This window comes from Candidatus Amarobacter glycogenicus (genome assembly GCF_016704105.1).
Lineage (GTDB): Bacteria > Chloroflexota > Dehalococcoidia > Tepidiformales > Tepidiformaceae > Amarobacter > Amarobacter glycogenicus.
Window position 1 is genome coordinate 1 of sequence record NZ_JADJAT010000019.1, and the last position, 113163, is coordinate 113163.

The 113163-nt window shown below is 65.8% G+C and carries 111 protein-coding genes, 2 tRNA genes, 8 pseudogenes and 1 riboswitch (1 of these 122 only partly in view); of the genes and pseudogenes, 51 read left to right on the top strand and 70 right to left on the bottom strand.

Features of this window, described 5'->3' with window-relative positions:
* A pseudogene (locus tag IPG14_RS11185) lies at positions 1 to 810 on the top strand (hypothetical protein); the annotation flags it as partial.
* Here the strand turns inward: IPG14_RS11185 and IPG14_RS11190 are convergent.
* Genes IPG14_RS11190 through IPG14_RS11225 form a run of 8 tightly spaced genes read right to left on the bottom strand, consistent with a single transcriptional unit; the run spans position 758 to position 7988 of the window.
* The gene (locus tag IPG14_RS11190) at positions 758 to 1462 is read right to left on the bottom strand and encodes a glycosyltransferase family 2 protein (RefSeq protein WP_343391893.1); all 705 of its coding nucleotides are present in this window, start codon (positions 1460 to 1462) and stop codon (positions 758 to 760) included. The pseudogene IPG14_RS11185 and the gene IPG14_RS11190 sit on opposite strands and share 53 nt — an antisense overlap.
* Complete coding sequence (locus IPG14_RS11195) at positions 1459 to 2955, bottom strand: DUF2079 domain-containing protein (RefSeq protein ID WP_343391894.1); 1497 nt, start codon at positions 2953 to 2955, stop codon at positions 1459 to 1461. The genes IPG14_RS11190 and IPG14_RS11195 overlap by 4 nt, the downstream gene beginning before the upstream one ends.
* Positions 2883 to 3908: a radical SAM protein gene (locus IPG14_RS11200; protein WP_343386509.1), complete on the bottom strand. Its 1026-nt coding sequence runs from the start codon at positions 3906 to 3908 to the stop codon at positions 2883 to 2885. The genes IPG14_RS11195 and IPG14_RS11200 overlap by 73 nt, the downstream gene beginning before the upstream one ends.
* On the bottom strand, positions 3905 to 4588 hold the full coding sequence (locus IPG14_RS11205) for a TIGR04282 family arsenosugar biosynthesis glycosyltransferase (protein ID WP_343391895.1): 684 nt from the start codon (positions 4586 to 4588) through the stop codon (positions 3905 to 3907). Before IPG14_RS11205 ends, IPG14_RS11200 begins: the two co-directional genes overlap by 4 nt.
* Positions 4588 to 5439 carry a PhnD/SsuA/transferrin family substrate-binding protein gene (locus IPG14_RS11210; protein ID WP_343391896.1) on the bottom strand — a complete coding sequence of 284 codons (852 nt, stop codon included), beginning with the start codon at positions 5437 to 5439 and terminating at the stop codon, positions 4588 to 4590. The genes IPG14_RS11205 and IPG14_RS11210 overlap by 1 nt, the downstream gene beginning before the upstream one ends.
* Positions 5440 to 5463: 24 nt before the next feature.
* Positions 5464 to 6597: an acyl-CoA dehydrogenase family protein gene (locus tag IPG14_RS11215; protein WP_343391897.1), complete on the bottom strand. Its 1134-nt coding sequence runs from the start codon at positions 6595 to 6597 to the stop codon at positions 5464 to 5466.
* Between the two features lie 25 nt (positions 6598 to 6622).
* Positions 6623 to 7174, bottom strand: a complete 552-nt coding sequence (locus tag IPG14_RS11220; RefSeq protein ID WP_343386513.1) for a hypothetical protein — start codon at positions 7172 to 7174, stop codon at positions 6623 to 6625.
* A 16-nt stretch (positions 7175 to 7190) separates the two neighbouring features.
* A complete protein-coding gene (locus IPG14_RS11225) occupies positions 7191 to 7988 on the bottom strand; it encodes a radical SAM protein (RefSeq protein ID WP_343391898.1) in 798 nt (265 codons plus the stop codon).
* Between the two features lie 111 nt (positions 7989 to 8099).
* Here IPG14_RS11225 and IPG14_RS11230 point away from each other — a divergent pair, with 111 nt between their 5' ends.
* Both IPG14_RS11230 and IPG14_RS11235 read left to right on the top strand, forming a co-directional pair.
* Complete coding sequence (locus IPG14_RS11230) at positions 8100 to 8777, top strand: response regulator transcription factor (protein WP_343391899.1); 678 nt, start codon at positions 8100 to 8102, stop codon at positions 8775 to 8777.
* A complete protein-coding gene (locus IPG14_RS11235) occupies positions 8767 to 10044 on the top strand; it encodes a HAMP domain-containing sensor histidine kinase (protein ID WP_343391900.1) in 1278 nt (425 codons plus the stop codon). Before IPG14_RS11230 ends, IPG14_RS11235 begins: the two co-directional genes overlap by 11 nt.
* A 275-nt stretch (positions 10045 to 10319) precedes the next feature.
* Here IPG14_RS11235 and IPG14_RS11240 read toward each other — a convergent pair whose 3' ends face one another.
* The 3 genes from IPG14_RS11240 to IPG14_RS11250 all read right to left on the bottom strand — a co-directional run bounded on the left by IPG14_RS11240 (position 10320) and on the right by IPG14_RS11250 (position 11603).
* Positions 10320 to 10859, bottom strand: coding sequence for a hypothetical protein (locus IPG14_RS11240; protein WP_343391901.1), 540 nt, complete (start codon positions 10857 to 10859; stop codon positions 10320 to 10322).
* Between the two features lie 253 nt (positions 10860 to 11112).
* Positions 11113 to 11187, bottom strand: a tRNA-Lys gene (locus IPG14_RS11245).
* 95 nt (positions 11188 to 11282) lie between these two features.
* Positions 11283 to 11603: an NIPSNAP family protein gene (locus IPG14_RS11250; protein WP_343391902.1), complete on the bottom strand. Its 321-nt coding sequence runs from the start codon at positions 11601 to 11603 to the stop codon at positions 11283 to 11285.
* 200 nt (positions 11604 to 11803) lie between these two features.
* On the opposite strand from IPG14_RS11250, the gene IPG14_RS11255 reads away from it, so the two are divergent.
* Both IPG14_RS11255 and IPG14_RS11260 read left to right on the top strand, forming a co-directional pair.
* Positions 11804 to 12520 carry an NAD(P)-dependent oxidoreductase gene (locus tag IPG14_RS11255; RefSeq protein ID WP_343391903.1) on the top strand — a complete coding sequence of 239 codons (717 nt, stop codon included), beginning with the start codon at positions 11804 to 11806 and terminating at the stop codon, positions 12518 to 12520.
* A gap of 281 nt (positions 12521 to 12801) precedes the next feature.
* Positions 12802 to 13527, top strand: coding sequence for an aldolase/citrate lyase family protein (locus IPG14_RS11260; protein WP_343391904.1), 726 nt, complete (start codon positions 12802 to 12804; stop codon positions 13525 to 13527).
* A 310-nt stretch (positions 13528 to 13837) separates the two neighbouring features.
* Here IPG14_RS11260 and IPG14_RS11265 read toward each other — a convergent pair whose 3' ends face one another.
* The 7 genes and pseudogenes from IPG14_RS11265 to IPG14_RS11295 form a co-directional block, all read right to left on the bottom strand.
* Positions 13838 to 14335, bottom strand: coding sequence for an Ldh family oxidoreductase (locus IPG14_RS11265; protein ID WP_343391905.1), 498 nt, complete (start codon positions 14333 to 14335; stop codon positions 13838 to 13840).
* Positions 14299 to 14922 (bottom strand): annotated as a pseudogene (locus IPG14_RS11270) (Ldh family oxidoreductase); the annotation flags it as partial. The pseudogene IPG14_RS11270 and the gene IPG14_RS11265, both read right to left, overlap by 37 nt.
* Positions 14923 to 15253: 331 nt before the next feature.
* A complete protein-coding gene (locus tag IPG14_RS11275) occupies positions 15254 to 15670 on the bottom strand; it encodes a molybdopterin cofactor-binding domain-containing protein (protein WP_343392273.1) in 417 nt (138 codons plus the stop codon).
* Positions 15621 to 17486: pseudogene (locus tag IPG14_RS11280) on the bottom strand (xanthine dehydrogenase family protein molybdopterin-binding subunit); the annotation flags it as partial. The pseudogene IPG14_RS11280 and the gene IPG14_RS11275, both read right to left, overlap by 50 nt.
* Positions 17487 to 17501: 15 nt before the next feature.
* Positions 17502 to 17990 (bottom strand): (2Fe-2S)-binding protein, encoded by a 489-nt coding sequence (locus tag IPG14_RS11285; protein WP_343386524.1) that lies wholly within the window; start codon positions 17988 to 17990, stop codon positions 17502 to 17504.
* Entirely contained in the window at positions 17991 to 18863 is an 873-nt protein-coding gene (locus tag IPG14_RS11290) for a xanthine dehydrogenase family protein subunit M (protein ID WP_343386525.1), read from the bottom strand.
* A gap of 104 nt (positions 18864 to 18967) precedes the next feature.
* The gene (locus IPG14_RS11295; protein WP_343391906.1) at positions 18968 to 20203 is read right to left on the bottom strand and encodes a multidrug effflux MFS transporter; all 1236 of its coding nucleotides are present in this window, start codon (positions 20201 to 20203) and stop codon (positions 18968 to 18970) included.
* Between the two features lie 143 nt (positions 20204 to 20346).
* Between IPG14_RS11295 and IPG14_RS11300 the strand changes: the two genes are divergently transcribed.
* Positions 20347 to 20763, top strand: coding sequence for a pyridoxamine 5'-phosphate oxidase family protein (locus tag IPG14_RS11300; protein WP_343391907.1), 417 nt, complete (start codon positions 20347 to 20349; stop codon positions 20761 to 20763).
* A gap of 209 nt (positions 20764 to 20972) precedes the next feature.
* Here IPG14_RS11300 and IPG14_RS11305 read toward each other — a convergent pair whose 3' ends face one another.
* The 6 genes from IPG14_RS11305 to IPG14_RS11330 form a co-directional block, all read right to left on the bottom strand.
* On the bottom strand, positions 20973 to 22139 hold the full coding sequence (locus IPG14_RS11305; RefSeq protein ID WP_343391908.1) for a hypothetical protein: 1167 nt from the start codon (positions 22137 to 22139) through the stop codon (positions 20973 to 20975).
* A gap of 332 nt (positions 22140 to 22471) precedes the next feature.
* Complete coding sequence (locus IPG14_RS11310; RefSeq protein ID WP_343391909.1) at positions 22472 to 22945, bottom strand: hypothetical protein; 474 nt, start codon at positions 22943 to 22945, stop codon at positions 22472 to 22474.
* 181 nt (positions 22946 to 23126) lie between these two features.
* Positions 23127 to 23441, bottom strand: coding sequence for a hypothetical protein (locus tag IPG14_RS11315; RefSeq protein ID WP_343391910.1), 315 nt, complete (start codon positions 23439 to 23441; stop codon positions 23127 to 23129).
* Positions 23438 to 24205 (bottom strand): cohesin domain-containing protein, encoded by a 768-nt coding sequence (locus tag IPG14_RS11320; protein ID WP_343391911.1) that lies wholly within the window; start codon positions 24203 to 24205, stop codon positions 23438 to 23440. Before IPG14_RS11320 ends, IPG14_RS11315 begins: the two co-directional genes overlap by 4 nt.
* 166 nt (positions 24206 to 24371) lie before the next feature.
* Positions 24372 to 25397: a cohesin domain-containing protein gene (locus IPG14_RS11325; protein WP_343391912.1), complete on the bottom strand. Its 1026-nt coding sequence runs from the start codon at positions 25395 to 25397 to the stop codon at positions 24372 to 24374.
* A 29-nt stretch (positions 25398 to 25426) separates the two neighbouring features.
* Positions 25427 to 27676: a right-handed parallel beta-helix repeat-containing protein gene (locus tag IPG14_RS11330; RefSeq protein WP_343391913.1), complete on the bottom strand. Its 2250-nt coding sequence runs from the start codon at positions 27674 to 27676 to the stop codon at positions 25427 to 25429.
* An 850-nt stretch (positions 27677 to 28526) separates the two neighbouring features.
* Between IPG14_RS11330 and IPG14_RS11335 the strand changes: the two genes are divergently transcribed.
* Entirely contained in the window at positions 28527 to 29351 is an 825-nt protein-coding gene (locus tag IPG14_RS11335) for an amidohydrolase family protein (protein WP_343391914.1), read from the top strand.
* 47 nt (positions 29352 to 29398) lie between these two features.
* Here IPG14_RS11335 and IPG14_RS11340 read toward each other — a convergent pair whose 3' ends face one another.
* The 7 genes from IPG14_RS11340 to IPG14_RS11370 are packed head-to-tail and all read right to left on the bottom strand — an operon-like array spanning position 29399 to position 36992.
* A complete protein-coding gene (locus IPG14_RS11340) occupies positions 29399 to 30052 on the bottom strand; it encodes an enoyl-CoA hydratase-related protein (protein WP_343391915.1) in 654 nt (217 codons plus the stop codon).
* Positions 30045 to 31211 carry an acyl-CoA dehydrogenase family protein gene (locus IPG14_RS11345; protein ID WP_343391916.1) on the bottom strand — a complete coding sequence of 389 codons (1167 nt, stop codon included), beginning with the start codon at positions 31209 to 31211 and terminating at the stop codon, positions 30045 to 30047. The genes IPG14_RS11340 and IPG14_RS11345 overlap by 8 nt, the downstream gene beginning before the upstream one ends.
* A 6-nt stretch (positions 31212 to 31217) precedes the next feature.
* Positions 31218 to 32243 (bottom strand): hypothetical protein, encoded by a 1026-nt coding sequence (locus IPG14_RS11350; protein ID WP_343391917.1) that lies wholly within the window; start codon positions 32241 to 32243, stop codon positions 31218 to 31220.
* Entirely contained in the window at positions 32240 to 33514 is a 1275-nt protein-coding gene (locus IPG14_RS11355) for a CoA transferase (RefSeq protein ID WP_343391918.1), read from the bottom strand. Before IPG14_RS11355 ends, IPG14_RS11350 begins: the two co-directional genes overlap by 4 nt.
* 2 nt (positions 33515 to 33516) lie before the next feature.
* Complete coding sequence (locus IPG14_RS11360; RefSeq protein WP_343386543.1) at positions 33517 to 34419, bottom strand: ABC transporter permease; 903 nt, start codon at positions 34417 to 34419, stop codon at positions 33517 to 33519.
* A complete protein-coding gene (locus IPG14_RS11365; protein WP_343391919.1) occupies positions 34419 to 35363 on the bottom strand; it encodes an ABC transporter permease in 945 nt (314 codons plus the stop codon). The genes IPG14_RS11360 and IPG14_RS11365 overlap by 1 nt, the downstream gene beginning before the upstream one ends.
* A gap of 12 nt (positions 35364 to 35375) precedes the next feature.
* A complete protein-coding gene (locus IPG14_RS11370; protein WP_343387749.1) occupies positions 35376 to 36992 on the bottom strand; it encodes an ABC transporter substrate-binding protein in 1617 nt (538 codons plus the stop codon).
* Between the two features lie 193 nt (positions 36993 to 37185).
* On the opposite strand from IPG14_RS11370, the gene IPG14_RS11375 reads away from it, so the two are divergent.
* Genes IPG14_RS11375 through IPG14_RS11410 form a run of 8 tightly spaced genes read left to right on the top strand, consistent with a single transcriptional unit; the run spans position 37186 to position 44919 of the window.
* Positions 37186 to 38310: a nitronate monooxygenase gene (locus IPG14_RS11375; protein WP_343391920.1), complete on the top strand. Its 1125-nt coding sequence runs from the start codon at positions 37186 to 37188 to the stop codon at positions 38308 to 38310.
* A 4-nt stretch (positions 38311 to 38314) separates the two neighbouring features.
* The gene (locus tag IPG14_RS11380; RefSeq protein WP_343386547.1) at positions 38315 to 39466 is read left to right on the top strand and encodes a LacI family DNA-binding transcriptional regulator; all 1152 of its coding nucleotides are present in this window, start codon (positions 38315 to 38317) and stop codon (positions 39464 to 39466) included.
* Positions 39456 to 40616: a CoA transferase gene (locus IPG14_RS11385; protein ID WP_343391921.1), complete on the top strand. Its 1161-nt coding sequence runs from the start codon at positions 39456 to 39458 to the stop codon at positions 40614 to 40616. The genes IPG14_RS11380 and IPG14_RS11385 overlap by 11 nt, the downstream gene beginning before the upstream one ends.
* Positions 40613 to 41764 (top strand): M28 family peptidase, encoded by a 1152-nt coding sequence (locus tag IPG14_RS11390; RefSeq protein ID WP_343386549.1) that lies wholly within the window; start codon positions 40613 to 40615, stop codon positions 41762 to 41764. The genes IPG14_RS11385 and IPG14_RS11390 overlap by 4 nt, the downstream gene beginning before the upstream one ends.
* A gap of 17 nt (positions 41765 to 41781) precedes the next feature.
* Entirely contained in the window at positions 41782 to 42918 is a 1137-nt protein-coding gene (locus IPG14_RS11395) for an acyl-CoA dehydrogenase family protein (RefSeq protein WP_343391922.1), read from the top strand.
* A gap of 8 nt (positions 42919 to 42926) precedes the next feature.
* Complete coding sequence (locus tag IPG14_RS11400) at positions 42927 to 43727, top strand: enoyl-CoA hydratase-related protein (protein ID WP_343391923.1); 801 nt, start codon at positions 42927 to 42929, stop codon at positions 43725 to 43727.
* Between the two features lie 42 nt (positions 43728 to 43769).
* Complete coding sequence (locus IPG14_RS11405; RefSeq protein WP_343386552.1) at positions 43770 to 44498, top strand: enoyl-CoA hydratase/isomerase family protein; 729 nt, start codon at positions 43770 to 43772, stop codon at positions 44496 to 44498.
* Between the two features lie 10 nt (positions 44499 to 44508).
* Positions 44509 to 44919 carry a nuclear transport factor 2 family protein gene (locus IPG14_RS11410; protein WP_343391924.1) on the top strand — a complete coding sequence of 137 codons (411 nt, stop codon included), beginning with the start codon at positions 44509 to 44511 and terminating at the stop codon, positions 44917 to 44919.
* Here IPG14_RS11410 and IPG14_RS11415 read toward each other — a convergent pair.
* Positions 44884 to 44997 (bottom strand): annotated as a pseudogene (locus tag IPG14_RS11415) (transcriptional regulator); the annotation flags it as partial. The gene IPG14_RS11410 and the pseudogene IPG14_RS11415 sit on opposite strands and share 36 nt — an antisense overlap.
* Positions 44998 to 45040: 43 nt before the next feature.
* Positions 45041 to 45397 carry a helix-turn-helix domain-containing protein gene (locus tag IPG14_RS11420; protein ID WP_343386554.1) on the bottom strand — a complete coding sequence of 119 codons (357 nt, stop codon included), beginning with the start codon at positions 45395 to 45397 and terminating at the stop codon, positions 45041 to 45043.
* A gap of 121 nt (positions 45398 to 45518) precedes the next feature.
* Between IPG14_RS11420 and IPG14_RS11425 the strand changes: the two genes are divergently transcribed.
* The 8 genes from IPG14_RS11425 to IPG14_RS11460 all read left to right on the top strand — a co-directional run bounded on the left by IPG14_RS11425 (position 45519) and on the right by IPG14_RS11460 (position 52968).
* Positions 45519 to 46310 (top strand): enoyl-CoA hydratase/isomerase family protein, encoded by a 792-nt coding sequence (locus IPG14_RS11425; RefSeq protein ID WP_343386555.1) that lies wholly within the window; start codon positions 45519 to 45521, stop codon positions 46308 to 46310.
* 62 nt (positions 46311 to 46372) lie between these two features.
* On the top strand, positions 46373 to 47161 hold the full coding sequence (locus IPG14_RS11430; protein ID WP_343386556.1) for a crotonase/enoyl-CoA hydratase family protein: 789 nt from the start codon (positions 46373 to 46375) through the stop codon (positions 47159 to 47161).
* 30 nt (positions 47162 to 47191) lie between these two features.
* Positions 47192 to 48232 carry an LLM class flavin-dependent oxidoreductase gene (locus IPG14_RS11435; RefSeq protein ID WP_343391925.1) on the top strand — a complete coding sequence of 347 codons (1041 nt, stop codon included), beginning with the start codon at positions 47192 to 47194 and terminating at the stop codon, positions 48230 to 48232.
* A 32-nt stretch (positions 48233 to 48264) separates the two neighbouring features.
* Complete coding sequence (locus IPG14_RS11440) at positions 48265 to 48786, top strand: DinB family protein (protein WP_343391926.1); 522 nt, start codon at positions 48265 to 48267, stop codon at positions 48784 to 48786.
* Positions 48787 to 48821: 35 nt separating this feature from the next.
* Complete coding sequence (locus tag IPG14_RS11445; RefSeq protein WP_343391927.1) at positions 48822 to 49991, top strand: acyl-CoA dehydrogenase family protein; 1170 nt, start codon at positions 48822 to 48824, stop codon at positions 49989 to 49991.
* 84 nt (positions 49992 to 50075) lie between these two features.
* A complete protein-coding gene (locus tag IPG14_RS11450) occupies positions 50076 to 50795 on the top strand; it encodes an SDR family oxidoreductase (RefSeq protein WP_343391928.1) in 720 nt (239 codons plus the stop codon).
* A gap of 62 nt (positions 50796 to 50857) precedes the next feature.
* Positions 50858 to 51904, top strand: a complete 1047-nt coding sequence (locus IPG14_RS11455; RefSeq protein WP_343391929.1) for an NADP-dependent oxidoreductase — start codon at positions 50858 to 50860, stop codon at positions 51902 to 51904.
* Positions 51905 to 52074: 170 nt separating this feature from the next.
* Positions 52075 to 52968 carry an LLM class flavin-dependent oxidoreductase gene (locus IPG14_RS11460; protein ID WP_343391930.1) on the top strand — a complete coding sequence of 298 codons (894 nt, stop codon included), beginning with the start codon at positions 52075 to 52077 and terminating at the stop codon, positions 52966 to 52968.
* 19 nt (positions 52969 to 52987) lie between these two features.
* Here the strand turns inward: IPG14_RS11460 and IPG14_RS11465 are convergent, their stop codons facing one another.
* From IPG14_RS11465 to IPG14_RS11510, 10 genes and pseudogenes are all read right to left on the bottom strand, one after another.
* Positions 52988 to 53236 (bottom strand): DUF6457 domain-containing protein, encoded by a 249-nt coding sequence (locus IPG14_RS11465; RefSeq protein ID WP_343386561.1) that lies wholly within the window; start codon positions 53234 to 53236, stop codon positions 52988 to 52990.
* 1 nt (position 53237) lies between these two features.
* Positions 53238 to 55555: pseudogene (locus tag IPG14_RS11470) on the bottom strand (molybdopterin-dependent oxidoreductase).
* Between the two features lie 8 nt (positions 55556 to 55563).
* Positions 55564 to 56088 (bottom strand): helix-turn-helix domain-containing protein, encoded by a 525-nt coding sequence (locus IPG14_RS11475; RefSeq protein ID WP_343386563.1) that lies wholly within the window; start codon positions 56086 to 56088, stop codon positions 55564 to 55566.
* 309 nt (positions 56089 to 56397) lie between these two features.
* Positions 56398 to 56473 (bottom strand) — tRNA-Arg (locus tag IPG14_RS11480).
* A 60-nt stretch (positions 56474 to 56533) separates the two neighbouring features.
* The gene (locus IPG14_RS11485; protein ID WP_343391931.1) at positions 56534 to 57763 is read right to left on the bottom strand and encodes an NAD(P)/FAD-dependent oxidoreductase; all 1230 of its coding nucleotides are present in this window, start codon (positions 57761 to 57763) and stop codon (positions 56534 to 56536) included.
* Entirely contained in the window at positions 57763 to 59127 is a 1365-nt protein-coding gene (locus tag IPG14_RS11490) for a 2-oxo acid dehydrogenase subunit E2 (RefSeq protein ID WP_343391932.1), read from the bottom strand. Before IPG14_RS11490 ends, IPG14_RS11485 begins: the two co-directional genes overlap by 1 nt.
* Positions 59117 to 60130, bottom strand: a complete 1014-nt coding sequence (locus IPG14_RS11495; RefSeq protein ID WP_343391933.1) for an NAD(+)/NADH kinase — start codon at positions 60128 to 60130, stop codon at positions 59117 to 59119. Before IPG14_RS11495 ends, IPG14_RS11490 begins: the two co-directional genes overlap by 11 nt.
* Before the next feature lie 2 nt (positions 60131 to 60132).
* The gene (locus IPG14_RS11500) at positions 60133 to 61137 is read right to left on the bottom strand and encodes an alpha-ketoacid dehydrogenase subunit beta (RefSeq protein WP_343387730.1); all 1005 of its coding nucleotides are present in this window, start codon (positions 61135 to 61137) and stop codon (positions 60133 to 60135) included.
* Positions 61134 to 62123, bottom strand: a complete 990-nt coding sequence (locus tag IPG14_RS11505; RefSeq protein WP_343386568.1) for a thiamine pyrophosphate-dependent dehydrogenase E1 component subunit alpha — start codon at positions 62121 to 62123, stop codon at positions 61134 to 61136. Before IPG14_RS11505 ends, IPG14_RS11500 begins: the two co-directional genes overlap by 4 nt.
* Before the next feature lie 133 nt (positions 62124 to 62256).
* A complete protein-coding gene (locus IPG14_RS11510) occupies positions 62257 to 62988 on the bottom strand; it encodes an SIMPL domain-containing protein (protein WP_343386569.1) in 732 nt (243 codons plus the stop codon).
* A gap of 242 nt (positions 62989 to 63230) precedes the next feature.
* On the opposite strand from IPG14_RS11510, the gene IPG14_RS11515 reads away from it, so the two are divergent.
* Positions 63231 to 64496, top strand: a complete 1266-nt coding sequence (locus IPG14_RS11515; protein ID WP_343391934.1) for an MFS transporter — start codon at positions 63231 to 63233, stop codon at positions 64494 to 64496.
* 27 nt (positions 64497 to 64523) lie between these two features.
* Here IPG14_RS11515 and IPG14_RS11520 read toward each other — a convergent pair whose 3' ends face one another.
* The 9 genes from IPG14_RS11520 to IPG14_RS11560 form a co-directional block, all read right to left on the bottom strand.
* On the bottom strand, positions 64524 to 65264 hold the full coding sequence (locus IPG14_RS11520; protein ID WP_343386571.1) for a DUF6390 family protein: 741 nt from the start codon (positions 65262 to 65264) through the stop codon (positions 64524 to 64526).
* Entirely contained in the window at positions 65261 to 66217 is a 957-nt protein-coding gene (locus tag IPG14_RS11525; RefSeq protein ID WP_343391935.1) for a DMT family transporter, read from the bottom strand. Before IPG14_RS11525 ends, IPG14_RS11520 begins: the two co-directional genes overlap by 4 nt.
* The gene (locus IPG14_RS11530) at positions 66214 to 66474 is read right to left on the bottom strand and encodes a HypC/HybG/HupF family hydrogenase formation chaperone (protein ID WP_343386573.1); all 261 of its coding nucleotides are present in this window, start codon (positions 66472 to 66474) and stop codon (positions 66214 to 66216) included. Before IPG14_RS11530 ends, IPG14_RS11525 begins: the two co-directional genes overlap by 4 nt.
* Complete coding sequence (locus tag IPG14_RS11535; RefSeq protein ID WP_343386574.1) at positions 66465 to 66806, bottom strand: hypothetical protein; 342 nt, start codon at positions 66804 to 66806, stop codon at positions 66465 to 66467. The genes IPG14_RS11530 and IPG14_RS11535 overlap by 10 nt, the downstream gene beginning before the upstream one ends.
* The gene (locus tag IPG14_RS11540; RefSeq protein ID WP_343391936.1) at positions 66799 to 67296 is read right to left on the bottom strand and encodes a HyaD/HybD family hydrogenase maturation endopeptidase; all 498 of its coding nucleotides are present in this window, start codon (positions 67294 to 67296) and stop codon (positions 66799 to 66801) included. The genes IPG14_RS11535 and IPG14_RS11540 overlap by 8 nt, the downstream gene beginning before the upstream one ends.
* Entirely contained in the window at positions 67286 to 68992 is a 1707-nt protein-coding gene (locus IPG14_RS11545) for a nickel-dependent hydrogenase large subunit (RefSeq protein ID WP_343391937.1), read from the bottom strand. Before IPG14_RS11545 ends, IPG14_RS11540 begins: the two co-directional genes overlap by 11 nt.
* A 5-nt stretch (positions 68993 to 68997) precedes the next feature.
* Positions 68998 to 70296, bottom strand: coding sequence for a hydrogenase small subunit (locus IPG14_RS11550; protein WP_343391938.1), 1299 nt, complete (start codon positions 70294 to 70296; stop codon positions 68998 to 69000).
* Between the two features lies 1 nt (position 70297).
* Entirely contained in the window at positions 70298 to 70534 is a 237-nt protein-coding gene (locus tag IPG14_RS11555; protein WP_343386578.1) for a hypothetical protein, read from the bottom strand.
* 116 nt (positions 70535 to 70650) lie between these two features.
* On the bottom strand, positions 70651 to 70965 hold the full coding sequence (locus IPG14_RS11560) for a hypothetical protein (protein ID WP_343391939.1): 315 nt from the start codon (positions 70963 to 70965) through the stop codon (positions 70651 to 70653).
* A gap of 761 nt (positions 70966 to 71726) precedes the next feature.
* On the opposite strand from IPG14_RS11560, the pseudogene IPG14_RS11565 reads away from it, so the two are divergent.
* Positions 71727 to 71891: pseudogene (locus IPG14_RS11565) on the top strand (zinc-ribbon domain-containing protein); the annotation flags it as partial.
* 485 nt (positions 71892 to 72376) lie between these two features.
* On the opposite strand, the pseudogene IPG14_RS11570 reads toward IPG14_RS11565, so the two are convergent.
* Both IPG14_RS11570 and IPG14_RS11575 read right to left on the bottom strand, forming a co-directional pair.
* Positions 72377 to 73003, bottom strand: a pseudogene (locus tag IPG14_RS11570) (collagen-like protein); the annotation flags it as partial.
* A gap of 630 nt (positions 73004 to 73633) precedes the next feature.
* Positions 73634 to 73975 (bottom strand): hypothetical protein, encoded by a 342-nt coding sequence (locus IPG14_RS11575; protein WP_343391940.1) that lies wholly within the window; start codon positions 73973 to 73975, stop codon positions 73634 to 73636.
* A 939-nt stretch (positions 73976 to 74914) separates the two neighbouring features.
* Between IPG14_RS11575 and IPG14_RS11580 the strand changes: the two genes are divergently transcribed.
* On the top strand, positions 74915 to 76258 hold the full coding sequence (locus IPG14_RS11580) for a GTP-binding protein (protein WP_343391941.1): 1344 nt from the start codon (positions 74915 to 74917) through the stop codon (positions 76256 to 76258).
* A 16-nt stretch (positions 76259 to 76274) separates the two neighbouring features.
* Here the strand turns inward: IPG14_RS11580 and IPG14_RS11585 are convergent, their stop codons facing one another.
* Positions 76275 to 76577, bottom strand: a complete 303-nt coding sequence (locus IPG14_RS11585; RefSeq protein WP_343391942.1) for a type II toxin-antitoxin system Phd/YefM family antitoxin — start codon at positions 76575 to 76577, stop codon at positions 76275 to 76277.
* A 108-nt stretch (positions 76578 to 76685) separates the two neighbouring features.
* Here IPG14_RS11585 and IPG14_RS11590 point away from each other — a divergent pair, with 108 nt between their 5' ends.
* The 4 genes from IPG14_RS11590 to IPG14_RS11605 all read left to right on the top strand — a co-directional run bounded on the left by IPG14_RS11590 (position 76686) and on the right by IPG14_RS11605 (position 80682).
* On the top strand, positions 76686 to 77114 hold the full coding sequence (locus IPG14_RS11590; protein WP_343391943.1) for a globin: 429 nt from the start codon (positions 76686 to 76688) through the stop codon (positions 77112 to 77114).
* A gap of 61 nt (positions 77115 to 77175) precedes the next feature.
* Entirely contained in the window at positions 77176 to 78258 is a 1083-nt protein-coding gene (locus tag IPG14_RS11595) for a CoA transferase (protein ID WP_343391944.1), read from the top strand.
* Positions 78255 to 79481 carry a CoA transferase gene (locus tag IPG14_RS11600; protein WP_343391945.1) on the top strand — a complete coding sequence of 409 codons (1227 nt, stop codon included), beginning with the start codon at positions 78255 to 78257 and terminating at the stop codon, positions 79479 to 79481. The genes IPG14_RS11595 and IPG14_RS11600 overlap by 4 nt, the downstream gene beginning before the upstream one ends.
* A gap of 10 nt (positions 79482 to 79491) precedes the next feature.
* Positions 79492 to 80682, top strand: coding sequence for a CoA transferase (locus tag IPG14_RS11605; RefSeq protein ID WP_343391946.1), 1191 nt, complete (start codon positions 79492 to 79494; stop codon positions 80680 to 80682).
* A 7-nt stretch (positions 80683 to 80689) separates the two neighbouring features.
* Here the strand turns inward: IPG14_RS11605 and IPG14_RS11610 are convergent, their stop codons facing one another.
* Entirely contained in the window at positions 80690 to 81916 is a 1227-nt protein-coding gene (locus tag IPG14_RS11610; RefSeq protein WP_343391947.1) for a cytochrome P450, read from the bottom strand.
* A gap of 113 nt (positions 81917 to 82029) precedes the next feature.
* Positions 82030 to 82911: a hypothetical protein gene (locus IPG14_RS11615; protein ID WP_343391948.1), complete on the bottom strand. Its 882-nt coding sequence runs from the start codon at positions 82909 to 82911 to the stop codon at positions 82030 to 82032.
* Positions 82912 to 82970: 59 nt separating this feature from the next.
* Here IPG14_RS11615 and IPG14_RS11620 point away from each other — a divergent pair, with 59 nt between their 5' ends.
* From IPG14_RS11620 to IPG14_RS11670, 11 genes are all read left to right on the top strand, one after another.
* Positions 82971 to 83654, top strand: coding sequence for an HAD hydrolase-like protein (locus IPG14_RS11620; RefSeq protein ID WP_343386589.1), 684 nt, complete (start codon positions 82971 to 82973; stop codon positions 83652 to 83654).
* Positions 83655 to 83721: 67 nt separating this feature from the next.
* The gene (locus IPG14_RS11625) at positions 83722 to 85053 is read left to right on the top strand and encodes an MFS transporter (RefSeq protein WP_343386590.1); all 1332 of its coding nucleotides are present in this window, start codon (positions 83722 to 83724) and stop codon (positions 85051 to 85053) included.
* Between the two features lie 17 nt (positions 85054 to 85070).
* On the top strand, positions 85071 to 86126 hold the full coding sequence (locus IPG14_RS11630; protein ID WP_343391949.1) for a Gfo/Idh/MocA family oxidoreductase: 1056 nt from the start codon (positions 85071 to 85073) through the stop codon (positions 86124 to 86126).
* A gap of 73 nt (positions 86127 to 86199) precedes the next feature.
* Positions 86200 to 86889, top strand: coding sequence for a hypothetical protein (locus IPG14_RS11635; protein WP_343386592.1), 690 nt, complete (start codon positions 86200 to 86202; stop codon positions 86887 to 86889).
* A gap of 34 nt (positions 86890 to 86923) precedes the next feature.
* On the top strand, positions 86924 to 87343 hold the full coding sequence (locus IPG14_RS11640) for a VOC family protein (RefSeq protein WP_343386593.1): 420 nt from the start codon (positions 86924 to 86926) through the stop codon (positions 87341 to 87343).
* Positions 87344 to 88524: 1181 nt separating this feature from the next.
* Positions 88525 to 88926, top strand: coding sequence for an aspartate 1-decarboxylase (gene panD / locus IPG14_RS11645; protein WP_343391950.1), 402 nt, complete (start codon positions 88525 to 88527; stop codon positions 88924 to 88926).
* 20 nt (positions 88927 to 88946) lie between these two features.
* On the top strand, positions 88947 to 89786 hold the full coding sequence (gene panB / locus IPG14_RS11650) for a 3-methyl-2-oxobutanoate hydroxymethyltransferase (RefSeq protein WP_343387707.1): 840 nt from the start codon (positions 88947 to 88949) through the stop codon (positions 89784 to 89786).
* A 57-nt stretch (positions 89787 to 89843) separates the two neighbouring features.
* The gene (gene panC, locus IPG14_RS11655; RefSeq protein ID WP_343386597.1) at positions 89844 to 90758 is read left to right on the top strand and encodes a pantoate--beta-alanine ligase; all 915 of its coding nucleotides are present in this window, start codon (positions 89844 to 89846) and stop codon (positions 90756 to 90758) included.
* Positions 90759 to 90767: 9 nt separating this feature from the next.
* Entirely contained in the window at positions 90768 to 90992 is a 225-nt protein-coding gene (locus IPG14_RS11660) for a DUF5652 family protein (protein ID WP_343386598.1), read from the top strand.
* 44 nt (positions 90993 to 91036) lie between these two features.
* The gene (locus tag IPG14_RS11665; RefSeq protein WP_343391951.1) at positions 91037 to 91522 is read left to right on the top strand and encodes a hypothetical protein; all 486 of its coding nucleotides are present in this window, start codon (positions 91037 to 91039) and stop codon (positions 91520 to 91522) included.
* A gap of 8 nt (positions 91523 to 91530) precedes the next feature.
* Positions 91531 to 93459 (top strand): hypothetical protein, encoded by a 1929-nt coding sequence (locus tag IPG14_RS11670; protein WP_343391952.1) that lies wholly within the window; start codon positions 91531 to 91533, stop codon positions 93457 to 93459.
* Positions 93460 to 93471: 12 nt separating this feature from the next.
* On the opposite strand, the gene IPG14_RS11675 is transcribed toward IPG14_RS11670, so the two are convergent.
* Positions 93472 to 93951, bottom strand: coding sequence for a hypothetical protein (locus IPG14_RS11675; protein ID WP_343386601.1), 480 nt, complete (start codon positions 93949 to 93951; stop codon positions 93472 to 93474).
* A gap of 64 nt (positions 93952 to 94015) precedes the next feature.
* Positions 94016 to 94163: riboswitch (cyclic di-AMP (ydaO/yuaA leader) on the bottom strand.
* Between the two features lie 257 nt (positions 94164 to 94420).
* On the opposite strand from IPG14_RS11675, the gene IPG14_RS11680 reads away from it, so the two are divergent.
* The 4 genes from IPG14_RS11680 (at position 94421) to IPG14_RS11695 (ending at position 99323) form a co-directional block, all read left to right on the top strand.
* Positions 94421 to 95626 carry an acyl-CoA dehydrogenase family protein gene (locus tag IPG14_RS11680; RefSeq protein ID WP_343386602.1) on the top strand — a complete coding sequence of 402 codons (1206 nt, stop codon included), beginning with the start codon at positions 94421 to 94423 and terminating at the stop codon, positions 95624 to 95626.
* Positions 95626 to 96915 carry a CoA transferase gene (locus IPG14_RS11685; protein ID WP_343387702.1) on the top strand — a complete coding sequence of 430 codons (1290 nt, stop codon included), beginning with the start codon at positions 95626 to 95628 and terminating at the stop codon, positions 96913 to 96915. Before IPG14_RS11680 ends, IPG14_RS11685 begins: the two co-directional genes overlap by 1 nt.
* 70 nt (positions 96916 to 96985) lie before the next feature.
* Complete coding sequence (locus tag IPG14_RS11690; protein WP_343391953.1) at positions 96986 to 97960, top strand: phage tail protein; 975 nt, start codon at positions 96986 to 96988, stop codon at positions 97958 to 97960.
* Positions 97961 to 98009: 49 nt separating this feature from the next.
* A complete protein-coding gene (locus IPG14_RS11695; protein WP_343391954.1) occupies positions 98010 to 99323 on the top strand; it encodes a M20/M25/M40 family metallo-hydrolase in 1314 nt (437 codons plus the stop codon).
* A 1-nt stretch (position 99324) separates the two neighbouring features.
* Here IPG14_RS11695 and IPG14_RS11700 read toward each other — a convergent pair whose 3' ends face one another.
* The 4 genes and pseudogenes from IPG14_RS11700 to uvrB form a co-directional block, all read right to left on the bottom strand.
* On the bottom strand, positions 99325 to 99813 hold the full coding sequence (locus IPG14_RS11700) for a flavin reductase family protein (protein ID WP_343386606.1): 489 nt from the start codon (positions 99811 to 99813) through the stop codon (positions 99325 to 99327).
* 100 nt (positions 99814 to 99913) lie between these two features.
* Positions 99914 to 100477 carry a crossover junction endodeoxyribonuclease RuvC gene (gene ruvC, locus IPG14_RS11705; RefSeq protein WP_343391955.1) on the bottom strand — a complete coding sequence of 188 codons (564 nt, stop codon included), beginning with the start codon at positions 100475 to 100477 and terminating at the stop codon, positions 99914 to 99916.
* A gap of 83 nt (positions 100478 to 100560) precedes the next feature.
* Positions 100561 to 100911: a CopG family antitoxin gene (locus tag IPG14_RS11710; protein ID WP_343391956.1), complete on the bottom strand. Its 351-nt coding sequence runs from the start codon at positions 100909 to 100911 to the stop codon at positions 100561 to 100563.
* Positions 100912 to 101346: 435 nt separating this feature from the next.
* A pseudogene (gene uvrB, locus IPG14_RS11715) lies at positions 101347 to 103329 on the bottom strand (excinuclease ABC subunit UvrB); the annotation flags it as partial.
* Positions 103330 to 103452: 123 nt separating this feature from the next.
* Between uvrB and IPG14_RS11720 the strand changes: the two are divergent.
* Positions 103453 to 103611 carry a hypothetical protein gene (locus IPG14_RS11720; RefSeq protein ID WP_343386609.1) on the top strand — a complete coding sequence of 53 codons (159 nt, stop codon included), beginning with the start codon at positions 103453 to 103455 and terminating at the stop codon, positions 103609 to 103611.
* A 9-nt stretch (positions 103612 to 103620) separates the two neighbouring features.
* Here IPG14_RS11720 and IPG14_RS11725 read toward each other — a convergent pair whose 3' ends face one another.
* Complete coding sequence (locus IPG14_RS11725) at positions 103621 to 104436, bottom strand: PPK2 family polyphosphate kinase (RefSeq protein WP_343391957.1); 816 nt, start codon at positions 104434 to 104436, stop codon at positions 103621 to 103623.
* A 35-nt stretch (positions 104437 to 104471) separates the two neighbouring features.
* Complete coding sequence (locus IPG14_RS11730) at positions 104472 to 105080, bottom strand: pyridoxamine 5'-phosphate oxidase family protein (protein ID WP_343391958.1); 609 nt, start codon at positions 105078 to 105080, stop codon at positions 104472 to 104474.
* 162 nt (positions 105081 to 105242) lie between these two features.
* Between IPG14_RS11730 and IPG14_RS11735 the strand changes: the two genes are divergently transcribed.
* Entirely contained in the window at positions 105243 to 105620 is a 378-nt protein-coding gene (locus tag IPG14_RS11735; RefSeq protein ID WP_343391959.1) for a pyridoxamine 5'-phosphate oxidase family protein, read from the top strand.
* A 12-nt stretch (positions 105621 to 105632) separates the two neighbouring features.
* Here IPG14_RS11735 and IPG14_RS11740 read toward each other — a convergent pair whose 3' ends face one another.
* The 5 genes from IPG14_RS11740 to mutM form a co-directional block, all read right to left on the bottom strand.
* Positions 105633 to 106199 (bottom strand): hotdog fold domain-containing protein, encoded by a 567-nt coding sequence (locus IPG14_RS11740; RefSeq protein WP_343391960.1) that lies wholly within the window; start codon positions 106197 to 106199, stop codon positions 105633 to 105635.
* Positions 106200 to 106297: 98 nt separating this feature from the next.
* Positions 106298 to 107293 (bottom strand): P1 family peptidase, encoded by a 996-nt coding sequence (locus IPG14_RS11745; RefSeq protein ID WP_343391961.1) that lies wholly within the window; start codon positions 107291 to 107293, stop codon positions 106298 to 106300.
* 1 nt (position 107294) lies between these two features.
* Entirely contained in the window at positions 107295 to 107951 is a 657-nt protein-coding gene (locus IPG14_RS11750) for a hypothetical protein (RefSeq protein WP_343391962.1), read from the bottom strand.
* A gap of 58 nt (positions 107952 to 108009) precedes the next feature.
* Positions 108010 to 108927 carry a phosphotransferase gene (locus IPG14_RS11755; RefSeq protein WP_343391963.1) on the bottom strand — a complete coding sequence of 306 codons (918 nt, stop codon included), beginning with the start codon at positions 108925 to 108927 and terminating at the stop codon, positions 108010 to 108012.
* Positions 108920 to 109768, bottom strand: coding sequence for a bifunctional DNA-formamidopyrimidine glycosylase/DNA-(apurinic or apyrimidinic site) lyase (gene mutM, locus IPG14_RS11760; RefSeq protein WP_343391964.1), 849 nt, complete (start codon positions 109766 to 109768; stop codon positions 108920 to 108922). The genes IPG14_RS11755 and mutM overlap by 8 nt, the downstream gene beginning before the upstream one ends.
* Positions 109769 to 109841: 73 nt before the next feature.
* On the opposite strand from mutM, the gene ruvA reads away from it, so the two are divergent.
* Positions 109842 to 110504, top strand: a complete 663-nt coding sequence (gene ruvA / locus IPG14_RS11765; protein WP_343387688.1) for a Holliday junction branch migration protein RuvA — start codon at positions 109842 to 109844, stop codon at positions 110502 to 110504.
* A 42-nt stretch (positions 110505 to 110546) separates the two neighbouring features.
* A complete protein-coding gene (locus IPG14_RS11770) occupies positions 110547 to 111428 on the top strand; it encodes a thioredoxin domain-containing protein (protein WP_343386619.1) in 882 nt (293 codons plus the stop codon).
* Between the two features lie 7 nt (positions 111429 to 111435).
* On the opposite strand, the gene IPG14_RS11775 is transcribed toward IPG14_RS11770, so the two are convergent.
* Positions 111436 to 111861 carry a tyrosine-protein phosphatase gene (locus tag IPG14_RS11775; protein WP_343387686.1) on the bottom strand — a complete coding sequence of 142 codons (426 nt, stop codon included), beginning with the start codon at positions 111859 to 111861 and terminating at the stop codon, positions 111436 to 111438.
* A 68-nt stretch (positions 111862 to 111929) separates the two neighbouring features.
* Here IPG14_RS11775 and IPG14_RS11780 point away from each other — a divergent pair, with 68 nt between their 5' ends.
* Positions 111930 to 112736, top strand: coding sequence for an enoyl-CoA hydratase/isomerase family protein (locus tag IPG14_RS11780; protein ID WP_343386621.1), 807 nt, complete (start codon positions 111930 to 111932; stop codon positions 112734 to 112736).
* Between the two features lie 145 nt (positions 112737 to 112881).
* Positions 112882 to 113163: the 5' portion of an Rrf2 family transcriptional regulator gene (locus IPG14_RS11785; RefSeq protein ID WP_343386622.1), read on the top strand. 156 nt of this gene lie beyond the right edge of the window; only the first 282 of its 438 coding nucleotides appear in the window; the start codon lies at positions 112882 to 112884; the stop codon falls past the right edge of the window.

The window sequence follows — 113163 nt, forward strand, 5'->3', positions numbered from 1 at the left end:
CGGTTGACGAGCGTCACCTTCCCGGGCTCGCGGGTGGTCAGCTACGGCTACGACGACATTGGCCGCAGGACCTCGATCACCTATCCAGGTGGCTCGAACCAGGTGACCTACGGCTACGACAACGCGAACCGCCTCACATCTGTCACCGACTGGAACTCGAACTCCACCACGTATTCGTACGATGATGCAGGCAGGATGACGAGCACCACGCTTCCCTCCGGCACCGGCATTGTCTCGACGAACACGTACGACAACGCCAACCGCCTGACCGGGATAACCCACGTCAAGAACGGCTCGACGACGGTGGCGAGCGTGGCCTACACCCTGGACGACGTCGGCAACCGCACGCAGCGGGTGGACCAGCAGGGCACGCACACCTATGCCTACGACGACCTCTACCGCCTGACCAGCGTCACCTATCCAGGCCCCAGCACGACGACCTACGACTTCGACGCCTTCGGCAACCGCACGGAGATGGTGGTCGGCGCGGCGACGACGACCTACGACTACGACGACGCCGACCGCCTGACGGAAGTCACGCCGCCGAGCCCGGCCAGCCCCATCTCCTACACCTGGGACGACAACGGCGACCTCACCGCGCGGGGCAGCGACAGCTTCTCGTGGGACTACGAGGACCGCATGGTCTCGGCCACGGTGAACTCGGTGACGACAAGCTTCGTCTACCGCGGCGACGGCCTCCGCGAGTCGCGGGTGCTCATTGCCAATCCGGGTCGGTGCTCGGAGCGCGCCGAAGACGCTACGGTTCGAAACTTGCCGGGTGAGCGCGCTCGGAGCGCCAGACCCGGATGATCGTGGCGGCGATGGCGTAGCCAACACGGAGGTTTCGGAGGAGCGAACCGGTCACCTTTGATCGGCCTTTCCGTTGCTTCAGGCCTCGGGGGAACTCAAGGAAGGTGCATTTCCGCATCGCCGCGCGAGTGAGTAGCTCAGCGGTCCAGCCGTAGCGACGGTCACGAACGTTGAGCGCTCGCAAGGTCGGGCCATCCACGACCTTCAAAGAAGGCAAGTCGGCAAGGTGGGCCCCCGTGAGACGGTTCAGGAGGATCGTGAGCAGCCTGTTTCCGAGGCGCTGTTGCCACGGGTTTGCCGCGGGGGCGCTCTTGCCGGACCGCGTCCCCAGTGCAAACTGAGCCCGACCGTCGAGCACCGCAGCGATCATCTGGGCGAGATCGCTGGTGACTTCGGTGGCATCGCCATCCAGGAAGACGAAGGCACTGGCATCGGGGGCAGCATCGACGCCCGCGATGCAGGCGGCGCCGTAGCCGCGCTCCGGCTGGTGCACGACATGCGCCCCGGCCGCCAGGGCGACCTCGGCGGTGCGGTCAGTGCTGCCGTTGTCGACGACGATGATCTCGTCGAGGACGCCTGACCTGAGCTCGTGCACCACACCGGCGATGGCCGCCTCTTCGTTGAGCGCGGGGATGATGGCGACGACTTTCATGGCGAAGCGTCGCGGCGGTACACGCGCACGCTGCCGAGCACCAGGATGTTGGAGTAGCCGCGCTCGTGCAGCGTTTCGAGGACGGTGTCGAAACCGGCTGCGCGCGCCTGGTCCGTAATCGGGAGGTCCCGATCGATGATGACGTAGTCCGCGTCGCGGAGGTCCGGGAATTCCGAAACTTCCTTTCGCTGCGAAAGGTGGGGCAGGAGGGTCCCCTGGCTGCTGATGCTGGCTTCGGGCGGAATGCCCTCGAGCGCGATGGCGATTGACTGGCGATGGGCGGCGTCCGGTGTGTAGCCGGCAAACCGCGGCGAGAACGGGCTGCCGAGGAGAAACGAGATCGCGGCAACCATGACGACGCCCGCGAGAACGACTGGCATGCGCAGGATGTCCAAACGCCCGAGCGAAATGGCGCCGATCCTCCGGCGGTGGGTCAAGTCGCCGAGGGCGAAGGCAGCGGCGACGAGAGACAGGGCCAGCGGCGCGACCCCGTACTGGAGATCGAGGCGGCTCTGTTGGGGGTGGTCGGCCAGGCCATTGAGTACGGCGGGCACGGCGGCGAGGAGCGACGCAGGATGCAACAACGGGACTCCCGCAAGGGAGGCCTCGAGCCCCGCTGCGCCGCCTGCGGTCGCGGTGGCGAGTCGAACGCCGCCTCGCCAGGCGGCGATCGGGACCACGGTAGCCGGCCGGGTGTCCTCGGTGAGGTAGCTGTAGCGCTCGGTCAGGTCGCTCTCGCCTCCTCGAACCGCCGGCATGAGGACGAAAACGACCAGCACTATCCAGCCCAGGCCCACGGTACCAAGCACTGCAGCGTGCTTTCGGTGGCGCTGGGCCCAGAGGATGGCGGCAAACGCAAGGACGAGGAAAGCCATGTCCTCTTTGAGCAGCAAGACGGGCAGGATCGCTAACACAGCCTGGGCCGGCCGTAGGGACGCGGCAAAGTACAACGCCGTGAAGACGAAGGGGAAGGCCATGACTTCAGGATGGAAGTCGAAATCGAGGGCCCGGTGCAGTCCGGGGTTCAGCAAATAGGCGAGCGCGAGGGTGATCCCCGCGCCGGGGCTGCCGCTGATCCTGGTCGTTGCATAGAACAGCGGGATTGCGGCAGCGCCTGCGAACAGCGACTGCGCCAGGAGCATCGACTCCGGGCCGGCGCCGAGCCGGTAGAACCCGGCGAAGACGAGCAGGATTGGCTCGAAGTGCTGGCCCAGGAAGTTGTACTCAACGAACGAAGTCTGGAACCAGTCACCGTTCGAGGTGTTCCAGACCACCTGATCGAAGAACCCGAAGTCGTAGGCCGTGCTCTGATAGGCCCGATGGCGGGCGACAGCGAAAACGGCGAACAGCATGGCCGCGGCGCTCGATGCAACCCAAATCGTCAGTTGCGCCGCCGAGTACGCCGAGGGCCTGGCCCGGGCTACAGACTCCAGCCGGTGCCACAGCTCGCGCATGCTGCCGGCGGGTGGCCGTCCAGCATCGACTTTCGCCACTGGCGGTAAGGCTCGCCGTTCCATATTCCCTCGACTGTCTGGTTGAAGATGTTGCCGAGCACGATGGTGCCGTAGGGCACGCCCGTGAACGGGGCGATACAACAGGGCAGGACGTTGCCGTTGGCGGTCACGTACATCAGCGTCCAGGGCCTGCGGCAGCGCTGGTATGGCTGTTCGGGCGCATCGGTAAGGCTGATGAGATCGCCCGACGAGACCTCGCCGGAGCCTCGGAGAGCGATCCCGAGTTCGAGCGCCAGCTTTTCCGCGCGGCGGACAGCCGCGACCTCGGCCGGGCCTGGCGCGGAGAACAGCGATTCGCCGGCGATAGCGAGACCGCGCCCTGAGTACACGAGACGTTGGAGGTACACCTCCGAGATGCCGACATCCGCGGCCAGACTCACCAGAGCGGGGAGCTCGCCGATGTTGGTTTTCATTCCGGTCAGCCAGAGCGAGACCTTCGGAAGGTCGCGGCCAGACTCCCGCTTGATAGTGGTGAAAGCGCGAATGTTCGCGAGGATGCGTCCCAGCCCGTTCGCCCCTCGAACGGCTGCGTAGGTCTCGGGGGTGGCCGAGTCGACCGAAATGCGGAGCTCATCGAGACCCTCTTCGACCAGGCCCCGGGCGACGCGGCCGCGCAGCAACAACCCGTTTGTGTTGAAGAGCGCGTATGCCCCAGTAGCCTTGACGGCGCGCAGGATGCCGGGGAGCTCGGGGTTCAGGAGTGGTTCGCCGATGCCGTGGAGCACCACCCTTCGCACCATCGGAAAGTAGCCGAGGATGCGCGTCACCTGTGCGGGCGAGAGGTCGGCTTGAGCCTCGTCCATGCCCCAGTACTGGGGGCAGGTGCGGCAACGCAGGTTGCAGCGATTGGTCGTCTCGATGTAGAGCTCGCCCGGGAGGTCGGGGACGACCTCGGGACGCGGGGGCTGAGTTGCTGGTGCCGGGCTGGTCATGGGACGGGCTCCAGTTCCAGCAGTTCGAGATCGAGGAGCCGAAGCGTGTCAGCAGTCCGGCGGCACGTGGCTTCGCCCTCGGCGATGGCGCGGGCGAGGCGCCGAAGGTCGGCGAGCGTGTCGATGTCGAACGTCTCGGGCAGCATCTCCAAATCGAGTTCGGCGGCACGGATTCGCTGAATGGTTTGGGCAAGCTCGCGACCGCTGCTCCAGTCGATGTCCTCGAACAGCTCCGGTCGTGGTGCTCCCAACGCGAGAAGGCAGTAGCCGCCGTCGGCGGTTGGCGCGAGGGCGGCCGTCCCGCGAGCGGCGATGTCGAGGCCGGCGTCGATCGTCGCGGACCGAAGGTGGGGGACATCGGAGCCGATGACGGCGACAGTGCTGAAGCCGGCACCGAAGGCCGCCTGCATGGCCGCACGGAGCCGCTCGCCGAATGAGCCCCCCGGCTGGGCGGAGAGCAGCAGCCCCGGCGCGAGGCACTGAAACCAGGCCGCTTCGGTCGCCGGTGTGAAGGCGACCATCGTCGTCGCGTCCGCTGCGGCGCAGGCATCGAGGGTATCGAACAGGAACGCTTCGTAGAGGCGGCATGCGGCTTCCTCGCCGAGATCGGCAGCGAGCCGCGTCTTGACCGCTCCCTCGCGGGGCCGCTTCGCCATCACCACCACGCAGCGGCCGGGCATTAGACGGCCACCTCTCGCCTGATACCTGAGGTCTCGCCGCTGGTGCCGGCGATCGCGGCCGCGAGCTGGCCGTAGCCCGATGTCCGGGCGGGCACCCAGCGAGTCAGGCCCTCGAGCTGAAATAGGACACCCACCTCCGGGTCGGCGGCGTCCATTTGGAGCAGCAACTGCCGCAGGCGTGCGACGGACGCGGCTGCAGCGGCCGGTCCTGCGGTCATGTTGCAGTGGTCGTAGGGCTCGGTGTAAGCGAGGACAACCGTGCTCAACGGGTCGAAGAGCCCATCTTCGATGAACGCCTGGTAGTTCCACTCGTGCAGGCAAGCGGCGGCCGCCTCACCGGCGACGAGGGATTCCGCAGCCTGCCGTTCGCCGCCGACGTGGTCGCCGTGAAGCCCAGCAAGGACCTCGTGGCGGAGCACTTCGATGTCGATCCCGGCGCGCAAGCCCTGGCGTGCGAGGTGGGCGAGCGGGATGAGGGTCGCCTGGGGAGAATCGGTCGCGCCGACAGCGACTGTTCGGCCGCGAAGGTCGGCGAGGGAGCGCACGGAGTCCGCGGCGCGGGAGACAATCACCGATCGGTTGTCCAGGTCGGTATCTCGCATGCAGAGTGCGGAGACGGCCAGACCGTCTGCGAACGCCCGCCGCTCCGCGTTCAACCACGCCAGCGGGGAGTTCCAGGCGACCTGGACGTTGCCGCTGAGCAGGGCATCGGCCTGGGATTCGTAGTTCGAGTAGAGGACGTAGTCGAAGGCCAGGCCGCGCGCGCCGAGATAGCGCCGGAAGCCTTCCCAGATGGTGACCACCTTCGGGTCATAGGCCACCGCCCCAAGTACCAGAGTTTCACCTGACATCGCAATCGACCTCCCGGAGAAGAGTTAGAAGAGGGGCAGGCCACAGGCGGCCCGGCCGATGAATTCGTAGAGCACGTCGGTAGTCGGGGCCATTGCCGTTGCGGCCCGGGAATCGCGGAAGTGGCGCTCCACGCCGACCTCCTTGCGAAACGCCGCGCCCCCGCAAACCCGCATGCCGAGGTCGGTGACCTCTGTGGAGAGCTCCCCGGCTGCGGCTTTCACCTCAAGTACCTTCAGCATGGCGTCCTCGCGACCGGACCGAGCGGCGTCGATGGTGTCGAGCAGAAGGGAGCGGGCGAGGTCTGTCTTGATCCGCATCCGGGCGATGTAGGCACGGATGGTCGGGAGGTCGGCGAGGGCCTGTCCGAGGTGTTCGAAACGGGTCGCGCTGACGTGGCCGGCGGCCTTGCGCGTCGCGGCTTCCATGGTGCCGAGGGCGACGGCAGCGTTCATCACCTGGAAGAAGGGCAGGACGGTGCTCATCATGATGTCGAAGCCGCCGCCGTCAGGCCCGAGCATCGCATCGGGGGCGACGATGGCGGCTTCGGCGGTGATCGGGCTCGAGCAGTTTCCGCGAAGGCCCAGTCCATCGAACGCGCCAATGACGCGGAGACCGGAGGTGGCGGCCGGGACCAGCCAGAGAGAGCTGGCGCCTTCGCCGGCGAGCGGTCGGCTCGACCAGATGTAGAGGTCAGCTTTGGCTGCGGACGTGACCCAGCTCTTGGCGCCGTCGAGCCTCACACCGCCGACTCCCGGGGTCGCCGTCCCGAGTGGCTGCCAGAAGTGACTACGAGAACCGCTTTCGGAGAACGCCAGCGTGGCCAAGGCCCGGCCGCGCGCCACGTCCTCGCGGACAGCGAGCGTTCCATGCGCTTCGATCACCGCGACCGCGGCGAAGTGCATGCACGCGACCATGGCGGTGGAGCCACAGTACTGCGCCACTTGTTCGATCATGTCGGCGGCCTCCGCCAGGCCGAAGCCGAGCCCGCCGACCTCGCGTGCGCTGATCAGGCCGAGGAGGCCAGATTCAGCCAGGGCGGCGACGCCCTGCCCGGGGAAGACCGCCTCGCGGTCAACCGCTTCGGCTTGTGGACCGACGACGTCGGCAATGATCGTGCCCAGGCGTTCCTGGTAGCTGCTGGTAAGCGTTGCCTGCATAGAGAGCGATGTCCTTTGAGTTGAATTAGCCCGTGAAGGGCCAGCGCCGAAGTTTCCGGGGCAAGAATTGCGCGGCTGCGGCGTCGAGCCCGAGGTACCTCCCCGAACCGATGAGTGCCAGCCCGATCAACGGGATCCACTCGACGGCGTACTCCCACACCCAGATGTCCCGATCCCAGTTGGCGAAGTTCAGGTGAAGGGCGAAGGCGGCGCCCGTGAGCGCGCCGATGTTCGAGAAGGCCCCGGTGATGAGCGAAACGCCGATGAAGAGTTCCGTGATCGTGAGGAGGACTCCGAAGAGCGTGTAGTTCGCGAGGACGACGTCTTCGATGAAGTCCTTGTACGGTCCTACCGGGTGCGTCTGGACATCGAACCTGAGGATCTCCTTCGCACCATCGAAGTCGATCAGGAACCCGGGGAACGGATGGACACCGTCCCAGCCGGTCGCCTTGGCGAGACCGTTGCTGAGGAAGACCAGGCCGAAGCCAACGCGGAGGAAGGCGATGCCCGGGCCCACCAGGCGGTCGCGCCAGGGAGGTTGGTGCTCGCCGGCCACCGTGCGAGGAAGAATGCTCATCGTGGGACGTTCCTTTCTAGGCGCAGCGGTACTGCCTGGGGGCCCTACCGCCGGCGGTCATGGCTTCCAAATTGGCGCGAAGAACGGCGAGCGTGCCATCCAGCGGAAAGATCGAACGTGAGATCAGCATGGCTTCGCCAGCCGACTGAGGATGCCAGAAGGCCCCGTCGACGGTGACAGTGAGCTCGGGTGCGAGTTCCTCCGGCCTCAGATCCAGGCCCTCCGCGCTGAGCCCGCGGCGCGTGAGGGGCCGGACGAAGATGTCTTCGTCCAGGATGCCGAGCTTCCGCACGAACTCCCTCAGCTTCTCGATGTGCGGCCGGTTCACATTCGTTTCTGTGGCCCCGATGGCGACGTGGAAGCCGGCATCGAGGAGCGCGCGGATCGAAGCGACCGTCTTCGCCCATGAGCCACGCCCGCGGAACGCGTCGTGGCAGTCGGCGCAGGCGCCATCAAGGCTGATCTGGATGGTGAGCGGCAGCGGTTGGAGCTGGCGCAGGCGTTCGAAGCGGGCCCCCGCCAGGAGCATGCCGTTAGTCAATACGGTGGTGGGCAGGCGTTCGGCCGCGTAGCGCAGGCGATCGAAGATGTCTGGCAACAGAAACGGCTCACCCCCCGTGAGGAAGCACTCTTCGATGCCGGCCCCGCGTGCTTCGTCGATCAGGCGGCGGAAGTCTTCCAGTGGGATCGCCCGGCGCGCGGCCCGGGGCGAAGATGAGGAGAGGCAGTACGTGCAAGCAAGGTTGCAATCGAAATTCGTGTACAGCCAGAGGCGCCGGGCGAGCGTGGCGGGAACGGCGGTTGAGTTCGTCACGCAGGGAGCGTAGGACGAAGAAATTACGGAACCCTTACGCGCCGTCTTTCCGCAGGCATCCCCGTGCGTAATGCTTCCGTAAGAACCTGTCGATACCCTCGGAGCCTAGCCATGAGCCGCATCCTGGTCGTCGAAGATGAGCCAATGGTGGCAGAAGTCGTGGAGCGCTACCTGCGCCTCGACGGCCACGAGGTGACCATCGTGTTCGACGGCGTAGCCGCGTGCGACGAGTTCGACCGGCGGATGCCGGACCTGATTGTGCTGGACCTGATGTTGCCACGGATGGATGGGATAGCGGTGTTCAAGAGGCTGCGCGAAGCGAGCAAGACGCCAGTCATCATGCTCACCGCCCGCGGCGACGAACGCGACCGTCTACGGGGGCTGGACCTGGGGGCCGATGACTACGTGACCAAGCCGTTCAGCCCGCGGGAGCTGACATCTCGGGTGCGGGCAGTGCTGCGGCGGACGAGCGAACAGACCGCGCGAGCGGAGAAGCTGAGCTTCGACGGCCTCCAGATCGACGCCGTGGCGCGGTCGGTCGAGGTCGATGGGCGGCAGGTTGCGCTGACGGTACGAGAGTTCGACATCCTCTTTCACCTGGCCAGCCATCCGCGCCAGGTGTTCGCGCGCGAACAGCTCCTGTCCTCACTTTGGGAGGATGAGTTCGAAGGCGATGCCAGCACGGTGACCGTCCATGTGCGGCGCCTTCGCGCGAAAATCGAAGCAGACGCCTCACGGCCGGTGCATGTCCGCACGGTCTGGGGTGTGGGGTACAAATTTGAGCCATGAAACGCTTCGGCGCCTGGTGATTCGCTCGTCGGCCCAGTGGTGGGTGGCTTCGGCCGCAGTCGTTTCCCTGGCTACCGGGGTGGCGCTGCTGCTCGCCCAGGTGCTGCTCCACCCACCGGCGGGAGATCTCATCGAGCTTGGCGTGTACCTGGCGCTCGCCGGTGTGCTGGCTGTGGCCGGGTGCTGGGCTGCCGCCCGCTGGATGGAACGGCGGAGTGTCCTCGGGCTGCGCGGGCAGGCGATCCTGGTCGCCTTGCTCGGAAGCGCGACCAGTATTGCGACCATCCTGATCCTCGCGGAGTTGATGTTCATCTCTGGCGACCACGACTTACAGGTGCTGTTGGCGGTATCGACCTTCAGTGCGGTCATGTCGGTCTTTCTGACGAGCTGGGTGACGTCGCGAACACTCGCCCGTCTGTTCGTCGTGACTCGCAGTATCCGCGACCTGGCGGAGGGAAATCTCGAGGGAGTGACGAGCATGCGTGGCTCCGACGAAGTCGCCGCGCTGGCGGAGGACGTGAACACCCTGGCACGGCGCCTGGCCGAAGCACGAGCAGAGCGGGTCGCGCTCGATGCCGAGCGGCGAGAACTGACGGCAGCGATTTCGCACGATCTGCGTACGCCGCTTTCCACCATCCGAGCGGTGGTCGATGCGCTCGACGACGGGGTCGTGAGCGACGCTGTCGGGATGAAGCGTTACTTCGTCACGATTCGTCGCGATGTCGATCGGCTGAACCGGATGATCGATGACCTTTTCGAGCTGGCCCAGATCGATGCCGGCGCGCTGCGGCTCCAGCGCGACCGCGTGGCGCTGCGTGAAATCGTCGGAGATGTGGTCTCCGCGATGCGGCCGCGCGCCGAGCGGGCCGGGCTGACACTGGATCTCGACGTGACCGGCGAGACGCGCCCGGCGCTACTCGACGGCGACAGGCTCGAACGGGCGGTTTCGAACCTGCTGCGCAACGCACTTGAGCACACTCCGCCGGGCGGCCGAGTGTCCGTGAGTGTCGCGGAAAGTGAGGACCACGTGTCGCTGGAAGTCGCCGATACGGGCGAGGGGATAGAGCCCGCCGTTTTGCCGCACGTCTGGACAAGGTTTTACCGCGCGGAGCGATCCCGCATGCGGGGGGACACCGGTTCGGACGGTGCAGGACTCGGTCTGGCCATCACCAAGGGGATCGTGGAGGCACATGGGGGCACCGTTGGTGTCACGTCGCAGCCTGATGTTGGCACAACCTTCACGGTCCGAATCCCTATCTCGGAGTGACTGGACGATGAGGCCCACGAACGGCGAATCGTGGGCCGGTTGTCTGAACCCGATGGTCGGGAGCTCCGCGGGGATCCGTGCGAGGCCAGCCAGCCTACCCGCCACGGGCGACGCCCACAGTCCGGCGCGAGTGGCAACAGGGGGGCGACCGCCCCCAGGCCGACCCGCCACCCCCCACGGGCCCCGGCCCCCCGCCCCCCCCACGCCCCCGGCGCCCGCCGGGCCACAGCGGGCCCCGGGCCAGCGGCACGGGGGACCAGGTCGAAGGCCGCCCACTAACGGCTGACAAGCGTGGCGAGAAATTCCGCGCCCGCCTCTCGTTCCCTCTTCCCGAGGTAGAAGCAGTTCTTCGGGTCGATGCTGCAACGCTTGGGATGATGGCCGACAAAGCCCACTCCGGTGGACATGTCGAGAGAGACATCGTCTTCTACCATGACCTCGAGGCAATAGGTACCGTTCCAGAAGTGGCTTCCGTCGGCGTCCAAACGCCAAGGCCCGTCATCCTTTGCGGGATCATAGGGCTCAAGCACCTTCGACCAGTCGTTGTTGGTCACGAGGATCCGGCAGGCCTCGACTCCGTACGCCATGCTCTCGACCCAGTAGCAGTTCCGGCCCTCGATGATCGACTCCCATGGGAATGCGAAGGTTACGTTGCCGTAGCGAAACCCACCGGCGTTGGTCCAGTCGTTGGGAGAGAGCCAGACCACCCGTGTGCGATAGTTGTTCAGGGTGCTCTTGTCGAAAACGAGGTCCGCTCGCAGCTGCTGGTCTTCGACGATGCGATAGGCCGTTGGCACATGAGCGACGTGCGACACGGTGGTAAGTCTTTTGCAGTCGTCCGTGTCCCATCCTCTGGGACTTCTGGGACCAACTTTGAATCTCGACCAATCCGCCACGTCGTCGAGTATACCGAAATCCGTTGCTCTACCTCTGCCCAACTTCGTGGGACGGCGTTTCACTCGCAATGCGGCGAGCGGGCGGATCTGAAATGCCCGCTGCGCGATCCGCCGAATCGGGCACCACTCGCCATATCCACGCGCACGCCTTGTCTCCGCGGAGGAATGCAGTTGGTAGGCCCGGAGAGATTCGAACTCTCGACCAATGGATTAAAAGTCCACTGCTCTACCGCTGAGCTACAGGCCCACGGTCAGGATAGCGAAGGGTCGCCGGTGGTGCATGCCGGGAGTGGGGGTCGGAGCGCTCGGCGAGGAAGACCAGGGCAGGGTGCCTCCGCGCGCTTACCTCAGGACGCTCCTAGGCATTGGTTCGAGGCGGGTGACGACCATCCTCTCGCGATCGAGGAGTGTTCCGACTTTCGGCCCGATGACGTCTTTCCATTCGGGATCCTGGTAGACGGCGGCGTAGAGCGACTCGCGGTCGGACTCATGTTCAAAGCGGCGGATCCAGACATAGAGGTCGGCTTCCTGTTCACCGGTGAAACTGCCGGTCACAACCATGCCCTTCCCGACTTGAAACGGGATGATGACCTCTTCCATGTAGCGGGCGAGTTCGTCGCGTTTTCCTGGGAGGGCGCGATACTGGCGAAGCTCGTAGAACACAGGGCGGCTCCTGGACGGGTTGTGCGCTGACTCTACGCCGTCCGGCAGCAGGCGGCTCGCGCTTCCGGGCCGACCAGACGAGACAGGTGGATTTGAGGCGCGAGCCGGGAGCTTGTACCGTACGGCGCCGTGAGTGTCCTGCCTAACGCCTGCGTAACGCTTCAACTCGGCGCCGAAGACCAGCGGCGGCTGGGCGCGGTGTGCAATGCCGTTCACCTGTCGCCCGGTTTCACCGGCGAGGCTCCGCCGCCCTCGCGGAGGCGGAAGGGCTTCTCTGCAGCAACCAGATCCCACTCGGGGCCGAAGTGATGGCGCTCGCCCCGTCGCTCCGGGTCATCTCCGGATTCGGCGTGGGGTACAACAACGTCGACCTGGCGGAGGCGACACGCCGAGGGATCGCTGTATGCAACACGCCTGGCGTATTGAGCGCGGCAGTCGCGGACCTGACGATAGGTATGATCATCGCGGCATCGCGAGGCATCGTCGCCAACGCGGCGTTCGTGAGCGAAGGCGGATGGGCTAGACGCGAAGCCGCACCGGGACTCGGCTGGGACCTTCACGGCAAGACGCTCGGGCTCATCGGCTTTGGGCGTATCGGCAAGGCAGTGGCAGAGCGCGCGCGACCTTTCGGCATGCGCGTTGTCTACCACGACACTTTCGAGGACCCCGGCAGCGGCTGGGAGGACTGCCCGTACCGGCCGCTCGATGACCTCTTGCGGGAGTGCGACGTGCTCTCGCTGCACGTGAACCTGACCGACGAGACCAAGCACCTCATCAATCGGCGGACCCTCGGACTGATGAAGCCAACGGCGTGGGTGGTCAACACCTCGCGCGGGCCGGTAATCGACCAGGCAGCACTCACCGCGGCGCTCAGTGTGGGTCAGATCGCGGGCGCTGTGCTCGATGCTCGAAGTTGAACCACCGGCCGCAGAGGACCCGATCCCTGTCGCTCGGAAACGCGATCATCCTCCCGCACATTGGCTCGGCTACGGTGGAGACCCGGGCAGCGATGCTGGAACTTGCGGTAGCGAACTTCGCCGCCGTGATGGGCGGAAACGCTCCGCCGGAATGCGTCAACCCTGAGATACTCGACCGGGCTCTCACCCGGAAGGCCGGCCCTGGCAACCAACGGAGGTAGCGCGATGCGAATCAATACGGTGAAGGAAAAGTGGGACCGCGGCGATGTCACATTCGGGGCATGGCTCTCGATCCCGAGTTCATTCTCTGCCGAGGTGATGGCTCACCAGGGGTTCGACTGGTGTGCATCGACATGCAGCACGGCGTCATCGACTACCAGGTCGCGCTGACGATGCTGCAGGCGATCGGTGCAACGGAGACGATCCCGATCGTGCGCGTCCCGTGGAACGAACCGGGGATCATCGGAAAAGTGCTCGATGCGGGCGCCCTTGGCGTAATCATCCCGATGGTCAACAGCGTGGAGGAAGCGAAACAGGCCGTCGCTGCGTGCCGGTACTTCCCCCAGGGCAGCCGGAGCTTCGGGCCGACTCGAGCCGCGTACTACGCGGGAAGTGACTACTTCGGCGGGGCGAACGAACAGATCGCGTGCATCCCGATGATCGAGACGAAGCAGGCAGTCGAACGGCTCGACGACATCCTCGCGGTGCCTGGGATCGACGCTGTCTACGTAGGCCCGGCCGACCTGAGCATCACCCTCGGGCTGCCGCCCGGCATGGCCAACGGGGGTGCGTTCGAAGAGGCGCGGGTGCTCATCGCGAAGAAGTGCGCCGAACACGGTGTGACGGCCGGGATCCATGCAAACGCCGGCCTGGCCGAAAAGCATGCCGCCGCAGGCTACCGGATGATCACGATCAGCGGGGACGCCGTCGCTATTCCTGTACAGGCGCAAGCGGACTTGAAACTGGCGCGAGGCGCTGCGAGCGGCGGGAAGGCCGTCTACGGGTAGGGTTCAAGAAGGGCATCGTCGTCACTCGTGTCGACTGTGCCGACGATGCTGAGCCTCGAGGATCTAATCCGCCGTCGTCCCACGAGCGCATGAGACAACCCTCGATCGGGCGACGGACGAGTTGCGGGGCCGAGTCTTGGAACACCCGCAATCCGCTCTGTCCACAGGAATCGAGAAACACGCGGCTTTCACTGGCCAACAGGGTTAGCGGAATCTGTGCGCAGCCGCACGAGTCCGGCCGCAAGCCTGAGCCGACGGGTGACGCGACGACGCAGCCGTTCGAATAGGGAGAAGATGGGCGCGACCGCGGCTACGCCTTCATTTCCGACGGCATCTCCACCCCCAACTCCTCCGCCAGAGTCCTCAACTGCTCGACCGTCTCTCCATCCAGTGGGATGCCCAGCCTGGCGCGTTCTTCGATTGCCCGGGCCTCGGGGTCGCCGGGGACGAGGACGGCTTGGACGCCGGGGCGTGGGCGGAGGGAGCGGAGGTGGTCGACCATGTGCTTCATGTCGGCCTTGAACGCGACGGCATCGCGGAACGCGTCGATGCGCCAGGCGGCGAACCACCAGCCCTGCATCCTGGCGCCTTCGAAGATGGCGCTGCCCATGCCCGGGAGGACGCCGGTCAGGATGTCGACCATGATGCCGAGGCCGTAGCCCTTGTGGGAGCTTGTTTCCACGTAGGAGCCGAGCGGCTGGAGGGCGCCGCCCTGGCGGAGGATTGTCGGGTCAGCGGTGTCGTCACCTGCGGCATCGACAGCCCAGCCGGGAGGGATGGGTTTGCCCTGGCGCTGGGCGATCTCCAACTTCCTCCGGCGACGGCGGTGGTGGCGATGTCCAGCAAGAACGGGTGGTCACCGGCGACGGGGGCGCCGAAGGCGATGGGGTTGGTGCCGTAAGCGCGGTCCAGGCTGCCGCTAGCGACGGCGAGCGGCGGGACGTTGCACATCGCCATGCCGATCATGTCCCGTTCGGCGGCGAGCCGCGCGTAATAGCCCGCCGCGCCGAAGTGACGTCCGTTGGTGACGGCGAGCATGCCGATGCCGGTGGTCTCGGCCTTTGCCATGCACGCGTGCATCGCCTTCGTCGCCACGAGCACGCCGAGCCCGCCATCCGCATCCCAGGTCGCTGCCACCGGGCTGTCCCGCAGGACTTTCACCTCGGGACGGGGGTTGATGAGGCCGCGCTTGAAGCCGGGCGCGTAGCCGGGATGCCAGGGCAGATGGGCGATGCCGTGCGATTCGATGCCCGAGAGATCGGCATCGATGAGGACCTTTGCCGCGAGTCGGGCATCCTCGGGCGGGACACCGTAAGCAGCGAAGACCCTGGCCGTGAGGCGGGAGAGGTCTGCGGGGCGGAATCGCGGACGCTGGTCGAGGAGTGGCAGGGTCATGAGGCGCCTCCGGGTTCGGAGCGGGTGCTGGGAGTGCCGTCGGTCCGCTTACCGGCGAGGCCTCCTACCCTCCCGCGAGGGCGGGGAGGACCCAGACTTCGGCGCCATCGGGCACCGGCGCGTCGACGTGCATCGCTTCGGTGTCGCCGATCGCGATCATGATCTCGGGGAGGATGCCGTGGGCGTCTGCGATTCGCCCGGCGAGGGCCGGCTGCTGGCGGACGACATCGGCGATGACATCGCGCAACGTCGAACCGGCGGCCTCCACGAGGGAGGCTCCGCCGGTCAACGGTCGCAAGAGCGCGGGGATGTGGACCGTCGCCACGACGGGCTACTTCCCCCTGGTGGTCTCGAGAATCCGGCCAGGATTCATCGGGAGTTGTGTCTGGCGCACGCCGGTGGCGTGGCTGACGGCATTCGCGATGGCCGCGAGCGGTGGGACGATGCCCGGCTCGCCGACGCCGCGGACGCCGAACGGGTGTAGCGGGTTCGGCGTCTCGACGATGATCGTTCCGATCATCGGGACGTCGAGGGTGGTTGGGATGCGGTAATCGAGGTAGCTCGAGTTCGCCATCCGGCCGCTGTCGTCGTAGTAGTACTCCTCGTTGAGGGCCCAGCCGATGCCCTGGACGGCGCCGCCCCTGCATCTGCCCCTCGACGTAGGCAGGGTGGATGGCGGTGCCGGCGTCCTGGACTGCGGTGTACTTGAGGATGGTGACCTTACCCGTTTCGGGGTCGACTTCGACATCGACGATGTGGTGCGCGAAGCCGCCACCCTGGAGGAAGCCGGCGTTCACCGAGCCGCTGACCGTAAGGCCAGGGCCACGGCCGACGACGGCCTGGGCGATCTCTTTGAAGTTGCCGGACTTGGAGCCGTCCTTGGTCTTGAAGACGCCGTCGGCGAACTCGATGTCGTCCGGGGTCACACTCCAGGTGGGAGCGAGGCGGGCGGCCATTTCTTTCGCCAGGTTCTTGCCGGCTTCGTGGACGGCCATGCCAGTGCCGAAGGTGACGCGGCTGCCCGCGGTGACGTCGTTGTAGCCCACGGAGTCGGTATCGACGACTTCCGGCTTCACGTCTTCGTAAGCGATACCGAGGGTCTCGGCGAGCTGCATGGCCAGCGAAGCGCGGGTGCCGCCGATGTCGGTGCTTCCCTCGATGAGGGAGACCGTGCCATCCGGGAAGACGCTGACCGAGACGCTTGAGCGGAGGCCGACGTTAAACCAGAAGCCGGAGGCTGTGCCACGTCCCCGGTTCGGCCCTTCGAGCGGTGAATTGTAGTGGGCGGAAGCTTTGGCGGCCTGGAGGGTCTCCTCGTGGCCAGGGGCGCGGTGGGGCATGCCCATCGGCCCGCGCGTGCCTTCGCGGCAGACGTTCTGGAGGCGAAGCTCTTCGACATCCTTTCCGAGCTTCTGGGCCATCTCATCGATGAGTTGTTCCATGGCGAAGGACGCGGCCGGGGAGCTGGGCGCCCGGTAGTCCTGGGTGCGCGGCTTGTTCACCACGACGTCATAGGCATCGAGCTTGACGTGCTCAATGTCGTAACCGGCGGTGATGCACATGGTGGCGTAGTTGGCGGCGGACCCGGGGAAGGCCCCGTTTTCGTAAGCAAGATCGGCGTAGAAGGCGCGGAACTTGCCATCTTTCGTAGCCCCGAGCTTCGCCTTGATGGAAGTGCCCGGTGTTGGTCCGGTGCCTTCGAAAACATCGGCGCGGTCCATCGTGATCTTCACCGGCCGGAACGCCTTCTTCGAAAGGAGCGCGGCGACGGGTTCGAGGTAGATGCTGATCTTGCCGCCGAAGCCGCCACCGATCTCGGTCGGGACGACCTTGATCTTCGAGACGGGGTGGTTCAGCACCTGGGAAAGAGTCTGGCGTGCGGGGAACGAGCCCTGGGTGCAGGTCCAAACGGTGATTTGTCCATCGGGATTCCACATGGCCGTCGCGGACTGCGGCTCGATGTAGCCCTGGTGGACCATGCGGGTCTTGAACTCGCCTTCAACGATGACATCACACTCGGCAAATCCCTTGTCCACATCACCGAATGCCACGGCGACCTGGGCGACGGTGTTCGAGGGGTTCTCGCTCGGGCCGGCGGGGGTGCGGGTGCGCTGGTTCGGGTGGAGGAGGGGGGCTCCCGGGAGCATCGCTTCACGCACATCGAGTGCTGGTTCGAGGATCTCGTACTCGACTTCGATGAGGTCGCAGGCCTGGCGGGCGATGAGGTCGGTGGTCGCGGCGACGGCAGCGATGGCGTGGCCGCGGTAGAGAACCTTGTCACCGGCGAGGAGGTTCTTCGAGACGTCCGGCAGGGAGGCAACGTCGGCGCCGAAGTCCTGCGCGGTCACGATCGCGTGGACACCCTTGAGGGCGGCGGCCTTCTCGGTGTTGATGCGCTTGATGATGGCGTGGGCGTGCGGGCTGCGCTTGACGCGGCCGTAGAGCATGCCGGGCTGGCGGATATCGGCGCCGTAGATGGCGCGGCCAGTCACCTTATCGATGCCGTCCGGACGAATCGGGCGCGTGCCGATGACTTTGTAGACTGGCTTATCGGTGGTCACCATTGGGAGTCCTCCTTGTTAGCGAGCGCCAGCGGTCTGGCGCATCTCATCGGCGGCATCGAGGACCGCCCGGACGATCTTGTCGTAGCCAGTGCAGCGACAAAGGTTGCCGGCCAGCCAATGACGAATGCGGTCTTCATCGGCGTTGGGTTCGGCTTCGAGAAGCGCCTTCGCGGCGACGATGAAGCCGGGGGTGCAGATGCCGCATTGGAGGGCGGCTTCTTCGAGGAACTTCTGTTGAAGAGGATGCAGGTGGTCGCCCTGTGCGACACCCTCGATGGTTTCGATCGTGCCGCCGTTGGCCTCGACGCCGAGGACACAACAGGAATTCACGAGGCTCCCGTTGAGGACGACGTTGCAGGCTCCGCAGTTGCCGTTCCCGCAACCTTCTTTCGAGCCCGTGAGGCCGACTTCGTTGCGGAGCACCTCGAGGAGGGTCTCATACGGTTCGGCGAGGAATTCCATTGGCTCGCCGTTGACAGTTGCGCTCACAATTCGCTTGCTCATTTATCCCCTCGCCCGGGCCACGGCGGTGTTGACGACGCGCTTCACGAGCACGCCGACCAGGTGTTTGCGCTGCTCGATGGTGCCGCGCATATCGGTAATCGGAACGGCGGCCGCCTGGGCGGCTGCACACGCTTTTGCGATCGTCGCTTCGTTGACGGGCTGTCCGGCGAGAGCCGCTCCGGCGGCTTCGACGTAGAGCGGGGTGGGAGCGACCGCGCCGATGGCGATGCGGGCCGATTGGAAAGTCTGGCCGTCCGCAGAGAGGGTGACGTTCGCGGCCGCGTTGACGACGGCGATATCCATCTCGTTGCGAGGGATGAATCGCTGGAAGGCAGCACCGCTCTTCGCGGCCGGGGCCGGGAAGCTGAGGGCAACGAGCAATTCGCCATTCTGGAGGACGTTGCGGCCGGGGCCGGTGCAGAACTGTTCCACCGGTACGGTCCGCGAGCCGCCTGGCCCGGTGATCTCGCAGACGGCGCCGAGAGCGATGAGGGTTGGGATGGAATCTCCCGCCGGGCCGCTGTTGCAAAGGTTGCCACCGAGGCTGGCGCGAGACTGGACCTGGACGCTACCGATGACCGACGCCGAATCGACGAGGGCCGGGAAGCGCTGCTTGATGCCGGCATCGTTGTAGATGCGGGCGCAGGGGGTGGCTGCACCGATGCGGAGCGAGCCATCGCTGTTGTGCGTCAGCTGGGTGGTTTCGGCGATGCCTTTGACGTCGACCATGACGGCGACATCGCGGCGGCCTTCGCGGGCCTGGATGATGATATCGGTGCCGCCGGCGAGCACGCGCGCAGCCGCGCCGTGCTTCGCGAGCACGGCGACGGCTTCTTGCACCGACGAGGGTGCGACGTAGTCGAATGCTTGCATTCTTCCTGCCTTTCGGCCCCGGGGCGCGAGGCCGGTATCGGCCCGCAATGGTGGGCCCGGCGCATTCTAGCGGCAATGCGAACGGGATTCACCTGCACCTCGATTCAGGTCGCCGGTGGCGACTTTATCCCGCGCCCACCCACGAGGAGAGCGACTCCCAGTGCTGAGACAGATGCGGCTGCGATGGAACACGTCATCGTCACTGGCCCCGGCGAAAGCAGGCTGTTGTAGCCGATGCTGTAGACCGAAGCCATTCCAATCTGGGAGAAGCCCATGACGGCCGAGGCGAGCCCCGCCATCTGGGGGAACGGTATCAAGGCGCTTGAACGCGCTGCAGGGCCGGACATGCCGTTAACGCCTGCAACCACCATCATCGGGAGGACGATGAGGAGGACACCCTCGGCGCCGGAGAGTGCGATGAATGCCATCGTCGAACTCATGGCACCGCCCGTGATGGTCGCCGTGAGTACGATCCTGCGGGGCGTCCAGACGCCGGCGAGCCTTCGGGAAATTGTGGCTCCTGCCATGATGCCGAACGCGACGAGCCCGAAGCTGAAACCGTAAAGGCGCTCGGAGAGCCCGACGTCGTCGACCAGGACGAACGACGAAGACGAGATGAAGACGAGTTGTCCCGAGAAAAGCAGCGCCATCAAGAGGGCGTGGGCAGCGAAGACCGGTGTCGTCCAGAGGGTCTTGTAGTTGGCGAACATCGCACCGAAGCGGAGGGCGTGCGGATCTCGCCCGGCGTTCGTTTCCGGGAGGATGGCGGCGTAACCGGCGGTGAGGAGGCAACCGACACCGACAAGGGTGACAAAGACGGAGCGCCAACCGAACCAGTCGTGAAGGAAGCCGCCGGCGATGGGCGCAAGCATGGGCGCAAGGGCAGTCACCACGGTCATCGCGGCCAGCGCCTTGAGGGCTCGCTCCTTCTTGTAGACGTCGATGATGATGGCTGAGGCGATCGCCGGGCCGGCCCCGCCGCCGAGGCCCTGGATCACGCGCCCGGCGACGAGTGTCTCGACGGAGACGGAGAACAAGGCGAGAACGCCGCCGAGAATGTAGAGCCCGAGCCCGGCGAAGAGGACCGGCCTGCGCCCAAACCGGTCGGAGGCGGGGCCATAGACGAGCTGCGACCCGGCGAACGCGAAGAGGAAGAGGGTTACTGCCAGGCTGAGCACGCCGGTGCTGGTGTTGAAGTCATCGGCCATCTGCGGCATCGATGGCAAGAACATGTCGATGGAGATCGGGGCTATGGCGGTAAGGGCGATGAGCATGCCGAGCGCGGTCCGCGACTCGGGATTGCGGAGGCCGGATCGCGCGGCGGGTGCGGCATCAGCCACGGTGCGAGGAAGCCAGAGACATTAACGACACCCTACAGGCTGCGACGCTCCCGCGGGAGCGGCGACGAATTCCGGTGTAGTGGCGAGCAAAGGTTACGGTCGATAGGCTACTTCCACGAAGTAACCAAAATGGAGAGCCAACAATGCCAATCGACCTTCCCGACGAGATGAAGTCCGCCTTTGAGACGTGCCTCGCCGATGGCGCGCCCGTCCTGTTCGCGACGGCAAGCAGGGACGGGATGCCAGACATCGCCTTCAAAGGCAGCGCGATGGTGTTCGACAAGGAGAACGTCGCGTTCTGGGAACGTGCGCTCGGCCAGACGTACGCGAACCTGAAGGAGAACCCCGGCGTCTGCGTGCTCTACCGGAATGCAGCCACGCGGGTGGCCTGGAAGATGTTTGGACAGGCAGAAGTGCTGACGGAAGGCCCGGTGCGCCAGGAGGTCATGGACCGGACGATCCCGCTCGAACTGGACCGGGACCCAGAGCGCAAAGGCGCCGCAATCATGATCCGGATCGACCGGGTGCTGCAACTGGGGAAGGTGATCATGGAACGGTAGGGCTGAAGCGGGGAGGGCGCGGGGCACCGAGTGGCCCGCGCCGTTTGCTTCGTAGTTCGGGCTGGATCGTCCTCAGTTCCTGGCGCTCAACCAGATGACGTCGCCGCTCTTCACGCTCGCCAGGTCGTTCAGGTAGCCCGGGAGCTTCGGGCCGGCTGCCGCGGCGCCAATTTCCGGTCTCCGGGTCCCAGACGTAGATAACTTCGATGTTACCGGGGTTGGAGGCCGAGAGGGCCTGCTGCGGGGTCATGGATTCGCCGCCCCAGGTGAGCATGTTCCAGCCCGCCGTGGTCGGCAGGACCGGGACGTTGCCTGTTCCCGTTTCCGTTCCCGGCGCCGGGAGTGGGCTGGCTGGCGCCGGGCGTCCCCTGGCTGGCGGCCGGGAGGACCACGATGGTCCCGGGGGTGTAGACGGCCGGCTGGTTGGCGCCGTTCGAGCCGAGGACGAGGTTCGCGTCGCCCTGGAGCGTGAGCTGCATCGGGCCGGGCGTGACCGCTTTCCATTCGACCTGGAACAACGGGCAGTAGCTTGCGCAGTCGCTGAAGCTGAGGGCGCTCGCGTGGAACGTACCAGCCACGTTATCAATGACCGGCTGTGGCGCGAAGCTCCAGCCGTCACCGGCGGCCAGCTTCGTGACCGTGGCGATGCCGGGGTCGAACTTGAGGGTGATGTCGAAGCTGTGCGGCATTGGGCGGGAGCCGCCTGAGCCAAGGTTCACGCCGGTGGTCGAAGTGAAGGTTGCCCCCGAAGCGGCCCCACCGCCACCACCGAGGATCACGGCCGGCGCGCCCGGTGCCGGCGTCGCCGGGGTGGTCGGGGTGGCGGTCGGGCTCGTAGTGGCCGATGGGCTCGGCGAGGGCGAGGGACTGGCAGGTGCGGAGGGCGTGGCCGTCGGCGACGGAGTTACCGGCGCCGTGACCGTGACCGAACCGGCGCTAAAGCCGGAGGTGATGTATTCACCGAGGCCGGCCAGCGATTCGTTCGCATTCCCAGCGAGCGTCAGAGCGCTAGTCCCGGGAGAGACCCCCTGCCAGGTGATCGAGAAGACGGGGCAGGTAGTCGGGCAGATGTCGAAACGCACCGCGATGACCTGCACTGTCCCCACTACGTTGTTGATCCGCGGGGCGGGCATCAACGACCACCCTGACCCGGGAGCGACGTTCACCACGGAGACCCTTGCCGGGTCGAACTGCAGGATGATGTCGTAGGCGTTGAAGCTGGTATCCGCGGGCGCCCTTGTGACCACTGTGGTGCTGGTGCCCTGGCTGCCCGCGACCACCGAGGCAGACCCCGCGGCGATGTTCGTCCCGGCCGATGCCGATGTGCCGAGCACCCCGACGAATAGCGCAGCCGCAGCACACAACTGGATCAACAACAGCCGCGGAAGAAGTATCCGACGATCCCCCTGTTTCACGACACGCCTCCTGGCCTCGAGTGGCGGTCTCACACCGCTCGCCTTTGCCTCGTAGGTATCGGCGCGGCATTCCGAGGGCCAGAGTGACAGAGCAGTGAATGAATCAGGGAAGAATGCGGAAACGCGGGAGAACCTACATCAAACGCCCGCGATCGATGGGCAGTAGGAGGTCGAGAACAGGCCACGCGCCGCCCATTCGACACATGGTGGAGGCCGAGTGAACGGAGACCGGCAGCGTTGTGGCGGCGAACCGAACGCCGCTCCCCATCGGGACGGGGAGCGGCCAGGTCAGTCTAGCGAGGCCCAAGAATGGGCCCAAGGAAACGCCCCAACAACTCAGCGCCGAGGGCGCGGACGAGTTGACCGCTCGGCGGGATGCCGTCATCGGCAACCATGACCGCGTACACCTTGTAGTTGCGCGGGCCACCAGGGATGGGTGTCGGGCTACCAGACGGCGTGCTGGTAGCCGCCATGGTCGGCTGGGTTGTTGCGGTGCCGGAGGCTGTCGTGGCGGTTGGGACAACTGTGCCCGTGGAAGTGGCTGTCGGGGTTAGCGTCTGCGTCGGGGTGTTTGTGGGCGTGCCGGGGATTGGCGTACTGGTTTGTGTGGGGGTGTTCGTCGGCGTGTTGGTGGGCCGATGCGGGGTGTTCGTGGGCGTATTGGTGGGCGTGTTTGTGGGGCCGACGGGGGTGTTCGTGGGCGTATTGGTTGGTGTGTTGGTGCTCACCGGGCCGACCTGGAGCGAACCATTCACCGGTGTTCCCATCGGGGTGATTTCGAGCCCAGCATCCTTGGCCAGCGCCGAGGAATCCGGCGGACCGGAAGTTCGAGCGGCGTATATCCGGCGGCCACTCCCTGCCAATTGATGGTGAACAGGGTGCAATCGGACACGGCGAGGCGCAGGCAACAAAGTCACGCCAACGACCCGAACCGCGCCTCCGGTGTTCTCAATCTTCGGGCGCCGGGATAAGGCTCCAGCCCGCAAAGGCGCGTCTCGGAATTGACCTTGGCCGATCGAAGCCAAGGCGGATTGAACGAAATCGTGATATCAAACCCTGTTGAAGGTGGAGTCGCTGGGGTCGATGGTCACCGAGACGGTCGTGTTGGAGGCCACCCATCGTGGTCGTGCCGCTGCCGATGTTGATTGCGGTGTTCACCGACGCGCCCGCCCCCAACGCCATCGTCATGAGCAGGAGGCCCACGCCGCCCATCGTCGCGAGCAAGGTGGCGAGCGAAACGCCCCTTCGTTGTCGTTGGTTCATTTCGTAGCTCCGATGTGTTTGAGGTACTTCCGGCCGAGGATGGCGGCCGCAGTCAAGAGGACGAATGCGCCACCTACGACACCCGCGACGGTCCAGTTGCTCGAGTCGCCGTCGGGTGGCGGGGCGCTGCTGATGACCTCGCCGGGAGTCGTGGTCGCGGCGGCGGTGCCCACCTGGGAGACGGCCGTTGTGCCGGCGGGCACGGCGGTCGCGGCGGCTGTGGTCGGCCCTGGAATCTGGGTTGGGTTGGGCACTGGCGAACCCTGGGGTGCGGCCGGGGTGACGCCGGTGGACGGCAAGCTCACGGGCTGGGGTGAGCCATCGTTTCGCGCGAGCAGAGCGGCCGAGACCTTGAGAGCGGGGGCGCCGCCGCCGGTCGCTTTGAGGTCGAATGAGAGGATGCCGCCGTTGCCGTTGGCGGCGGGCCTGGGGGCGACCTGGGTGAAGGTCACGCGGAGCTTGCCAGCCGCGTTGTCGGCGACGTTGTAGACGACGAAGCCGGGATCGAGGAAGGGGCCGATGCGTACCTGGACTCCCTCTTTCGCCGGGTCGGTATCGAGGATCGCGACGGCTTTGGGGTCGAACGAAATTTCGATGTCGGCGCCGAACAGCTGCGTGGCGTTGGCGATGCCGAGGACGTACGTAGCCTGTTCGCCGACGCGGATGGATCCCGGCACGGGGGAGAAGGCGAGCACCGCCGGGGCATCCTGCTGGGCCGAGACGGAGACCAACGCGGTGAGTGCGAGGGCCGCGGCGGCGGACATAGCGAGGCACGCCGTTTGGATACGGCGTGCGATGCGCGACGTGTGCCGGGGAACGCTCAAATCGCCTCCGGGCGTTTCCGCTCGACAAACTTCCCTGTGGCCCGGGATGAATCCCGGGCCACAGGGTTGGGTGCGTAGGGTTGGCTCGTCGGAGAGCCGGGCTGGCCTATGGCCAGACAGTTGAGCGGTCTGAGCCGAAGTTGGCGGCGGTCAGCGACAGGTCGAGGATGTTGACGACGTTGTCGCCGTTAATGTCTGGCGTGGTGCCGACGGGCGCTGCCGGGACGTAGACGGGGCCCGTTTGCAGATACCGTGCCGCGATGTACGACAGATCGAGAATGTTGATCGTGTTGTCCATGTTGGCGTCGCCGCCGAGCAGGGTGACAGTGCCGGCGGGGTTAACGCCCGCGGCAACAGTGAACGGCTTCACGGCCTTGAGGTAGCCGAGCATTACGGCCTGCAGCGTCGGGTGAGCCCCTATGGAAACGCTGGAGACCGTGAACGCACCGGTGCTCGTGGTTGCGGTCGAGATTGGGCCGCCCGCCGGGTCGATCTGCGCAGTGGCACCGGAGTGGTTGCTGCGAGCCTGCAACAGGATGTTGCCGGTCACTGAGCCGGTAGAGACCGGAGCGGAGACCGTGATGGAGCCGTTGGTCTTCGTCGCCGGGCCGATGGAGAACCCGTTGTTATCCGAGAACAACGTGGGCGCCGCCGGCCGGAATTCAATGTTCGCGACACCTGGAGAGGTCGCCGTGAAGTAGAGAGTGGCGAGGACAACTCCCGAGCCCGTCACAGGCAGCGTCGGAGACAACTGGCTGAACTGGAAGTTGATCTGGTTGCCCGGCTGGCTGGTAGCAACATTGACTTCCGGCAGGAGGCCGGGGCCAAGGACCATGTTGCTGAAGTTCAGCTTGGAGCTGTCGTACTGGAGGTAGGCCTGGACGCCATACAGGTTGGCAACGCTGTTCGCGATGACCTGGACGGTGACGTTCGTGTCGCCAACGTTGGCGACATTGGTGGTGACGAGGATGTCGCCACAGCCGACCTGCGGCTGGAAGCCGAGTGCGACCGAAATGTCGTTGCCCGAGCAGAGGAACGGGTTGAAGTCGATAGGATTTGTGGCGTCGTAGTAGACGATAGTCGCGGCAGTTGGCGTGGATGGTGGCGGTGTCGCTGGTGGGATGTGGCTCACATACGAGCCCTCGCTGGAGTTCGGGGCATTCAGAACAGTGGGCGTGAGCGTCCCATACCAGTTGTTCTCGCATTTACTCCGGCCGCAATCATGGCTCGCGCCTCGATCTGGCTGGCCCAGTTTCCGCTGATGTTGTTGTTGTTGATAAGAATTCCAGACGATGCGTTCGGATTTGTCACGGTATCGCTGCGGAGCAGGACACCCATCGTCTTGTTGTTGGTGATGAAGTTGTTATGGATGTTCGTGCCCGTGTTGACGTTCACAAGGTGAACGCCAGTCCGGTTGTCATCGATGATGTTGTTCTGGATCACGACTCCAGTCGTGCCCTCCAGCCAGATGCCGTTCCGGTTGCCGGTGATCTTGGAGTTCTGGAGAGTTCCAGTTCCGCCGCCTGTGCCGAAGGAAACACCGTTGCTGTTCAGGTTGGGGTTGTTCCAGTCGACAGCGTTATTTCCGGCCCGGGTAATGGTGAAGCCGTCGATCAAAACGCCGGTGAAGAACACGTTGTCAACCGTCGTGGACGATCCACCGATTGGGCCGACGATGTAGGACTGATCGATGCCAGCGCCGATGAGCTGGACGCCATTCTTGGTAAAGCTGACATCCTGATTGTAGGTGCCAGCCGCGACGTTGATGGTCCCACCAACACTTACGGCGGTCATGGCAGCCTGGATAGTCTTCTTCGGCGTCAGGGTGGTGGCACCGTCGTTGAGGTCGTTGCCTGTGGCGTCGTTGACGTAGCAGGTGGTCGTGCATGGAGCGGTCGGCTCGAAGTCGAAGAGCGTGCGCGAGAGGTCGGTGCCGAAGACGAAACGGTCGATATTCACTGTCCCGATGCTCGTTAGGCCTGACCCGAGGCGGACACCGACATGCGCGTCGCTGACGCGGACTCGGACGTTCGGATAGTCAGCAAGGATCTGGTTCCAGGTCTTCGGCGTCGTGCCCGGCACAGCATTCGGTGCCGGCCAGGTGGGGCCGGAGTACACCCACTGAGCCGCTCCGCCCTGGAGGGCGTCAAACGTCTGCCAGGTGCTGCCGACGATGCCAGTTGGGACGAACACGAGGCGCCGCTGCCAGGTGTCGCTCAAGTTGAAGTCGACATTCATTACGAGGTAGGCCTGCTCGGAAGCGGAAGCGTGGTAGGCGCTGTATCCGAGGTCGGTGATGCTCGCGAGCGGAGTACCAGCGAACTGGTAGGTGCTGATGTTGGTCTTGCCGCCGAGCGGAATGGTGATATCGGCGCTACCGCTGCCCAGAGGAGGGCTGGCAGGGCCGGACTCAAGGGTGCCGAGCACGCCGGGGGTGTTGTTGTAGGTGTCGGTGAGGTCGTCATAGAACAACCAGCCGCCGCCACCGGGAGCGGTCAGGTTGGCGGCCTGGACGACCGTCGTGCTGAACGCGGGAGCGGGAACTGTCGAGGAGGACAGGTTCAGGTTGTCGATCAGGTAGCCGAGGCCAGTGTTGGCTGGCACCTGCGGGAACGTCCCGTTGGCGCGAGCAGCCAACAACAGCGAGTCAACCGTGTGGGTGTTCTGGTCGGCGATGGACTCCGGATCGTAGCGGAAGTAGTCCTCCCACGTGGTGCCGGTGTGCACCAGCACATTGTCCACGTATACGCGAACGAGGTCGTTGGCCGGGCCATCGCGGATATCCAGCACGAGCTTCAAATTGTGGTAGCTGGTGCGTGAGAGATCGTTCGCGACGAGCGTCTCCACGAAGTTCGCACAATACACAGGCGTGCATGGCCCGGGCTGCTGCACGTCATCAAAGTAGATGTCGATACCTGCAACGTCGTCCTGGGCGCGCAGGTAGCTCATGCGGGCGCCGTCACCGCGGTCCGGAGAGAACGAAATCACCAGGCCGGGCTGCTGTGCCGCCTGGACGGACTTGATGTCCCAGGACACTTCGAAGTGGTTCTGGCGAGTGCCGCCGGAGAGGCCACCGTTGGTGGCAAGCGTTTCGCCTGTTTCGTCAACGAGGGACTTCGAGAACGCCTGGCCGCCGAAAGCGCCGTCCGCGACTCCGTTAGAGATCCGGAGAGCTTTGCCGCCGCCGTCGGCGACGACTTCGACATCGTAAGGGCCGGTCTTCGACCAGCCGTCCTGGCCGTTGATGGTGCCGAGGTTGTAGGAGTCAAAGTTGATCGTGGCCGAGTCGGCGCGGGTGGCTTCGCGGTTGAGCATGAGGCTGCCGCTAATCCCGAGCACGATGGCTACGAGTGCCGCCATCAGGAGCCATGTCCTGCGTTGGCGAGATTTTCCGTGTAGTGCAAGCGTCATGTGCTTGTTTCTCCAGGTGAAATGGGATTGGCCGTCCCCTCCGCAGGGGGCGTGGCTTAGAGACGCACGCGACGCGCGAGTCCCTCGGGGCGCTAAGCCTGTTCATTTCTCGGGGTGCCGCTCTGGCGGCAGATTGCACCGGCCCACTCCTTCCCGGGTCGCGTGGAGAAAACTAGGGGCAATCCCTGATGGCCTTCCGGCCGTTCGGGGACGCATACTCGCAGCCAACTCGCCGTTCCGAGAATTGGCGATGCAAGGTTCCGCTAGCTCGTTCTCCTTGCGACTTGCCCTCGGCCGGTTGCCGCTGGCCGGTGGGTTTTCTCTTCGTATGTGAATTTTCCGGTCCGTTCCGGGGGCGGTATGGTGGCAGAGCGGTTAACGCCACGTCAATAGTTTGCCCCTGGCTTGAGAAAACTCGACATCGTCTGTCGCGAACATCGTTCGTATCCGAAGCTAATTGCAAGAACGACGTTGGTAAAGGGAGGGCTACCGCCAAAGCCGGACGCTCGCCCGGACTGCCTGGGCTCACCTTCCGCGGATGAAAGCGCAGAGGGCGGTTTGGTACGCCGGGAGAGACTCGAACTCCCAACCTTCTTCTCCGAAGGCTCTGGCCGGTTTTCGCAGCGGCGGACCTCGTTTTGGGTCTGAGTGGGTCGGTTCCCGGGTCTTCGATTCACCTCAGTCTGGGTGTCGGTCGCGAGGGAGCTTCGCAGAGTGGCGGCTAGCTCAAGGCCTCTGGACACTCTGAGTCGCCGCGCGAGCTGCCCGCCGCGCGAGGACGGGCGGTTAGAGGGTGCCGTGGGCTCCGACCTGATAGATTTCGAGCGGCACACCAGCGAGGAGAGATACCATGGAGGATCTGGCGGGCACGGGCCGGGTCCGTGCCATCGACGCACTCGTAAACTCATCGTTCCTGGATGGCGAAGGCGGCGCGGGCCTGGGGCACCTGTTCAAGGATATCGGTGACCGCGCCGCCATTCAGGTACCGGAGGACCTGCTGGCCGGGCTCGATGCCGGGGGGATTGAGGCGGCGGTGGTTAGCATCATGCAGCCCTCCCACGCCGAGTGGGTCGGAGACGCTCACCGCCGGTTCCCCGGACGAATCCTGCCCGCGATGATCGTCGACCCGACCAAGGGGTACGCCGAGGTACAGCGAGTGGTGGAGTACCACGAACGTTTCGGCGTTCGCTGCCTGCGAATTCCGCCGTTCCGCTACTCGTTGCCGCCGACTGACCGCGTGTACTGGCCGTTCTATGTGAAGGCGCTGGAGCTTGACATCCCTGTGAGCATGAACGCCGGGATGCCCGGCCCCCGGCGGCCCGGCTGGGTGCAGAACCCGATGTACTACGACGAGGTCGCCTTCAACTTTCCCGAGCTGCGCATCGTGATGACCCACTGCGGCCAGCCGTGGACCGACGAGGCGCTCTCGGTGATCGCCCACTGGGACAACGTGTACATGGCGTGCACGTCGGTGGCGCCGAAGTACTGGCCGGGGGCATTCGTCCAATTCATCAACACCCGCGGACGAGAGAAGATGCTGTTCGGGACGGAGTACCCCACGATCCCGTGGGACCGCGCGCGCGAGGAAATCGACGGGCTGGGTATTCGGCCCGAAGTGGCGCCGCTGTTCTTCCGAGAGAACGCGGAACGCGTCTTTAAGTGGAGCGTCGGCTGACGAATGCCCGGTGTGAGCAGCGTCGCCCTCACTCACCTGGCACCCGTTCACCGAACGGCTAGCTCCCAAGCCCCGGCCGTCTCTCGACCCGATTCGAGAATCTCGGCGACCCACCGTTCGACCGCCGCGTCGAGCCGCGAGTAGGGCACGACTTCGTTCACCAACCCGACCTCGAAAGCGCGGCGAGCATCCATATGGCGGCCACTGAGGAGGTAGCCCATGGCCACCTTCAAGGGCAGGTGGCGGGGCAGGCGATGCACGCCGAGCGCACCGGCAATGAGCCCTCGGCGCGGCTCCGGGAGCGCGAACTCGGCGTGGTCAGCCGCAACGATTATGTCGCACGCAAGGGCTATCTCCAGGCCGCCGCCAAGTGCGAACCCATTCACCCGGGCAATGATCGGCTTCTCGCGTTCAAAACGGTGTGTGAGCCCACCTCCACCAGTCGCGGGGCGATCCGGTCCGTCGCCGCTTCGACGGGCGCGATCCTTCAGGTCCCGGCCGGCACAGAAGGCGCGGTCGCCTTCACCCGTCAGAACGCCGACACGAAGGCCAGCGTCGGCAAGGAAGTCGTCCCAGACCGAAGCGAGCTCGAAGTGGGCCTCGGCGTGGAGCGCATTCATCACCTCTGGGCGCGCGATCGTGACGTAGGCAACCGGGCCACGCTTCTCGTACTTGCAGAACTCGAGTTCGAGCTCACCCACGGGGGAGGCCAAGCCCCCGGTTGGCGATGACGTTTCGCTGGATTTCGGCGGCGCCCTGGCCGATGGTGTGGCGGATGGAGTCGAGGTAGAGCGAGCCCCACGCCATGTCGGGTGCATCTTCGGCGTCGCCCTGGTCCTCCTCCGCGAGCAGGCCGTGCATGCCATGGCGGTGAAGGGCCGTGTTCGTCACCTGCTGGATAGTCTCGGTGACCGAGAGTTTGGCGACCGAGACTTCGTAGTTGGGCAGGCCGCCGCCGGCCTGGAGCGCGGTTACCCGGTGGGATAGCAGCTTCGCTACCTCGGTGCGGACGGCGGCGGCGGCGAGCCGGGAACGCGCGCCAGCTTCGGCGGCGGGCCCGGCAGAGGCAGGCTCGACGAGTGCGCGCCGGAGCGTGCGTTCAAGGAACGCCCAGCGCGCTATGCCCGAGCGCTCGAAGTCCATGGTCGAAGCGTTCACGTACCAGCCGCGGTTCACATCGCCGATGACGTTGCTGGCCGGCACGCGCGCACCATCGAGGAAGACTTCGTTGAAGTGGTGGCGGCCCTGGAGGTCGATGAGCGGGACAACGCGCACACCCGGCAGATCCAACGGCACGAGCAGGATAGATATCCCCCGGTGCTTGGGCGCTTCGGGGTCGGTGCGGGCCACGGTCCAGAGCATGTCGGAGAAGTGCGCGCCGCTGGTGAAGCGTTTCTGGCCGGTGACCACCCACTCGTCTCCGTCGCGGATTGCGAGGGTGGAGACGGAAGCGAGATCGGAGCCTGCATCGGGCTCCGAGAGGCCCATCGCGAAGGAGAGCTCGCCCCGGGCGATGCGCGGGAGGTAGTCGCGCTTCTGGTCTTCAGTGCCGAACAGCATGATCGACGGCCCGACTTGCTGGACGGCGCGGCGGTGATGTTCGATCGGGGCGCCGGCGCGGACCATCTCCTCTGTGTAAACCATCTGGTCGAAGAAGCCCTTGCCCCGGCCGCCGTATTCCGGGGGCCAGGCGATGGCGAGCATCCCTTCGTGGCCGGCTGCCTGGCTGAATTCAGGCGATGAGCTTCCACCGCCCTTCGCCCTGTGCCGTTCCCAGAATTCAGTGGTAAGCGTCCGCGCGAGGAACGCCCGCACCTCTTGGCGAAAGGCTTCGTGTTCGGCGGTGAAGTTGTAATCCACGAACGGTCACTCCCTGGCCGAGGCGAGGGGCAACGCCGCCGTCGCCTCGCGCCACATGGCGGCAACACGGTCTTCCGATGCGTAGTCGAAGGTACCCGCAGCCGAGGTGATCTCGCCGTCGGCAGGTGGATGGTCGCTGAGCCAGCGGGCGGTCTCGCGGGTGGCCGGTTCGGGGTCAACACGGTCGCGATAGCCCAGCAGCGTGCGCGCCTTTGACATGTCGAGGATAAGGGGGGCTTTCTCAGCAAGCGGGAAGACACCCGACACGTACTGCGCGGGAATGCCGATGAATTCCATGGGCCAACCAAGCTCATCGGCAATGAGCTCGGCCACGCGCCGGGCGCTGAGAACGCGCTCGTCGCCGGAGTTGAAGGCGTGACCGGCGGCCTCGGGGCGCGTGGCGGCGAGGAATACCAGCCAGGCGACGTTCTCGGCGTAGCCGCGTTGGAAGTAGGACATGCCATCGTGTGGCATGAGCATGAACGGGCGCCGATCGATGACGCGTTTGACGACGGCCCACTCGTGGTTGATGGGCGCACGCGGCCCGTAGACCCCAGGGTAGCGGACGATGACTGCTTCGAATTCGCCGCGGCCGTGTTGGGCGAAGAGCTGATCTTCCCCTTCGGCGACCTTGCCGGTGTAGCCGCCCGATTCGGACTGGCGCGGCGACCACTCGGGCACGGGGAGCGCGATGCCGCCGTCAGGTGTGCGACGGGCGGCACCGCGGTAGACCGGTTGCCCGGTGATTCCAACGAAGCGCTGGGTTTTGAAAGCGAGCTGGGTGGCGAGCATGCGCAGCTTGCCGTAGGTGCAGACGGCAACGTCCCACGCCCGGCCGGCAGTGGCCGCCGAGACGCTGGCTTCGTCACGGGCGTCGCCGTAGAGGCGCTCGACGGGCGCCGCGAACTCGACGCCGCCGTCGTGGCGGCCGGAGTTGAACACGGTCACGTCGTACCCGGCGGCGAGCAGGAAGTCGACGATGTACACGCCCGAAGGCCCGGTCCCACCGACCACCAGGGCCTTCCGGCTCAAAGCAGATCCTCCAGGGTCTCGTGGACCTCGCGGACCGCGCCGCGGGCAAACAAGCCGTCGATCTGTCCGGCGCCGAGTCCCGCTTCGGCGAGGATCTCCCTGGTGTTCTTTCCGAGGGACACCGGGGGCCGGGGAGCGAGCGGCGTCTCCGTCATACGCAGCGGCGGCGCAACCACTTTGATCGGGCCGAGTACCTCGTGTTCGACTTCGGCGAGGAAGTTGTTCGCCTTCACTTGTTCATCAAAAAACAGTTGGTCGGAGTGGCGAACCGGCGCGATCGGCAGTCCGCGCTCCTCGAGTGCCGCAATCCAGTGGGCCGTGGGCTGCTGAGCGAAGGCCGTGGCCACCTGGCGGTAGACGTAATCGGCGTGGGCATGAGCGTCCTCCGGCATCCAGCCGGGCTCGCTCGTCCAGCGGTCGTCGATGCCGAGGAGACTCATCAGCTTGAGGCGCTGGGTGCGCGCGTTGCAGGCGACGCCGACGGTGCCGTCCTTCGTGGCGTGGAACCCGTAATAGGCGCGGACCACCTTGTGGGGGAGAAGCGTCTCGCGGTGTTCGATGACATCGGCCCAGGTCTTGCCGTCGGCGAAAGCGTGCTTCAGGTAACGGACGAACTCGCCTCGCCAGCTGTCGAGAAGCTCGACATGGGTCAGCTGGTTGTTCTCAAGGAACATGGCAGCATGCATGAGCGCCACGTTCAGGCGTTGGCCGTGGCCGGTTCGCTCGCGGTGGTAGAGCGCCGTTGAGACGCCCCAGGCCATGAGCATCGCGGCTGCGTAGTCGATGATGGGGTTGACGAGCGGCTCGGGGCCAGTTTCAGTCATGTGAGCGAGGCCGGTGAGGGCCTGAAGCGCCATGTCCATGCCGGCGAGCGGGGCCATCGGGCCTTCCAGGCCGTAGGCGGTGTTCTCGCCGTAGATGACGCGCGGGTTCATGGCGCGGACGCTCTCGTAGTCGAGGCCGAGACTCTCCGACATGCCGGGGCGAAAGTTCGCGAGGACGATGTCGGCCGCGGCGGCGAGCTTCTGGATGGCGGCGAGGACTTCGGGCTCGGTGATGCGGACCGAGATGGAACGCTTGCCGCGGTTCTTGTTGAAGTACTGGCGGCCCTCGAACGGCATGATTGGGCCGTTGTGGCGCGTCTGGTCGCCGTCCAGGTCTTCGACCTTGATGACGTCGGCGCCACCTTCGGCGAGCAGCTGCCCGCAGACGGGGACGGCGATGAACCGCCCGAGTTCCAGAACTTTGAGTCCGTCGAACGGTCCGCTCATGGTCAGCGTCTCCTCCGGTGTGGGTCCATTGCTTCGTTGGTGGCGTCGGCGAGCAGGTTGAGCCCGACGAGGAACATCGCCAGTACCGCGCCTGGCAGAGCGAAGTAGTTCCACTTATCCAGGTGGGCTCGGGCGCCGTTGATGAGGTTGCCGAGCGACGGCTGCGGAGGTTCGGTGCCCAGGCCGAGGTAGCCGAGGCTCGCTTCGATGAGTACCGCGCCGGCCATGGAGAGAGCGGCCTGCACGAGCAGCGGCGGCAGTGCATTTACCGCGACGTGGCGAAACATGATCCGGATTTCACCGGCGCCGGTGACGCGGGCAGCCGTCACGTAGTCACGGCTGCTCTCCGAAAGCATCTGCGCGCGGCCGATGCGCGCGAAGCGAGGGAACGCACCGATGCCGATGGCGAGGGCCACGTTCTGGATGCCGGCGCCGAGGGCGGCGAGGATCGCAATAGCGAGGAGTAGGCCCGGGAAGGCGAGCATGCTGTCGACCACGCGCATGGCGATTGCATCGACCCAGCCACGGAAGTATCCGGCGACGAAGCCAACGACCGTCCCCAGCGTGCCGAAGGCGCCCACGGCGAAAATGCTGACCAGGATCGATGCTCGGAGGCCGTAGACGGCGCGGCTGAAAATGTCGCGGCTAAACTCATCGGTGCCGAACCAGAAGTCGGCGGAAGGGCCTTCGAGGCGGTGCCCGCGAAGCTGGTCGATTGGATCATGTGGTGCGATGAGCGGGGCAGCGAAGCCAACCACTATGAGGGTGAGGACGATCAAGAGGCCGACGGCACCCATGGGGTTTCGCACGGTTTCTACGAGCGTCGTTAGGAAGATCGAATCCTCCGAACGCGAACGTCGGCGGGATGCGGTATCGAGTTCCTGGGGGAGCGTCGCGGTAGCCATCAACTGAACCTGATCCGGGGATCGAGGATGCCGTACATGATGTCGGCAAAGAGGTTGATGCAAATGAATCCAAAGACGAGGAAGAGGAGGGCGCCCTGGACAACGGGGTAGTCACGCGCCTGGATGGCCCCGACGACGAGCCGGCCAACGCCGGGACGAGAAAACACGTTCTCCACCACAACTGACCCGGTGAGCAAGGCTGCGAACTGCAGGGCCACTACGGTGACCACCGGCACCAGCCCGTTGCGGAGACCGTGGCGGACGACCACCGCACGGCCGGCGAGGCCTTTCGCGCGGGCCGTGCGGATGTAGTCCTGGTTCATGACCTGGGCGATGGAGGTGCGGACGAAGCGGGCAAGGACGGAAGCACCGGTAAGGCCGAGGACGAGCGCTGGGAGGACGAGGTAGCGCAGTCCTTCGATTGGGTCCTCGGTGAGCGGTACGCGGCCGCCAATTGGCAGCCAGCCGAGCTTGAACCCCACGAAATAGAGCAGCACGAGCCCGAGAACGAAGTGAGGGATGGCGATGCCGACAATGGTGAACGCGGAGAGCCCCCAATCCCAGAGTGAGCGGAGGCGCGTGCCGGCCATGACGCCGAGCACCACGCCCAGAACAAGCTCAATGCTGAACGCTACCAGCGTGAGTTCGAGCGTGGGCGCAAGGGCGTTGCGAAGCAGTTCCGAGACCGGGCGACTACTGCGGAAGGAATCTCCGAGGTCTCCCCGGAGGGCGCCTCCGATCCATGAGAGGTACTGCTCGAACATCGGCTTGTCGAGGCCCAGGCGTTCGCGAATGATCTCGACATCCTGATCGCTCGCGTCGGGGCCGGCGAGGTTCGTCGCCGGGTCTCCAGGCACGAGCTGGAGGATGCTGAAGACGAAGATGCTGGCGAGGAGCATCACGGGGATGGCCTGGATCAGGCGACGGATGACATGTACTGCCATGAGTTCTCCGGTTTAGGCGTCGATCCAGACTTCGGAAAGCGGTGGCGCGTCGCGCGCACCGTCGGGGCGTGCGATGACCTGTTTGCGCATCGCAAAGAAGGTGTTGTTCGGGGCCAACGGCGCCATCCAGGGGTCGTCGACGAGGTAGAGCTTGTTCCATTCGCGGAGGACGGCCTTGCCCTCGGAGGAGTTCGGGTCGATCTCCGCGATTTTGGCAAGCAGGTTCTTGTACGAATCCGGCTGGTAGTGGGAGGCGTTCGGAATACGCACAGGTTGGGCGAAATCGAAGAACGTCCCGGGGTGCATATTGTCGGAGAATCCGAATGGGGAAACGAACATCCCACCGTTGACCTTGCGAGTGCGAAAGCGCTCGAGGTAGGCGGAGTATTCGCCGACGTTCAGCTGGGCGTTGATCCCGATGGCCTTCCAGTCGTCCTGGACAAACTGGGCGAGAGCTTCACGGCTCTGGCCGATGTCCATGGGGATGGTGATGCCTTCAGCGCCGGCCTGCTTGAGCAGGGACTTCGCCTTTTCGGGGTCGTAGACGAGGAGGGCTTCATCCTCCGGAATGTAGGCGGGGGATTCCTTCGGCCAGGGCAGAACCTGCGGTTGTATGACGCCCTCGCCCCATTCTGAGGCGATACGCTTGCGGTCGATTGCGAGCGTCAGCGCCTGGCGCACGCGGGTGTCCTTCAGCGCCGGGAAATCGACGACAAGGCCGGCGTACCACGAGCCGCCGACGCCGCCGTCAGTCACGACCACGTCCTTGCTCGAACGGAGGGCTTTCACCATCTCCGGCGTGATCTGGCTGGCGTGCATGAGCTCCCCCGTCTGGAGGGCGAGAATGCGAGCCTGCGTGTCGGAGTAGATGCGGCCCTGGATCTTGTCCAGGTACGGTTTGCCGGTGTCCCAGTAGTTCTCGTTGCGGACGAGCTCGTAGCCCTGGTTGGGGGTGTAGGAGGCGAACTTAAAGGGCCCGGAGCCGTTGATGGTCTTCATCTGGGCTGCCTGGGCCACCGTCTTCTCATCGACGATGGGGAGGAGGGCGAAGTAGTCCTCCATCCAGGGGCGGCGGGCGGAGAACGAGATGTCGAGCGTCAGGGGATCGACAATCTTGATGTCGCTGATGAGCTTGCCCGGGTTCTTCAACTGGCTGGTAGTAGTGTCGGCGCGAAACAGTTCGATGCTGTAGCGCACGTCCTCCGCGGTAAGTGCTCGGCCGTCGTGGAAGGTGAGGCCGGAGCGAAGCTTGACGTTCACGCCCGTGAAATCCGGCTTCATCTCGAACTTCTCGGCCAGCGCGAGGCGCGGCCGGTTGTCGGCTCCCTGGATGATGAGCGTGTCCCAAATGGACCAACGGAGATAGAAGTTGTTCGCGTTGAAGGCGAACACAAGTGCGTCGGGTGCCGGCTCTCCGGAGTCGACGATCAGGGTACCCCCGCGCTTCGGCGTCTTTACTGCCGGAGTGGAGTTCGTATCCGGCGAATCGTTGTTCCCTGAGTCTTCGTCGTCATCATCGCCGCAACCGGCGATGGCGAGTCCGGCAAGGCCGATCCCGGCGGACGCGGAGGCGGTGATCATTCGGCGCCGGCCAAACCGTGTTCCGAGTCTGCTCGCTCGAGTGTCCATGAAGCGCCCTCCTGGCTGACGCGGTGCGGTAACGTTTGCGCTTTGTACCTGCTCGCTGCGAGCGATGTCAATACCGGTGATTAAGCTGCACACGTCGTTCTGCTAACTTCCGAACGTAACGGGCGACCGGAAACGTCTCTTGCGATGGTGGTGGGGAGTGTGTAAAGGTTTGCGCATTCGGAGGCACACTGGCATGCAACGCTCCCCCATCCACACCCGCATCTGTGACATGCTCGGCGTCGAGCATCCGATCTTCGCTTTCAGCCACAGCAAGGACGTGGTGGTGGCTGTCTGCCTCGCAGGTGGGGTAGGGGTCCTTGGGGCGACGCGCATGTTCCCGGATGAGATAGAGGCGACTCTGGCGGAGATTCGCGAACGTGTAGGGCCCCGGCCGTTTGGGGTGGACCTGGTGTTGCCCCAGGGTATGCCCGAGAGAAACAACCGGGAGGAGATTGATGCACAGCTTCCCGAGCCTCACCGCGCGTTTGTCGATCACCTGTACGAGAAGTACCACGTGCCGCGAGACGGCCAGGCCGGCCCGCGCTCGCGCTTCGTGCGCTCGAACGAAGTAGCGCGCCGCCAGGCCGACGTCGTCCTCGACTCGGATGTGGACATCTTTGCGATGGGGATCGGGAGTCCTCCCGAGTTCATCGCCGCGGCCAAAGCCGCCGGTAAGCGCGTGATGGCGCTGGTGGGAAATCCAAAGCACGCTCGCAAAGCGCTGGCGCAGGGAGCGGAGATCCTCGTGGCCCAGGGCCACGATTCGGGAGCCCACACCGGGCCGATCGGCACGTTCTCGCTTGTGCCGCAGATCACGGCAATGGCCGGCGATGTCCCCGTGCTCGCGGCGGGCGGGGTGGCTACAGGCCAGCACATCGTCGCGGCCATGGCTATGGGCGCCGTCGGCGTGTGGGTGGGCACAGCCTGGCTGGTGACGAAGGAGGGGCACACCTCGGCGAAGCTGATGCCGAAACTCCTGGCGGCGAACTCAGACGACACCGTCATCACGCGTTCGAAGAGTGGGAAGACGAACCGCCAACTGCGCACCGCCTACACCGACGAATGGGAAGCTGCGGACGCGCCGGAGCCGCTGAGAATGCCGTACCAGGACATCCTCGTCGGCGACCTGCTCGGTGCTATCGACCGGTACGAAGTCGAACCGTTGCTCGGGAGCGGGCTGGGCCAGGGCATCGCCTGGTTCAAAGTGGAGACCACGGTGGCCGAGGTGATGGAGAAGTTCGTAGCGGAGGCCCGATTGAGCCTCGACCTGCTCGATACTCTGCGCGCCGCCTCTTCCGAAGTCCCGGCCGCCAGGTAGCCTCATGACTGACGCCGATAGCCAAGCCCCAAAGCCCGGAAGCCCCGAACCGCCTCTTCACGGACCGGCGACCATTCACGATGTCGCCCGCAGGGCAGGGGTCTCGACGTCGACGGTGTCTCGGTCGCTCTCGGGAGAGCCGCGCGTGAGTGCCCAAACGCGCGAGCGGATCCGGCTGATCGCCGAGGAGATTGGCTACCGTCCGAGCCGATCGGCGCAGGCGTTGCGCCTTGCCCGGACTGGCACCATCGGCTTCCTGGCACCCAACCTCGAGAACCCGATTTCGTACGACCACCTCCGGGCGACGGTGCGGGCGGCGCACGAGGTGGGCTACACCGTCCTCGTCGGCGATTCGCAGGACTCGCCGGAGATCCAGGACGCCGAGATCGCGCGCATGCGCGACTACCGGGTGGACGGCCTCATCATCGGCCGCGGGCTGGTGCCGGTCACACGGTCACTGTTCCAACTTGTGGACTCGGCTATCCCGGTGGAGCCTTACTTCACGGCAGGGGACCTCAAGGTGGAGCCAGGCGGGCGCGTCAACGTCTACCGGCACATCACGTCGGATGCCGTCGGGGCGACCATCGCCTTCCGGCGGCTCGCTCGGCTTGGCCACCAGCGGTTCGCGATCTTCCTGTTCGCACACGCAGCGTCCGCGACAGGACGCGCGAGGCACCAGCGCTTGCGAGAAGTTCTGGACTCGGAGGACAGGCGCTCGGCCTCGGTTGTGGAGGTCCGGGTGGCCGACCCGGACGAGTGCGTGCCCGAGTTGCACCGACTTATGGCCTCCCCAGATTCACCGACGGCGATCATTTCCGCGAACGGTAGACTCACGCCATACATCCTCGAAGGCATCCATTCGGCCGGGCTGGAGATGCCGGGCGATGTCTCGTTCATGTCGTTCGGCGACTCGCAGTGGCACCGGGCCTACTCACCGCCTATTTCGGTGGTCCGCCAGGACTATGCCGCCGTGGCGAAGTCCCTGGTCCAGCGGCTCGTGCAGCGAGTGGCGGGCGCGATCCCTGAACCTGGGGAGGTCCGCGAGTCCGAATTCGTCATGCGCGGTTCGATGGGGCAAGCTCCCAGGAGCGTGCTGCGCAGCGTGACCCCCGAACGGACGAGGCGGGCACGGCGAGGAAGTTCGGATGCCGGGTAGGCGCATCCTCGCGGGGGTCCGCGTGCTTGACATCACGCAGATTGTGGCGGGGCCCGTATGCACGCGCATGCTGGCTGATCTGGGGGCGAACGTGGTGAAAGTCGACGCGCCAGGAAGGGACGGTGACGAAGGCCCGCGGCGTAGCGCTGGGCCAGCGGCCCAGAACTCAGGCAAGCGCTCTATCGTCGTCGACCTGAAGCGGCCGGAAGGGCTCGCGGTGGCAAAGAAGCTCGCGCAGGCAGCCGACGTGCTCGTCCAGAATTATCGGCCGGGCGCACTGGAGGCGCTGGGACTGGGGTACGAGCAGCTTCGGGCGCTCAACCCGAGGCTCATCTACACAACGATCAGCGGGTTCGGCGACAACACGTCGTTCGCGCGGCGCGGCGCTTTCGGGGCGACCGCACACGCAGAGGCCGGTTGGCTCTGGGTGCAGCAGCAGGCACAGGGCGGCGACCAGCCCTTCGCGCCGGGCGTCACGGTGGCCGACATCGCGACCGGGATGAACGCCTGTACGGCCGTCCTCGCGGCGCTCTACGACCGGGACCGCACGGGCGAAGGCCAGGCGATCAACGTGACCCTCATGGACAGCCAGCTTGCTTTCCTCGCTGAAGCGGCCGCGCCGGCGCTTGTTGACCCCGAGGGCACAAGCTGGACGCCGTTTCGCCACGGACTTCAGCGAACGCGGGACGGCTATGTGGCCATCAACGCAGGGTCGCCGCGGAACTGGCGGCGACTCGCCCGAGCAACGGGACAGGCAGAATCAGACGCTTCGACACGGGAGTCGGCCGAACGGATGCTCGAAGAATGGGCCGCGGGCACAGCGTCCACCGAAGTGGCGCGCGCGATGGAGGAGGTGGGCGCCCCGTACGGGGTGTTGCGGACGATCCGCGAGGCCGTGCAGCACCCGTATTTCGCCGAGCGCGGCATGATCGCTTCGATCCCCGACCCGCTGGAAGGCACGGCGCGAGTCGTGTCGTCGCCGCTCTACTTTTCGAACGCGGACAGCGGGCCGATGAGAGGCGCGCCACTGGCCGGCGAGCACACGGTTGAGATTCTCCGAGAACTTGGGCTCTCTGACGACGAGGTCTCAGAGATGGAGCGGGACGGAGTCATCGAGCGCACTAACGCCGCGGAGGAAGCCTCGAAGTGATTACGGCGGACGCATGCAGCGAGGCGGTCCGCGCCTACGACGCGCAGGGGATCCACCGCACCGGTACACGAGTCGATGCGGACTCGGCCGAGTGGCTCGTCCAGGAGCTTGCGGCGCGTGGGGTTGAAGGCGTGATCGAGGAACACCCGTTTTCGCGGATCGACCCGTCGGACTGTGAAGTGGCGATCGGGGCGTGGAAGGTGGCGGGTTACCCGCTTCTGGACAGCGTATTGCCGCGGCCCGGGACGACGATCGAGGGCGTCGTGTGCGGCGAACCGGGCCAGGGTCGCATCGCCATTGTCCAGACCGATGGCCACGGACAGACCTCCACTATCGACCCGCTGCGGTCGCAACCATGGGCTGCGATTGTCGCGGCCGTGCATGGCGCGTCCGGCGGGCTGACGCTGCGGAACGTTTGGGAGTTCGGACAGCCCCACGGCCCTCCTGTCATCCAGGTACCGGGCGAGGCCTGGGAGGCGCTGGTTCGTGCACGGGACGGCGGCGCGGCGGCCACCATCCGGTGTGGCGCGAGCACCACAGAAACCAGTGCCGCGAACGTGATCGCGCGCGTGGCTGGTGCGGATGCAGCACTGGCCCCGATCGCGGTTCTCACGCCGCGCAGCGGCTGGTGGCATTGCGCCGGCGAGCGTGGAGGGGGCATCGCCATCTGGCTGGAGGTGGCGCGGGCGGTGCGCGCCCTCGCACTGCAACGCAGCATCGACTTCGTGGCGACAACCGGGCACGAACTCGGGTTCTGGGGCATCGAACGCTACTGCGAGCGCCATCCCGGCGCAGCCGCGGCAGCCATGTGCTGGGTCCATCTCGGCGCGAACATCGGGGCGAAAGGCACCGCCACTGTCGTCCGGTCGGCCACTCAGAGGTTGCTCGATGCGCTTGGCGCGGCCGATGGAAACCTGGGCGAAAGCCGCGTCGGTCCCACGTGCGAGTTGCGGCCAAAGCCGGCAGGCGGCGAAGCGCAGGTGATCGCCGCGCATGGCGCGGCGTACGTCTCGATGGTGGGCGCTGGTTTTTCGCTCTTTCACTCGTCGACCGACCGATGGCCGGTCGCGATCGATGCCGAGGCGATCGCGCGGAACGCTCGCCTCGTCCTGCAATTCATCCGTCGCTTCGAACCGGCGGCCAGCTAGTGTCCGGGAGGTAGACCATGGAGTTCCGATTCACGGCCGACGAGGACGCCTTCCGCACGAGGGTGCGCGACTTTCTCGGCGGCTGGGTTGGGCCGAACGGCCAGGTGGCGAGCGAGCGCTTCGATGACCTCGAACGGGAGATGGCGGCGCAGAATTGGCTGACGATCGCCTGGCCCGCGGAGTATGGCGGGGGCGGAGCAAGCCCGTTGCAGCAGTTGATATTCAAGGAGGAATGCTGGCGGGCGGGCGTGAGCCTGGACTCCCAGGGCGTGAACCTCCTGGGCCCGTCGCTGATGGTGCACGGCAGCGAGGAGCAGAAGCGCGAACATCTGCCACGCATCGCCTCGGGCGAAGTACGCTGGGCGCAGGGGTTCTCGGAGCCGGGGGCGGGCAGCGACCTGGCGAGCCTGCAGACGAGGGCGGTGCGCGACGGCGACGATTACATCATCAACGGTCAGAAGATATGGACTTCGGGTGCGCACCTTGCCGACTGGATCCACCTGCTGGCCCGCACGGACCCGGACGTGCCGAAGCACCGGGGCATCAGCTATTTCATGATCAACCTCCGTTCGCCCGGCATCACGATCCGGCCGCTCATCCAACTGACGGGCGTCCACGGGTTTAACGAGGTGTTCTTCGACGACGTGCGCGTGCCACGGCGAAACATGATTTCGGAAGAGAACCGCGGTTGGTACGCGGCCACCACAACGCTTGACTTCGAGCGCTCGGGGATAGAGCGCAACCTGGTGGCGCAACGGGATTGGCGGAGGCTGTACGAGTTCGCTGCATCGAACCGGGCAGCGCTCGTGAACCGCCCGGCGACCTGGCGCCACCGCATGGCCGACCTCCGTATCGAGGTGGAAGTCGGCCAGTGGATCGCGCGGCGCGTGGCCTGGATGCAGGGCCGCGGGCTGGTCCCGAACTACGAGAGCTCGATGTCGAAGACCTACAACTCGGAGGTCGGTCAGCGGATCGCGGAGTTTGGGGTGTCGCTGCTCGGGCTGCCGGGGCAGTTGCGGGAGCCGGAGCGCGAACCGGGGCAAACGATTGCCTTCCGATACCTGGACGCGCGGCGCCTGACGGTTGGGCAGGGGACGAGCGAAATCAATCGCAATGTCATCGCGACACGCGGCCTCGGGTTGCCGAGAGGGTGAGCACGGCAGTGGACACTGACTTCTCGGCGATGGCGGAGGTGTTGTGGGAGCGCACCGATGGCGTGGTCACCCTCACGTTGAACCGTCCGGAGCGGCGAAACGCAATCACCAAGACAATGCTGGCGGAGCTCCTGTACGCGGTAGAGGCCGCAAGCGGCGACGACTCGGCGCGAGTGGTGGTGGTGCGCGGTGCCGGGAAGGGCTTCTGCCCCGGCGACGAGCTTCGAGGGATGGGCGAATTGCCTGCCGAGTTCCGGTTTCGACCGGTGGCGCCAGTGAGCCATGCAGCGCTGCAAACGGCTCTCCGGAGAGCGCCCAAGCCCACGATCGCCGTCATCCATGGCTTTGCATTCGGCGTGGGGCTGGACCTGGCCATGGCGTGCGACTTCCGAATTGCGGCCGACGACGCGGAACTACGCGACCAGCGCGTCATCGAGCGCGGCATGCACGCCGTGACCGGCTGCGCCTGGTTCCAACCTCGCGCGATCGGCCTCACCCGGGCGCTGGAGTTCCTGGTGCTGGGGAAGCCCTATAGTGGCGCCGAAGCGGCGGCCGCCGGGATGGTGACCAGTTCGGCGCCGGCGGGCGGTCTGGACGCGACGGTTTCGGAGCTGACGAACCGACTGGCGACCGCGCCGACGAAGGCGATCGCGCTGATGAAACAACAAATCTACACGGGCCTCGAAATGGACCACGCGGGGTTCATGGCTTTCGCCGCACCCCTTACGAGGGACGTGGTGATCGAGGACAGGGCCGAGGGAATTCAGGCGTTCCTGGAGCGCCGGGCGCCGCGTTTCACAGGCCGGTGATCGCAATCCGCGCGGAAGTCGCGCGAAAGGAGACAGGAAGCAATGGACAGCGACGAACTCATCAAGGTGGTCCGCCACGAAGGTTGGGCCGAGCTCATCCTCAATCGACCGCAGCGGCGAAACGCTCTGATCGGCCCGTTGTTGGAGCGCCTCACGGGCGCCCTGGGCGTCCTTGCAGCCGACGACGCAGTCGAGGCGATCGTCTTTCGAGGTGAAGGCGGCGCGTTCTGTTCGGGCCACGACCTGACGGAGTTGCAGGCGCAACCCCGGCCGCCGTGGGCCGAGACGCTAGCTGTCATCTTTCGGGAGACGAACATCGCGCTGTTCAACTTCCCGAAGCCGATCGTCGGTGCCCTGGAAAAATGCGCCATCAACGCGGGCGCTGCCCTGGCGCTGTCATCCGACATCCTCATCGCGGGAGAGACTGCGTTCTTGCAGGTTGGCGAGATCCAGCAAGGTGCACCGATCGCGAACAACGCTGCGTGGCTTCGACTGAAGGCCGGCGAGGCAGTGGCCTCGCGCATCACGCTCTACGGAGACCGCGTTCCGGCCCGCGAACTTCACCGTCTTGGGCTCGCGGCGGAAGTGGTACCCGACGGCGAGGTGGTGAGCCGGGCCTCGGCGATCGCCGAGCGGCTCGCGGGGTTCCCTCATGGGGCGGCCGGGCGGCATAAGGCCGATGTCCGGGCGCAATCCGGGATTTCGGACGCCGAGACGTGGTTCCGCAAACAAACGAACACAGCGCTGCTGAGCGCGGCACGAGTGGGATAGGAGGGCGGCCATGTTCACCGATGACGACGCACAGGCGGTGCTGGCACGGTTCGGGAGCGCCTACTTTAGCAAGCAGGCCGAACGTCTGGCCGATGCCATTACGCCGGACGCGGAATGGCATTTTGCCTTCGGGCCCGATGCGCCGCACGGTCGCGTGCGGAAGGGGATCGACGGATTCATGCGAGGGCTTCGCGAAAACGATGAGATGTTCGAATCCCTACGCTTCGACGACGTGGTCATCCGCGCCATCGCTGACGACCAGATCGTGATGACGTACACGGCGAACGGCCGCCGCGACGGGGAGGCATTTTCCTTGCGGGGCATCGAACTCGTAACGGCCCACGAGGGGCGAGTGCGCAAGAAGGACGTGTTCTGGAAGCAGCAGACGGCGCACGCCGAAGATTGCGTCGCGGACGACTAACACGGTCCACCATTCGCCGACGACCTCGAGGGTCCGCGCGACTGAGCAAGGCATGCCGGCGAGATTGGTGCGGGCCAACGGTGCCTCTTCTTGATTGCCGGCAGTGCCTTTGCCGTTGCGTTCAATGCGTCTGCGTCGCGACGGGCTCGGCCTGCGGCTCCCACTCTTCGCCGTAGTCCCGAATCGCTGCCAGGATCGGGACGAACGCCTTGCCCTTCGCAGTCAGCTTGTATTCCGAACGCGGGGGGTGCGCGCTGTACGGCACCGCGACGATCATTTCCGCTTCCTCCAGCTTCTTGAGCCGATCCGAGAGCAGATTGGTTGAGATGCCTTTGAGCGATTCGAGCAGCGTTGAGTAGCGGCGTCTGCCCCATGAGAGGTCGCGCAGGATCAAGATCGTCCAGCGATCGCCGACCACGTCGAGGGTCCGGGCCACAGGGCAGTCCTGCTGTGTCTCATAAGTGCGCGACTCCGGCATGTGGTCCTCCTCAGTAGATTTAGTTTGGCATAGTGACTTGACGACAATCAAGTCGAACGTACAGACTCTTTTAGTCACTATCACATTCTCAAGGCAGACGGCCTGAGAACGGAGTCTTCAGATGTCGAGTCCCGATTCACCAGTCGTTTTCGAAGTGAATGATGGAGTCGCGACCATCACGCTGAACCGCCCCGAACAGATGAACACCATCAACGGCGAACTTGGCTCCGCCCTGATCGAGTCCCTCCGCGAGGTGCGAAACCGGGACGACATCCGCGTGGCGGTCATCACAGGAAACGGCCGAGCGTTCTGCGCCGGCGCTGACCTCCGCAGCCGCGCCGACGGGCCAGCCGCGGCGAGCGGGGTAGCAGGGCTGTTCCGGACGGACGACGCGCCGGGTTTCCACGAGTTCGACGCGAAGAAACCGATTATCGGCGCTGTCAACGGGTACGCCCTTGGTGGCGGCTTCGAAATCGCTCTCTCGTGTGACCTCCTCATCGCCAGCGAAGCGGCGACCTTCGGTCTGCCGGAGATCACCCTTGGGTTCTTTCCGCTGGCTGGCGCGCCGGTAAAGCTCCCGCGGGGCATCTCCCGGACGATGGCGAACGACATGCTCTTCACCGGTGAACGGATCGATGCGAAGAAGGCGTACGAATACGGCATCGTGAGCCGGGTGGTCCCGGCGGACGAACTTCTGCCAACTGCGCAGGCCATGGCAGCAAAGATCGCCAGCTACGCGCCGCTCGCGGTCCGTTCGATGCTCGAGCTGGTCAAACGCCAGGGGAATCTCCCCGAAGGCGAAGCCATGCGCCTCGCATCCACCATGCGGTGGGCGATCGGCCAGACAAGCGACGCGAAAGAAGGACCTCGGGCCTTCGCTGAGAAGCGCACCCCCGTGTTCAAGGGCGAATAGCCGCCGGCTAACGTCCTTCCGCCCCGAACTAGTTCACACCTCACTCCTGGAGTAGCGAATACATGACCCACGAAGCTCCTGCCGGTCGCGTGCGCCACGAGCGCCTCGGCCACGTCCTCAAAATCACCATCGACAACGTCACCCGCCGCAACTCGTTCATCCCGGAGATGATGGAGCAGCTTTCCGAAGCGCTGACGCTGTTGGATGAAGACCCCGAACTTCGCGCCGGCGTCCTTTGCGCCGAAGGCGGTCACTTCACTGCGGGCCTCGACATGCCGAAGTTCTTCGGTCCCGGCGCGACGGCGCGGACGACCCCGGAAGGTCAGGTGGATGCCTTCCAACTGACTAAGACGTGCCGCAAGCCGATAGTCGCCGCTGTCCAGGGGATCACGTACACGATTGGGATCGAGATGGTCCTCGCCTGCGACATCGTGGTCGCGGCGGATGACGCGCGCTTCTGCCAGATGGAAGCGAAGCGCGGTCTCGCGCCGCTCGCCGGCGGCAACTTTCGCTTCCTCACCCGTATGGGCTGGGGAGATGCGATGTATCACCTGCTGCTCGTCGACGAATTCGGCGCCGCCGAAGCGCACCGGATCGGCCTGGTGCAGGAGGTCGTGCCTGCGGGCAGCCAGGTAGAGCGTGCGCTGGAACTGGCCGAGATCATCGCCAAGAACGCACCCATCGGTATTCAGATCACCAAGTTGACCGCCCGGAAGTTCTACGAGGCGGCGGAGGCCACTGCCATCGCCGCCCTTCCTGATATCCGGGCGGCCGTCATGGGGACTGAGGACATGAAAGAAGGCATGCAGTCCTTCATCGAGCGGCGACCTGCGGTGTTCACGGGTCGCTAGCCGGCACACCGCGGCGAACGGAGGTCAGCAATGGTGAAGATAGCGACAGGCTTCGGCTCGGGACGCGGCTGGAACGAGGCGGTGAGCTGGGTGCTCGAAGCCGAGAAGTTAGGTGTCGACAGCGTATGGACCGCCGAGGCCTGGGGCTTCGATGCGGTGACGCCACTGGCGTACCTCGCTGGAAAAACCGAAAAGGTGAAGCTCGGCACCTCGATCATGCAAGCCGGGACTCGCACACCGGCAGCGGTCGCAATGACCGCGCTCACGATGCAGTCGCTCTCGAACGGCCGGTTCATCCTCGGGCTGGGGAACAGCGGACCGCAGGTCATCGAAGGCTGGCACGGCATCCGCTTCGACCGACCTGTGCAGCGCTTGCGCGAGATCGTCGAGATCGTGCGCATGGCCGCCTCGGGAGAACGCGTTACCTACAACGGGAAGGTCTATCAGCTCCCGCTCCCGGGAGGCGAGGGCCGTGCCCTCAAAGTGAGCGCTCCGCCGGCACATGTGCCGATCTACCTCGCCACGCTTGGCCCGAAGAGCCTCGAAGTAACGGGCGAAATCGCCGATGGCTGGCTGGCATCGTCATTCACCGCGGATAACTCGAAGCCACTTCTCGATGCCATCCGGCGCGGCGCTGACCGCGCTGGCCGCGACTTCGACGCGATCGAACGCCAGGCCGGTGGCGTCGTGCAGTTCGGCGACGACCTGGACAAGCTGATCGCCCCGCGGAAGAGCGGCTTCGCGTTCGAGATGGGGGCGATGGGCTCGCCCGAACACAACTTCTACAAGGACGCTTACGCGATGCAAGGCTTCGGGGAAGCGGCCAACCGCGTCCAGTCGCTCTGGCTGGAACGGAAGCGCGAAGAGGCTGCCGCTGCCGTCCCGGACGAGCTCGTCGTCAAGGCAAACCTGCTCGGAACAGAAGCGATGGTGAAGGACCGCATTCGTGCTTACCGCGATGCCGGGATTACTTCGATCAGCGTGTCTCCCGCCGGGGAAACTCTGGGCGAGCGAGTCGAGACCCTCGGCCGATTCATGAAGCTCGTCGGGGAAGTCAACGCCGCCCCGTAGCGGCGCACTGCCCGATTCCACAGGAGGATCCAATGGGACAGCCAACAGAGGCCGAACGAGTCCGTGGCTACATTCTCACCCAGGCGAACAAACTCACCATCCCGGAACTCGTAGACAAAGTCCGGACCGATACGGCTCCGCTGCGCGAGGCGGCGGCCTCGGTGCCGGAGGATCGCTTCTTCGACCGGCCAAACTCCGAAGATTGGTCGGCGGCCGAAGTCTTCACTCACATCCTGGACATGAATGACAGGGGCGCCGAGCTGATCGCCGGCATTCTCGACTCCGGCGCGGCCCCTGCCGCCGTAGCTGATGTGATGACCGGCGAAACCAGGGGCGGGCTGAAGCACGCTGAGGACTTCTGGCAGGCCTACGTCGCCAAACGAGAACCCCTCCTCGAACGAGTGCTGTTGGCGCGCGGGGATGAGTACCTTGAGGTCCGAGTGAGGTCCTCGTTCGGTGACCTGACGTGGCGCGAATGGCTGCTCTTCATGCGTGTCCACGACCTCGACCACATGCGTCAACTCCAGACGAACGCCGCCCACTTCGGCGGCTGACCTCGACCTGTTTCCAGTTCCACGAGGAGGAAGCCATGGACTTTCAGTTTGCGCCGGCCGAAGAGCGCCTCAGGGTCGAAGTGAAAGCATTCCTCGGCTGCTCACTTCCGGCCGTCGACCAACGGTTTCATCCCGATGTTCCAGGCGGGGATGACTTCGAAGAGGCGAAGGCGTTCAACGAGAAGCTCGCAGCGCGTGGATGGATCGCCCCCGCGTGGCCGCGAGAGTACGGCGGCCTCGGCGCCACGATTTACGAACAAATGGTGTTCAGCGAAGAGTTTGGCTATCACGGCGCTCCCGATAACGGCACGCGCGCGTTCGGCGTCGGTATGCTCGGCCCAACGCTGATCGTCCACGGCACCGCGTCGCAAAAGGCAGAACATCTCCCGCGCATCACCACCGGCGAAGCCGTCTGGTGCCAGGGCTACTCCGAGCCCGGCTCGGGTTCGGACCTTGCGTCCCTGCAAACAAGAGCCATCCGGGATGGAGACGACTTCATCCTGAACGGACAGAAGATCTGGACTTCGGGAGGCCACGGAGCGAACTGGATCTTCGTCCTCGCGCGGAGCGACCCTGACGCGCCCAAGCACAAAGGCATCAGTTTCTTCATGGTCGACATGAAGACTCCGGGCCTCACCGTGCGCCCGCTCGTAAACATGGCAAACCGCCACGACTTCAACGAAGTGTTCTTCGAAGACGTGCGCGTGCCGGCGGCCAACGTCGTTGGCGAGGTCAACCGCGGGTGGTACGTCGGCATGACGCTCCTCGACTTCGAGCGGTCGGGCGTCGCGCGGACCGGAGCCCAGCGAAGGACGCTTGAGCTGTTTGCCCGCTGGCTGAGGAAGGCCCCGGACGTGGCCCGGGCGCGCGCGCGGTTAGGGCTCGCGGAGATGGTTATCCAGAACAACGTCGTCCGGGCTCTTGGCTACCGGATCGGCGACATGCAGACCCGCGGTCAGCACCCTAGCTACGAGGCGTCGATGGTCAAGGTCTTCCAGTCCGAGCTGAGCCAGCGCATCTACAACTTCGGATTGAACGCGCTCGGACTGAGCGGACAAATCCGCTCCGGCGACGCCCGGGCACCTCTGCTCGGTGAGTTCGCCGAGAACTACATGCTCATCTCGCCGGCCTCGGTTTACTCGGGTTCGAACGAAGTCCAGCGAAACATCATCGCCTCCCGCGGTTTGGGCCTGCCTAGAGATTGAGTCCGGCAGGTGTCCCTGAGAACGCAGAACGCAGGCATCGTCCAATGGCGGACGCCGACCCCAAAACAAGGAATTGAGAACAACGTGGAAATCGCAGGATCAGTGGCGCTGGTTTCGGGTGCCAACCGTGGACTCGGAGCGGCCTTCTGCCGGGCACTTTTGGAAGCCGGCGCGTCGAAGGTTTACGCGGGCGCCCGCGACATCGACAAGTTGGGCGTTCCCGGAGTGATCCCGGTCAGGCTGGACATCACCTCGCCGACGGATGTGACGGCAGCGGCAGGCCAATGCGGTGACGTCAAACTGTTAATCAACAACGCCGGGATCCTGACCGGGGCTGGAGTTTTCTCAGAGGACGCGATGGAGGCCGGACGGCGGGAGTTCGAAACCAACGTCTTCGGACCGCTTGCGTTGACCCGCGCTTTCGCTCCCATCCTTGGATCGAATGGCGGCGGAGCGGTGATCAACGTGCTTTCGGTCCTGTCGTGGCTGAGCAATCCCGGCGCCGCGTTCTATTGCGCGTCGAAGGCGGCATCATGGTCGCTCACAAACGCAATGCGCCAGGACTTGCACGCCCAGCACACCCACGTGATGGCGCTCCATGTAGGGCTGATGGAGACCGACATGGCCGCTCGCTTGCGCGGTTCGAAGTCCTCTCCGGACGATGTAGCTTCGCAGGCGTTGGCCGGTATCCGGGAGGGCGCGTTCGAAGTGCTCGCGGATGAAACGAGCCGGCGGGTGAGGAATGGGCTCTCCGCTGACCTCACCGTCCTGTACCCGTCACTCGCACCGGTGGTCGGCGCGTAGGAACTGGGCGAGTCGAACCTGGAGGAGCGAGGTACGACCCCCAGAGCAAGGAGAACCACGCCATGAAGGCGTTCGTCATCACCAGGTACAAGGGGCCGCTGCGCGAGGCGGACGTGGCTGAGCCCGTTGTCGGCGACGACGATGTGCTGGTTCAGGTCCACGCTGCGGGCCTCAACCAGCTCGACGAAAGGATTCGACTGGGGGAGTTCAAGCAGATCCTCCCATACAAGCTCCCGCTGATCCTCGGCAACGATCTCGCCGGCACCGTCATCAACGTCGGGACGAGGGTGCGCGCGTTCAAGCCTGGCGACGAGGTCTACGCTCGCCCCGACAAGAGTCGCATCGGCACGTTCGCCGAGCGCATCGCCGTCGCGAAAGGCGACCTTGCGTTGAAGCCCGCGTCGATCAGCATGACGGAGGCCGGCTCGCTGCCTCTGGTCGCACTCACCGCCTGGCAGGCGCTCGTCGAGCGCGGCAAGGTGGAGCGGGGACAAAAGGTCCTCATCCACGCCGGGGCGGGCGGGGTCGGGTCGATCGCGATCCAACTTGCCAGGCACCTCGGAGCGAGCGTTGCGACCACCGCCAGCGCCTCCAATGCCGACTTCGTCCGCAGCCTCGGCGCAGACACGGTGATCGACTACCGCACCGAGAATTTCGAGCAGATCCTGGATGGATACGACTTCGTGCTGGACAGCCTGGGCGGAAAGAACCTCGAGAAATCACTCCGCATCCTGAAGCCTGGCGGGAAGGCAGTGGGGATTGCCGGTCCCCCGGACCCGGCGTTCGCACGCGAGGCGGGCGTGAACCCTCTGCTGCGCCTGGCGATCAAGGGACTCAGCTGGAAGATCCGCAGGCAAGCGAGAAACCTCGGCGTGACGTACGAGTTCCTCTTCATGCGTGCGAGCGGAGACCAACTCCGCCTGATCAGCGCGCTCGTCGACGACGGCAAGCTGCGCCCGATAGTGGGGAAGGTTTTCGACTTTACCCAGACTCCGCAAGCCCTGCAGTCGCTCGCCAAGGGCGGCATCCGAGGCAAAGCCGTCGTCACCCTTGCGGACTCTCCGCCGCCATCCACTCACCGCACGACGAATCCGGACGCAGAAGTCTGAGACAGGGAGAACGCCATGCACGAGATTAGGACCCCGCGAGGCCTCGGACCTGCTGTCCCATGAAACTGGGGACGTCACTTCGTTTTCTGTTTCCGACATCGCCGCGAACGCACGAAGCGTTCCGGCATGCACTGGCGGCAGCGCCCGCGGGCTCGTTTATCGAGCGGCCCATGGGTGCGTACGATACCGCCGAGCAGGCCAGTAACTGGCTGGAGGTTGCCGCGGCGGCTCGTGCTGCCGGCCTCGACGGTCTCCTTGTCGGCGACAATCACGCGGTGGCGCCGGGCTATGCCAACTGCTTTTCCCCGGTCCCCTCGATCGCGCGCTTGATGGCCGTGACCGGGGATATGCCGGTCGGAATGGTGCTGCTCGCCCCGTTCTACGAGCCGATTGTTCTCGCCGAACAAATCGGTACCCTCGCTGCGTTTTCCGAGGCGCCGCTCATCGTCACGCTCGCGCTGGGCGGGCGGGCTCAGACGTTCGAATCGTTCGGTTGGGAGATGCGCACGCGCGTTGGCCGACTGGAAGAGTTGGCGACGGTCGTCCGGGCGTTACTCGCCGGCGAACGGGTCACATTCCACGGCCGGTACCACACCGTGGTCAGCGCGCAGATCAGCCCGCTGCCTCGGGTTCCAGTGTCGCTCTGGCTCGCCGGGACGGTCCCTGAGGCGGCCGCGCGCGCCGGGCGCCTCGGCGATGCCTGGCTGTGCGGCCAGAACGCCTCCCCAGCCGAATTGAAAGCGCAATTGGCGGTCTATCGGGAAGCGGCGGCCCAGGCAGGCCGGATACCCCGGCCGGTGCTTCGCCGCGACATCTTCGTCGGCGAGACCGACACCGACGCCCGCACAGTCGTAGAGCCCATCCTGGCCGAAGGGTACCGGGGCACTGGCCACGATACGCTGCTCGTAGGCGGGCCTGAGACGGTGATACAGCAGCTTCGGGAGTACCGGGCGATGGGCTTCGAAGAGGTCATGGTCCGGCACATCGTTGGGGACCACCAACAGATGCTGGAGTCGTTCGAGCGCATTGGGCGCCACGTGATGCCGACGATACGAGGACTCTAGGACGGCCCTTGCAGCCGCCTCATCGGAGTTGACGCCCCGCGGCGTTCGCCGCCTCTTCGGCGGCGGTTAAGTCACTCCCGGACAGGCCAATGAGATAGCAGGCAATCGGCGCCGCGATTCGCTCCGACGCATGCGCTGCGACGCCGGCTATCTCCAGGAGCCGCTGGACAACGGTGGCATCCGGAGCGCTTACACCGAGCGACTCGGCAAAAGCGGAGAGCCATGCGTCCGCCGTTACCCGGCTCTCCGCCAGCTCTGGACTCCTCATCTCATCGCCCATCGTTCAACCCCACTGGTTCGAGGCGGGCGGGCACTGACTTGTGCCAGGGAGTCCCGGCCCAGGGGTCGCGCGCGGCGCCCGCGGTTAGCTCGTTTGGAGAAACACCGGTCTGAACGCGCTGGCCATTCTCGATGTGGTCCAAACCGAGTCCGTTCGGCAGGGCGATGTGCCCTGCGGACATCCCCGGGTCAATCTCGACGCGCACTACTGCGAAACCTTGAGGAGTAGTCACCCCGGCGAGGCCATTGTCTGACAAACCGACTCGCTCGGCGTCCTGGGGCGAGACACGGAGGGCGCCCTCGCGGTCGTGTTTTCGCCACGCGGGGTCGCGGAAGGCCGTGTTCGCGGTTGACGACCTTCGTTCACCAGCGGAGAGGAGGAACGGCCAGTCCGGGTCGTCCCCGGGAGGAATCTCCGTGCGCAGCGATTCGAGTTCGCCCAGAAGTTCAAGCATGACGGTGTTGACGCGGCCGTCGGGCGTGGAGACTCTGCGCCAGGTCTCGTCGGTGTCGTCGTCCGTGAAAGCAATCCCGGACGGATTCTCAAGGATGGCGTCGAACAACCGGTCACCAGCCTCCGTCCCGGTCCCATAACCGGCTCGCTCAACGCCCCCGGGATTGGCGACGGCGCAGCGGCGGGCAATCGGCCAGAGCGCCGCTGCCGATGCCGCTCCGTGCGGAAGAGTCGGCCCGAGCGTCCGGTACAACACAATCGGAGCGACAACGGCCAACTTCGGATGAGCGGCCAGGGTCGCGTCGAAGGCGGCCGAGAAAGACTCCCGTCCGTGTTCCGCTGCTTCGCGCAGGGACTGGAGATCAACACCGTCCAGGAACCCGGCTGCTTCGACGATTCGTGCATGGATCTCGGGTTCGGGCAACGGTCCTGCGGGAGCCTCGATAACAGGCCGGCGAAGCTGGAAGACGTTCTTGGGAAAGTCGAAGTTGAAGAACGTCGCCTCGTGCTTCTCGAATTGGGTTCGGGCCGGGAGGACATAGTCCGCCATGCGCGCGGTCTCAGTCATGAAGACATCGATCACGACGACCGTGTCGAGCGCCTCCATGGCTCGCCGCGTACGTTGACTGTCGGCAATCGAGTGGACGGGATTGCCAGACTCAACGACCAACGCCCGGTAACGATTCGGGTGGTCCGTCAGGATCTCGTCCGGAATGACGTTGCAGGGCACGAGGCCGCCGAGGATCCGCGCACCGACGACCGGACTCGTGGGGAACGTTTCGGGATTAAGTTCCGCCGAGTTCGCTCTGACCAATGGGACCATCATCGATGGCGCGTACTGTCCACCTGCACGCCCAGATTGCCCGTTAGCGTCCATGCGAGCTTCTCCAGGTAGCTGACGAGGGTCGAGTGTCGGTTCATTTGTATGCCGAGGTCCTCGAACACTGCGACACTTTTCGCAGCCGCCAGCCGTCGCGCGGCCCGGCGAACGAGATCCTCGTCGACCCCAGATATCTCGCAGTAAGCCGCGACCGGAATAGCGGTGAAGGCGGCCCGTATCTGATCGACGCCATTCGCATGTGCCCTCAGCCAGTCAGCGTCGATCAGTCTTTCCTGGACGATGACGCCAACCAGCGCGGCCAGCAGCCACGCATCCCGGCCCGGCCCCACCCGCAGGTGGTAATCGGCGATGGCGGCCGTCTCGGTCACCCGCGGATCGATGACGATCATGGAGCGCTTCGGATCTTTCGCAATCGCCCGCAAGGTCGCCCGGGCGCGGGGAATGCCATGGCTCATCCACGGGTTCTTGCCGACGAAGAGGGCCACCTCGCAATGTTCGAAGTCGCCGCGGACGGGGGTGCCGAACATCGCGCCGTTGACCCAGATCTCACCGCCCTTCTCCTGGGCGATGGCCGAGGACTTGTAGCGCCCACCAAACGCTCTAAACATCGCTCCGCCATAGGCTCCGCCGAGATGGTTTCCCTGGCCGCCGCCGCCGTAATAGAGAATGCTCTCGCCACCGTAGGTGTCGCGTACGGCGCTCAACCTTTCGGCCACCTCTCGGGTCGCCGTATCCCAATCGATCTCTTCGAATGAGCCATCTGCGCGCCGGCGCAGTGGGTTCAGGACTCGCTCACCACGACCATTCTGGTAGTAATCGAGGCGGAGCGGCTTCTCACAGGTGTAGCCCCTGGAAGCCGGGTGATCGCGGTCCCCGCGAATCCGGTCGAAGGTGCGACCATCCTCGCCGAGGCGGATTTCGATCCCGCAGTTGGATTCGCACAGGATGCATGCGGACTTGCGCCACTCGTCCGGTGTCGAAACTGCCGAGACGGTTCCATCGTTAGCTGTCACAGCTAGCCTCACTTCCGTTGTTCCTGACGCGGACCGTCCCTGCCACTCGGATCAGAGTTCCGTCCGGAGCCTCGCGTCTTGAAGGCCGGCCCCGGCACCAGCTCGACTTCGCGAGACTCGACGACCTCGCCGGTGGCCGTATCGACCAGGGCAAGCCGCACATCCTGGCCGGATTCCCGGTGTATCAGGCGAAGCGGTTCGTTCCCTTCACCTAGCGCGTTCTTGTCACCCCATTCACGAAGCGCGACCAGGACGAATTGGAGGTCCCATCCGCGCTGCGTTAGCCGATATTCGGACCGAACGCGGCCGCGCCCGTCGGTGTAATCGGACATCTTGAGAATGCCTGCTTCGGTTAGTCGCCGGAGGCGATCGGAGAGCGTCGCGCGGCTGATGGCCAGGCGGTCGATGAGGTCATCGAAGCGCCTGACGCCGTTCATCACGTCGCGAATGACCAGCATGCTCCAGCGGTCGCCAAGCAGGTCAAGCGCCGACGCGACCGGACAGGGCGTGGCCGCAACCTCTTTCCAATCCATGTTGGCACCATAGTCTTAAGTCTGTATCTTGAACTTACGCCTCAAGTGCATTGTTGGCAATCCCCGCCAGCCGCGCGGCAACGCCGGCGCGTGCGTGTTCCCACGGGAACCGCTGGCGCGGAGTTCACGCCTCAGACTGGAAATCAGCGGGTCGTTCGGGGTTGCCGCGTGAATCTGGCGATTCGGTGTAGATCGGCCTGGAGTAGACGAGTCGGACGGTCGTTTGTCCGGCCAGAAGGTCTGTCGCTCTTGAGTCGGGCCGATGGAACCAGTTCGTTACCGTCGCCCACAGATTCAAAACTGGTGGTTTGGTACCCCCGGAGAGACTCGAACTCCCAACCTTCTGATCCGAAGTCAGACGCTCTATCCGTTGAGCTACGAGGGCACGCGTACCGCTCTATCATGATAACACCCCGGCTGCCGGGGGCACTGATCTCCGGCAGGGCTACCGCCCGGCGAGTGCGCGGCGGGCTGCCTCGACGAGGCCCTCAGTGACGCCGGGATGCCAGGTGACGAGGGCGGCGAGGTCTGCGAGCGGGATCTCCGCCTGCATGATCGACGCTGCGACGGTGATGACCTCGGACGCGCCGGGGCCGGCGGCGTGGACGCCGAGCACCTGGCCGATTTCGCGGTCGGCGACGACCTTGATGAGCCCCTGGCGAGCCCCCGTGACGATTGCGCGCGCGTTGAAAGACAGGTCGGCCATGCCTGTCGCAACATCGAAGCCGCTGGCGCGGGCAGCTTCTTCGGTGAGGCCGACCCAACCGACCTCGGGGACGGTGTGGAGCAGGTGGGGGACGTCGCGGAGGCGCGTCCGGGCATGACCGCCGGTTGCGTTGGCGCCCGCAACCTCGCCCATGTGGATAGCGGCGTTCGTGAGCATCGTTCCGCCAGTGACGTCACCGACAGCGAAGATGTGAGCGACGTTGGTGCGGCAATCCCGGTCGACAGGGATGGTGTCGCCGGTCGTTGAAGCCTGTTCGAAGACGGCGATCCCGAGATCGCGCAGCGCGTTGGAGGCAAACTCGGCCAATGTGGGGTCCAGGCCAGGGAAGATGGCCGGCCGCGAAGTCATCGCGGTGACCTCGGTCCCGGCAAGGGCGAGCAGCGTGGCGTATTCGAGCCCGAACGACGTCTCGGCCGGGCCGTCACAGAGCACCGTGGCCGAGGTAGGAGCGACGGACAGCGACTGGACCGCATCGGCAGTAAGGATGCGGCCGGGCTCGACACCGGGTATGACAGGCGGCTCCCAGCGAGTGCCTGTCGCGACAATGATCGCCCCGGCGCGGAGCGAATCGCGACCGGTGACGGCGAGCGTGTGCGAATCCTGGAACGAAGCTCGGCCCTCGATGACCTGGACTTTGCGCATGCGAAGCGCGCCATTGACCCCTTCCGCGATCTTGCGAACGAGGGTGTCTTTGCGCGCCGACGCCCGGGCGAAGTTGAACTGGTCGCCGACTTCGAAGACTCCCATGACGGAGAGTTCGCGAGCCGCGAGGTGCGTGAGCGCCGAATCGAGGAGGATGTTGGTCGGAATACATGCGTGATGCACGCATGCGCCACCGGGACGTTCAGCCTCAATGAGGGCGACTTTCGCGCCGAGTTCAGCCGCTTTGAGGGCAGCGGAGTAGCCACCCGGGCCGCCACCGATGACAGCCACGTCGACGGTTTCCATCAAATCAGGAGCCGATACGGGGATTCGAGCAGCGCACGTACTTCATTGAGGAAGGCTGCTCCAGGCGCGCCATCGACGGCGCGGTGGTCGACGGTGAGGCTCAAGGTCATGACCTGGCGGCGAACCGGAAGGTTACCCACCCACGCCGTCCCATCGTGCACCCGGCCGACCCCGAGGATGGCCACATTGGGCGGATTGATGATCGGTGTGAAGAAGTCGATGCCGGCCATGCCAAGGGCGGTGACGGAGAAGGTTTGGCCGGCCATGTCGTCCATGGCGAGCTTGCCGCTGCGCGCGGCCTCCGCCAGGCGGGTCGTCTCGGCAGCGATCTCGCGCAGCGTTGCATAGTCCGCATCGCGGACGACCGGGACGACGAGCCCCTCATCCAGGGCGACGGCCATACCGATGGCAATCGTGGGCTCGAGTTCGATCCCAGCTGCCGTGACCCTGGCGTTGAGGCGAGGGTGGAGCACGAGGGACTTCGCGACGGCCTTGATAACAAGGTCGGTGTACGACGGCCTGATGGACTGGGACGCCCACTCCTCGATGAGCTGACCACGCAGCTTGACGGCGTCGTCCATCACGACTTCCATCGCCATTGTCAGCTGGGCCATTTCCCGGAGACTGGCGTGCATCCGTTCAGCGATGACCTTCCGCATTGCGCGCATGGGCACGATCGTTCCCGGAAGTCCTCGTTGAGGCGGGACAGAGGCCGGAGCGGGGGGAGCTGCAGACGCCGCTGCTTCGACATCTTCCTGGGTAATACGGCCACCGGGGCCGGTCCCGCGTACCAGGGCGAGGTCCACGCGGAGGGACTGAGCCAGCTTGCGCGCCAGCGGCGAAGCGAGCACTTCCGCCGTCGACGCCTGGCGAGCTTCTGGTGCTGGGGGAGCTGGCGTGGAAGACAGGGCGGCGCGCACATCCGCTTCGGTTATCCGGCCGCCGGGGCCGCTGCCGGTGACGCTCGCAAGGTCGAGTCCTGCCTCCCCGGCAAGGCGACGCGCGATCGGCGAAGCGACTCCGCCACCGGCGCCGGACGACTGCTGGACGGGACGGACTTCCTGCTGCGCGGGAGACGCGCCGATCCCCGGCAAAGCGGACGGCGTCGGGGCGATGGGGCGCGTCTCTCCGGGTGCGAGCACGTAACCGACCAGGGCGCCCGGCGGAAGCGTCGTCCCCGCGGGCACAAGGTGAGCAACGGTGCCATCGGACTCGGCTTCGACATCGAACTCGATCTTCTCGGTTTCGAGGTGGTAGAGGATCTGGCCTGCCTTCACCTCCGCCCCATCGGGGATCATCCATTCGGCGAGGGTGCCTTCGGTCATGGTCATACCGAGCTTAGGAATCAGGACATCAGTTGCCATCGGGGCCTCCGGAGGATTGCTGCCGGAGGAAGAGGCCCCGGCAGGCGGCGAGCCGGAGCGCCCGGCCGGCATCGATGACTCGGGGGCCATCGCGGACGACCGTCATGCGGACCTTCACGCCCTCGCCGAGCGGCAACTCCCGCTCGCCGTCCAGGGCAAGGACGCCCGGACCGGTGACTTCGACCACCTCGCCGAGTTCGATGCGGCGGACACTTTTCACGAGTACTTCCTCGAAGAGGCCCGGGGCGATGGGCGCCAGCAGGGGGCTTCCACCGTCGCCAACCTCTACTACAAGAGCGGCATCGTCTTCCGCGGCGATCGGCTGGAGCAGCCCGCCGATCGCGGAGAACCCGATCGCCGCTGGTTCGGCCCGTGCGAGCACGAGCGTCCTGATAGCGCCCGGCGCCCAGACCGCGCGGGCACCGAGGAACCGTTCGGCAACCAGCACAGCGTCGATCAGGGCGAGGTCTTCCGGGCGACCGTCCGACTGAATCTGGACGCGCTTGGCCTGACGCGCTACTTCCTCAAGCCCTACACCGGCAGCGGCAACGAGTCCCGCCACCATGCCGGCAACCGTCGCCTCCATCATGCGGGGGAAGACGTTGTTCGTGCCGGTCGAAAGGGCGATGACGGGCACATCGAGCCAGCCCTTCGCTACGGCGCGGTTCGTGCCGTCTCCGCCGAAGGTGAGTACGACGGCAGCCCCGGCCTCGCACATTGCGCGGGCGGCGGCAACAGTGTCGAGCGGACCCCCGACACCCGGGACCGTCACCGGGGTGAACACCGCTTTCGAGGCCAGCCCGTCGAAAGCGTCTTCGACGAGCCGGTGCGGACCGGGCATGAAGAGGAATTCGCCGGCGCCCGCGGCGAGCGCGCCGAGCACGGCCCGCCGAACCATCGACCGTTTCTCCTGGTTGTCGAAGACGGAGCCGTGGGCGACGAGCCGCCGAATATCCTTGCCCGACGCCGGGTTGGGGATGATGCCGATTGGGCCGCCGGCCACGCCTAAGCCTGCCTGCCCAGAAGGCGGCGCACTTCAGTGACGATCGTCTCCGCGGTGGGCACATAGTGGGATTCGAGCACCGGACTGAAAGGCACAGGCGAAAAAGGCGCTCCGACTCGACCCACGGGGGCGTCGAGGTGGTCGAACGCTTCTTCCTGGATCTGGGCTGCGATCTCGGCACCGAGGCCGCCGAACCTGACCGCTTCGTGGGCAACGAGGGCGCGGTGAGTTTTCCGAACTGAGGCAACGACCGTGCCGGTATCGAACGGCTGGAGCGTCCGTGGGTCGATGACTTCGACATCGAGGCCATCCTCGGCGAGGGTTTCGGCGGCCTTCAGCGCCTCGGGAACCATCGCCCCGAGGGCGACGATAGTGAAGTTCGAGCCGGGACGGACGATATTCGCGACGCCGAGCGGGATTTCGTAGAGATCCTCCGGGACGGGTGCGGAAGCGCCAAGCAGGGCCTTCTGATTGACGACGATGACGGGGTTGTCATCACGGACAGCGGCGACCATGAGCCCCTTCGCCTCGTAGGCGCCGGAAGGCATGACCACCTTCAGTCCGGGCACATGGCAAAACCATGCTTCGAGGCTCTGGGAATGCTGCGCTGCCATGCTGCGGCCGCCGCCGGCCATCGTGTGGATGGTCAGCGGCAGGCGGGCTTTCCCGCCGAACATGTACTTCATCTTCGCTGCCTGGTTGACGAGCTGGTCCATGCAGACGGTCATGAAGTCCATGAACATGATGTCGATGATGGGGCGCAGGCCAGTGGCGGCAGCGCCGATGCCGAGGCCCATGATGCCCGCTTCGGCGATCGGCGTATCGACGACGCGTTCCGGGCCGAACTCCGCGAGGAGGTTGCGGCTGATGCCGAAGACGCTCCCGTAGAGCGCAACATCTTCACCCGCGAGGAAGACGGCCGGATCCTCTCGCATGAGCTGGGTGATCGCTTCGTTGACGGCCATCACGTAGGGAAGCCGGCGGGCGGCGGATTCGGGCGCGGTCATCGTCCCCCTCCGGCAGCGAGCGTGTAGACGTCCTCGAGTAGAACGGAGGGATCCGGCGGTGGACTGTTTTCAGCGAAGGCGATCGCCTCGCGGACCTCGAACAGGACGCGCTCGTGGATGGCTGCCGCCTGGTCGGCGGCGAGTATGCCCATCTCCTGGAGGCGCTCTTCGAAGGTCGCGATCGGATCGCGCTTCTTCCACTGGAGGACTTCGTCATCGGTGCGGTAGACCATGCCCATCCCCCGCACGCCGACGTGATCGAAGAACCGGTACGTCTTGCATTCGAGGAGGGTTGGGCCTTCGCCGCGGCGAGCACGGGCGATGGCTTCGCCGGCGGCTTCATACACAGCCGTGACGTCCATACCGTCGACGATGACGCCGGGCATGCCGTAGGAGCCTGCCCGGTCGGCGACATCCTGGATGGCCTGGTGCCGGTCCTGGCGTGTGAATTCGCCGAAACCGTTGTTTTCGCAGACGAAGACGATGGGGAGCCGGTAGAGCGCCGCGATGTTCGCTGCTTCGTGGAATGTGCCTTCGTTGCTCGCGCCATCGCCGAAGAAGCAGCAGGAGACATTTTGCGTCTTGCGGTACTTGTTCGAGAAGGCTGCGCCGACCGCGATCGGAGGTCCGCCGCCGACAATTCCATTGGCGCCGAGCATGCCCAGGTCGAGGTCGGCGATGTGCATGCTGCCGCCCTTGCCCTTGCAGTAGCCGGCTTCGCGGCCGAAGAGTTCCGCGTACATCTGGCGAAGGTCGCCGCCCTTGGCGACGAGGTGTCCGTGGCCACGGTGAGTGCTGGTGATCTGGTCGGCGGCTTCCAGGTGCGCCATGACGCCTGCGGCGACGGCCTCTTCGCCGACATAGAGGTGGAGTGCACCGGGAATCCGGCCGGCTTCGCTCAGCCTCCCCGCTTCCTCTTCGAAGATGCGAATTCGGACCATTCGCTGGTGGAGGTCGAGGAGCATCTCGCGCGTGATCTCGGTCATTCTGTCGTCACCCCAGTGGAAAGCGGGCGCGCAGGCACCGCCGTAGGCGTGCGGCTCGCCCATGGCCGACTCTACGCTTCGGCGGCCAGCCCGATCCACTGTGGCCGCGACCGTGGGTTGGCGTCGTTGGGCGCTACTTCAGCGCCCAGCGCACGCTCACATCCACAGTGACGGTGTTTGTGCCGGTCTCGATTGGCGTGGAGACCGAGTCGGCGGCCCCCTGCCCGGCCACGCCGGTCTTGAGCCCTTCGGACCAGGTCTGACTCTCGACGATGGTGACCGGTGCGCCGAGAGAGACATCTCCGAGCCTGGCGAGTTGCTCCGCCTTCGTCTTCGCATCGGCCATGGCCTTCTCGCGGGCCTCTTCGCGGGCCTTCGCCGCATCGTCGATACCGAAACTGATGGACTGCAACCTGACAGCGTCGCCACCGGAAGCGATGGCGCCATCGACGACCTTGCTCATGTCGTCCACCTTGCGGACCGTCGCCAGGACGGTATTCGTCACTGTGTACCCCGTCAGCCTGGGCGCGGCGGGCCGGCTGTAGTCGTAGTTCGGCTGGATAGAAAGACCGGTGGTCTTGATGTCCTTGTCGGCGACGCCGGCCCCTTTGATCGACTTGATGACGGCATCAGCGGCCTTCGCGGCGTCGTCGCGGGCGGCCTGTACGGTGGTCGCCGTGACGGAGACGCCGACATGTACGAACCCGAGATCGGGCGGGACCTGCACCTCCCCATGGCCCGTGACGGTGATGCCGCTGGATTCGGCCGGCTGGTTGTTGACTGTCGTCTCACCTGCACAACCAGTGACCGCTGCAGCCAGCCCCAAGAAGCCGATGGCCGAGGCGAGAATTCGAACGCGTTTCATGTCCAGCCCTCCCTTTTGACCCACCGTATCGCAGGCCCGCACCGGGGCCGCTGCCCTTCCGGACGCTGATCGGTGGCCGATTGTTCCGAACACGCGGTGTTATCGCTCTTCCACAGCTGTGCTCCGCAGTCGCGGCGCGACCTGCGCGGGATCATGGTCGCGCGGGCCGTGGGGCCTTAGCGTTAGCGCCGGCTGGGCCCGATCGGGGATGGTAAGCAATCTCCCGGTGGCCGGAGGCAGGCATGGAGAATGGCGCGGTCGGCGGATGGCGGATGCGGGTACCCGCACTCCAGAACCGCGATTTCCGCATTCTCTGGGCGGGGATGTTCTTCTCATCGGCGACGATGATGTTCCAGTTCTACGCGCAGGGCTGGTTCATCCTCAGCCTCACCGATTCGGCGTCCTTGCTGGGGTTGGTCGGGGTTGCGCGAGGGCTCGGGATGCTGACATTCAGCCTGTTCGGCGGAGCGCTTGCCGACCGGATGGACCGGCGCACCTTGTTAATGACCACCCAGGGCGGCGCGCTGGCGGTATACGCACTGCTAACCGTCCTGGTCGCTCTCGACACTATCAACCTCTGGGCCGCTTTCGCGTTGATCTTTGTTTCGGCCTCGATCGAATCGATGGACGGGCCAACGCGGCAGGCCCTGTTGCCCGACCTGGTGCCGCGGGAGCATTTGCCGAACGCCATCGCGTTGTTCACTGCGGCGACGATCAGTTCGTACGCGTTCTTGCCGCCGATGGCGGGCATCGCGATCGAGACGATCGGCGTGGCGGGGGCTTTCGGCGTCAGTCTGATTGGCCACGTCGTGGTGATCGGCGCGCTGCTGCTCATGCGATCGCGGCCGAGCGTGCCTCGCCCACGCGACAACATCGCGGTGGCGGTCGGCCGGGGTATTGCCTACGCCTCAGGGCGGCCGAGGGTTCGGTGGATCATCGTCTTGAGCCTGCTGACGGGTACGCTCGGGTTCCCAATCATCAGCACCCTCGCCCCGTTCTGGATGACCACGGTGCTCGGCCTCGGCGCCGTCGGCTGGACCTTCATGGGCTGGGCCTGGGGGCTTGGCGCCGTGGGGGCAACCGTCTACCTCTCGACGAGGGGCCACAGCCGGGGACTGGGCTGGACAGTGGTGCTCTCGGCAGCGGCATTTGGGCTGAGCCTGGTGCTGTTCGGGATGACACGTTCGGTGCCCATCGCGGCGGTCTTCTGGTGCCTGAACGGCGCGTGCTTCACGACGAACATGATCTCTTCGGCTTCGCTGCTGCAAATGATCGTCGAATCCGCCTACGTCGGGCGTGTTATGTCGCTCCGCATGGTTTCTTCAGCATTCAACCAACTCGCAGCATGGCCGCTGGGCGCGGTCGCCGACGGGTTCGGCGTCGAACGGATGGTCCGCGGTGTGGCCACCACGCTGACGGTGCTCGTCCTCGCGGCGCCGGCACTTTCGCGGACGGCGAGGAGTCTCGATGCGGACGTTGGGAAAGACCCGGACGCCGCCGATGCGTGAGGGACCAGTGGGAATGCAGGCTCCCGGTCAGAGCGTCTGGTTGCAGAGTTCCAGGTGCCAGCGGGTGTAGCGCTCGAGCCGCTGCTTCTGGGAGGAAGTGAGGCGGTCGCAGGCCCAACCCCAGTGAATGGAAACCCACTCGCCCGGGAGGACATCGTCGACGAAGCCCTTGCCATCGACCCAGCGGCGGATTGTCTCTTCTCCGGGCGCGCCAAGGACAAGCTTGCCCGCCTCGAGCTTGAGCGGCTGGACATCCACCACCAGTTCCGGCCCCTGGACACTCGTCACGCGGCCCCAGCGGATACGGCATTGTTCCATTGTCTCGAAGACATGGTCGACCGCGCCCGACTTCATCATCCCGGCCCGTGGGTAGATCTCGAACACGTGGAAGCTGTGGTGTGGACGGGCGCCGGCGGGGACTTTGCTGGCGAGCCACGCCCACGTCGGTTTCGTCGTCTTCGCCCGGAAGCGCTCGTGAAGCGAGTCATAGAGCAGCCCCATGTCGACCCGGTCGAGCAAGCCGTTGCCGACCCAATAGGCCTCCACGACACGGCGGTCGAAGGGGTCCGTGATCCCATTGGCGTGGGCGATCAGTTGGAGGTAAGGGAAAGCGCCCTCGAACTGGCGCTCCAGCTGGAGCAACCCGGGGTCGATAGTCGCGGTGGTGGTGTACGAGAAAAGAGCGCGGTCATCGTCGCCCCCACAGAAGCCAAGGGCATTCGGCTTGAACGCGTAGCGAGCAAAGAGCAGCGGCCCATCGTCGATCACGCGGAAGCGACCACGTGTGTCGCCGCCCCGCGACGGGTGATGGTCGCGACGATCAGCAGTGCAGCGGCAAGGATTGCGTAACCGAGCCACTGTTCGCCGTTGGGCGAAGGCTTGCCAGACCAGGTAGCGAGGATGGCGGTGATCGGCGCACCGAGCGTGAGGATGCTGGTGACCACCGTCGCGGGGGCGCGCCGCAGCGCCGAGTACCAGGTGGCGACGTAGAGGAGCAAGATGGCGCTGGTGATGATGATCCAGCGCCACTGCTCCGCATCCAGGTTCACGAGGGTGTCGACCTTCCCCTGGGTGAGCAGGTAACCGAACAGCAATGCACCACCGAGAGCCATCCGTGCCGTTGCTCCCAGAGCGGCACCGACTTCCGGGAGGAGCCGACGGGCGACGACCGCTTCGACGGTCCAGAAGGCAGTGGCAGCGAGGACGAGCAATTCGCCATCGCCGGGGCGCCAGGAACCGGGACGGCCGATGAGCAGTTGAGCGAGGGCGAGCAGCCCGAGGGCCATGACCTGCCAGCGGCCGATGCGCTCGCCGAGTAGCGGCACTGCCAACACGGCGACCCAGAGAAAGAGGGTCTTCTGGATGAAGGCAGCGTTGCCCGGCCCCGAGCGGGCGAGCCCTTCGAAGAACAGGACGAATGGGATGCTCCCGCCGACAACGCCGAGCGCGAACAACATCGACCGTTTGCGCCACGTCCTGGGGAGGGTTGGCGCCGTAGAACCGGGGCGCAGCAGCAGCGTGAGCAAGGCCGCTCCGACCAGGAGGTTCTTCGCAGTGGTGAAGACCGCGGGGTCGCGCACGTCTTTCACGGCATACGAGTTCACCCACACCGAAAAACCGCTGATAACGGCAGCGGCGAGCGCAAGGCCGATGCCCCAGGAGACGGTCACGGGGAGTTGAACCCCACGAGGTTTGCTGGACTGGGTCCGGGCTGCAGTCATGTTCGTGTCCCTCCGGGTAGGTGTGTGGCATCGAAGGCCTCGATGAGCAGACTCGCGAGCGAAAAGTCCTCTTCCGGCGAACTGTCAGCTCGCTCGACGATGGCCCCACCGGCAACGAGGACGCGTTCGCCTGGGAGCAGGCCCTCGACGTAGGTGATGCACACGCGCTCGCCCTCATCCGGCGAGCGGACGGTGACGACGCAGATGCCTCCGCGCTCGTCAACGCGAATGACGGTTGCGGGCGAGGTCAGGCACATCGGCTGGCCTCCCCGGTATCAAGCTCGAGTTCGACGTGCTCGGGTTCCAGTGAAGGTAAAGGGGGGCCACCGCAAACCGGACAGTCCGTCGAATCCAGGCCCGCGAAGGTGGAGGCACATGCGCTGCAGATCCGTGGCGAGGCGACGTGGACGACGCGGACCTGCCCTTCCCTGAGCTCAGGCGCTTCGCAGAGCAGGTGGGCCAGGAGGGATTGGTCGAACGCTTCCGGGCCGCCGTGGCCACCGGTCACACGGACCCGGACCGGGCGCTCCTGCCATCCGTTCGAACGGATGGTCGCCGCGATGGCACGGGCGAGTCCCAGCTCATGCATTGGCGGGCACCTCGCTGAAAACTCGTGCCTCGGCGAGGACGGCCTCTATGAGCGCGGGCAAGGCCCCGGCCACCGGACCGCTCAATTCCAGGCCGAAGCCTATTTCCAGGGGTGCAATCCCGAAGAGCGTGCAGCGCTCGGGCAGTGCCCCGGTCAGCCTCGCGACGGCTATCAGGTCGGCGGCGCCTGCCTGGTGGGGCGAGACATGCCCCCCGTAGGTGCCGTTGAGTTCCTGCCCGCGGAAGGCTCGAACATCGCCCGGGGCGCCTCCGAACCGGGCGGCGTCGATGAGGATGAGGCTGCCGGCGTCCTCGATGATGGGAAGCAGTTCGATACCGAGGGTACCGCCGTCAACGACCTCGAACCCCGGGCCGAGGGCCTGCTCGGCGATGGCGCGCACGGCGTGGACGCCCGCGCCTTCGTCTTGCATGAGGACGTTGCCGATGCCGAGGATGACCGTGCGCGGAGGGTGGCCGAGTTCAGACAACACGCACCTGCACGCTGCTTCCGCCGGCGGGGTCGTAGACGTGGACCGCGCAGGCCATACAGGGATCGAAAGAGTGGACCGTCCGGAGCACCTCGACCGGTTTCTCGGGGTCGGCGATGGGCGTCTCCAGGAGGGCTTCCTCCCAGGCGCCTCGCTGCCCTTTTGCGTCACGAGGGGAGCCGTTCCAGGTGCTCGGGACGACGAGCTGGTAGTTCGCGATCTTCTTGTCCTTGATCACCACCCAGTGGCCGAGCGCACCCCGCGGAGCCTCTTCGAAACCGACCCCTTCAGCCTCTTTTGGCCAGGAATCGGGGTTCCACTTTTTGCTATCCGCGACGGCGAGGTTTCCCGAGTTCATGTTCTTCTCGAGCGTGCCAAGCCACGATTCGAGATGCGGCACCAGCAGTTGCGTCTCCAGCGCCCGGGCGGCGATGCGGCCCATCGTGCTCATGAGGTCAGCAGGCTGGAGCGAGAGCTTCGACAGGAGGCCATCGACGGCCTTGACGACTTCCGCCTGTTTCGCTGCATAGGCGACGAGCACGCGCGCGAGGGGCCCGACTTCCATCGCCTGGCCGTCGTAGCGGGGGGCCTTCAGCCAGGAGTAGCGATCGAAGCCTTCAAGCGTCTCGAACGGGGGATTCGGGCCCTGGTACTTCGGATTCGTCTCGCCCTTCCATGGGTGCTTGCCGGCCGTGTCGTCGCCTTCGTACTCGTAGTACGAATGGGCGACCGTCTCGCTGATCTTCTGGTGATCCAGTGACTCGACCCTGCCCAGGTTGCGGCCGAGGATGCGGCCGGCGGGGAACATGTTGGTCTTCGCGTCCCCGGTCTGGTCGGTGAAATCACCGTAGACCATGTAGTTGCCGATTCCCTTGCCGACCGAGAACCAGCTCTTGTACGCCCCGGCGACGAGGGTCACATCGGGGATAAGCACCTGGTCGACGAACGTCCGTGCGTTCGCAAGCATGGTCTTGATCTGTGCCATCGACGTGGAGTTCAAGCCGGTGGGCGAATCCGGGGCCATGCGGAGCGCCATGCCACCGACCGCGTACGTCTGTGGGTGAGGGTTCTTCCCGCCGAGGACGGCGTGGATGCGGACGATGTCCCGCTGCCACTCGAGCGCTTCGAGGTAGTGGGCGACGGCGAGAAGGTTGGCTTCGGGTTCGAGGGTGTAGGCAGGATGGCCCCAGTAGCCGTTCGCGAACGGCCCGAGCTGTCCGGTCCCGACGAAGGCGTTGAGGCGGGACTGAATGCCCTTGAAGTAGTCAGCGCTGGACTTTGGCCAGGCTGAAATTGACTGGGCGAGGGTGCTCGTCTTTGCCGGGTCGGCTTTCGTCGCAGAGACGACGTCCACCCAGTCGAGCGCGTGAAGGTGATAGAAGTGGATGACGTGGTCGTGAAGGAACTGGGTGCCGGCGATCAGGTTCCGGACGAGGCGGGCGTTCTCCGGGATGACAATCCCGAGGGCATTCTCGACTGCGCGGACGGAGGCAAGGGCGTGGACCGTGGTACAAACGCCACAGGCGCGCTGGGCGAACATCCACGCATCACGCGGATCGCGTTCCCTCAGGATCATCTCAAGCCCGCGGAACATGGTGCCGGAACTCCATGCATCGGCGACCTTGCCAGAGGTGACCTCGGCTTCGATGCGGAGGTGGCCTTCGATTCGGGTAATCGGGTCAATTGCTATCCGGGCCATCGCCGTCACCTCCCTGGGCCGTTTGCACTCCTGCTGCGGGCGTAAAGATACCCGCCGAGCCCGACAATGGCGGCCGCGGCGACGGCTCCACCGGCGACTTCGACTGCGCCAATGCCACCATCATCGCCGCCACCGCTGCTGCTCGGGCCGGAATCTCCACCACTCTGGCTACCGCTCGAAGAGCCGGGCACCGGAGTCTGGTAGTCCACTGGCGTCGGCGCCGCGATGACCTTCGGCTCACCCTCAACGTAGAAGGGGACCATGGTGTCCCAGAACCGCGGGGTGGTGCAGCCAACGCAGCCGTGGCCCGATGCGACGGGCCAACTCGTGCCACCGTTAAACTTGATTGTGGAGCAATTCGCGACGGTGGAGGGCCCTTTGCAGCCCATCTGGTAGAGGCACCAGCCAGCCCGGTGGCCGGCATCGCCCCACTCCTTGACGAACTCCTTCTTGCGGAAATGCGGAAGGGACTCGCAACGTTGGTGGACGGAATCACCGTAGGCAAAGAGTGGCCGGCCGAGCTCGTCGGTGGCAGGGAACTCCTTGAGTGTCAGGTACTGCACGATCGTGGCGGTCAGGTTCTCCGGGTTCATGGGGCAGCCTGAGAGGTTGATGACCTTCTTATCCTTGATGAAGCCCGAGACCCCGACAGCACCGGTGATCCCGCCCCGAGCGGCCGGGATGCCTCCATCGAAGGCGCAGCTGCCCACGGCGATGACGCCAAGCGCCCCGGCACAGACCTCTTTCACGATCTCCGCGAAGGCGCGCCCGCCGACGGTGCAGTAGACGCCGCCGTCGGCGAGGGGAATCGAACCCTCGACTACAGCGATGTACCCGTTGGGGTACTTCGCCATCGTGGCTTCGCGGGCGGCCTCGGCCTGTGTGCCGGCGGCAGCCATGAGCACTTCGGAGTAATCAAGCGAGAGTGTGTCGAGGATGACCTCGGCGACGGTCGGCTTGTTCGCGCGGAGAAGGGCCTCGGTGTTTCCTGCGCAGTCCTGGCCGTTCAGCCAGATAACCGGCACCCGGGGCGACGCCTGGAGTGCCGAAGCGATGATGTGGGCATACCTGGGGGGGAGGGCCAGCACTCCGCTCATCGCCGCACAGAACTTCAGGAATGAACGACGGGAGACGCCTCTCCGCGCGAGTTCGGCGCTCAAGTCGACAGGCGGCGCCTGTTCAAGAGCGTCCGTTCGCACTCCCGATAAGGCCCGGATCGGGGCGCCGATATCGTGGCCGAACGCCCTGGCCGTTTCAACACGGCGCGCGCCTCCCGGACGCCTCGAGGCGGGGCGGTCTGCCATGTTAATCGCTGTGCCCAAGGGCGGAGATGGGCATCAGCAGTGCGACGAGCTGGTCATCGGTGAGCTGCGAGACACGATCCCCGAGGACCTCCATGCTGACATGATCCGGCGGAACGGCCCCCACCAACTGGCAAGCGAGCATGTGGCTTTCGAGGTAGGCCAAGGCAAGAGTCATCATTTCGCCCCGCCCGAGAGCCTTGAGTGTCGCAGAGCCCTTCTGAATCGGAGTCGGTTCCAAACAGCGCCTCCTGATGTGGTGCTTACTCCACCCTAGGCACTGGGACTGGACGACTCGTGGGCTGAAGGTCTCCGGATTGCGGGCCATTCGGGCGGAAATGCTGGATGGCGGGCGGCTCACAGACACCCTTCAGTCACGATGTCCACCCAGTAGGAAGCCTCGACCGGGATCGTGATCGAGCCCAGCGGCACCCAGAGTGTGCCTCCACCGATTGCGGGACATGCATACGAGACAGAGTAGGAACCGGGGAGGATGCTCGCCTCGTACCAGCCATCCGAGCCCGACGTCACCGTGTAGGTGTGGCCGCCGCCAACGAAGCGGACGACGCATCCGCCGCAGGTCTCCTCGGGGCCACCGAAGATGGAGAAGTAGACGGTGCCGAAGACATCAACTGCAGAGATTGGCGGTGTAGTCGGCGTGGCAGTGGGCACTGGCGTCTTCGTGGGCGGAATAGACGTGCTGGTGGGCGGGACAGAGGTCTTCGTCGGCGGGATGGCCGTGGATGTCGGAGGGATCTGAGTGCTCGTCGAGGGGACTCCCGTGTTGGTCGGGGGCGGGGCCGTGGCGGTGCCGACGGCCGGCGTCCCAGTTGAGGACTGCGTAGCCGAGCCTGCGGCTGTTGGGCTGCCGGTCTTTGAAGCGGAGGCTGTCACTCCTGGGGTTCGGGAACCGGGGGAGGCGGACGGTGACGCGGTCCGTGTCCTGGTGGCGTTCCCCGCGGTGGTTGGGGTGACTTCCCCTGGCGATGCGCCTTCATCGTCATCGCCGCCGGTTACCACGCAGGTGAGGAGGGCCGCGACGGCCAGGACTGCGCCGCCCGCGAAGGCGAAGAGGAGCGTCCGCAGTCCGGAACGCGGTTGAGCCGTCGCGGGCGGGGGCGGCGACTCGCCGGAGAGTGACTCGCCGCAGGACTCGCAGAAACTCGCATCGTTTGGTTGCTCAGCACCGCAGTTCGGACAAAACATTCGGTCGTCACCATCCCTGGGGGAGCGCCGGAATCGCGGGCGCGTCCGTCCGAACCGAGTATTCCGCCGAGGAGCTCCGAGGACAGCGGCCACAGGGGGCAGGCTGTGGGGCCGATCGAACGTTTACGGACCCAACTCGCAGCAGGGGCCGAATGGGCGGCGACTTTTGGCCGCGGGGACGCCGACTTCGCCCGTGAGAACGACGACGATAGGCGGCGGAGGGTGCCATGTTTTGTGAGTCCTGTGGGAAGAAGGTCATCGACGGGGCTGCGTTCTGCCAGGAATGCGGCGCCCGGGTTGTGACGAACGAGGCGGCGGCGCCTCAGGCTGAGGCATCGGAAATTGCCTGTGGACAGTGCGGCGGGACGAATGCGCCCGGCTCCGCGTTCTGTGACGCGTGCGGCCAGCCGCTTGGCAGCGGCGCGGAGCGCTCGGGCGGCGGCATAGGCGGACTGTTGGGGAAGGCTGCCGGGGCAGGCGCGGGACTGGGCGCAGCTGGAATGGCGGCGGCGACACAGTTCGGGGGAGGCCAAGCTACCGGGGAAGCGGCGGCCGCCGCTGGTCCCGTTCCCGGCAGCGCCGCCGGCACGGCGTCTTCCCTGGGCGAGTCGATCACCCGGGCCGCGGCAGACGCAGCCGAGGGCATCGAGGGCGCCGCCGAAGGGGCCGCATCGGCGGGAGCGGGTGGTGCAGCGTCGGACATCGGAGATGCGGTATCCCGCGCGGCAGGAGATGTCGCTCGGGCGGCGAACGCCGGCGTCCCGCCCGCTGGAGAGACATCGATCCCTGCCGGAGGCACTCCCGGGGCAGAAGCGTCTCTCGCGACACCGGGTACTGGATTGCCCGCGAGCGGCGGACCGGCCGCCGCGCCCGGGGGTCAGGCAGCGCCAGGGGCGGGCTCCCCCACGAGTGGAGGGGGCGCACAAGGCGGAGCGGGGACTGGGCCTTCATCCGGCGGCCCGGGCAGCCCCACAGGCCCCGGCTTCACCGAGCCAGTCCGCGTCGGCGGCCAGCCCGCAGGCACTCCTGGCGGACCAACCGGGCCGGGCAGCCCCACAGGCCCCGGTTTCACCGAGCCAGTCCGCGTCGGCGGCCAGCCCGCAGGCACCCCTGGAGGACCAACCGGGCCGGGAGGCCCGACAGGCCCAGGCTTCACCGAGCCAGTCCGTGTTGGCGGCCAGTCCGCGGGCATCCCTGGCGGACCAACCGGGCCGGGGGGCCCCACAGGCCCCGGCTTCACCGAGCCAGTCCGCGTCGGCGGCCAGCCCGCAGGCGCCCCTGGCGGACCAACCGGGCCGGGAGGCCCAGCAGGCCCCGGCTTCACCGGGCCCGTCCGTGTTGGCGGTCAGCCCGCGGGCACCCCTGGCGGACCAACCGGGCCGGGAGGCCCGACAGGCCCAGGCTTCACCGGGCCCGTCCGTGTTGGCGGTCAGCCCGCGGGAATCCCCGGCGGAACGGCTGGGCCTGGCGGGCCCGGGCCGGTACGGGTCGGAGGCGCTGCCGGCGCAGCGGCGGGCGTAAGGTCCGGTGTCTCTCTCATCCGGATCATCGTGATCGCGATCGCAACGCTCGGGGGCCTCGTGATTGGAGCCATCGTGATGGGCGCCGTCCTGATTTTCACGGGGACACCAGAGGCGTGCGCGGACCGGACGATCCCGGTTTCGACTGCAGCCGCCCAGCAATCGCGGACGCTCTGGAAGGAGTTCAAGGCATCCGCGGCCACGGGCCCGGCGTCGGTAACGTTCAGCGAGACGCACATCACTTCACGCGGCGTCGAGTGGGTTGAGGAGAAAGACGCGCCTGTCGAGGATCTGCAGGTCTACCTTTGCCCCAGCGGATACGGCGAGGCAACGGGTACGGTCTCGTACCTCGGACGCGACATCAAGGTGTTGGCGCGCGGAACGCTCGACCTTTCCGGCGATCGGCCCCGGATCGAGGTGAAGTCGGTTGAAGCAGGGAACCTGCCCTCGGCAGTTGGCACCCGGATCGTCAACGCCATCCTGAACACGAACGACCTGAAGACGCTGGATCTGTCGGTCACTCCGGACACGATGAAGATTGTCGACCAGAGTGTGACGCTGACGAAGAGGTAGCGGGCCGCCGGCGCGACGCTGCCCGGCAGAGCGGGAATGGGTCAGGCAGGAGCCTGGCCTATTCGCTGGTTCGGGACGAACCGGGAGACGGCTGCGGCCACACCGCCTAGCAGAAGCAGGTACACGCCGAAGGCGACGTCGACATCGAGTTCTTTCCACTTGCTGGTGATGAACTGGTACTCGATGACTGCGATGGCCGTGAGCAGGCTCCCGGCCACCATCGGGACGTTCGGAAGGAGCCGCTGCCATGGTCCCCCGGCGCGACCAAGGCGCGCGAGGACCATCGCCGCGAGCCCGGCAGCGGCAAGCAACAGGACGAGATACCCGTCGAGCTTGTCGGTGCTCAGCCAGTCGCCGATGCGGAAGCGAGCGTCGGCGTCCAACGGGCCGGCTCCAAACGGGCCGGACGAGATCCAGTCGAAGAAGACGCTAAGAAACGCGGCAGCGAGGCCGCCGCCAAGTACGAGGTCGCGCCAGGTTAGTGCCTTGCCGCCGGCCGCACTCGCCGGGGTCGCTGGGGGTGGAACGCGGCGCGCAGGAGGGCGGGGGGCGGCGCGCGAACCAAAAGGATCGGCTCGATGTGGTGCGGCCGCCTGTTGTGGTGTCCGAGGAGCAGGAGACTCGACGGCCGACGGCAATTGCGGCGTGCCGCACTTCCCGCAGAAGCGCGCTCCGTGCTTGAGGGCGTTGCCGCAGGAGCCGCAGACCTCCGCCACCGGCGCGGCGGGCGCCACCGCTGGAGCTTCGACGCGCGCTACCGCCTGGGATGCCTTTGCGCCGCAGGCGGCACAGAACCGGGCGTCGGGGGCCAACTCCGAACCGCACGAGGAGCATGCCGCTGGAGCCGGGGGATGAGGGAGCGCCTCTGGAGCCGTGCTGGCACCGCAGGAGGGACAGAAGCGCGCTCCAAGTTTGACCAAGGCGCCGCAGGACTGGCACGTCGCCGGTGGCTCCTGGCGTGCACCACACGCGGGGCAGAATGCCGCACCCTCGGCGATCAAGGTCCCACAGGACGTACAGGAGACAGGTGTCGCAGCCATGCATTTCCCCCAGGCAGGTTTCCAGCGGGCTTTTGCGGGCCCGGGACAACTATGCCCTGCGCACTTGCGTACCGAGATGTCCGATTGGCCCCGAATTGGATGCCATCCGGGGCCGAGTAGGAGGGAGCCGCAGGGCGGAGCGTACGCGCGGGAACAGCTGCGTCGCGCGGAGGCCCGCGCGGGTCGAGTTTGTGCGCACGTTGGCGGAGTCTGCCCGCGAGGAGCGCAGTTGGCTCCCCGGAGACGTTGCCCGGAGCGGAACAACTTCTGGGAGAATGCAGCATGAGCAATCGGGTGCGGACCATCATCCTCGGCGCAGCAGGGCGAGACTTTCACAACTTCAACATGGTGTACCGGGACGACCCGGCGACCGAGGTCGTGGCTTTCACAGGCGCGCAGATCCCCGGGATCTCCGGGCGACGGTATCCGGCTTCACTGGCGGGGCCGCTGTACCCTCACGGGATCCCGATCGAAGACGAAGCCCACTTCGAGGACCTCTGCCGGAAGCTCGGGGCAAACCGGGTCGTCTTCGCCTACAGCGACGTGACCCACGAAGCAGTCATGCACGCGGCCTCCCGTTCGCTCGCCGCCGGCGCCGACTTTGTCCTGCTCGGCCCCGGGAGCACCTGTCTGGAAGCGAACGTGCCGGTCGTCGCGGTGACGGCAGCGCGGACGGGCTCAGGGAAGTCGCCGCTTTCGCGGTGGATCGCCGGGCGGATTGCGAGCCACGGGCGGAAGGTCGCGGTGGTGCGTCATCCCATGCCCTACGGCGACCTTGGACGGCAGCGAGCGCAGCGGTTCGCATCGAAGGCAGACATTTCGGCAGCGGAGTGTACGGCGGAGGAGCGCGAGGAGTACGAAGCGCACGTAGCCGCGGGCTCCGTGGTGTTCGCCGGAGTGGACTACGCGGCGGTGCTCGCGGAAGCCGAAGCGGAGGCCGACGTCATCGTGTGGGACGGCGGGAACAACGATTTCCCGTTCTTCCGGCCGGACATCCAGGTTGCTGTGCTGGACGCGCTCCGGGCGGACCAGGCGGAAGCCTACCATCCGGGAGAAGCCGTGCTCCGGATGGCCGATGTCATTGTCGTTAGCAAGACGAACGCCGCGACTCATGAACAGGTCGAAGCAGCCGAACACGCGGCCCGCCACCTCAACCCAAGCGCGACGGTGGTGCGCGGGGCGCTGCCGATCCACCTCGACGATCCTGGGGCCGTCCGCGGAAGGCGGGTACTGGTCGTGGATGATGGACCGACGATCACGCACGGCGGGATGCCGTACGGCGCGGGTTTCGTGGCTGCGCAGGAGGCGGGTGCGCGGGAGATCCTCGACCCGCGGGCCCATGCCGCCCGCGCGATCCGGGAGGTCTATTCGGCTTACCCGCACATCGGGCCCGTGTTGCCGGCCGTCGGCTACAGCGAACACCAGATCGAGGGGCTCCGAGCGACCATCAACGCTTCGGGCGCTGAGGTTGTCGTTTCGGGGACGCCGATCGACCTGGCTGCCCTGATCAAGGTGTCGATGCCCATCATCCGGGCGCGCTACGAGTTCTCCGAAGTAGGGCACCCGGTACTTGAGACGATGGTGATGAAGGCAGTCGCCGCTGCGACGGCGAATCACCCGCGGTAGGCCGCCTCGCCGAGACTCAAGCGGGGAACGCCGGCGGGAGAGGGATCTCGTTTTCGGTCGCCCAGGTGTCTAGCCAGCCGACCACATCCTCCGCCGGCGGAGCGGGCGGGGTGCTGAACGAATCCATCGACGCCCTGATGGGGGCGGCGGCGGCAAGCGCGTCGTAGGCCTCGGGAGTGAGGAGGACGGCCGCGGGGCGGCCGTCTTGGGTGATGACCAGCGGCGAACCAGAGTCGCGCAGCTGGCGGAGCAGCTTCGCGGCGTTGGCCTTGAATTCGCCAAGCGGGACGATGCCGGTAGAGACGCTGAGAGTGCTCAAATTCGATACCTCGTCCGGTACTTTAGCTCCCGGACGATTCGCGGCCAGCAAGTACGAGCTCGAGGCAGTGTTCGACAAGCGGGTGCCCCGAATCGACAATCGGAATCCATGACCGAGCCGAGCATCACGGATTCCATGCTGGCGCGCGTGGGCGGCGCGGACGCCATCTCGCGCATTGTCGAGTCGTTTTACGTGCGCATCGAGGCGGACAGCCACATGCGTCCGATCTATCCGGAAGACCTGGAGCCGGGCAAGGAAAAGCTCAAACTGTTCCTGCTGCAGTGGCTCGGGGGACCGCCCGCGTACTCCCAGCGGTATGGGCACCCGCGACTTCGAATCCGCCACTTTCCATTCGTCATCGACGACCTGGCAGCGGGGCGCTGGCTGCGCTACATGCGCGAAGCCTGGCAGGAAGAGGGCGTCGCCGACGATGTTGTCGGCGTCGTTTTCGAACGGTTCGGTCCGCTGGCGCACCATATGGTGAATGCGAACCAGGATGTGCCGCGGGACCCGGTCGGCGAGTCCCGGCTGGAGTGAGTTCCGGTGAACCGGGTGACCGATACCTGAAACCCGGCGCCGCACCGTAGAATCGCTCGCCATGAGTGACCCAGTGCTGAAGGACGTCCGCGTCCTCGAAATTGGCGGTGGGATCCCGGTCGCATTCGCGGCCAGGTGGCTGGCGGGGTTCGGCGCGGACGTGGTGCGCCTGGACCCGGCAGAGGAATCGCTGACTACGGACGAGCAGGTGTATCTCCTGGCGGGGAAGCGGAGGGTAGCGCCGACGTCCGACCCACGGGCGCTGGCGCTGGCAGCTGACATCGTCATCGAAGGGGACAACCCGGGTGACATCGTGAAACATCTCCGGCGGGTGCAGCCCGAAGCCCTGCGCGCCAGGAAGCCCGGGCTGGTGGTCGTGTCGATCACTCCGTTCGGGCAGGACGGCCCCTACGCAGGCTTTGAGGCTTCGAACATCACCTCGTTCGCGATGGGCGGAATTATGTCGCTCACCGGCATGCCACAGCGGGAACCGCTCGTCACGGGCGGAAGCCAGGCGCTCTACCTGGGCGGGCTGAACGGCTTTGGGGCGGCCGTGACGGCTTACCTGGGTTCGCTTATTCACGGCGAAGGCGACTGGGTCGACATTTCCCTGCAGGAGTGCATGGCCGGGATGCTCGAGCTCTATGGGCCGGGCGGGGCGTACAACGGGACGGCGAGCATGCGCGCGGGGAATCACGTCCGGGCATCATGGGGGATCTACCCGTGCGCGGACGGGTTTGCAGGGGTGTGCGCGCTCGAACGCCAGATCCCTGCGCTCTTCAGCGTCGTCGGCGACCCGGAGCTGGGGGAGCCACGTTTTCGGGATCGGATGGAGCGACCGAACCACGACGACGAGCTGCAGGCGAAGTTCTACGCGTGGTTCGCCGAGCGCACGAAGCAGGAGATACTGGACCTGGGGGCGACGTACAAGGTGCCGTTCGGCGCGGTCATGACTCCGGGCGACCTGCTTGCCAACGCCAGCCTGGCTGAGCGCCATTTCTTCGATGCCATAGGGACGCCGGATGGCGTCGCAATGGTGCCCGGGAGGCCCTTCGTGGGGCTGCCGTGGGTACCGGGAGAACTCCATGGGGCCGGCGCCGACACCACTGGCGTGCTTGCCGAGTGGCTCGGGGCGCGGCCATGAAGAAGCTGCCCCTCGAAGGTATCCGCGTCGCCGACCTGACGATGATGTGGGCCGGTCCCTTCGCCACGCGCGTGCTGGCGGAAATGGGCGCGGAGGTCATCAAGATCGAGTCGCCACGTGCGTGGGACAACATTCGCACGCTCATCCCCCTGCCTGACGAGGCCGAACCCTGGAATGCGTCGTGGTACTTCAACGACTACAGCCGCGACAAGAAGTCCCTGACGCTGGACCTGGCGCAGGAGTTGGGACGGCAGACGTTCCTGAAGCTCGCGGCGAAGTGTGACGTGGTCATCGAGAACTACCGCGCGGACGTGCTGGACAACCTCGGGCTCGGCCTCGAGACGCTGCGGGCGGCGAAGCCGGACATCATCCTGGTGAGCATGGCGGGTTATGGAAAGACCGGGCCCGAACGCGACCAGGTGGGCTTCGGGCCGATCATCGAGCAGATGAGCGGGCTGGCTTCGTTGACCGGTTATGGGGACGACGGCGTGCCCATGAAGACCGGGCTCTCCTATGGCGACCCGGTCGCGGGGATGGCAGCTGCAGCCGCAGTCGCGCTGGCGCTCATCCAGCGGCGGAAGACCGGTGAGGGGGCGTTCATCGACCTTGGCCAGCGGGAGGTGATGTCGACGCTCATCGGTGAAGCCTTCGTGGCCGCCTCGCTCCGCGGCGAAGAGACCACGCAGCACGGGAACCGCGACGCCCGCTCCTTCGCACAGGGCGTTTACCGCTGTGCCGGCGAAGAGCAGTGGGTGGCAATCACCTTCCGGACCGAGGGGCAGTGGAACGATTTCGCCCACCACTTCGGACTCGAAGCGGGCCCTGGGGGACTGAGTGCGAGTGCCCGGCTGGACGAGATCGACCGCTGGCTCTCGGAGTGGACAGCCGGGAAGGACCCACAGTGGGTGCTCGAACAACTGGCGGCGCGGGCTATCCCGGTCGGACGGGTGCTCGACACGGTGACGGTGCATGAGGACCGGCACCTGAATGAACGCGGGTTCTGGAAGGAGCTTCCACACCCGCGAATGCACGCATGGAAGCAGCCGCGCAGCGCCTGGCAGCTCCGCGAAGCAAGGCCGGAGATGAAGCGCCACGCGCCACTCTTCGGCGAGCACAACGATGAGATCTTGCGGGGTCTCCTGGGGTTGGGGGATGCCGAGATGGCGGAGTTGGAGCGCCTGGTCATCATTTCGGGCGCCCCCGTGAACCCGGGAATCGGTTAGGAGGGAGTTCATGTCGCAACCGCATGACCGGCTCCTCGCGGGGCTCAGAATCATCGACGCCGGGCAGGTCCTCGCTGGTCCGTTCGTCAGCTCGCTACTCGCTGACATGGGCGCCGAGGTGATCCGTATCGAGATGCCCTCGCTCAAGGGGGACGTCGCGGCGCACACGAACTCGAGCCGCGCAGGCGAGCAGCGCAACAAGAAGTCCGTCACGCTCGACCTTCACCGCCCCGAGGCGGCGCCGGTGCTGAAGCGGCTCGTGGCGGCGGCGGACGCGATCGTCGAGAACTTCTCGCCGGGGACGGTCGAGCGCTGGGGCATCGGGCCGGACGACCTGAACGAAGCGAACCCGCGGCTGATCTACGTGCGCATCTCTGGATTCGGACAGACCGGGCCGTACCGCGACCGCACCTCGTACGACCGGATCGGACAGGCGATAGGCGGGCTCATCTACGTCACCGGGGAGGCGGACCAACCGCCGGTCCATCCCGGCTACATGCTCGGGGACTACGTGAGCGGGACGTTCGGGGCGCTGGCGATCCTCGCCGCGGTCTATCACAGGGACAACGCGAACTGCGACGAACCGCAGGTGGTGGACCTCTCGCTCTACGAGTCGATTTTTCGCTACAGCGGGCCGATGGCGGCCGAGTACAGCCGCGAGGGCATCATCCGCGAGCGCCGTGGAAATGTCCGCTCGTGGTCCATCCCCGGCGAGCAGTTCCTGACGCGGGACGGGCACTGGGTGCTGGTGCTGGCGCTCAATCCCCAGATCTTCCAGCGCCTGTGCGATGCAATGGGCCTGCCGGACCTGCCCCAGGACCCGAAGTTCTGCGACCACGAATCCCGGCTGGCGAACGAGGCGGAACTCCACCAGGTGATCCGCGAGTGGGTAAACGCCCAGGATGCGAAACCGCTGTACGCAGTGCTCGATGCATTCCGGGTACCGTACGGCCCGGTGAACAGCATCGCCGATATCTTCGCCGACCCACACTTCGCGGCTCGGGAAGACCTGGTGAGCATCGACGACCCGCATGTCGGGCCGGTGATTACTCCGGCGCCGTATCCCCGGCTGTCGCATGCGGCCGGGCGGGTCTACAACCCGGCGCCATCGGTCGGCGAGCACAACGACGAGATCTATCGCGGGCTGCTTGGAATGACGCACGGTGAGATTGAGACGCTGGGACGAGACGGGGTGATCTAGGCGTGGCCTAGACCTCGACGATCAGCTTCTCGAGGCCGCGGAAGCCCGGGACCGTCTTCCAGACCAGCTCCTGTTCCGGCATGCGGAGGTTCGGGAAGCGGGCGAGGAGCGTCTCGAGCCCGATCTGGGCTTCGAGCCGAGCGAGGGGGGCGCCGAGGCAGTAACGGCGGCCGCCGCCGAAAGCGAGGTGGTCGATGTCTTCACGGGTAACATCGAACTTGTGCGGGTCCTTGTGGAGGCGGGGATCATAGTTGGCGGCGCCGATAGCCAGGGTGACGGATTGGCCCCTGTGCATCGGGCAGCCGGCGAGCTCGCGTTCGTCGACAGCGATGCGGCCGGTGAAGGTGACCGGGCCTTCGTAGCGAAGCATCTCTTCGATCGCGTTCGTGATGAGTGACGGGTTGTCCCGCAGGATCTGCACCTGGTCCGGCTGCTGAAGCAGATTCTTCAGGCCGTTGCCCAGCAGGTCCGTGGTAGTGACGTTCCCGGCGCCAAGCAGGAGGGCGACCATGGAAACGACCTCTTCGTCGTTGAAGAAGTTGCCCTCGTCTTCGGCGTGGAGGAGGGCGGTGATGAGGTCGTCTTTGGGTTCGGCGCGGCGCTCGGCGATGGCTTTGCGCAGGTAGGTTTCGAGCTGTTCGCGGGCCACCTTCGCCCGCTGCTGCTTCTCCTCGCCGGCGAACGGGTCGAAGCCGGCGGCGACGCCGTCGTCGGTCCAACGCTTGAAGTCGGCCTGATCGTTCGGGTCAACGCCGAGCATTTCGGCGATAACGATGGTGGGGTAGGGCTGACAGAACGCCTTCATGAGGTCGAAGGAAGACTGTCCTTCGACCTTATCTATCAGTTCGTTGGCGATTTCGCCGATGCGGCCCCGCATCTGTTCGATGGAGCGGGGAGTGAAGGCCCTGGTCACGAGGCCGCGGAGGCGATCGTGGTCGGGTGGGTCGAGGAAGAGCATAGAGGGCTCGCGGGTGTCATCGGTGAACCGGCGCCGGAAGTTCGCCATGAAGCTGGATTCGTCGGCCTTCCGCGGGTCCACGTTCAGATCGCGGTCGTTGAGAATCTGCTGGACATCCTCGAAGCGGCCAACAATGTAGCGCCCGAACAGTTCGTCATAGACGGCGCGGCCTTGCTCGCGGACATCATCGAGGAGGGTGAACGGATCCTTCTGATACTCGGGGTTCGCGGGAGAGAGGCCCATGCCAAGGGTGGGAGGGGTCTGTTGCTGTGTCATCGTGCGGCTCGATGTCTGGGGATTGCGGTAGCCTAACAAACGCGAAAAGGGTTCGAAAGCATCTCGGGAAATGTTGGGCTGCCGAACCGCGAGCGCTCAGGGAGCGCGTGCCGCTAGCGCAAAGCCCAGGTCCAGCGAGATGTGAGCGAGAGCGGGCGGCCCGGCGCGGCAAAGTCCGCTCCTTCAGAAGACGGTGTAGCGCCTGCAGAGAGGTTGAAGGCATCGGGGGGACATGTCTGGGGTTCAACGCAGAACGCCTGCGGAGGCGTATAGACCTGGAGATGCGGCCGCGGGCAGGCAAAGGCGACGGTGAGCGAGAGCCGGTCCCAATCGATTCTCGCAGCGGGGGTCTGAAAGCCGGTGTAGCAGTCATCCAAACGCCGGGCGCCGAGCGGGGCACCCTCGAGCGCGAAATCACCCGAGGGCGTGGCGAGTTCGCCGGTTGGCAGGTGGTCTCTGAGCACATGCCGGTTACCGGCCGGGACGGCAAGCCCAACATCCCGGGAACCTGCCACATCGCGGCGAAACCACGGGTGCCATCCGCAGCCAGCGGGGAACGCTTCCCTGGCCGAACGGACCTCGAGCTTTAGTGCGAGATAGCCTGGGCCGAGTTCAACTCGCTGCCATGCCCGGCCCTCCCACGGCCAGCCGGCACCGAAACCGCACACCATTTCCACAACCCGTCCGGCCCGAGCCACCACCTGCCACGGCTGGTCAAATACAAGCCCGTGGAGCGCCTGGCCGGCCGCATCGAGGGGAACGGCGTACTCGCGTCCAGCCCAGAAGAACCTCCCGCCGCGAATCCGGTTCGGCCAAGGGGCCATGGGGTAGCAGCCGCCGGCGAACGGCTCGCGCGCGTACATGGCCGGCTCGGGCGGCGCGAACAGGAGTGGTTCCTCGCGACCGTCGATTTCCACGAAGAGCTGGTGGATACGCCCGCCGTAGCGAGGTTCGATGAGGGCGCGGGCGCCGGATGCGCGGAGTTCGATCGCCACCGGAGCGAATCGTGCGCGCCGAGCGATGCCTGGGACAAGTGCCGGGTTACACTGGATGCATGCCCCGGATACTCCTCTTCGACATCGATATGACGATGGTACGCACCGACGGCGCGGGCCGCGGAGCGATGGATGCGGCGTTTCGCCAGCAGTTCGGAATCGAGCAAGCGACCGAAGGGATGGTATTCGACGGCCGGACCGACCATGGCATCTTCAACGAGTGCCTCGAACGTCACGGGCTTGGTGGAAGAGACCTGAGTTCACATTTCGAGCGGATCGCGGAGAGTTATCTCGACCATCTCCCGGGCCGTCTCGCGGAGAAGGGTGGGGTCGTGCTCCCAGGCGTCCGCGAATTGCTTGGCGCGCTCGCGGACGAGGATGCGGTGGTCGGGCTGGCGACAGGAAACCTTCGGCGGGGAGCGGCGCACAAGCTCCGGCACTTCGGCCTCTGGGAGCACTTCGCGGGCGGAGGATTCGGAGACCGGCATACCGTCCGCGCTGAACTGGTGCGCGACGGCATTGCCGAGTTGGAGACAAAGTTCGGACTGGCGGCCGGCAGTGCCGGGGTGATCGTGCTTGGCGACACCCCGCTCGATATCGACGCAGCGCACCTGGCGGGGGCGCGAGCGCTGGGCGTAGGCACCGGCCGGTACTCGCCGGAACAGCTGCGCGAAGCAGGCGCAGAGTTTGCACTTGCCGACCTTGGGAACACACCAGAGGTGCTGAAGATCCTGCTGGGTTGAGCGACGATAGCGCAGTGATGGCGCGCGTGTAGACTCGGGCAAGCACTTCATCAGTGGGTAACGATTCATGGGGCATGAAATAGCGTCTGCGGGCGGGGCGAGTGCAGAAAACGCCTCGCGCCGTATCTATTACGGGTACTGGCTGATCGGCGCTGCGTTCGTCGCCCAATTCGTCGCCGTTGGCTCGCAGAACTACGTCGTCGGCGCGTTTCTGAAGCCGATGACGACGGAACTGGACTGGACCCGATCGGAATTCACGCTGTCGCGGACGCTAGCCCAGGTGATCATGGCGTTCACGGGCTTCTTCATCGGTGGACATGTGGACCGCAACGGCGGCCGGAAGTTGATGCTGGTTGGCATCGTGATCCTGTCGACATCGCTCTTCTCCATGAGCTATGTGCAGTCGTTGTGGCAGTGGATCGCCCTGAACGGGATGGCGATGACGATCGGCGCGGCGATGATCGGGAACCTCGTCGTAAACGTGACACTTTCCAAATGGTTCGTCGAGAAACGCGGCCTCGCAGTGGCACTGGCTTCGATGGGCGTTTCCTTCGCCGGGGTGCTCCTGACTCCCGTGATGACGGCCGTGATCGATGAATGGGGCTGGCGCTGGGGCTGGCGCTGGATGGGCATCGGTGCGGCTGTGCTGATCATTCCGATATCGATGGTGATGCGGCGCGCCCCGGAAGACTACGGGCTCCACCCGGATGGGAAGTCGCCGGAGGACGTGGCATCCGGTGGGGGGATGAAAGCCACCGCGGACTTCGCGTCATCGCTGACGCGGCAAGAGGCCCTGCGGACCGTTTCGTTCTACATGCTGGTCTTCGCGTTCGGGATGTTCGGTCTAACCATCGGCGTCATGCTGTTGCACACGATCCCGTTCATGACTGACGCGGAGTACAGCCGCTCGACGGCGGCGTTCATGATCACCCTCGCGTCCATCCCCGCGCTGATCTCCAAGCCGTTCTGGGGGCTGTTGATGGACAAGACGGACCCAAAGCGGCTTGCCTCGATCAGTGCGGTCATCACCGGTGTCTCGCTGATCGTCATCACGACCTCCGTGAAGGCACATAACGACCCTATCATCTGGGGAGGGTTTCTCCTCCTGGGGTTCGGTTGGGGCGGAATGATCCCATTGCAGGAACTGATCTGGGCGACATTCTTCGGCAGGCGCCACCTCGGCTCGGTGCGCAGCGCGGGGCTGCCATTCTCACTCTTCCTGGGGGCGGGCGCCCCCCTGCTGGTCTCGATGTACGTGGACCGCGTCGGCGACTACGACGGCGCGCTGCTCGCCGTCGCGGGGATGAACCTGGCCGCAGCGGTCCTACTGCTGTTCATCAAGAAGCCGATGCGAGCCGGCGGGTTGGTACCGGCGCGCGAATCGACAGCACCTTCTTAGGCAGCCACAATCGCGGAATGCTCCGCCTCGGACTCATCGGTTCCCAGTTCATCGGCAATCTCTACTGCCATTCCCTCGGGCAGGTAGACGGCATCGAAGTGACCGCGGTCGCCTCGCCAAACACGGCGGAGCAGTTCGCCGGGCGATGGGGGATCGGCGCGCATTACGCCGATTGGCGCGAAATGGTCGCGAACGGGCCGATCGACGCGGTCGCGATTGCCGCTCCGAACGACCTCCACGCCCTGATGACGATTACGGCTGCCAACAACGGGAAGCACGTGCTCTGCGAAAAGCCGCTCGCGATGAGCCTCGCCCAGGCAGATGCGATGGTCGAAGCCTGCCGGCACCACGGCACGACCTTGATGTACGCCGAGAACCTGCTTTTCGTGCCCATGTACCAGCGTGTGAAGGAGCTGACGGCGCGCGGCCGCGTGGGGACTCCGTTCCTGGTGAAGCAGGCACAGTGCCACGGCGGGCCATACTCCCCATGGTTCTGGGATGTCTCGCGCGCGGGGGGCGGCGTGATGATGGACATGGGCTGCCACAGCATCAGCGCAATCTGCTGGATCATGGGCGGCTGGCCCGAGGCAGTGACGGCGACAATGGGCCGTTACGCGCACGCCGAAAAGGGGATCGGCGAAGATCACTCGACCGTCATCCTGCACTTTCCCGATGGTGCGATGGGTATCGCGGAGAACTCCTGGGCGATGCCGGGCGGCAACGATTACCTGGAGGTGTATGGCCCGAAGGGACGGCTCGTCGCGAACCTTGAACGGGGACCGGCGATCTCGATGTACACCGCGGCCGATGAAGAAGCGGCAGGCAGCGCGGCGGGCCAGCCGGGGTGGCAGTACCCCATGTACGAGGAGGCCTGGCAGTTCGGATTTCCGCAGGAGCTGCAGCACTTCGCCGATGTGGTGGCAGGCAAGACCGAACTGCGTTCGAGCGGGGAAGACGGCCGAAAGGTACTGGAGATCGTCTGCGCAGCGTATGAATCCGCGAGGACGGGGCGGCGCACCTGGTTGCCGTTCCGGAGCGACTACGCGAAGCCGATCGACCACTGGCTGGTCTAGTCGTAGAGATGCTTAACCGCGAGTTTTGGCACGATGGCGACCGAATGGCGGACTGCCAGTACATTAGTTCGCGATGAGCTGGATTCAGTCGTTTTTCCGCACCCCTGCACGCCAGGCAATGGGCTGGGCGCTCCTGGGCATCCTCGGCATGGCTATGGCGGGAGGTGGGATCTGGTTCCTGACGGGTGACGGTGGCGGATCCCGGACCGCGGACGCCGGAGACGAGCCAAGTCCGACGGCGCGGCCTACTACGACTCCAAGCCCGACGCGGACGGCGACGCTCTCACCGAGCGCGACGGCATCGCCGACCGTGACCGAGACGGCTTCTCCCAGCCCCACGGCGACGACCCGGCCGGCCACAGACACGAACACCGGAGGTGGAGGAGGCACGGGAGCGCCTGCACCGGAGCCGACAGCCACGCCCGAGCCGACACCGCCGCCCGTGGTGGCAGGGGGTGACTACTGCCCGAACAGCAGTTCGAATTCACCGCCGAACAGCGTGATAGGCATCTTCACGATCGGCGGGGCGCCGGCGCCGGCGAACACTGCCGTGAGCCTCGCGTTCGACGGCGTGGTCGGCCCGACGCGCCTTACGACGGCTGCCGGCGGCTACCGCGTGGACTACTTCGCCGGGCCAGAAGGCTGCGCCAACCGCGTCGGGGCGGCCATTTCGGTCGTCTACAATGGTGCGTACTACGCAACGGGACACACCGTGGGCGACAGCCCAGGCGCGCCGGTGAACGTGACGCTGGCGATCCCGTAGCATTCGGTCAGAGTCCCCATCCCGGAGGATGTTCATGACCGAAATGGCTTTCGCCAAGATCAACCTGCGCGTCCGCGATCTGGACGCGGCTGTGGACTACGCGACCGGTGTCCTCGGGGCGAAGGTACTCCGGGCCAGCGCGCCGATCTCGTTCGGACAGATGGCGATGGTCCAACTGGGCGGGCTGGTGATGGAGATCATCGCGCCCGCGAGCCCCGATAGCCCACTCGCGCAGCTCATCGAGAAGCGAGGGGAAGGGATCGATTCGATCGGTTTCACCGTCCCGGACGTTCACGTGGCGTCGGACTCGATCGATGCTGCGGGCGGTCGAATGACCGGCAGCCAGGGCGGCGGCGAGGGTGACATCGCGTGGATGCATCCGAAGAACCCGCTTGGGCTTTCGCTGGAGCTGCTGCGGCGGGACTTCTGGGACGAGGCGATGAAGCCGCGCTAGGTCTGGCGTTTCCGACGGCCCGGCGGTTCCGTATTATGCCGCTCGAATATTCGTGGGGAGAATCGAGCGATGCACGTCTGTGCCCTTTGTGATCCTGGCAGTCTCGTCCGAACGGTCGGCGGTGGCCCCGGCGCCCCGGCCCTTCGATTCCCGGAAGTGCTCGAAGGCCCCAAAGGGCGGGCGCAGGGAGGCGCCGCGGTGGCGGCACTCGGTTGTGTTGCGCAGCGGAACAGCGCCGCACCGGGCGCGCCGTTACGCCGCATAACAGGACGACTCCAGCGACCGGTGCCGCTGAACGCACCGCTGGATGCGTCGGTAGCCTGGGATGGCGGTAACGGCAGCGTGCAGATCCTCGACGGGGAGGTGCCAGCGGTCACCGGCACGGTCGAGACTGGCGAACCTCTCACAGTCCAGGGCCTGCCCGAACGCCTCCGCGAAGCCGTCGCGCGCATGGCCGCAGTGAGCGGAGCGGAGTGCCAGGGTAAGTCGATCGCGGATGAGGATCGGACCCAAACTGTGCCGGCTATCCGCAAGGGAGCTCGGGGGTTGTTCCTGCCGGGCGGGGGGCCCCCCGACGTCATCGCCTCGCCGTTCGTGGCAGAAGCCAGTCACCGGGATGCCGAAGGCCCCCCCCCCCTGGCCGATCGGTCTTCACCCATCGCCCGCCCTGGACCCGAGTGGCCGGCATACCGGGTTTTGGGTACCCCCGACGGGATAGAAGGGCGGAAGATGTTTGGCGCCGCCGGACTGTTCGATGAAGCGGGGACGCCCTACGTGGTTTGCGAAGGCACCGGGCGGTGGTCCGGGGGCCGGGGGAAGGGGGGAGGGGCCGGGCGGCCGGGGGCGGGGCCGGGGGGGGGGGGGGGGGGGCCCGCGGGGGGGCCGGGGGGGGGGGGAGGGGGGGGGGGGGGGAGGCGCCGCGCCGCGGGGGGGGGGGGGGGGGGCGGGGGGGGGGGGGGGGGCCGGGGCCCCCGGCCCCGGGCCGCGGGGGGGGGGGGGGGGGGCGGGGGGGGGAGGAGGCCGGGGCCCGGGGGGGCCCCCCCCGGATTCGCCGGCGGGGGGGGGGGGCGGGCGGGGGGGCGGCCCGGGCGGCGGGTGGCGCCATCGTCGCTCCCCTCCCGAACCCCGCTCATTGAGGCGGGGATTTGTGTTTCCGGGGCATTCTCAGGGGCAACGCGGCAATGCGAACGATGATGTCCGGGAAGATCCACCGGGCAACCGTCACTGAGGCGAACCTCGACTACGAAGGTTCGATCACCCTGGACCCGGACCTGATGGAAGCGGCCGGGATCCTCCCATATGAGCAGGTCGCGGTCGTCGACGTGACGAACGGAGCCCGGCTCGAGACGTATGCCATCAGGGGCATGCGCGGTTGCGGGGAAGTCTGCGTGAATGGCGCAGCCGCCCATCTGATCCACCGCGGCGATACGGTCATCATCATCGCCTACCAACAGCTCACCGAGGCCGAAGCACAAACCATCGCGCCGAAGAAAGTCTTCGTCGATGGCTTCAATCGCATCAAGAACGTCGAACCCGGTGACGGCTTTTCGCACAACCCGCGCGAAGCCGTCCTGGCGCACTGATCTCGAAGGAAGGGACAGCAATGGGACGCATCTCGGTTCATCAGTTGAAGCAGTGGAAGGCCGAAGGCAAGCGGTTCGCGATGATCACGGCATATGACTACCCCTCGGCCCGGCTCGTCGAGCAGGCGGGTATCCCGATCATCCTTGTCGGCGATTCCCTCGGGAGCGTGGTGCTCGGTTACGAGAGCACCGTGCCGGTGACGATGGAAGACATCCTCTATCACACACGGGCGGTGGTCCGTGCCACGAGTAAGGCGATCATCCTGGCCGACATGCCGTTCATGAGTTACCAGGCGAACGCCGATGAAGCAGTCCGAAACGCGGGGCGGCTCCTCCAGGAAGGTGGCGCTACGGCGGTGAAGCTTGAAGGCGGCAGCCACGTCGCGCCACTGGTCCGCCGAATGGTCGATTGCGGCATCCCGGTGATGGGACACCTGGGGCTCACGCCGCAATCCGTGAACCAGTTCGGGGGCCACAAGGTTCAGGGAAAGACTCCGGCAGCGGCGGCGAAGCTGTTGCAGGATGCCCGCGCGCTGGAAGAGGCGGGGGCATTCGCGGTAGTGCTGGAGACGATCCCGGCGCCGTTGGCGCGGATGGTTACGGAACGGATCACGATCCCGACGATCGGGATCGGCGCCGGGCCGGACTGTGACGCGCAGGTGCAGGTATTCCACGATATGCTTGGCATCTATGACGACCGGCGCACGCTGAAGCACGCGAAGCGTTACGCCGTCCTGGGGGAGACCATTCGCGAAGCTGTCCGCGCATACATCGGTGAAGTTGAAGGCGGTGAGTTCCCGACCAGGGAACACAGCTTCGAAATGGATGAGGCGACGCTCTCCGAGCTCACCCCCGCGTGACGGACCACCGGGCCGGGTGCGGTTTCGCTCCGGCCCCTCGGGACTCTGGAGGTCTCGATGGCTGATCAATGGAACAATCTGCGGGACGCGCGCTTCCTGCTGGATGAAGACACCCGTCCTCTCAACCCCGTGCCTCCAGTCATCCTGACGACGCCTGCGGCGATGCGGCGCTGGAGATCGGCCAACTCGGGCAGCGTCGGCTTCGTGCCAACGATGGGGTATCTCCACGAGGGGCACATGGACCTCGTGCGGCGGTCCATCGACGAGAACCTGCTCACCGTTGTGAGCATCTTCGTGAACCCCACCCAATTCGCACCGGACGAGGACTTCTCCCGGTATCCTCGCGATGAGGTGCGCGACCTGGCCCAGCTCAGCGCGGCTGGTGTCGATGCGGTCTACCTGCCGGGCGCCACGGACATGTATCCGGAGGGATACCAGACGTACGTCGAGGTGGAGCAGGTGACCCGGCCGCTCGAAGGTGCGAGGCGGCCCGGCCACTTCCGAGGGGTGACGACGGTGGTGCTCAAGCTGTTCAACGCCGTGGGCCCCGACCGCGCCTACTTCGGGCGCAAGGACGCCCAGCAGCTGAGAGTGATCCAGCGAATGGTGCGGGACCTGGACCTGGGGGTGGAAGTGGTGCCGTGCGACATCGTCCGGGAGACGGATGGGCTCGCGATGAGTTCGCGTAACGTGTATCTCTCCCCGGAGCAGCGGACGGCGGCGACGGTGCTCAAGCGCGCCCTCGATGACACACGCCGTCGCTGGGCCGAAGGTGAGCGTGATGCGGATACGCTTCGCGCCGCGGTCTCGCGGCTCATCGACGCCGAGCCGCTCGCCGAACTGGACTATGTGTCGTTGGCAGACGACGAATCGCTCCAGGAACTGGAGGGAACGGCCGTGCGGCCCGCAATTCTCTCAATGGTCGTGAAGTTCGGAAAGACGCGGCTGCTCGACAACATCGAACTGGCGTAGGGGCGGGGCATGAGATCGAAACCGAAGAAGAAGGTCGTCTTCCCAATCGTGGTGTGGGACATGGCGTGGAAGCTCATCGCCGTCCGGCGCGCGTGGAAGCGACGGGAGTACAAGTGGGTCGCAGCGCTGGTACTTTCGAACACGGGAGGGGCCGTCCCGATGTTCTACCTCTGGCGCACTCGCGGGGAGGCCGGGGAGCCCGGCCAGGAGCAGGGCGGCGGTATCGCGCCTTGACATCGGTGTTACGTTGCCGGTGATACGCAGGCGAGGGAACCGACATGGGAGAGAAGGAAACGGCAAGCGCCGAAGAGGCGGGGGCGCTCAAGCAGAAGACGAAATCTAACCAGAGCAACGATCGGACGGCCGCCGAGGATGGCGGCGACCTGGAAGACGACGCGGGCGAACTCGAACGACAGGCGGCACCGAAGAAGGCGGAAACAAAGGACGCCCAGCGCGTTGCAGGTGGTGGTTCAGGAGATCCCGCCGCGTCCGCGATAAACAACAGCCACTCCAACATCAAGAACCTTCGAGACAGCGGCGGTGGTGGTGGTATCGCGATTGACGAGGAGGGAGTCCAGCGAGTTGCGGCGGGTGGCCCAGGGGACCCCGCCGCGGCGGCCATAAACAACACCAAATCGAACATCAAGAACGTGCAGGACATCGGCGGCGGTGGTGGCATCGCGATCGACGAGGAAGGGGTGCAGGGTATCGCCGTGGGCGACGAAGGAACGCCGGCGGACAAGTCCAACCCGAAGACGCACTGAACCGAACCGTGAACGGCGGCGCCTCAGCTCTGCTGGCGAGACTGGCCGCGGCGCCCGGCCCCGGGATCCGCATCGGCATCGAGCAGGAGTTCGAGGTCTGGCAAGACGGGAAACGCCTGGATTTTCGGGACCTGATCCACGGTCTGAACGTGGACGGGCTGCGTCTGGATCCTGGCGATGTGAACGCCTACCGACTCCGTTCCGGCATGGTCCTGACCTGCGACGAAGCGGAGGCAGAGGTCGCGACGCCCCCGATCCCCGTCGGGCAGGGAGTGGCCGCAGCTGTCGTGGCAGCCGCTGCGGCGGCACGGGCGACACTCGAGGCGGTGCTGCCACCGGGATGCGAGGCGCGAGGCTACTCCACCCACCTGAGCGTCTCGGCGCCGGGTCCCGCCGATGCGGCCCTGGCCGAACGCTACGCCCGGACCTTCGGACCGGCGTTCGCGATGCTCATCGACCGGCCGCAATCGCTGGGGATCTACATCCGTCCACGCCCAGACCGGCTCGAACTGTGCGGCGAATTTGTCGAGGGAACGCGACTTGGGGCGGTGGCGGCGTTCGCGGCAGGCAGCACACTCGCCGCGATTGCCGGACAGTTTCCGGGCGAGACGGTCCTGGAGCTGTTGCCGTGCCATGAACGTTTCGGCTACCGGGTCCACCGCTCCAGCACCGGTGTCGACCTGTACAGCGCGGGGAGGCTGGCACTGCTGCGAACACCCGGAGGAACGACGAGGCTGGCGCAGGCGCTGCTGCAGGAGGCAACGGCACTGGCGGAGGCCCAGATGGCGCGGCTCGGCGCCGCCCAGGATACGGCGGGCCTGCGCGCAATCGCGGACGGCGAGGCATCAGCCGGCATCGAAGTGAGCGGGAGCGAACTCGCCGGCCCAGCGGCGCCGGCCACCGCATCCAGCTATGGAATGGGCATCCACCGATGGCAGAACGGTCCACGGGCGGTCGTCCCGCGGGTGGCTACCTGGGACAGGTCCATCTTCGAGGTCCGTGGGGCCTGTGGACCGGCGCGGTACCTGGCCGTGCCGTCCACCGCGCTCAGGGAACTCGCCGGCGCGCTGGAGGAAGACTTCGAAACGGTCGTGGATGCCATCCTTGCCAGCAACGGGACGGAGGAGATCGGCGACCCGCACACCCCGAGCGTGCATGCAGACCTGCCCGCCGACCTGACCTCGCTCGTCCCGGAGGAAATCCCGGTTGACGGCCCCGGCGGCAAGCAACGGGGCAAGCCGTTGTCTGGAGCGCGCGCCGGGAAGGCCAGTTCAGCGCGCATCTACAAGTTCCTCCCGCCGATCGTGCTGCCGCTTCCGCGCACTCCGCCAGGGGCGCCACCCGCACCAGGGCAACCAGTCGAACCCCCGCAGGCGGCTCCCGAACCGTCGTCGCCGCTCCCGCCTCCGCCAAAGGGCGGGCCTCCGTGGGGAGTCCTGGCTGTCATCGGGGCGGCGGCCGCAGGGATCATTGTGGTAGCGGCGGTGGCGGTCAGCCATGGAGGCAGCGACGCCGGCATGCCTTCTCCAACGGCAACCATGGCACCGCCCACGAGCGAGTCCTCACCCGCGCCGACGAAGAGTTCCGAAACTGCGACCGCGAGCCCGACTCCGACGAAGCCAGCGGAAACCGCGACAAACCCGGCGGGTTCCAGCCCCACCGCGGCGCCGGCGACGGCAGCCCCCGCAACCGAGGTGCCCCCTACGGCGAAGCCGCCGCTTGAGACCCCGGTGAACACGCAGACGCCGACCGCAACCTCGACGCCGACGCCCACGGCGACGGCCACCATCCGCCCGACGGAGACACCGCACCCCACCAACTCACCGACGCCGAGCCCGACGAAGATACCCTTACCGACGTTCGAACCGGTGCCGACGTCGGCGCCGACGGCCATTGGCGTGCCGTGCACACCGAGCCCCGGGACCGTCTGCCGATAGCGGCAGCTCCGCTCAGCCTGAGGTGCCGATCTCCACGTACATCGCCTCGAAGAGAAGCCAGGAGAGACGATTGTGATGGCGGGCGAGCGCCATCTCCAGGAGGATGGCGCGCTCGCCGAGTTCGATCATCTTCCAGATGTCGACCGGGGTCTCGTCGTCCGCGGCTGCGAGCAGGTCGTCGATCTCCGACAGGAAGATGTCGTGCTCGGAACGCTGGATCCCGACCCGGAAACTGAGGCGAGGCTGGACGTCCTCGACGGCATTGAGGGGCGAGTCGGCGAGGCCAGCCAGCCAAACATGACGGCGAATCGCTGCCCGGGCGTCCGTGGCGAGGTCGTGAAACGACTCCTGCCACGCGTTGGGTCTGGCAGCGTGGAACGGCAGTCGTGCGGCCAGTCGCAGCTTTTCCCGTGCATCGGAAAGCGGGTCGCGGAACGCATCGGGTTTGCCGACGGCGGCCTGGGGCGTGAAGGTGCCTGAATAGACGGTCATGTGTCCTCCTTGCGACCGTGCGATGCCTTCCAGACGGAAGGCACTTCGGATGGGGAGGGATTGGGAACACCCTCCGAAAGCCTGCGAGGTGAGCTGACGGGTTCGGCGTCGGTAGTCGCCTACGCCCTTCCTATGAGTGGGAAGGACGATTCACCCCATGAAGTGGGTCCCCCGCCTTCGCCCACGCGGGCGAAGTTCGGCTATTTCCACGCTAGCCGGGACTGGCGGTGCACCGGGTTGTCTGCGGGTTATCGGACTGTAAATTCGGCGTAAAACCGGCGGGCTCAGGTTCAGCGCTGGGGCACGACGCGGAACGGTCACGTGGTCTTGGCTGGTGGACGACGAGGCGCCACAGTCGTCTCCGCCCCTCGCGGGACAGTGGGAGAGCACGTCCCCGGGAGTTCGACGGTGGCGGGCTTCAGGGCGAACGTTGCAGAGCAGCCGCACCCACCGCAGACTGCACGGCACTGTGAACTGGAACGATTCGCCAGAACAAGCCCGATTCCGGACGGCGGTCCGCGAAGTCATCAACACCCGGCTTCCCCTGCGCTACAAGCTCGCTGCCGAAAGCGGTGGTCCCGGCGAGCGCGCCTGGGAGAACGACCGGAAGTCCGCAGACCCGGCAGCACGGCAGGCCGCCGTTGAATGGCACGCCGCTCTCTCGGAGAAGGGCTGGGTCGCGCCCCACTGGCCAAAGGAGCACGGCGGCGGCGGCATGAGCGCGATGGAGCAGTTCGTCTTGAACCAGGAGTTGGCGACTGCGGGGGCGCCTGCGGTTGGTGGTTCCGGTGTCGGCCTGCTCGGACCGACGCTCATCCTCCACGGGAACGAAGATCAGCGGAAGAAGTATCTGCCTCCCATCCTCGCCGGCGAGGCCACCTGGGCGCAGGGTTACAGCGAGCCCGGAGCGGGCTCGGACCTTGCTTCGCTGCAGACTCGGGCTACGCGAGACGGCGACGACTTCATCTTGAACGGCCAGAAGATCTGGACGTCAGCAGCGCACACTGCCGATGCCATCTTCGCTCTCGTGCGGACCGACCCAACGGCGCCGAAGCACCGCGGCATCTCGTTCCTCCTGATCGACGACATCAGGGCGCCCGGGATCTCGATCCGGCCGCTGGTCGATCTCAACGGCAGACATTACTTCAACGAGGTCTTCTTCGAGGACGTCCGGGTCCCAGCGGCGAACCTGGTTGGTGAAGAGAACCGCGGCTGGTACGTCGCCATGACGCTGCTGGACTTCGAGCGCTCGAACATCGGCGGCGCGATCGGTGCGAAGCGGACGCTGAAGCGGCTGCTCAAGGTGGTCGCGGGCGACGCGGTCCTTCGGGAACGGCTGACGCATTCGGTGCTTCGGCACGAGATTGCGCAGCGGTACATCGAGGCCGAAGTGATGTACCAGTTCTCAATGCGCATCAGCTCGATGCAGAACCGCGGGCAGCTCCCGAACGACGAAGCTTCGATGGCGAAGCTTTTCAACTCGGAGCTCTCGCAGCGCGTGGCGCAAACGGCCATGCAGGTGATGGGACTGCGCGGACAAGTGACCGAAGACGACGGAGAGGCCTCTTTCGGGCGCCACTACCTGGGCATGGTGCCGGCCACAATTCGGGGCGGGACGAGCGAGGTGCAGCGGAATGTGATTGCGACGCGAGGCGCCGGGTTGCCGAGGGGTTAATGGCGCACACAGGCCCGCTCGCCGGCATCCGCATCCTCGAGTTCTCGCAGATAGTGGCGGGGCCATTCGCAGGCGTCGCGCTTTCGGATATGGGCGCCGACATCATCAAGGTCGAGCCGCTTCGTGGAGAAGATCGCAGGAACAGCGGCGCAGTCGTCCCCAACGAAGGCAAGTACTTCCAGTCGCTGAACCGCGGGAAGCGGAGCCTGACCGTGGACCTGGGGACGCCGGATGGACAGGCTCTCATCCACCGCATCATTCCCGGGTTCGACGTGGTGCTCCTGAACTACCGGGCAGGCGTGGCTGAACGGCTGAACATCGGATACGAGCGCCTGTCAGCGATCAATCCCCGGCTGGTCTACGCCAACATCACGGGTTTCGGTGAGAAGGGGCCGCACGTGCATCGTGCCGGCAGCGATATCGTGGCGCAGGCGTACAGCGGCCTGATGGCGGCCGAGGGAAAGGTGGATGAACACGGGGCGCCGCAGAGCCTCCAGAGCAGCACGTTCATCGATCGGACGACCGGGTTGGCAGCGGCGATGGGCATCTGCGCCGCGCTTCTCCACAGGGAACGGACCGGGAAGGGCCAGGAACTCCACGTCTCGTTGTTACAGACGGCGCTTGAACTGCTTTCGGACAAAGTGATGCGCGAGCCGGTGCACGATTCGGTGCTCCGCGACCCGTTGATCGCAGAACTCCACGAGAAGCGCGACAGCGGAGCCCGTTACGACGAGATCGCAGACGTGCGCAAGCAGCAGGCGCCCCGGTTCGCGAGCCATCGCCTGTTTTACGGCGGGTACCACACGAGACGGGGCGCCATCGTGCTGGGAGCCCTCACCATGCAGAACCGGAACACCATCCGGCGCATCCTCGGGTTAGACGACACGACGGACACAGCCGGGTTCAACGCCGCCGACCCTGAGAACCGGCGGCTGCTCGAAGCGTGGAGGGAAAGCATCCAGGCGAAGCTCCTGGAACGCGACGCTGAGGAATGGGTGGCGACATTCATCGAGGCGGGAGTACCGGCGAGCGTCGTGCAGCAGCCGGAGGACCTGGCCGATGACCCGCACGTGGTGGCTGCGGGGATGATGATCCCGATGGAGCACGCGATGACGGGGCCGCAGCAGGTGGTTGGGCCGCTTGTCCACATGTCGCTCACACCGACCGAGGCGCTTCGGCCGGCGCCGCCGCTGGCGAGCCACACGCGTGAGGTGTTGCTGGAGTGCGGTCTGGACGAAAGCGACGTCGGCGCCCTGGTCGCCGCGGGCGTGATCTCGACGGCGGACTAGAGCTCCAATAAAGGGCTTTACAACCTGTAGTAGAGTGCCGGGCAACAGAACAGACTCCCGAGGTGCTCTCGTGACGAAGAACAGGCGCTCGTTTCTCAAGGCCGCCGGGCTGGCTGCAGGCATCACTTCGGCCGCCCCACTCGCCCTGACGCTCCAGGGCACAGGCATCGCGACCGGAGCGGCGCCGGGGCCGAGGCCAGCGACTCGCGGCGGGTTCGCGCTCGAACTCGAAGGTTCGGTTGTCGGCTCGCTGCGCGGATACAGCGGTGGCTTCCCGTTCGGCGAGGTCAGGTTGGCCCGGATCGGAACGGGACCCGTGGACAAAGCCATCGCTGGCGTTGGCTTCGAGGACATCAGGCTCGAAGCCGGCGCCGCCATGGACGCGTCGATCTGGAGCTGGATTGGAGCCATGCTGTCGGGGTCGCCGACGAGCAAGTCGGGCGCGATCTTGATGATGGATGGAGATTACTCCCTGACTCATCGGCTGGAATTCCGGGACGCCTATATCAGCGAGGTCACGTTCCCGCAGTTCGATGGGGCTTCGAAGGACGCGGCATTCCTGACGATCGGGATCGCGCCGGAGAGAACGGAGTTCAAAGTGGCCAGCGGCGCTGGCATCCCGGCAGGCGGTAGGCAGAAGCGATGGCTGGCCTCGAACTTCCGACTAAGCATTCCCGGCTTGCCCACCGAGACTGTTTCCAGAGTGGATGCTTTCACCGTGAGGCAGGTATTCACCGAGGAGCGGGGCAGGATGGTCCCGATGGACCTTGAGTACCCGAACATGGCATTGACGCTCGCTGAAGTGGACTCCGGCCCCTGGTTCGACTACTTCAAGGAGTTCGTTTTGAACGGCAATCCCGTCGGCGAAAAGGACTGGCTCCTCGAGCCCCTCGGTCCAGACCTCTCAGTGCTGTTCCAGATAGGTTTCAGGAATTCCGGCATCTTCAAGTGCTCCCTTGAGAAGGTCGATGCCGCATCGGACAACCCTGCCCGTATCACCGTCGAGATGTACGTCGAGCAGATGACGTTCGAGGCGCTGGTATAGCCGGGGAGAGGCGTGGATGCTGGCGGCAAGTCGCGTACGATGCGGGCCCATGAGCACCGGACCCGCCATCAACTGGGATACCTACTTCGATGAAGCCGTTGAACTGCTCGGCCAGTTCATCCGGATCGACACATCCAACCCGCCGGGCAACGAGATTCTCGCCTGCAACTTCCTCGGCGCGATCCTCCACCACGAGGGCATCGACTACGACCTCTACGACGCCGGCAACCGGCGCGTCTCCCTGAGGGCGGTGCTGAAAGGCGACGGTTCGAGGCGACCGTTCATGCTCCTCAACCACACGGATGTCGTGCCGGTCCAGCAGGAGTTCTGGGACGAGGAGCCCTTCAGCGGACACATCAAGGACGGGTACATCTGGGGCCGCGGGACGCTCGACATGAAGGGCCTCGGGGTCGCGCAGTTGATGACGTTCATCACGCTGAAGCGGCTGGCCGTGCCGTTGGCGCGCGACGTGGTCTTCTTCGCCCAGGCCGATGAAGAAGCCGGGAGCGAATTCGGGATGCGGTTCATCGAACGCGAGTTCCCGGAGACGCTGGACGCCGAGTACGTGATCAACGAAGGCGGCGGTGGGACGACGGAAGTCTTCGGCGTAGAACGGCCGGTCTACAGCATCGCCGTCGCGGAGAAGGGTCCTCTCTGGCTGCGGCTGGTGGCGGAGGGCCGTCCGGGCCATGGTTCGGTGCCCCACGAAGACAACGCGCTCGACCGGCTGGTGCGAGCGATGTTCCGCATCCAGGAGTGGGAACGTCCCCTGACGGTGGCGCCGGTGCTGGAAGAGTATTTCGGGCGGCTGAACCGGGCGGGTGTGTATAAAGGCGCCGCGACCGTGGACGCGCTGAAGGCCGCCGCCGAAAAGGATCCGCGCATCCGGGCGCTCCTTTCGAACACGATCAGCGCTACGACCGCGAGTTCAGGCATCAAGCACAACGTCATCCCGGCACGGGCAGAAGCGACTCTCGACATCCGGCTGCTCCCCGGGGTGAAACCGGAGGACTTCGAAGCCGAGCTTGCCGCCGTGATCAACGACCCGAAGGTGTCCCTCGAACGGGTTCATGTCGGTTGGTCCGATACGAATCCGCACGACACCGAGCTCTTCCGGGTAATGGAGGAGGTCATCCACGACCACGTGGAGGACGCCGTCGTGGTCCCGGGGATGACGGTCGGCTTCACCGACAGCAGCGTCCTCCGCAATCGGGGGATGATCTCCTACGGGTTCTCGGGCGGGCTGACCACCCCCGAGATCGCGCGGGGCGTCCACGGCCACAACGAGCGGGTGAGCCTGGAGTCATTCCGGTTGAACTGCCAGATGGTCTGGGAACTGACGCGGCGGATGTGCTGCACTTAGCTCACCCGCCGTAGTTCACACCACATTCCTTGAGCGTGAGGATCTGGTAGTCGCGCTTGAGGACGGCGTCCGCGACCTGGCCGACGACGCAGGAGTGGTCGCCCATGTCGACTTCGCCGACGTAGGTGCCTTCGATGAAGGCCGGCGTGGAAGAGAGAACGGGAGCGCTGCTGATGGCGCCTCGTTCGAACTCGTGGCCGTTGATGTGGTTGCCTTCGACGGTCGTTGGCTTGAAGAAGGCGAATGCGAGGTCTTTCTGGCCGCTTTCGAGGAAGGAGAGCGCGAACTTGCCGCTCTTCTTGAGCAGGGCGTAGGCGCCGCTGTCCTTTTTCACGCCCATGACTATCAGCGGCGGTTCGAAGGAGGTCTGGGTAACCCAGTTGATACAGGCAGCGGAGTCTTCACCGGCGTGATTCACGCCGAGGACGTAAAGGCCGTAGGGGATGGTGCGGAGGATGGTCTTCTTCGCCGCCGCAGTCTGCTCGTCCATGGGAACACCTCGTGGTCATTGAGTGACCGCGATTGTAGCGGGGGCTTGCGGGCAGTGCAGCGGAACAGGCACGGAAGGGGCGGCGGGACGCGCTCCCGTGTCAGCGGGAGAGGCGCGCATGGGCCCAGTGGGTGATGGCGACTGCGAGGGCGTCGGCAGCATCTTCCGGCGTGGGCGCCTTCGGGAGGCGGAGCTGGAGGCGGACCATCTCCGCGACCTGTGACTTTTCGCCGCGGCCGTAGCCGGCGACCGTGGACTTCACGAGGGCCGGGGAGTACTCAACGACTTCGAGGCCAGCGTCGGCGAGGCCGAGGATGCAGGCGGCGCGGGCTTCGCCGAGCGCCATCGCGCTTCGGGCGTTAGCGCCGACGTAGCCAGCCTCGATTGCACCGTGGGTAGCCTGGTGTTCGCGGGCGAGCCTGCAGACAGCGTCCCGCAGCTGGACGAGCCGGTGCGTCTTTGCGTCGGCGGGCTTCGTACGTATCGCGCCGTGGGCCGCCCAGGCGCAGTCGCTACTGCCGGTGGTCTGGACAACGCCCCAGCCCGTAGTGTTCAGGCCGGGGTCGATGCCGAGGATTCGCATGGCCCGATGGTGGGGGATGGTGAGCGGAAGTGCGAACGCGGGGATGTCACGGCGACGCGGGTTGGCGGGGTTAGACGTCACTGGAAATCCGCGCGCCGCTCCCCAAGAGCCAGTCGAGCCTAAGCACGGCGAATGTCAGCGGTGAATGGCCATCGAAGGGCGCTTCAGGAGGCTCTCGGTTGCCCGATGATGCCTTCGCGCTTCTCTTCTTCGTAGAGGCGCTCGGCGACGAATTCCTTGACCATGGTCTGATAGCCCTTGTTCCGTCGCGCCGCGAGGGCCTTCAGGCGTTTGACGGTGTCCACATCGAAACGAAGTGAAACAGGTGAAGTTCGTTGGCGTGGCGGCGGAAGCGAAGGATCGCCAATCGGATCCTCGATGAGCATCTCCTCGCCGAAACTATGTGATCCCCAGAACTCCGCTTCCTCTCGCTCGGATCGAAAGCTTGGCACTTCATCCCAGGAGCGAATCTCGATCAGCGCATCGCCTTTTCGCTTCGTTGAAGTTCTCGTCACTTTTTTCTCCTTCGGCGCGAAAGGAACGCCGCTTCGCGGGCGTTCGGTTCGCGGGCGGTTATAACGCGTATCTGGCCATTTCGCCGGGTGTAAACGACCACCAACCACCGGCCTTCGTCTGTTGGCCCCATCACGGCCCACCGATCCTCGGTTTCAGTGTCGGATCTTCGAAGAAATAGCCGGTCACCGGAGACAGCGCCTGTGTGACTTCATCTGGCGTAGCCGAATGCCGCTCCACGTGCGCTGCGTTCTGTTCATCCCAGTCGAAAGGGACTTCATCGCCATCCGGAGTATATACCATAGTAGCTACCGGCGATACCGCCGTCCCCGGTCCCTGCCGCCGGCCTGGCTGCGTCCGAAGCGAAGTGGCCCGCTCCGCCCGGCTGCTTCGGCGAAGGCTGCCAGTTCTTCGGCGTCGCTGCCGACCAGCTCGCGCCGGAGTTCGACGACCTTGTCGCGGAGGGCAGCGGCCTTCTCGAACTCGAGGTTCTTTGCGGCCGTCTTCATCTGAGTCTCGAGTTCCTTCACCATGCGGAGGAGTTCGTCCTTCGGCATCGAGGCGGGTACGCCTGCGTCGTAGGGTGTCTTCTCTTCGGCGACCATGCGGACGTGGTCGGTGATGTCGCGGATTTGTTTCACGATGCTGGCCGCTTCGATGCCGTGCTCGCGGTTGTACTCCTCCTGGATCTTCCGGCGGCGGTAGGTCTCGTCGATCGCGTTCTGCATGCTCTGCGTGACTTTGTCGGCGTACATCACGACGCGGCCTTCGATGTGGCGGGCGGCGCGGCCGATGGTCTGGATGAGCGACCGGTTCGAACGCAGGTAGCCTTCCTTGTCGGCATCGAGGATGCAGACAAGCGAAACCTCCGGCAGGTCGAGGCCTTCGCGGAGGAGGTTGATGCCGACGACGACGTCGTAGACGCCGAGCCGCAGGTCGCGAAGGATCTCCACGCGGTCAAGGGTTTCGACCTCGGCGTGGATGTAGTGGGTCTTGATTCCCATCTCTTTCAGGTAGTCGGCCAGGTCCTCAGCCATCTTCTTCGTGAGCGTGGTCACGAGGATGCGCTGGCCCTTATCGACGGTCCGGCGGATTTCGTCCATCAGGTCGTCGACCTGGTTCTTGGTCGGCTTGATGACGATCTCGGGGTCGAGAAGGCCGGTCGGGCGGATGACCTGTTCAACGACCTGGCTCGAGACTTTCATCTCGTAGTCGCCGGGCGTGGCCGAGACGAAGATCGCCTGGTTGATGTGGCGGTCGAACTCCTCGAACGTCTGGGGGCGGTTGTCCATCGCACTCGGCAGGCGGAAACCGAACTCGACCAGGGTCTCCTTTCGGGCGCGGTCGCCGAAGAACTGGCCCTGCACCTGGGGCAGGGTGTTGTGCGACTCGTCGACGAAGACGAGCCAGTCATCCGGGAAGTAGTCGAGGAGGCACCACGGGGTCGACCCGGGTTCGCGCACCTGGAGGTGGCGGGAGTAGTTTTCGACGCCGGGGCAGTAGCCGGTCTCGCGCATGGACTCGATGTCGTAGTGAGTGCGCTCTTCGAGGCGGGCCGCTTCGAGGATCTTCCCCTGGCTGCGGAAGATCTCCAGCTGCTCGGCGAGTTCTTTCTCGATGCCAGCGATGGCTTGCTGCATTCGGTCGGACGTCGTGACGAAGTGCTTCGCCGGGAAGATGTCCATCTCCTCGTGTTCGGCGACGATTTCACCGGTCAGCGGGTCGAGTTCGACGATGCGCTCGACCTCGTCGCCGAAGAAGTCGATACGGACGGCCAGCTCGTCGTAACTCGGGAGGATGGTGAGGGAATCACCGCGCAGCCGGAACTTCCCGCGGACGACGTTCATGTCGTTCCGCTCGTACTGCATCGAAACCATCTTGCGGATGGCATCCTGGCGGCTGAAGCTCTGGCCCTTCTTGAACGACAGGACGAACTCCGCGTACTGGTCCGGCTCGCCAAGACCGTAGATGCAGGAGACGCTGGCGACAATGATCACGTCGCGCCGGGTGAAGAGCGAACGAGTTGCAGCGTGGCGGAGTTTGTCGATCTCTTCGTTGATATCCGCGTCTTTGGCGATATAAGTGTCAGTGCGCGGGATGTAGGCCTCTGGCTGGTAGTAGTCGTAATAGCTGACGAAGTACTCGACCGCGTTCTGCGGAAAGAACTCCTTGAGCTCGGAGCAGAGCTGGGCGGCGAGCGTCTTGTTGTGGGCGAGGACAAGCGCCGGGCGGCCCGTCCGCTGGATTACGTTCGCCATGGTGAAGGTCTTGCCCGAACCGGTGACACCAAGGAGCGTCTGGTAGCGGTCGCCGCGGTTGAGGCCCTCGACCAGCTTGTCGATAGCGTCGGGCTGGTCGCCGGTCGGCTGATAGTCAGCGGTGAGATGGAATTCGGCGGGAGCGGCAGGCGCGATGACCATGGATTCGAGTGTAGCGGATGGCCGGAGGGAATTTCGCGGGCTCCTGACAGTGGGGTGTCAGGAGGGTGCGGAAGGCCGGCGGGCTTGCGCCGTGAGATAAGGTAGGCCGCGGAGGACGCCACCATGGGTGAGAAAGAGACCACTTCGACGGCAGACGCACTGGCAGCGAAGCAGGCGCCGGAAAAGAAGGACAAGGCCGAAGCCGTGCAGGACGACAGCCCGAACGTGGAACAGCGCGCGAAGCACGACACGGTGAAGAACAGCATCGGGAACATCCGCTGAGCCGGCGGGCTACTCCACTTTGAGCCCGACGACGGACGGGTCCGCCGGCGGGTAGCGAAGGTCGAGCGATTCAAGCTTCTCGACGAGGGCCCGCGCGACGAGGACATCGCGATACCACTTCTTGTTCGCAGGGATCACATGCCAGGGCGCTTGTTTCGTGTTGCAGCGGGTGATGGCATCGCTATACGCCCCGGCGTATTCGTTCCAGAGCTTCCGGTCGTCCAGGTCGCCGAGGCGGAATTTCCACTGCTTCTTCGGGTCATCGATGCGCTCCTGGAGGCGTTGTCGCTGCTCATCCTTGGAGATCAGCAGGAAGAACTTCATGACGATAGTGCCGTTGCGTACGAGGTAGTCCTCCCAGCTGTTGATGTCGTCGTAGCGCTGTTCCCAGGCCTGCTTCGGGACGATGCCTTTCACCCGTTCGACGAGCACGGCTTCGTAGTGCGAACGGTTGAAGATGGTGATGTGGCCCTTCTGAGGCGTCACCTTGCGGTAGCGCCAGAGGTAATCGTGGGCGAGTTCTTCCGGCGTCGGCACCTTGAAGCTCTCGACGCGGCAACCGATCGGCCCAACTTCCTGAAAGACGCTGTTGATGGTGCTGTCCTTCCCGGCGGTATCAATCGCCTGGAGGACGAAGAGGAGCCCGAAGCGCTCATCGGCGTAGAGCACGTTCTGGAGGTCGTTGAGGCGGAGCCGCAACTGGGCTATCTCCTGGAGCGCGGCTTCCTTCGTCATCCCGCCGGTGTCAGCGGGATCGTAGTCGCGGATATCGATCTTCTTGCCTGGTTCGGGGACGATCGCCCGGCCGTTCTTGCCATTTCCCATGGGCGCAGTCTACTCCGCCCGCGGCACCCGGGGGCCTAGTCGCCCCGGCGATGGGCGGCGCGGCGAAGACGCTGCTCTGCGGGGAGGGCATCTTCGAAGTGGGCCTTCCAATCCGGGTCTGGGGTTTCGCAGCCGGCCTTCGGCACGAAGACCGAGCGCTCGACCAGGTCCATCCGGTGGACGTAGCGCTGGCAGTTCGGGAAGACCTCCTCGGCGCGGACGCGGACGACGAACTGGGCTTCCGGCCACTCAGACTTGAGCGGGTCGTTGAAGTCGATGCTGGCGGAGCCGTTCAGACGCATACGCCACTGGCTCACCCAATCGATGAAGAGGATGCCAACCTTCCCGGTTTCGGCGATGTTGCCCGCAGTCATGTACTGGCCGTTGCCGTCGTAGTTGGGGAAGGCAATCGTGTGCTCGTCGACGACCCTGACGAAGCCCGGCTCTCCTCCCTTATACGAGCAGTCGAGATTGCCATTCGCCCCCTGGCTGGCGATGAAGAACATGTCGACGGCGCCAATGAAGCGTGCATCGCTATCGGAGATGAAGTCGTGGACGGTGGCCGCGGTGATGGCGTCGGACAGGCGTCTCGTATCGAATCGGTCCTGGAAGTCGCGGGAGGCGTTGCTGTGCTCGAATGTCATGTTGGCTCTCCTTGCCGCGGTGGCGTGCAGCGGCTCTACTATGGGGACGCATTCTAGAGACCCGGAGCAACCTCATGCCCAGCCGCCGTGGCGCCATCTCCTTGAGCGATACCGAACAGGAAGAATTCCTCAACCAGGGTTGGACCCTGCAGGTCGCCTCGAATGGGCACAAGGGGATTCCCTCACCTCATTGCGATGTGGTACGTCGTCATCGACGGGAAGATTCACTTCACGACGTTCGCCAAGAGCCAGAAGGTCCTGAACCTCCGCCGCAATCCGAAGATCACGTGCATGCTCGAAGCGGGAAAGGGCTATGCCGAACTCAAAGGCCTGGTCATCGAGGGGGAAGCGGAACTCATCGACGACACCCCGTTCATAGCGAAAGTGATGGGCCTCGTGGGGGCGAAGTACAACGGAATCCCCGCGCCGACGGACACTCCTGAGGCTGCCCTCAAGGTCGCGAGCAAACGAGTCGTTGTGAAAGTGAATCCGGTCGACGTCTTCAGCTGGGACCATTCGAAGCTGGGCGGGCGCTACTAAGCGCGGTTGCTGCTATCGCGGGCGTTTGACGGCGAGGACGGCGGTCGCTTCAGCGCAGGTGAGCCCTCCCACGGACGCTCTTCCTGAGGCCTTCCTCAATCCGCCGTCGATGCCGTCGAGCGAGACCTCGAACGTGGCTGACTGGTGCAGCGGGACGGGCCGGAGGAAACGGACGCTGAGCTCGCTCGTGAAACACATGTCCTTGCCGTAGGCATCGAGGGCGCTAAAGAGGTAATCGAAGGCCTGCGCGATCGAGCCGCCGTGGGCCAAACCGCTGTGGCCCTCCTGGTCGGCGCCAAATACGACTGTCGCTGAGAACGTTTCTCCGGCCCTGGCCGCCGGTGCTGTGAACTGTGCAGGCGCGAGGATGCCCCTCACGGCGAAGACACCGCGGTTGCCGATACCCCAGAGGACGCTCGCCGGCGGCGCCTCTTTGATCCGGTCTCCAAAGCGCTCGACGATGCCCGCCCAGGTGTTCAGGTCCTCGGCTGAGGCATCGCGCTCGACGAAGGCTTCGAGAAGCTGCGAGAGCGCCACGCGAAGCCGTTCGCGCTCCATCGGGTGAGGATCGTGGTCCATCGACGCCCCCTGTTTTCACACCACGCCCGCGGGGACAGCGTTTCCAAGCTCCCGCGACGAACGAACGCCGCCGCCGTGGGGCAGGGCGGAAACCGACCTCAGCGCCGGCGCCAATCCGCCGCCGAAGGCATGTCCTTCATCCCGGCAGCCAGCATCACGCTCCTGAGAAGGGCAACCTCGACCGTCCTCGCCGCCAGCGCTCCGACGGTCAGGACATCGTTCGCCGGGATCTCGAGCGTGCCCATCGAGACCGCGAAGGCGATGTCGCCGTCGCCGATTGTGTGTGCAGGGACGACGGCGCGGGCGAAGCCATCGTGCGCCTGGGTGCAGATACGCTGGAGCTGGTGCGGTTCGAGCTTCGCGTTGGTGGCGACGCAGATCAGCGTGGTGTTCTCGCCCGGCGTCAGTTCGAACGCTTCGGTGCGGCGGGCCAACGCTTCGGGGAGCGGGAGAAACCTCCCCTTCGTCCCACGCGGGCCGGCAACGAGCTTGCCGGTATCGGGGTCGACAAGGGAGCCCACAGCGTTGGTGGCGACGAGAGCACCAACGACGATCCCGTTGGGGCCGAGGAGGCTAGCCGTCCCGAGGCCCCCCTTGAGGGCATGCTCGGCGCCGAGCAACTTGGCCACGGTCGCTCCCGTCCCCGCGCCCACGCTACCCTCGGCAACGGCTCCGCCCTTCGCGCGGGACGCTGCCCGGTAGCCGTCTTCGGCAGCCGGAGACGCGAACGGGTTCCCCAGGCCGAGGTCGTAGAGGACGGCAGCCGAGACGATGGGGATTGCCCGATGTGCCGTGGGGAAGCCGGCGCCTTTCTCCCCAAGCCAGCGCATCACGCCATCTGCCGCCGCGAGGCCAAACGCACTTCCACCGGTGAAGAGCACGGCATGGCACTTCCGCACCAGGTTCGAAAGGCCGAGGACATCCGTCTCGCGTGTGCCGGGCGCGCCACCACGAGTGTCGACGGCGGCTGCGGTGCTGGACTCGCAGAGGATCACGGTGCAGCCGGTGGCGTTGCGCCGGTCGGTGGAGTGACCAACGCGGATGCCGGGGACATCGGTGATGGCGTTGCGCGGTCCGGTCTGCCAGCCCGTCATTTCAGTGCGCTCGGCCCGCACCGCGGCGAGCGGCAACGTAGGACATGAGGAAGTCGCGAGCGATGGTGGAGATGTCAGCCGTTATGTCCGCGAGCGTAGTGGCGTCACCTTCAGAGGCGCCGAAGCTGGATGTGATGGGATCACCCTCACTATCTACTCCCGCGAGCCAGCACTCTTCGGCGACCTGCCGCTTCCCGAGATCAGGGATGAGGAGCATCGGGTTGCCGGTCTCGGCGGCCGCGACGAGCCCACCGAGCTCGCCCAGTTCCGGCTGGGCGCGGAGCATCTGGGCCGCGGGCAGGGCATCTTCGCCGAGCGCCAATTCGCGCAGCATTTGTTCCGGCGAAATGGTGGCCGCGCGCTGGACGAAGACGAGCCAGCCAGCATGGCCGGGGAGGGGGCGCAGCAGCGAGCGCGCGACGCTATGCGTCCGGTCGGAAAGCGCTTCGTAGACGGCGGCGAGGCGGCGGCAAGCTTCCGCAAGCTCCAGCGCGATGAGGCCGGCAAGGATCGCCCGGTCTCCTGATTCCGAGAAAACGAGGGCTCGGAGTGCCGCATCGGCGGCCATCTGGGGCTTGCGGACGGCCGACCTCGCGTAGGCCTCGACGAAACCGAGTTCGGTCATGTTGCCGGGAAAGGAGACGGCCGGTGTCGCCACGGGTGGCATTGTCTTTGGCGCGTACCGGGTTGTCGAACGAGCCAGCCGGCCGGTGCAGTCAGCGGACGGGCCAGAGAGCCGCGCGGATGGCCGCAGCGACGGAGGAGTCGCCGGCGGGCTGGCGCATCCCCTTTTCGATCCGCGAAGAGGCCAACCTGAGCGCACTGGACGTCGAGTCATCCCCGAGGTTCGTGATGAGCTGGCGGGGCAGTTCGAGCAGCCAGCCGATGCCCCAGAGGATGCCGAGGAGGTCGATAAGGTCCGCAGCCGTATCCGGCGCGACATCGCGGTGGCGAGCGTAGGCGGCGGCGAGCGCCCGCCGGCCGGGCGCTTCGAGGCCAGAGGTCAGGAGGAAGGCCGCGACATCGAAGTACTGCGGTCCGTGTCCGGCGGTCGAAAAATCGGTCAGCCAGGCCTTACCGGGTGCAAGGAGAACGTTTGCCGCGACGGCATTGCGGTGGGCGAACCCGAACGGCGAGGCGAGAAGGTAGGCGTGCGCCTCGAGCAGGGGCTCCCGTGCCGGCTCGCGCTCGATGGAGGAGAAGCCGAGACGGTGGAGGGGCACTTCGGCAGCGGGGCAAAGGTCGCCGGGATTACGATCCCAGTCCGCACCTTCACGGAGCGGGAGGGCATGGAGCGCGGCAAAGGCCGCCATTGCCGCCTCAGCGGAACCGGGCGGTGGGACGAGTTGCATCGCCGTGGCACCAGGGACGGCTTCCTCGATAGTCGCGTTGGCGACCATGGCGAGGAGGCGTGGCGCATGCGCAAAGCCGCAACGCGCCAGCGCCTCGGCGACGGCCGCGTGGTTCCGGGCGGCGTCCGGGTCGGCTGCTTCGCGGATGACGGCTTCGATGGGGGAGTCTCCCCCGGCTGAGAGCAAGACCGGGCTCCAGGGCGACTCTCCGAGCGGCTCCCAATGCGCGGGCACGTCCACTGGAAGTCCGAGAGCGGCGAGGACCTGGGCTTCGTCAACCAACCGGGGCCGCCTTCACGCGGGCCTTCGGCTGGCAGCGAGGACAGAAGTGGGTCGCGCGGCCACCGACAACCGTCCGCTGAATCGTGCTTCCGCAGCGGTAGCAGGGCTTCCCTGTCCTCCGAAAGACCTGGACGTGCATGTGTTGCGAACCCTTCTCTCCCTGGCCGTCGACGTAATCTTTGAAGCTCGCGCCGCGATTCTCGATGCCGCGTTCGAGGACGCTGCGGGACGAGGCAAACAGGCGCTTCGTCGCCGCTGGCGAAACTTTCCGGGCGGGGGTATCGGGGCGGATGCGCGCCTCGTAGAGCGCTTCATCGACGTAGATGTTGCCGAGGCCGGCGAAACGGCGCTGGTCGAGGAGGACAGCTTTCACTGGCGCTGTACGGTTGGCGAGACGGGCGCGGAACTCCTTCAGCGTGAGCGAATCGTCGATCGGTTCGGGGCCGAGCTTGCCGACGACTTCGGCGACTGATTCGTGGAGGCGCCAGGTGCCGAACTTCCGCAGGTCGGCCCAGCGCAGGTCGTACCCGTTGTCGAGCTCGATCACGGCTCGCTGGAATTGCTCGGCCGGGGCGTCGTGGGGGCGCCAGACCAGGCGCCCGGTCATGCGGAGGTGTACGACGAAGACGCGGCCATCGTCGAGCGAGAACATGAGGTACTTTCCGCGGCGGCCGATGGCCGTCACGGTCCGGCCGACGAGGTTCGCGCGGAGCGTCTCGATGGGCGCCCCGGCGAGCAGGTGGATGGTGGCGGGGTCGACCTCCACACCGGTGATGCGGCGGCCGGCGACGAGCGGTTCCAGGTCGCGGCGGATGGTCTCGACTTCGGGGAGTTCGGGCACGTGATCGATTGTCGATTCTGGGTTTGCGAGTGTCGATTTGCACCTCGTGCGTATTCCCTGTTCGCTGTGCCGTGTGATCACGCACCTGCAGGGTAATCTCGCGCGAATGGACCCGAGCGGCCCGACCGTGGAAGTCGATGTCCAGGGAGTGCGCTACGAGGTACTGGTACCGATCGTGCTCTGGCCGGAGATCCAGGGGATCGCAGGAGAGAGTGACCTCGCGGGAGGAGGCGGGCCGTCCATCGGGCTGCATATCTTCTACCACGCGACAGCGAACAACCCGACACCCGTCCTGGTGGGGTTCTTGAGGCGGGCCGAGCGCGAGTTCTTCCGGAAGTTCACGACGGTTGAAGGGATCGGGCCGGCAAAGGCCGCCAAGGCGATGAACATCTCGGTGAGCACGATCGCGCGGGCGATCGAGCAGGAAGACCGGGCGGTACTTTCGAAGATGCCGGGTATCGGACCGCGCAGTGCCGACAAGATCATCGCCACACTGCGCGGCAAGCTCATCGCGGAAGCAGCGATGCACGACGGCGGCGTCGCCCAACCGGTGGACGCGGCCAAAATGGAGAACAAGCGCACCGTGGCGGATGCGGTGGAAACGATCGCTGCCCTCGGGTATTCGCGGGGCGATGCGAAGCGGATGGTCGAGGACGTGATTTCGGGTTCTCCCGAGCTGAGTTCAGTGGAGGAGATCACCCTCGCAGTGTTGCGGCGCCTGGACACCCGGCCTTAATCGTCACTCGCGTGCACGGGCTCCCCGAGGCACGATGACCGGGTGACCGAACCGAAATCGCTGGAAGACATCGTCGAGCCGGAACCGCTTCAGGGGGCCACGCAGACGAGCGGCCCGGTGTATGTGAAGGACCCCCCGGCGTGGAGCTACTTCCTCACTCCGGCCGCGCTGATACTCGGCTCGATCGTCATTGCGGCCACCATCTGGTGGACGCGAGACGACAGTTCGGGCCCGGGATCCACGTTCGACGGCGCCCCGGCCGCGGACGCCATTTCGAGCGTGCCGACGGCTTCGCCAGCTGCCTCGGCGCCTGCGGGCCTCCTCGATACGATGAAGAACTACGCCCGGCAGACCGGTCTCAACGAGGCGGCATTCTCGCAATGTCTCGGCGACTCCGCGAACGTCGCCGAGTTGAACGGCGACTTGCAAGAAGGAAAGGACCTCGGTGTCACGGGTACCCCGACGTTCTTCGTCAACAACAAGATGCTCGTCGGTGCGCAGCCCACCGCGATCCTGGAGGAGATCATCCAGGCCGAACTGAAGGGCAGCCCCACGACTCTCGAAGGGTACTCGGCAGCGGTTCGTGAACTCGCTGCCGCCGGCCGGTTTTCCATCGTCGCAAAGAAGCCGGACATCACGGGGGCGGCCATTGAGGGAAACCCAGGCGCGAAGGTGGTGGTTGCGGAGTACAGCGACTTTCAATGCCCGTTCTGCAAGCAGTGGACGGACACCTCGCTGAAGGCTGTTCGAGCGAAACTCGGCAACGACGTTGCCCTCGCTTTCCTGCACTTTCCGATCGTCCAGATTCACCCCAACGCCGGGAACGCCAGCCTCGTAGCCATTTGCGCGGGGAAGCAGGGGAAGTTCTGGCCAATGCACGACCTGCTGTTTGCACGGCAGACCGAGTGGGCGGCCCTCAAGTAGCTCCGGCCTATCCGGCCGCGTCCGAGACCTCGGTCGTCTCCAGGCGTTCGAGGATGTAGCGGACCACCCGACCCGTCCGGTCCATGCCGGCGCTGCAGTGGACGAGGACGGGCTTCGGCAGGTTCTGGAACGACTCCCACGCGTGTTCGTATTCGTCGAGGGTGAACGGGTGCGTTTGCTGGTCCGCGGTGGGAATGTGGCAGACGTCGAAGCCTTCGCTCCGGTAGCGGCTGAGCAGGCCTTCCGGCGTTGCCTTTCGATAGAGCCACAGCTGGTCGTTGCCGATCAGGCAGATGACCGAGCGGATGCCGAAGCTACGTGCCTCTTCGATCCATGAATCGACGACGTGGTCGTGGACGGTCAACTCTGGGCCTGGTGAGAATCCGGGACGAGGACTTGTCGCGATTAGGCCTTCGAGCACCCAGTTCGGCATTGCTCCTGTAGTCTATCGCGACTCCCTGCGATGGCGCCCGGACCCTCTGGGCGGGAAAGGACGTTCGGGTGGACTACTCCCGGTACCAGCACCTTCTTGTCGAGGTGGCGGGCGCGGTCGCGACCGTCACGATCAATCGGCCGGAGGTCTTCAACGCCACGAACGACGTCCTCCACCGCGAACTGACGACCATCTGGAGAGACCTCGCAGAGGATCCCGAGGTGCGGGTCGCGATCGTCACCGGGGCGGGAGACCAGGCCTTTTCCGCGGGTGGGGACCTCAGTGACATCGGGGCGCGAGCGGTCCTCCCCGCACAGGAGCGCTTCGAAGCCGTGATGCGGGTAATGCGCGAAGCCGAGGCAATCGTCTACGAGATGATGAACTGCGAGAAGATCATCATCTCGGCAATCAACGGCGTGGCTGTGGGAGCGGGGCTCACCGTTGCGCTGATGGCCGACATCTCGGTAATGGCGGAAGAAGCGCGGCTCACCGACGGACACGCGCGCCTCGGCGTGGCCGCCGGCGACCACGCCGCGATCATCTGGCCGCTCCTCTGTGGGATGGCGAAAGCGAAGTACTACCTGCTCACCTGCGATTTCATCGATGGGCGCGAAGCGGAGCGAATCGGGCTGGTAAGTAAGGTGACGCCGAGGGCACAACTTCTTCCCGAGTGCCTGGCGATTGCGGAGAAGCTGGCTGCCGGGCCCCAGCATGCGCTCCGTGCCACGAAGAAGTCGCTGAACCAGTGGCTGCGCCTGGGCGGCATCACCGCGTTCGACTACTCGCTCGCGCTTGAAATGCTCGGGTTCTTCAGCGACGCCCCGGCCGAGGGGGCGCGGGCGATCGTGGAGAAACGCCCACCACGGTTCGGTTAGGACGCCGGACCGGTGGCCGCGGAACCCGGCGGCCCGCGGACAGGGCGACGGTGCTTGCCACCTCGGTTGGCCATCCCCTACTATTGTTGACAGAGTTACTCGACTTTATCAGGAGTAGCTTGTTGGAAGGCAGCTGGTTAGCCAAATGCGCGTCTCGACCCGAAGCGACTACGGCCTCCGCGCTCTCATCGAGCTCGCGGGTCACTATGGCCGCGGCCCGCTCCAGTCGTCGGAGATCGCTCTGCGCCGCCACATTCCGGAGCAGTACCTCGACCAGCTCCTGACGTCGCTGAGGAAGAGCGGTTTCATCCGCTCGGTGCGCGGGCCATCGGGCGGGCATGAACTCGTGCGCCCTCCGCAGGAGATCTCTGTGCGCGAGGTGATCGCGTCTCTCGAGGGAACGTTGTCGCCCGTGTCGTGGCTCGAT

Bases quoted from the DNA above. Each gene is read 5' to 3' on its own strand.
- IPG14_RS11190 (WP_343391893.1), bottom strand. From the start codon at position 1,462: ATGAAAGTCGTCGCCATCATCCCCGCGCTCAACGAAGAGGCGGCCATC.
- IPG14_RS11200 (WP_343386509.1), bottom strand. From the start codon at position 3,908: ATGACCAGCCCGGCACCAGCAACTCAGCCCCCGCGTCCCGAGGTCGTC.
- IPG14_RS11205 (WP_343391895.1), bottom strand. From the start codon at position 4,588: ATGCCCGGCCGCTGCGTGGTGGTGATGGCGAAGCGGCCCCGCGAGGGA.
- IPG14_RS11210 (WP_343391896.1), bottom strand. From the start codon at position 5,439: ATGTCAGGTGAAACTCTGGTACTTGGGGCGGTGGCCTATGACCCGAAG.
- IPG14_RS11215 (WP_343391897.1), bottom strand. From the start codon at position 6,597: ATGCAGGCAACGCTTACCAGCAGCTACCAGGAACGCCTGGGCACGATC.
- IPG14_RS11220 (WP_343386513.1), bottom strand. From the start codon at position 7,174: ATGAGCATTCTTCCTCGCACGGTGGCCGGCGAGCACCAACCTCCCTGG.
- IPG14_RS11230 (WP_343391899.1), top strand. From the start codon at position 8,100: ATGAGCCGCATCCTGGTCGTCGAAGATGAGCCAATGGTGGCAGAAGTC.
- IPG14_RS11260 (WP_343391904.1), top strand. From the start codon at position 12,802: ATGGCTCTCGATCCCGAGTTCATTCTCTGCCGAGGTGATGGCTCACCA.
- IPG14_RS11275 (WP_343392273.1), bottom strand. From the start codon at position 15,670: ATGTCGAAGTCGACCCCGAAACGGGTAAGGTCACCATCCTCAAGTACA.
- IPG14_RS11285 (WP_343386524.1), bottom strand. From the start codon at position 17,990: ATGAGCAAGCGAATTGTGAGCGCAACTGTCAACGGCGAGCCAATGGAA.
- IPG14_RS11290 (WP_343386525.1), bottom strand. From the start codon at position 18,863: ATGCAAGCATTCGACTACGTCGCACCCTCGTCGGTGCAAGAAGCCGTC.
- IPG14_RS11300 (WP_343391907.1), top strand. From the start codon at position 20,347: ATGCCAATCGACCTTCCCGACGAGATGAAGTCCGCCTTTGAGACGTGC.
- IPG14_RS11310 (WP_343391909.1), bottom strand. From the start codon at position 22,945: ATGGGAACACCGGTGAATGGTTCGCTCCAGGTCGGCCCGGTGAGCACC.
- IPG14_RS11315 (WP_343391910.1), bottom strand. From the start codon at position 23,441: ATGAACCAACGACAACGAAGGGGCGTTTCGCTCGCCACCTTGCTCGCG.
- IPG14_RS11320 (WP_343391911.1), bottom strand. From the start codon at position 24,205: ATGTCCGCCGCCGCGGCCCTCGCACTCACCGCGTTGGTCTCCGTCTCG.
- IPG14_RS11330 (WP_343391913.1), bottom strand. From the start codon at position 27,676: ATGACGCTTGCACTACACGGAAAATCTCGCCAACGCAGGACATGGCTC.
- IPG14_RS11335 (WP_343391914.1), top strand. From the start codon at position 28,527: ATGGAGGATCTGGCGGGCACGGGCCGGGTCCGTGCCATCGACGCACTC.
- IPG14_RS11355 (WP_343391918.1), bottom strand. From the start codon at position 33,514: ATGAGCGGACCGTTCGACGGACTCAAAGTTCTGGAACTCGGGCGGTTC.
- IPG14_RS11360 (WP_343386543.1), bottom strand. From the start codon at position 34,419: ATGGCTACCGCGACGCTCCCCCAGGAACTCGATACCGCATCCCGCCGA.
- IPG14_RS11365 (WP_343391919.1), bottom strand. From the start codon at position 35,363: ATGGCAGTACATGTCATCCGTCGCCTGATCCAGGCCATCCCCGTGATG.
- IPG14_RS11370 (WP_343387749.1), bottom strand. From the start codon at position 36,992: ATGGACACTCGAGCGAGCAGACTCGGAACACGGTTTGGCCGGCGCCGA.
- IPG14_RS11375 (WP_343391920.1), top strand. From the start codon at position 37,186: ATGCAACGCTCCCCCATCCACACCCGCATCTGTGACATGCTCGGCGTC.
- IPG14_RS11380 (WP_343386547.1), top strand. From the start codon at position 38,315: ATGACTGACGCCGATAGCCAAGCCCCAAAGCCCGGAAGCCCCGAACCG.
- IPG14_RS11385 (WP_343391921.1), top strand. From the start codon at position 39,456: ATGCCGGGTAGGCGCATCCTCGCGGGGGTCCGCGTGCTTGACATCACG.
- IPG14_RS11395 (WP_343391922.1), top strand. From the start codon at position 41,782: ATGGAGTTCCGATTCACGGCCGACGAGGACGCCTTCCGCACGAGGGTG.
- IPG14_RS11405 (WP_343386552.1), top strand. From the start codon at position 43,770: ATGGACAGCGACGAACTCATCAAGGTGGTCCGCCACGAAGGTTGGGCC.
- IPG14_RS11410 (WP_343391924.1), top strand. From the start codon at position 44,509: ATGTTCACCGATGACGACGCACAGGCGGTGCTGGCACGGTTCGGGAGC.
- IPG14_RS11420 (WP_343386554.1), bottom strand. From the start codon at position 45,397: ATGCCGGAGTCGCGCACTTATGAGACACAGCAGGACTGCCCTGTGGCC.
- IPG14_RS11425 (WP_343386555.1), top strand. From the start codon at position 45,519: ATGTCGAGTCCCGATTCACCAGTCGTTTTCGAAGTGAATGATGGAGTC.
- IPG14_RS11430 (WP_343386556.1), top strand. From the start codon at position 46,373: ATGACCCACGAAGCTCCTGCCGGTCGCGTGCGCCACGAGCGCCTCGGC.
- IPG14_RS11435 (WP_343391925.1), top strand. From the start codon at position 47,192: ATGGTGAAGATAGCGACAGGCTTCGGCTCGGGACGCGGCTGGAACGAG.
- IPG14_RS11440 (WP_343391926.1), top strand. From the start codon at position 48,265: ATGGGACAGCCAACAGAGGCCGAACGAGTCCGTGGCTACATTCTCACC.
- IPG14_RS11445 (WP_343391927.1), top strand. From the start codon at position 48,822: ATGGACTTTCAGTTTGCGCCGGCCGAAGAGCGCCTCAGGGTCGAAGTG.
- IPG14_RS11455 (WP_343391929.1), top strand. From the start codon at position 50,858: ATGAAGGCGTTCGTCATCACCAGGTACAAGGGGCCGCTGCGCGAGGCG.
- IPG14_RS11460 (WP_343391930.1), top strand. From the start codon at position 52,075: ATGGGTGCGTACGATACCGCCGAGCAGGCCAGTAACTGGCTGGAGGTT.
- IPG14_RS11465 (WP_343386561.1), bottom strand. From the start codon at position 53,236: ATGAGGAGTCCAGAGCTGGCGGAGAGCCGGGTAACGGCGGACGCATGG.
- IPG14_RS11475 (WP_343386563.1), bottom strand. From the start codon at position 56,088: ATGGATTGGAAAGAGGTTGCGGCCACGCCCTGTCCGGTCGCGTCGGCG.
- IPG14_RS11485 (WP_343391931.1), bottom strand. From the start codon at position 57,763: ATGGAAACCGTCGACGTGGCTGTCATCGGTGGCGGCCCGGGTGGCTAC.
- IPG14_RS11490 (WP_343391932.1), bottom strand. From the start codon at position 59,127: ATGGCAACTGATGTCCTGATTCCTAAGCTCGGTATGACCATGACCGAA.
- IPG14_RS11500 (WP_343387730.1), bottom strand. From the start codon at position 61,137: ATGACCGCGCCCGAATCCGCCGCCCGCCGGCTTCCCTACGTGATGGCC.
- IPG14_RS11505 (WP_343386568.1), bottom strand. From the start codon at position 62,123: ATGACCGAGATCACGCGCGAGATGCTCCTCGACCTCCACCAGCGAATG.
- IPG14_RS11510 (WP_343386569.1), bottom strand. From the start codon at position 62,988: ATGAAACGCGTTCGAATTCTCGCCTCGGCCATCGGCTTCTTGGGGCTG.
- IPG14_RS11515 (WP_343391934.1), top strand. From the start codon at position 63,231: ATGGAGAATGGCGCGGTCGGCGGATGGCGGATGCGGGTACCCGCACTC.
- IPG14_RS11525 (WP_343391935.1), bottom strand. From the start codon at position 66,217: ATGACTGCAGCCCGGACCCAGTCCAGCAAACCTCGTGGGGTTCAACTC.
- IPG14_RS11530 (WP_343386573.1), bottom strand. From the start codon at position 66,474: ATGTGCCTGACCTCGCCCGCAACCGTCATTCGCGTTGACGAGCGCGGA.
- IPG14_RS11535 (WP_343386574.1), bottom strand. From the start codon at position 66,806: ATGCATGAGCTGGGACTCGCCCGTGCCATCGCGGCGACCATCCGTTCG.
- IPG14_RS11545 (WP_343391937.1), bottom strand. From the start codon at position 68,992: ATGGCCCGGATAGCAATTGACCCGATTACCCGAATCGAAGGCCACCTC.
- IPG14_RS11550 (WP_343391938.1), bottom strand. From the start codon at position 70,296: ATGGCAGACCGCCCCGCCTCGAGGCGTCCGGGAGGCGCGCGCCGTGTT.
- IPG14_RS11580 (WP_343391941.1), top strand. From the start codon at position 74,915: ATGAGCAATCGGGTGCGGACCATCATCCTCGGCGCAGCAGGGCGAGAC.
- IPG14_RS11590 (WP_343391943.1), top strand. From the start codon at position 76,686: ATGACCGAGCCGAGCATCACGGATTCCATGCTGGCGCGCGTGGGCGGC.
- IPG14_RS11595 (WP_343391944.1), top strand. From the start codon at position 77,176: ATGAGTGACCCAGTGCTGAAGGACGTCCGCGTCCTCGAAATTGGCGGT.
- IPG14_RS11600 (WP_343391945.1), top strand. From the start codon at position 78,255: ATGAAGAAGCTGCCCCTCGAAGGTATCCGCGTCGCCGACCTGACGATG.
- IPG14_RS11605 (WP_343391946.1), top strand. From the start codon at position 79,492: ATGTCGCAACCGCATGACCGGCTCCTCGCGGGGCTCAGAATCATCGAC.
- IPG14_RS11610 (WP_343391947.1), bottom strand. From the start codon at position 81,916: ATGACACAGCAACAGACCCCTCCCACCCTTGGCATGGGCCTCTCTCCC.
- IPG14_RS11620 (WP_343386589.1), top strand. From the start codon at position 82,971: ATGCCCCGGATACTCCTCTTCGACATCGATATGACGATGGTACGCACC.
- IPG14_RS11625 (WP_343386590.1), top strand. From the start codon at position 83,722: ATGGGGCATGAAATAGCGTCTGCGGGCGGGGCGAGTGCAGAAAACGCC.
- IPG14_RS11630 (WP_343391949.1), top strand. From the start codon at position 85,071: ATGCTCCGCCTCGGACTCATCGGTTCCCAGTTCATCGGCAATCTCTAC.
- IPG14_RS11635 (WP_343386592.1), top strand. From the start codon at position 86,200: ATGAGCTGGATTCAGTCGTTTTTCCGCACCCCTGCACGCCAGGCAATG.
- IPG14_RS11640 (WP_343386593.1), top strand. From the start codon at position 86,924: ATGACCGAAATGGCTTTCGCCAAGATCAACCTGCGCGTCCGCGATCTG.
- panD (WP_343391950.1), top strand. From the start codon at position 88,525: ATGCGAACGATGATGTCCGGGAAGATCCACCGGGCAACCGTCACTGAG.
- panB (WP_343387707.1), top strand. From the start codon at position 88,947: ATGGGACGCATCTCGGTTCATCAGTTGAAGCAGTGGAAGGCCGAAGGC.
- panC (WP_343386597.1), top strand. From the start codon at position 89,844: ATGGCTGATCAATGGAACAATCTGCGGGACGCGCGCTTCCTGCTGGAT.
- IPG14_RS11660 (WP_343386598.1), top strand. From the start codon at position 90,768: ATGAGATCGAAACCGAAGAAGAAGGTCGTCTTCCCAATCGTGGTGTGG.
- IPG14_RS11665 (WP_343391951.1), top strand. From the start codon at position 91,037: ATGGGAGAGAAGGAAACGGCAAGCGCCGAAGAGGCGGGGGCGCTCAAG.
- IPG14_RS11675 (WP_343386601.1), bottom strand. From the start codon at position 93,951: ATGACCGTCTATTCAGGCACCTTCACGCCCCAGGCCGCCGTCGGCAAA.
- IPG14_RS11685 (WP_343387702.1), top strand. From the start codon at position 95,626: ATGGCGCACACAGGCCCGCTCGCCGGCATCCGCATCCTCGAGTTCTCG.
- IPG14_RS11695 (WP_343391954.1), top strand. From the start codon at position 98,010: ATGAGCACCGGACCCGCCATCAACTGGGATACCTACTTCGATGAAGCC.
- IPG14_RS11700 (WP_343386606.1), bottom strand. From the start codon at position 99,813: ATGGACGAGCAGACTGCGGCGGCGAAGAAGACCATCCTCCGCACCATC.
- IPG14_RS11720 (WP_343386609.1), top strand. From the start codon at position 103,453: ATGGGTGAGAAAGAGACCACTTCGACGGCAGACGCACTGGCAGCGAAG.
- IPG14_RS11725 (WP_343391957.1), bottom strand. From the start codon at position 104,436: ATGGGAAATGGCAAGAACGGCCGGGCGATCGTCCCCGAACCAGGCAAG.
- IPG14_RS11730 (WP_343391958.1), bottom strand. From the start codon at position 105,080: ATGACATTCGAGCACAGCAACGCCTCCCGCGACTTCCAGGACCGATTC.
- IPG14_RS11735 (WP_343391959.1), top strand. From the start codon at position 105,243: ATGGGCACAAGGGGATTCCCTCACCTCATTGCGATGTGGTACGTCGTC.
- IPG14_RS11740 (WP_343391960.1), bottom strand. From the start codon at position 106,199: ATGGACCACGATCCTCACCCGATGGAGCGCGAACGGCTTCGCGTGGCG.
- IPG14_RS11745 (WP_343391961.1), bottom strand. From the start codon at position 107,293: ATGACGGGCTGGCAGACCGGACCGCGCAACGCCATCACCGATGTCCCC.
- IPG14_RS11775 (WP_343387686.1), bottom strand. From the start codon at position 111,861: ATGCCGAACTGGGTGCTCGAAGGCCTAATCGCGACAAGTCCTCGTCCC.